Origin of the sequence: Micromonospora sp. NPDC005215, from assembly GCF_040607915.1 — a bacterium.
GTDB lineage: Bacteria > Actinomycetota > Actinomycetes > Mycobacteriales > Micromonosporaceae > Micromonospora.
In genome coordinates this window covers 1-95375 of sequence record NZ_JBEXHQ010000029.1, presented here as the reverse complement: position 1 = coordinate 95375, position 95375 = coordinate 1, and the positions used below count along the sequence as shown (strand labels likewise).

The following is a 95375-nucleotide window of genomic DNA, read 5'->3' as shown; positions in this document are numbered from 1 at the left end:
AGTGCAGCCACAGGCCGCTGGCCCGACGAACAGTGCAGCCACAGGCCGCTGGCCCGACGAACAGTGCAGCCACAGGCCGCTGGCCCGACGAACAGTGCAGCCACAGGCCGCTGGCCCGACGAACAGTCCGGCCGCGACGGCTGGCCCGGCGAACAGTGCAGCCACAGGCGGCTGGCCCGACGAACGGTCCGGCCGCGCCGGCTGGCCCGAGCGATCGGGCCAGCCGGACCACGGTCGGTGTCAGCCGGTCGTGCAGACGGTGCCGTTGAGGGTGAACGCGGTGGGCAGTACGTTCGGGCCGCTGTACGCCCCGACGAAGCCGGCGCTCACGCTGCCGCCGGCGGCGATCTGCCGGTTGTCGTCGGTGGGCGTGACCCGGACGGCGGTGCCGGTCTGCTCCCAGGTGGCGCTCCACCCGCTGCTCACCTGCTGCCAGCCGGTGGGCCAGGTCCAGGTGAGTGTCCAGCCGTTGATCGGGCTGGTCCCGTTGTTGATGATCTCGACACCGCCGATGTAGCCGTTGCCCCAGTCGTTGGCGGTGGTGAAGCGGACGGTGCACGCGCCCTCGGCGGGGCTGCCGGTGGCGAAGGTGAGCGGCGGTGAGGCCCAGGACACCCGGCCGGCGGTGTCGCGGGCCAGCACGTTGACTGTGTATCTGCTGCCCGGCACCAGGTTGGCGACACTGAACGAGGTGGTCGTGGACTCGCCGAGTTGCTCGCTGACCGCGCCGTGCTGCCGGTACACCTCGTACTTGGCGATCGGGCTGCGCCCCGGCGTCGCCGCCGGCCAGGAGATCGTCGCGGCGCGGTCGGTGACGTCACTGGCGGTCGGCTGGCCCGGCGCCGAGGGGCGGCCGGCGGTCGCGCCGGCCGGGCGCAGCACGAGCGTCGTCAACGAGTACGCCGGCAGCGTCCGACTGGTCGCGGAGCCGGACTGGCTGGTGGCGATGCCGGTGGCGCCGTTGGTGAGGGTGGAGACGGTCGGCGCGGCGGCGGACGGGGTGAACCCGGCGTAGTCGATGGCGACCTGATGCGCCGCGTCCGGGTCCTTGTTCACAAGCAGCACCGCGAGATCGCCGTTGCTCCGGCGCACGGCATGCGCGGTGACAAGCGGTTCGTCGGTGCCGGCGCGAATGAACTGGTCGCCGGCCTTGGCGAACAGTTTCATCATGGTCAGGCCGTGGTACGGCGCGAACGGTGTGTTCAGTGGCGGCTCGCAGACCGAGCCGTCCGCGGTGCAGGTGCCGCTGGAGAGCATCCCGAAGTCGTTGTAGTCGGTCTGGCCGGCCACCTCCGACACGGTGCCGATGCCGTTGTGCACGTTCCACCAGTGGACGGTGAAGATGCCGTTCTCCAGCAGCTCGCTGTAGGCGTCGGCCAGGAACAGCGCGGCCGGTTGGGTGGTCCGGCCGGCGTCGACGTTCACCTCGGTGAGACTGATGCCGATGCGGTCGGCGTTCGGGCCGGCGTACCGGCTGATCTGCTGCCGGAGCAGGTACGTCGCGTCGGGGATGTGGCTGGTGCGGGCCAGGGACTCGGCGGCGGTGCCGCCCGGGTACCAGTGCACGTCCACGAAGTCGATCTTCGGGCCGGCGAGGGAGAGCACTGTCTGGTTCCACGGGCCGGGATCGCTGCCGGCGGTGATCCCGTCCGGCCAGTTGCCCGGCATCGTCAGCACCGCGCCGACCTTGATGCTCGGGTCGACCGCCTTCATCGCGTCGGCGTACTCGACGACCAGCCGCGCGTACTGTGTAGCGCTCTTGTCCGGGTGGTCGTCGGCCTCCCAGGCCGACCCGTAGTGGCCGTTGCCGTAGTTCTCGTTGCCGACCGTCCAGTACCGCGCGCCGTAGCCCTTTGTCACGTTGGCGTACCGCACCCAGTCGGCCGCCTCGGCGGGAGTTCCGGTGCCGTAGTTCGCGATGATCATTGGTTGCGCGCCGACCCGCTGGACAGCTGCCATGAAGGTGTCGAAGTCGGTCCCCGGCGCGACGTAGCCGCCGGGCGCGGTGTGGTCCTTCCAGTGGTAGATGTCGGCGTACGACCCGCCGGGGTAACGCATCATCTGCACACCGGCGTCGCGCAGCAGGTCAGACGTGCCGGTGGCGCCGAGGTTCTGGTCCCAGATGGCGTGGTTGACGCCCAGCGCGGTGTCGGGCACGGTCGCCAGCCCCGCGCGGGCGTTGACGGTCACGGTGATCGGGTCGGGAGCCGCGCTGGCCGTCGGTGGGTTGATGCCGGCGAGCGCGGTCGCGGCGAGCAGCGCGCTCGCCACCAAAGATGCGCGCCTCTTCTGGTTCTGCATGGGCTGGGGTTCCTTCGCGGGAATGAGTGCACGGATGGCTCTCGACGGTCCATCGCTCGTCGCACCGTCCCCCAGCATCCGTACCGGATCCTGGTTGCCCATTGGACGGACGTCGGCCCCGCGCGCGGCCGATCATCGACGCACAAGAATGTCACGGTCGGATCGGGAATCTCAAGACCGAGCCGGTCGACTGACGTCATACGTTACAGCTTGACGAACGGCATGTTATCGCTCACAGTCGATGTCGAGGCGAACAGCGTTCGCGGCTCGCCGGGAGAGCCCCCGCTGGTCAGCCTCGGTGTCACGACGTCCCCCGGGCATGCGGGCGTCGCATCAGGACTTGACAGCGGCTGCCGACGACGCGCGGCGGACGACGCCCGTCCGCACCCCACCAGAGCACCCAGTGCCGCCGCCGAGTCCCCGACCCAGCACAAGAGGAAGCGCCGATGAAATCAAGGATCGCACTGCTGGCCGCCGCGCTCGCGACGGCCCTGGCGACGGCGACGGCCGTGGTCACGGTCGCCACCCCAGCGTCGGCCGCGACGCTCACCCAGGTGACAAACTTCGGCACCAACCCGACGAACCTCCAGATGCACCTGTACGTGCCGGACCGGGTCGCGGCCCAGCCGGCCCTCCTCCTCGCCCTGCACTACTGCACAGGCAGTGGCCCGGCGGTGCACTCGGGTTTCGGGCTCAGCTCCCTCGCCGACCGCTACGGCTTCATCGTGATCTACCCGTCGGTGACCCGGAGCAGCAAGTGTTGGGACGTCTCCTCGCCGCAGGCGCTCCGGCGGGACGGCGGCAGCGACCCCATCGGCCTCAAGTCCATGGTCGACTACGTCCGGGGCCGCTACCCGGTCGACGCCAACCGGATCGCCGTCGGCGGGTTCTCCTCCGGCGCCATGATGACAAACGTCATGGCCGGCCTCTACCCGGACCTGTTCAATGCCGGATTCAGTTCCTCAGGGGTTCCGTTCGGCTGCTTCGCCACCACCAACGGCGCCGAGTGGAACAGCGAGTGCTCCGGCGGGCGCATCGTCCGGACCCCGCAACAGTGGGGCGATCTGGTGCGCAACGCCTACCCCGGCTACACCGGCAAACGCCCCCGGATGCAGATCTGGCACGGCACCACGGACACCACGCTGAGCTACGTCAACTTCGGCGAACAGATCAAACAGTGGACCAACGTCCAGGGCGTGTCCCAGACCCCCGCCTACACCGACTCCCCGCAGGCCAGCGCCACCCGTACCCGGTACGGCGCCACCGGCGGCACGGCCCCGGTCGAAGCCATCAGCTTCCAGGGGTACGGCCACTCGATTCCGTTCGACGCCGCGCAGGCCATCCGGTTCCTCGGGTTCGACACCACGAGTCCCACCACACCGCCGCCGAACCCGACCACCGCGCCGCCGGGCGGCACGGCGGGGCCGCTGCGCAACGTCAACGCCGGTCGATGCCTGGACGTCCCGTCGAGGTCGCAGACGAACGGCACCCGGGTGACGTTGTGGGACTGCAACGGCGGCACCAACCAGCAGTGGACGCCGACCGCCGCGAGGCAACTCCAGGTGTACGGCACGAAGTGCCTGGATGCCGAGGGCGCGGGGACCACGTCGGGCACCCGGGCGATCATCTGGGACTGCAACGGCGGCACCAACCAGCAGTGGAACCTCAACACCGACGGTACGGTCACCGGCGTGCAGTCCGGCCTGTGCCTCACGCCGAACGCCGGCGGCACCGCCAACGGCGCCCAACTGGTCCTCTCGACCTGCAACGGCACGAACAGCCAGCGGTGGACCCGAAGCTGATGCGGTGACCGACGCCGACGTACCCCGTTGGTTGCTCGTGCGGCCGGTGGCCCGGCTCGGGACGGATCCCGGGCCGGGCCTCAGCCCGGGTGGGAGTCCCGCTGCTCGGGCCCGGACTCCGAACAGCGGGACTACCAGACGCGACCCGGCCGTCGGCAACGTCCCACCCGCCCCACGCCGCGGTAGGCGTCTCCGGACCAAGAGTCAGGAGTCGACGACCGTCCGTCACGTTAGCGCTAACAGGACACGTATGTCCATAGACGATTGTCAGTGCCGAGGGGGCGTCAGTCGTGAAGGCACAGCAGGTGACGGGCCACCGTGCTCCCGCTCCCCCGTCCGCAAGGTGCCGCCGACCGGACCGGCCCACGGCTCTGCACTGTGACACCAGCCGGGGCGCCCTCGAACTCCTCGTACGCGGAAACCCGGCCTCAGGACCCGGGCTGCCCCGACGGCGCGGGCCGCCGCGGTGGTGCGGCACTGTCGCGCACGATGAGCTCGGTGGCGAGTTCGACCCGAGGGCTTTCGGTCTTCTCCCCGCCGGCGAGGCGCAGCACGGTCCGTGCGGCCAACATTCCCATCTCGGCCAGGGGCTGACGGACGGTGGTCAGCGGCGGTGAACACCACCGGACCTCCGGCAGGTCGTCGAAGCCGACCACGCTGATGTCGTCGGGCACCCGCAGCCCGCGCTTGCGGACCGCCTCGTAGACGCCGAGCGCCATCTGGTCGCTGGAGGCGAAGATGGCGGTGGGCGGGTCGGGCAGGGCCAGCAGTTGGGTACCGGCGCTGAATCCGGCCTCGTGGTAGAAGTTGCCGGGACGGATGAGGCTGTCGTCCACGGGAATGTCGGCGGCACCGAGGGCGGCACGGTAGCCGTCCATCCGCGCCCGACTGCACATCAGGTGCGGTGGCCCGGCAATGAAGCCGATACGGCGGTGGCCGAGGCTGATCAGGTACTGGGTGGCGCTCAGGCTGCCGGCCCAGTTGGTGGCGCCGATGGTGGGTGACTCCTGCGGGTCGACGCCGGCCGGGTCGATGATGACCACCGGCAGGTGAAGGCGGCGCAGCTCGGCCTGCAACGGCGGGTTCACCATCGAGGTCACGAAGATGATGCCCTCGGTGGAGCGCGTACGCATGTTGTCGAGCCACTGCTTGGCCGAGGAGATGCGCCAGTGGATGGCCGACACGACGGTGCCCACGCCGCTGGTCTGACCGACGTCCTCCACCCCACGGATGATCTCCACGGCCCACGGGCTGTCCAGGTCGTTGAAGACCAGGTCGATGAGAGCTGCGTCGGTGCGCCGGGCCGGCGACCGGCGGCGGTAGCCATGTCGGTTGAGCAGCGCCTCGACCCGTTCCCGGGTGTCCGGGGCGACGTCGGATCGTCCGTTGATGACCCGGGAGACCGTGGGCACGGAGACACCGGCCAACCGCGCGATCATCGCGATGGTGACGTTTCGGCCGTTCTCCGCACCCACGGTCGCTCCTTCGTCTGCCTCGAAGCTTCAGGTCTGCTCGCGGTGGTGCGGTGTCATCCCTTGACGCTGCCGGTGAGGCCCCCGATGAGCTGCCGTTCGGCCACGGCGTAGAAGCCCAGGGCCGGCAGCATGGACAGCACGACGTACGCGAGCACCCGCGCGGTGTCGTCGGCGTACTGGCCCTGGAACGCCTGGACCCCGACGGGGAGGGTCCACCAGCTCTGGTCGCTGAACACGACCAGCGGGAGCATGAAGTTGTTCCAGCTGGTCACGATGGCCAGCACCGACACGGTGGCGAGGGCGGGACGAGCCATCGGCAGCAGGACCCGCCAGAAGAACCCGAACGAGCCGCAACCGTCGAGGACGGCGGCCTCCTCGACCTCGGCCGGGATGGTACGGAAGAACTGGCGCAGGATGATGATGGTGATCGGCAGCCCGAAGGCGGCCTGGGGCAGGATGACGCCGAGCGGGTTGTCCAGCAGGCCCATGCCGCGCAGCAGGACGAACAGCGGCAGGATGGCCACCGCGAACGGGAACATCAGGCCGATCGCGAACAGGGTCACCAGGAACTCGCGACCCCGGAACGCGTAGCGCGCGAAGACGAACGCGGCCATCGCCGCCGCGCCGACGACGATGACGGTGCTGCTCACAGCGATGAGGAGACTGTTGCCGAGCTGCCGCCAGAACACGCCGTTGCCGAGGATTTCGAGGTAGTTCGGCACCCAGGGGTCGGGCCAGCCCAGCGGGTTGGTGGACAGTTGGCCGTTGTCCTTGAAGCCGCCGAGCACACCGAACCACACCGGCACGACGATGAGCGCGCCGACGGCGATGCAGACGAGGTGCAGCGCGACGCTGCGGGTCCGCTGGGCGCGACTCGCCGTGGCGGTCATCGCTGGCCTCCCTGGTTGGTGATCGCGCCCGCGGTGTCACGACGCAGCACGATGCGTTGGTAGAACAGGGCGAAGACGAGGCTCAGCAGGAACATGATGATGCTGATGGCGCTCGCGTAGCCGACCTCGAAGCGGCGGAAGCCGAACTGGTACATCGTGACGGCCATCGTCTCCGAGGAGTGGATCGGACCGCCGCCGGTGAGCACCCAGACCATGTCGAACAGTTGGATGGTGCCGATGACGGACAGGAACACGCTGATCCGGATCGTCGGGCCGAGCAGGGGCAGGGTGACGTGTCGGAACGCCTGCCAGGCGGAGGCACCGTCGGTGACCGCAGCCTCGGACAGCTCCTTGGGAATGCCCTGCCGGGCGGCCAGGAAGAGCATCATGTAGAGGCCGAAGTACTTCCAGGACACCACCAGGAAGACGGCGAACAGCACGGTGTCCGGGTCGGCGAAGACCGCGCCCGCGTCGGCGCCCAGCCACCGGGAGACCCCCTCGCCCAGCCCTCGGTTCGGTGAGAACACCAGGGTGAACAGGACGGCGGTGGTGACCTCGGAGAGCACGTACGGGGCGAAGAAGATCAGCCGGTAGAGGGCCCGGCCACGAAGCGGCTGGTTGAGGAGCATGGCCAGGGCCAGCGCGGCCGGCAGCTGCACGACCAGGGACAGCACCACCAGCACGAGGCCGCGCCGCAGGTCGCCGCGGAAGGTCGGGTCGGCGAAGGCGCGGGTGTAGTTGTCCAGCCCGATGAAGTTCTCCGGCAGCCCGAAGCCGTTCCACTTGTAGAGGCTGGCGTAGCCGGCCACCACGATGGGGGCGAGGACGAGTAGCACGAACAGCGCCAGGGCAGGCGCCAGGAACACGGCGAGGACGCCACCTCGGCCGGGCCGGGGCTGGCGGCCGCGCTGGCGCGCGGTGCCCGGCCCCGGTGCCGGCGGGTCGGTCGCCGTGTCGCCGCGCCTCGAGTCCGACACGGTCGATGGCCTGGTCATGCCTGCTCCACTCGGGTTCTACGGCCGGCTACGGATGGGTGGCGGGTCACGGTCAGACGGTCTTCGCCACCTGCGTGATGTCCTTGAGGATCGCCGCCGGCGACTTCTTGCCGGCGATGATCTCGGCGACGCTGTCGTTGATCTGCTGCCCGAGTGCGGGCGCGTACGCCTGGTCGAGGTAGAGCTGGAAGCCGGTGTTCTTGGCCAGGGTCTCCGCGACGACCTTGCCGTTGGCGTCGCTGATCGCCGAGGTGGCCTCCTTCACCGTGGGCAGCACCGCGCCGGTCTGCGCGGACCGCTTCTGGTTGTCGACGCTGAGCAGGAACTTCAGGAAGTCGATGGTGGCGGCCGGCGCGTCCTTGCCGACGGCGAAGCCGTTGCCACCGCCGAAGACCTCGGTCGCGGAGCCCTTGCCGCCGTCCACGGAGGGGAACGGGAAGAAGCCGAGTTTGTCGCCGAGGCCCTTCTTGCTGGTGGAGCTGGACGCCTGCACCGCCGGCGCCCACTGCCCCATCAGTTCCATGCCGGCATTGCCGTTGCCCATGGTGGCGGCCTGACCGTCGGGTGAGCCGAATTCCGCGCCGAGGAAGCCCTTCTGGAACGGCTGCAGGTCGACGAGTTCCTTGAGCCGCTCACCCGCGGCGACGAGGTCGGGGGTGTCGAAGTTCTTGCTGTCGACGGCCTTCTGCAGCGCGTCGACACCGCCGATGCGCATCGCGAGGTAGGACCAGTAGAAGTGGGCCGGCCACTTGTCCTTGCCGGCCAGCGCGACCGGAGTGATGCCGGCAGCCTTGAGCTTGCGGACCGCGTCGAGCACGCCGGTCCAGGTGGTGGGGGTCTCGGTGATGCCGGCGCGGGTGAAGAGCTCCTTGTTGTACCAGAACCCGACCATGCCGATGTCGAACGGAATGCCGTAGATCTTGCCGTCGATCGTGTACGGCTGCATGGCGGCGGGCAGGATGCCGGCGACCAGGTCCTTCACGTCGTCGGTGAGGTCCTTGACCAGGCCCGCGTCCACCTGCTGCTTGAGCACGCCACCGCCCCAGGACTGGAAGAGGTCCGGCGGGTCACCAGCCTGCGTGGCGGTGGTGAGCTTGGCCTTGAACGCCTCGTTCTCCAGGGGCTGGATGTCGATTGTGACGTTCGAGTGTGCGGTCTTGTACTCGTTGGCCACCGCCGCCCAGACCGGAAGCATCGGTTCGGTGTTCTGGATGTGCCACCAGTTGATGGTCTGCGGCGCGTTGGGGTCGCTGGACTTCTCGTCGCCGCCGCAGGCGCTCAGCAGGTACGCGCCGGCACCGGCACCGGCGAGGCCGAGCAGCGTTCGGCGGGAAACGGGCGTAGTCATGATCCATCCCTTCGGGGACTCACGGGGGTGCTCGGACACCGGCCGAGCCGGCGGGTGGGACTTATGGATCTCCGAAACTTTCATTGCTTCGCCGGTAATACCGGTCGATGGCCGGCACGCTACGAGCTGTGGCCGCAACGGTCAAGACCTCTGTCCTATTGCGAAAAGACCGGCTAGCGTAGGCAGGACTTCCAGTGTTCCGGGACCACAATTTTCCGGAAGTTCCAGACAGTCGTCCAGAGGAGCCCTCGTGTCGACCGACATCGCTAACGTGGCGACCGCTGCCCGGTCGATCCGCAACCCTGTCCTCGCCGGGTTCCACCCGGACCCGTCGATCCTGCGCGTCGACGATGACTACTACCTGGCCACCTCGACCTTCGAGTGGTACCCGGGTGTGCGTGTGCACCATTCGCGTGATCTCGTGAACTGGCGCACGCTGGGCGGGATCATCACCGACCGCCGCCTGCTCGACCTGCGCGGCTGCGGTGACTCCAACGGGGTGTGGGCGCCCGACCTGACGTACCACGACGGTCAGTTCCACCTCGTCTACAGCGACGTGGCCAGCTTCGCCAGCGGCTACTGGGACCCACAGAACTTCCTGGTCACCGCCGACGACATCGCCGGCCCCTGGTCGGATCCGGTGAAACTGCACGGGCGCGGCTTCGACGCCGCCCTGTTCCACGACGACGACGGCACCAGCTGGCTGCTGAGCATGAGCGCGGACTGGCGACCCGGCCGGGACCGCTTCGGCGGCATCGAGATCCAGCAGTACGACAGGGCCGCGCGCCGGCTGGTCGGCAGCCCCCGCATCCTGTTCACCGGCAGCCCGGTCGGGGTCACCGAGGGCCCGCACCTGTACCGCCACGACGGCTGGTACTGGCTGATCACCGCCGAGGGCGGCACCAGCTGGGAGCACCAGGTCACAGTGGCACGGTCCCGGGAGCTGTTCGGGCCGTACGAGGTGGACCCGGACGGCCCGCTGCTCAGCTCGGTGGGTCGGCCCGACCTGCGGTTGCAGAAGGCCGGTCACGGCAGTCTGGTGCACACCCAGGGCGGCGAGTGGTATCTGGCCCACCTGGTGGGTCGCCCCTACTCACCGCTGGGCAGTTGCGTGCTGGGCCGGGAGACCGCGATCCAGCGGGTCGAGTGGCCGGCGGATGGTTGGCCCCGGATCCCCGGCGGGGTGCCCGCGGACGAGGTCGTCGCGCCGGACCTGCCCGCGCACCCGTGGCCGGCGGAGCCCGACACCGACCACTTCGACGCCCCCGAGCTGGGTCTGTGCTGGTCGACGCTGCGCCGACCGGCCACTGACGACTGGATCGACCTGCGGTCTCGTCCGTCGCACCTGCGCGTGCACGGCGGGCAGTCACCGGTCGGCCGGCAGGCCCCCAGCCTGGTGGCGCGACGCGTGGAGGCGACGCACTGCTCCCTGGAGACAGTTGTGGAGTTCGACCCGGTCGACCACCGTCAGCTCGCCGGGATCACCGCCTACTACAACACCCTCAACTGGCACCACCTCTACCTGACCCGCGCCGACGACGGGCGGACGGTGCTGGAGCTGCTCAGCTCAGACAACGGGCGACGCACCCCGTACCCCGAGCTGACCGTCGACGCCAGCGGGGTCACCCGGGTCGGTCTGCGGGCGGTGTTCGACGGGCCGGTGGTGCGCTTCGACTGCGACCTCGGCGCCGGTTGGCAGCGGCTCCCTGTCGACCTGGACGCGACAATCCTGTCCGACGAGCACGCCGCGTTGATCATCGACGGCGAGCCGGCCGCGTGGGGCTTCACCGGAGCGTTCGTCGGCCTGTGGGTGCAGGATCTCGGCGGCGACGGCGTGTACGCCGACTTCGACCTGGCCACCTATCGCGAGCAGTGAGTACGCGGACGGCACCCGGTGGGTGCCGTCCGCGTTCCCGTCGCCCTAACTGACCTGGGCGGTGACGGCGCGAGCTGTACGGCGGCGGTGGACTGCCATGGAGCGCCCCTTGCGTGTCGGTGCCGTCCCGGGTCGTCTCGCCGGGAACGCGGCACTGCTCACGCCATCTAACTGGGACAACGCCCGCCGACAACGAGATGAACATGCGTCGTCACGGCCTGCGGTCGTCGATTGACGGCGCACCGACGTACTGATATCTGTTAATACAGTTTCCTAATGCTCGCGGTGCCCGCCGGGGCCGATCGCCGCGCCGGGCCACCGACCGGCCGGCGGCATGCCGCCCCTTCCCCGAGGAACACCATGCTGCGCAAGAGAACAGCCGCCTACGTCGTGGGCACCCTGCTGATCGGCGTCGCGGCGGTCGGCTACGGCCTGCCGTCGGCAAGCGCCGCGACCGCCGGCCCGATCACCGGCCTCGGCGGCAAGTGCATCGACATCGCCGGGGCCAATCCGGCAAACGGCACACCGGTCCAGCTCTACGACTGCAACGGCAGCGCGGCCCAGACGTGGACGGTCGGTAACACCGACGCCTCGATCCGGGCGCTCGGCAAGTGCCTGGACGTCACCGCCGCGTCGACCGCCAACGGCGCCAAGATCCAGCTGTACGACTGCAACAACACCGGCGCGCAGAAGTGGACGGCCAGCAACGGCGCCCTGGTCAACACCGCCTCGGGCAGGTGCCTCGACGTGACCGACCGCAGCACCGCGAACGGCGCCCGGTTGCAGATCTGGACCTGCGGGGGCACCACCAACCAGCGGTGGACGCTGCCCGGCGGCGGCACGCCCACCCCCACGCCGACCGCTACCGTGCCGGCCGGCACCAACCTCGACGACCCGGCGAAGAAGGACGTCGCCATGCAGCTCGTCTCGGCCGCGGAGAACTCCTCGCTCGACTGGCGTGCGCAGTTCTCCTACATCGAGGACATCGGCGACGGTCGCGGCTACACCGCCGGCATCATCGGCTTCTGCTCCGGCACCGGTGACATGCTCGAACTGGTGGAGGCGTACACGCGCACCAAGCCGGGCAACGTGCTGGCCGGGTACCTGCCGGCGCTGCGCGCCGTCAACGGCACCCCCTCGCACTCGGGTCTCGACCCCAACTTCCCCCGCGACTGGCGGGCCGCGGCCAACGACTCTGTGTTCCGCGCCGCGCAGGAGGCCGAGCGGGACCGGGTCTACTTCAACCCGTCGGTACGCGACGGCAAGACCGACCAGGTCCGGGCACTCGGTCAGTTCGCCTACTACGACGCGGCGGTGATGCACGGGTACGAGGGGATGCGTCAGATCCGCAGCCGCGCCCTCGCTCGGGCGAAGCCCCCGGCGCAGGGCGGCGACGAGCGGACCTGGCTCAACGCGTTCCTCGACGAGCGGGTCATCGAGATGAAGAAGGAGGAGGCCCACTCGGACACGTCCCGCGTCGACACGGCCCAGCGGGTGTTCCTCAACAACGGCAACGTCAACCTGAACACGCCACTGGCGTTCGCCGTCTACGGCCAACAGTTCCGCATCGGCTAGTTCCCTCCGGTACGCGGAGCCGCTCAGGGCGCCGCCTCGCGGCGCCCTGAGTCGTCCCCGGGCGCGACCTTGCCTTGACGCTGACGACAAGGTTTAGCCTGGTCGCGACGGGCAGGTCGAGGAGGTCTGATGCTGATCGGTGAGCTGGCGGAACGGGCCGGCACGAGCACCCGGACGCTGCGCTACTACGAGGCCCACGGGTTGGTACGCCCGCGGCGCTCGGCCAACGGCTACCGCGTCTACGACGAGGCGGAGCTGCGGGTCGTCCGGGAGATCCGGGCGCTGCTCGACGTCGGCTTCGGCCTCGACGACGTCCGTCCGTTCGTGGCCTGCCTGCGGGCGGGCAACGCGTCCGGTGACGTCTGCCCCGATTCCGTGCTGGTGCTGCGACGCAAGCTCGCCGAGGTCGACGACTACCTCGATCGGCTCACAGCGGTCCGTCAGCAGTTGCGCACCCAGCTCACCCACGCCATCGCACACCGGGAGGAAACATGCCTCAGGAGACGACCGTCGGCTCCCTGATCACCGTCACGGACACCACGTTCGCCGAGCTGGTGCTGGCCAGCGACCGGCCCGTCGTTGTCGACTTCTGGGCCCAGTGGTGCCCGCCCTGCAAGATGATCGAGAAGAGCCTCGTCGAGCTGGCGCAGGAGTTCGGCGACCGGATGGTCATCGCCAAGCTCAACTCCGATGACAACCCGCAGGCCACGCGGCGTTACGGAGTCATGTCCCTGCCGACGCTGCTGGTGTTCCGTCGGGGCGAGGTCGTCGGTTCGATCGTCGGGTCCAGGCCGAAACTGCACCTGCGGCAGAGCCTGACCATGCACGCCGGGCTGTGACCGACAACCCGGCTCACCACTGGCACACTTGCCGACATGGTCGACTGGTACACCCGAGTCGAGGCGGGTAGTGGCGTCATCCGGATCTCGGAACCGCACGTCAACGAGCTCTTGTCGGCGAACTTCTGGTGGTTGCGCGGCAACGATCGCGACCTGGTGATCGACGCCGGGCTCGGGGTCGTCGCCCTCCGGGAGGCGATTCCGGCCATGTTCGACCGCGATCCGATGGTCCTGCTCACCCACGCGCACCTGGATCATGTCGGTGGGGCAGCCGAGTTCGCGGACCGGGCCGCGCACCCCGCCGAGGCGGAACTCCTGACGGCGGGGGTGCCGGCCAGCCTGTACGGCGCGGAACTCTACGACAAGCTCGGGATCGACGCAGCGGGAGAACCTGTCCCGGAGCTGATGATCGACGTCCTGCCCGATCCCGGCTACGACCCGGCCAGCTACCGCATCGCACCCCTGGCCCTGCACCGCATGCTCGACGACGGCGACCGCGTCGACCTGGGCGGGCGAACACTGACAGTGCTGCACCTTCCCGGCCACACACCGGGCAGCATCGCCCTGCTGGAGGAGCGCACCGGAACCTTGTACTCCGGCGACATCATCTACGAGGGCACCCTGATCGACGACCTGCCGAACTCCGACGTGGCTGCCTACCGGCGCAGCATGGAGTTTCTCGCCGACCTCGACGTGTCCGTCGTCCATCCCGGACACGGAGGCAGCTTCGACCGGACACGCCTGCGTCAGTTGGCCGGGACCTACCTGCGCGCACACGCCTAGACGAGTAAGTCCGCACTCGGGACGGGGCTGCGGACGCAACGAAGGGCGCTCGCCATCCGCTGTGGCTGCCCGCCATCTCGATGTGCTGTTGAGCGGTATACCTCAGAGGTATGAATATGACTCAGAGGTATACCGCTCACTACCGCATCCGCCCCCCACGGAGGTGACCGACGGTAACCGCCGGCGGCCGCCGCCGGCCAGAGCCGGGCCAGGGCTAGAGCGCTGGCCGTGACCCGCCGGGGCATCGCCCTACGGGTGCCGTTCGCACCCGAACGTCGATGACGACAGCACGCCGCCGACCGGAACGGGCCACCGCTCAGCTCTCGACCCAGCCGTGTGATCGGGCGTGCTCGACAAGCGACTGCCGGATCGTGGAGACCTGGGCCGCGGTCAGCGTCGGCACCCGCTCGATCAGCAACTCCGTCACCTCGTAGCTGAACTCGCGCGGCGACAGGACGTCGCACATGCCGTCATCCTCACCGGTCTGCCCGGTACGCGTCGGCGCGACGTCCGGCGCCCGTTCCGGCCGGGAGACCGCGACCGGTTCGATGATCCGCAGGGAGGCCACCTTCAGCCCACGGTCACCGGCCTCCACCTGGTACTCGACACGCATGCCGGGATGCACGAGGTGCCGTTGCTCGCCGAAGTCGTTCGCGTGGACGAAGATGTCCTCGCCGCCCTTCGACGGCGCGATGAAGCCGTAACCACGCGCCTCGTCGAACCGGATGACCTTACCCGCCGCCCACACAGCCACCACCCACTCCACCACTCAACCAGGATCTCGAACAGTGTCCGCACACCGCTCGCCAACGGTACCGGAACACTCGCGGTGACCTGGCCCCCACCGATTACCGTTTCGTGCCATTCCGCGCCGTGGGCGCGGCTGGCATCCTGTTCGTACCATCGCCTCACAGGTGTGGGAGGTCGTCGTGTCGATCGAGGATCGAGCAAAGAAGCCGAAGCTACCGCCGCGCTGGTTCATTCGGACGGCCTGGTCCGTGCACCGGGGCCTCTACCGGGTCTTCCGCGGCCGAGTCGGGCTCTGGCGGCCCCGCCCGGACCGGTGGGGCACCCTGCGGCTGACCACCACCGGTCGCCGTACCGGACAGCAACGCGGCGTGATCGTCGCGTACCTGGAGGATGGGCCGAATCTGTTCACGTTGGCGATGAACGGTTGGGGCGAGGGCGAACCCGCCTGGTGGCTCAACCTGCGGACACAGCCGGAGGCGACCGTCGACCTGGTGGACGGTCAGCGGTTGGTCCGTGGGCGCGCCGCGACCGGGGAGGAGCGGGCACGCCTCTGGGCCCGCTGGCGCGACATCGACACGAACCTGGACGCCTTTGCCGCGCTGCGCTCGTCCGAAACCGCAGTGGTGGTGCTCGAACCCCGCTCCGGCGTCGAGGGCGTTTCCGGCTAGCTGGCCACCGCGCGGCGCCCGCTCCCCCACCACGACAACACGGCGACGCCCCGACCCGGATGGTGGATCCGGTCGGGGCGCCGCTGGCTGGTGTCAGTCGTCGTCGTCGGAGCTGTCGTCATCGTCGTCGGACTGGTCGTCCGCATCGTCGTCCTGGTCGTCGCCGTTCTTGTCGTCGCCGTCGACCGGCTCCTGCTCGGCCTTGACCACCGAGCCGTTGTCCCGGTCGACGTCCACCTCGTGCTCGGTGTCGCCAGCGACGATCTCGACGCTCCACACCGGCCGACCGTTCTCCTGCTCGGCCTCGACCTCGACGATCTGGCCGCCACCGGCCTTGGCGAGCGCGATCTCACCGGCGCGTTTCTCGTCGACCGCGCTGCCCACCGGCGCGCTGCCGGTGGCCGGCGTGCCGCTCGACGGCGTACCCGACGGGGTGCCGGCCGACGGCGTCCCGCTGGCTCCCGGCGCGGCGGTGGTCGCGCCGGCCTCCGGCGCGTCCGTGGCCGTCGGGGCGATGGTCGCCGCGGCGAGTGCCGTGCCGCCCGTCCGCGTGTCGTTCGCGGCATCGACGCCCAGCGCGACCCCGGCCACCGCCAGCACCGCCGACCCGCCGACCGTCGCCAGAAGCAGATTGGTGCGCTTCATCGTGGTGTCCACCTTTCCTCGGTTGTCGACTCCGAGGATCGGTCGGATCGCGATAGCAGCGCGCTGTGCGAACGCTAAGACCGGGTTAAGCCGGGGCGTGGGCCGGAACTGGTCAGAGCGCCATCCGCATGAAGACGTCGGCGCGGGCGTACGGAGGCAGTGGGATCTGTTCCGGACTGACGTGCTGGAAACCGGCAGTCTCGTAGAGGTGCACCGCGTTCGCAAGCTTGGTGTTGCTGCCCAGGAACAGGGTGGTCGCGCCGAGCTGGCGGGCACGCCCGATCGCCGCCTCGATGAGCTGACGACCGAGGCCCTTGCCGCGCCCCGCCGGGGTCACCGCCATCTTCGACAGTTCGAAGACGTCGTCCGAGTTGCGGACCAGGGCGACACAGCCGACGATCTCCCCGCCGTCGCGGACGATCAGCACGTCGCCGCCCCGGTCGACGATGGCGGCGAACGGGTCGTCGAGCGTCCTGCGGTCCGACTCCTCGATGGTGAAGAAGTGGGAGATCCATTCTTCGTTCAGCGTGCGGAAGGCCTCGGCCTCCGCAGCGGTCGTCATGGACGTGACGGTCAGCGTGCTCGGCTTCATTGTTCGATTCTCCGGCCGCCGCTGTTCGAACGTCCAACTTCACAACCAGCCGTACCGGCACGGCTAGCCGCGCCGGTTGAGTTCCGCTTCGAGTCGCTGGACGAGCGTCTTGCGGTCCTTGCCGGCATGCTCGTTGCGTAACGCGGTCCTGAGCTGCCGCTTGTCGAGGCCACGGACCAGCTTGGCGGCCTCGGCGACGGACATCTCCGACATCCGGCCGGCCGTGGTGGCGTCTCGACGTGCCCGTTTCGCCGGCCCGGTGTTGGCAACGTACTGCTTGCCGGATCGGGAGGCTGCCCGCTTCTTGGTGTCGGTCGCGCGCTTCTGGCTCTCCGACATCTCGTCCCAGGCCTTCTTGGGCAGGTAACGGCTCGTCGTGTCGCCCTGGCGGGCGCGGGTGTCGCCCTCCTTGGTCTGCCACTTCTCGTTGCCCCAGCGCTGGAGCGACTTCTGCCGCTCGTCCTTTTCGCCAAGGAATCCCCCGCCGCGCTTCTTGTACTCCTGAGTGACCAACTGCGACTTGCGCGCCGACCACTGCCCCGGCCTACCGCCCTTGTCGGAAGCCTTGACTTCTTCCTTGATCTGCTCTCTGAGCTCGGGTTTCGTATACCGCGCCATAGCTGGCAGCTACCCGCCACCGCAGCGCCTATGCCTCCCGCTGGGAGCTTGGTGGACCGAGCCGCAGCAGCACCTGCGCCCCGCCCGTCGAGCCGGCCCGCAATTCCAGGCGACCGCCGCCAGCCTGCGCGGCGCGGCGGGCGATGTCCAGGCCGAGGCCGGTCGACCCGGCCGCGCTGGCGCCCCGCCGGACCGCGCCCGGCGGCAGGCCCGGCCCCTCGTCGGCGACGGTGAGGACCACCTGCCCGGCGTCCCGCGCGAGCCGGACGGCGAACGGCGTTCCGTCGGGGGTGTGCGCGAAGACGTTTCCGAGCAGGGCGTCCACTGCCGCCGCCAGGTCGTCGGCGGGCACACCTACCGGCAGCGGGCCGGCAACCAGGTCGAGAGTGACGGCCCGGCCGGTGTCCTCGGCCAGTACCGACCAGAACGCGACCCGGTCGGCGACGATCGCCGCCGCGTCCGAGGCGGCCGGCTGCGCCGACGGCGAGTGCCGCCACCGGGCCTGCCGGATCAGCCCGGTGACCGCGCGTTCGAGACCGTCCGCCGCGGCGGTGATCCGGGCGGAGTCGTCGCGGTCCCGCAACGACTCCGCCTCCAGCCGCAACGCCGTCAACGGGGTACGCAACTGGTGCGACAGGTCGGCGACCTGTTCGCGTTCCTGCACCAGGAGCACCTGGATCCGGGTGGCGAGATGGTTGAGCGCACCGGCCACCTCGCGCAGCTCGGCGGGGCCGGCCGGGGTGACCCGCGCGTCCAGCTCGGCGTTCGCCAACCGGTGCGACACGGCAGAGAGGTCGCTGATCGGCCGGACCAGGGTACGGGCCAGCCGGTCGGCGACCAACAGACCGATAAGCACCAGCAGCACACCGAGCAGCGCCAGCACCAACCACGCCCGGCTGACCCCGGCGGTCAGCTCGTGCCGTGGCACCACGATCCGGATCACCCCGGTGCCGTCCGCCCGCCCCTGCACGGCGATGACCACCTCCCGGCCGGCCGCCGACTCCCCGGTGAGGCTCTGCCCGCGCGCGGCCAGGGCCACCGCCGGCGTACGGGGGGTCTGCGCGCCCAGCACCGAACCGTCCGGCAGGAAGACGCTCACCGGTCGCCCGGACTCCGCGGCAAGTTGCTCGACGGTGAGCCGGATCGTCGCCGCGTCGGCGGTGCCGACCACCGGCACCAGACTCTGCGCGTCGGCGGTGGCCGCGACGGTGGCCCGGTCCTCCGCGACGGTGCGCACCAGCAGTGCCAGCGGCACCAGGAACGCGATGAGGGTGAGCACGCTGACCGATGCGACAAGCAGCGCGAGCCGGGCCCTCACGGCTGCGCCGCCGGCGCCTCCAGACGCACCCCGACCCCGCGCACGGTGTGCAGGTAGCGCGGCTGCTGGGCATTCTCCCCCAGCTTGCGGCGCAGCCAGGACAGGTGCACGTCGACGGTCTTGTCGGCGCCGCCGTACGGGATCTGCCAGACCTCGGTGAGCAGTTCCCGTTTGGTCACCACCTGGCCGGGGCGGCCGGCCAGGTGGTGCAGCAGGTCGAACTCGCGCGGCGTCAGCTCCACCATGGTCCCGTCCAGGGTGACCTGACGGGAGCGGGGGTCGACGCGCAGGCCGCCCACGACGAGCGACGGGTCCTGCCCGTCCGCGCCGGCGGGGCCCCGCCGCAGCACCGCCCGGACGCGGGCGTCGAGCTGTGCGGCGGTGAACGGCTTGACCACGTAGTCGTCGGCGCCCGCGTCGAGCACCCGGACGATCTCGGCCTCGTCGTCGCGGGCGGTGGCCACGATGACCGGCACGGAGCTGACCGCGCGCAGCATCCGCAGCAGCTCGCGGCCGTCCAGGTCGGGCAGGCCCAGGTCGAGCACGACGAGATCGGGCCGGTCCTCCAGGGCGTCACGGAGGCCGGCCATCGCGGTCGAGGCGGCGGCCACCGCGTGCCCGCGTTCCCGCAACGCCCGGATCAGCGGCGTACGGATCGTCAGGTCGTCCTCGATGAGCAGCAGGCGGGCCACAGCTGGCAGGTTAACCGCTGCCGCTGGCGGCGAGGCGCACGTTAACCATGCCTTAGCGTCCGGATGTGCCAACGACAAGGGCGGATCGGGCATAGTCAGCGCATGGGCCGTCGTTCGATTCTCGTCGCCGCCGGGTGGGTGGCCACGGTCGCCGTGGCCACCCTGATCGGGTTGGGCGCGATCCAGCTGGTCGGGGAGAGCATCACCGGCACCCCGGGCGGGGTGCGCAGCGCGGCGGAGATCGAACGGGCGCTCGCCTCGCCGGAGCCGGTGCCCACCGGCACCACGGGCGTCGGCTCGGCCGCTCCGGGCCCGACGGGCACCGCACCGAGCGCCAGCCCCGGGGTCCGTCGAGGGTTCGCCACCGACGGCGGCACGGCAGTGGCCGAGTGCGGTGCCGGCGGTGTACGCCTCGTTTCCTGGGCGCCCGCCCAGGGCTACCGGGTCCGCGACGTGGACCGGGGCCCGGACGACGACGTCGAGGTCACGTTCCAGGGGTCGACCCGCGAGTACGAGTTGAAGGTGCGCTGCATCGGCTCGGAGCCGGTGGCCGTCGCCGACGACTGACGTCACCACCGGCCCGAGCGTCGCGCCTACAGATCCACCGGCTGCTCGCGGTCCGCGTCGCGGCCGAGGGCGACCATGCGCAGCGTCTCCTCGCGGCGATGGACGAGCAGTGCTCCGGCCAGGAAGGTCACCGGTGGGACGAGCACCAGCATCGCCCACTGCGCCGGCACCAGCGGGATGACGTGCCCCATGTTCATGGTCGAGGTGGACCATCCGGCGAGCGTGCTGTCGATCACCAGGGCGAGGGTCGCCACCGGCGAGAGCATGACGACGATCCGCCGGCGTACCCCCGGGGTGAGCCGGGCCACCGCGACCAGCATGGCCAGTGCGGCCACCGCCAGGCCGGCGACGAAGAGCCACAGGACCAGCTCACTGCTCGCCTCGAGGCCGTAGAAGACCCGGAAGGACGCCTCGTCGACGAAGTCGAACGTGGGACTGGTGACCCGGTTGACCACCAGCAGCGCGACCATCGCGAGCGGCGCGAGCAGCAGCACGACCAGCCGGCGTACGCCCAACAGCGCGACCACCCGACGGCGCGGCGCCGGCACTGTGAGCGCGCCGGCCGCTACCACGGCGAGGAGGAACTGGGGCAGGGTGTCCACCACGTGCGTCGGGTTGGCGCTGGCCTCGGGTGCGACGAACGCGCCCCAACCGAGCACCCCGGCCCAGGCCAGGCCCGCGGCCAGCCAACGCCACCCGAGCAGCACCGCCGCGCAGACGCCGGCCCAACCGGCGACGCGCAGCCAGTCGACGAGGTCCGGGCGGCTCGGCTCGTACCCGGGCGGTAGACCCGGGGCGTGGATGAGCTGGTCGAGCGTTGCTTTCCCGGCCAGGGCGAGCAGCACGAGGCCGACCAGCAGGCCCGTCACCGCCGCCGCGTCCGCCCAGGTCGACGTGGTGAACCCCCGTGCGCCCACCCGCAGCCGAGCCCGCAGGCCGGCGCCGACCAGGTTCCGCACGTCGGCGGCGGCCGGTTGCCGCTGCCCCGGCCGCGCCTCGGCGAGGAGCACTGCCACCATCTCGTCCTCGTACACCCGGCGGTGCTCCCACGGATACACCGCCAGCAGCCGCCGGTAGCGGCGTTCCAGATCGTCGCCGCTCACGCCGCACCCCCGTCGGCCAGGAGACCGCCGCGACGCAGCCGCGTGCGCGCGGCCTCCGCGTTGTGTCGCAGGCGGGACGCCTCTTCGGCGAGCCGTCGCGCGCCCAGGGCGGTGAGCCGGTAGTAGCGACGCAGTCGCGACTGCACTACCTCTTCCCGCTCGACCTCGATGAGGCCGTCGGCGCGGAGCCGGTCGAGGACCGCGTAGAGGGTGCCGGCGCGCAGGCGCACCCGTCCGTCGGAGATGCGCAGCACGTCCTCGATGACCGCGTATCCGTGTTGGGGCGTCTCGGCGAGCGCGGTGAGGACCAGGAACGTTGGTTCCCGAAGGGGGCCGTCGGTCATGCGGAGGAGTATATGCCGATGAACGGTATATGCAATGCGGTTGTGCCGGTGGTGTCCACACCTGACGATGGTTAAGCTCCCTGCCGTGATCCGCACCCTCCTTGTCGCTGCTCTGCTGTTGGCTGGCTGCTCTTCCGCCGAGGCGCCCTCCCCCACGCCCAGCTCCACCACGCCCTCGGACAAGTCGGCCGCCAACGCGTGCACCCGCGTGGTCCTCGACATCGAGTCGGACGCTCCGCCCTTCGGGGACGCGGGCACCGCCGTGCGCGCCATCGATTCGACCGATCCCGGTGTCCGGGAGGCCGGTCAACGGCTGGGGTCGGCCGCCAAGGAGGTCGCCGAACTCTGGGTGCTGGACGACCCCACCGTCGACAAGGGACCCGCCACCCAGCGCGTGACGACCGCGCGGCAAGGTCTGCGCACGGCGTGCACCGCCCTGTTCGGGGACTACCCGTGGCCGTTCACCCGGACGCCCGCACCGACCCCCAGCAGGTGAGTGACGGACGTGGCCGACACGGGGTGCCCGTGCCGGCCACGTCAGCGGTGGTGGTTCAGCTGGTGTACGCCTCCACCTCCCAGAGCGAATGGCCGTATCCGGTGGCACGGGCGGTGCCGTAGATCCGCAGGTAACGGCCGTTGGCGCCAAGCCCGGTGTGCTCGTCCACGCCGCCGTCGGCCCCGGTCACCGTCTTGGCGGTGGTCCAGGTGGTGCCGTCGTTCGAGGTCTGGATCTGGTACGCGCTGCTGTACGCCGCCTCCCAGCTCAGCTTGACCCGGCCGATCGCGGTGGGGCTGCCGAGGTCGACCCGGATCCACTGCGGATCGGAGAAGGTGCTCGACCAGCGGGTGGTGAGGCTGCCGTCGACCGCCTGGGCGCCCGACACGTCGGCGCCCTCGTTGCTGGACGTCGACGTGGGTTTGTTCAGCAGCAGGTTGCCGCCGGTCGAGCCGCCGGTGGTGCCGTACACCTCGAACTCGAACAGCGAGTAACCCCAGGCGGTGCCCCGGGTGGTGCCGAGCAGCCGGATGTACCGGCCGGAGCCGGTGAGCCCGGTCAGGTCGTCCACGCCGCCGTCGCCGCCGGTCACCGTGCGGATCGTGGTGAAGGTGACCCCGTCCGGCGAGGTCTGGATCTGGTACCCGCTGCCGTACGCCGCCTCCCAGGTCAGCTTGACCCGGTTGATGGCGTACGAGGCGCCCAGGTCCACATCGACCCACTGCGGATCGCTGAACGCGCTGCTCCACCGGGTGCCGGCCACGCCGTCGAACGCGTTGGCCGCGACATACCCACCTTCGAAACTGGAGGCACGGGCAGGCTTGCCCCGTGCCAGATTCCCGGTGGGCGGGTCCGGGTCGGGGCCGGGTCCACCGGGGCTGGTGGAGAGGGTGAACTCGTCGATGTCGAACCACGGGCCGGTGCCCTTGAAGACCAGGAACAGGGTCCGGGTGCCGGTCGGGGCGGTGACCCCGCCGGTGACAGTGGCGAAGTTGGCGTACCCGCCGGTGGGTGTCACGGTGGCCGAGCCGACCAGCGGCCCGGTGGGCGAGTCGACCCGCAGCTCCAGCGTGCCGCCCCCGCCGGCCGGAGCACCGACCCGGGCGCTGAACGACTGGACGCCGGCCAGGTTGTACGGGCGGAACGAGATCCAGTCGTTGTTGTCGATGTAGCCGACCGCCGCGCCGCCGTGCCCGGCCGCCCCGGCGACGACCTGGACGCCGGACGAGTCACCGAAGTGCTCCGCCTGACGGATCCGGGGTTGCAGCACCGCCTGGGTGTGCGTGGTCAACGCCGGTTGGCCGCCCCCGCCCAGGTCGGTGTACTCGGCGTCGATGATGCCGAAGATGTTCGCCGCCGTGTCGTGCTCACCGTCGGCGGTGGTCTGGATGACCCCGGTGCAGCCCTGCGCGCTGCCGAGCTGGTGGCCGTGCGAGTCGTGGCCGAGGACGTAGTTCACCTTCACCCGGGCGCAGTTGATCGCACCGTCCTGGGCGTCGGTGACCGTGACGCTGAACGGCACCGCGTCCCCGAAGGCGAACGTCTGCCCGTTCAACGGGGTGTTCACGGTGACCACCGGTGCGCTGTTGCCGACCGTGACGACCACGCTCGCGGTGGCCGTCTTGCCGGTGGTGTCCCGCACCGTCAGTGTGGGGCTGCGGGTCCCGTTGGTGGTGTAGGTGAAGCTCGGGTTCGCCGCTGTCGAGTCGGTGGTGCCGTTGTTGTCGAAGTCCCAGGCGTAGGTGAACGGGTCACCGTCCGGATCGAGGGTGCCGGCCGAGGAGAAGGCCACTGTCAGCGGCGCGGTGCCGCTGGTCGGGGTGGCGGACACCTTCGCGACGGGGGCTCGGCCCTCACGGGCGTACTCGATGCGGTAGAGCGCCGAGTTGGCGTCGCCGTTGAACCAGCCGGTGCCGTAGTCGAGCACGTAGAGCGCTCCGTCCGGCCCGAACTCCATGTCCATGACCTGCGTGCCCGTCCACGGGAACGGGTTGATCTTCAGCGGTTGACCGGCCGGGTCGAGCTTGATGTTCTTGATCCAGCGACGACCGAACTCACCGGCGAAGTAGGTCCCGTCGTAGTACTCCGGGAACGCCACCGGCGAGGTGTTGTTCGGGTCGTACCGGTAGACCGGGCCGCCCATCGGCGACAGGCCGCCACCGGTGAACTCCGGCGGCGAGCCGGAGCCGCCGTACGGCAGCCACGCCGGGATGGCCGGCGGCAGTTGGGTGATGCCTGTGTTGTTTGGCGAGTTGTTCACCGGCCCGCCCGCGCAGTCGAACTTCGGCCCCGACGGACCGGACGGGAAGGTGTAGTCGTTGTAGGCGTCGTTGCGGGCGGTGCAGTACGGCCAGCCGTAGAAGCCGGGCCGGTCGATGCGGGCGAACTCGACGTTGCCCGCCGGTCCCCGGTTCGGGTCGGCGGTGCCCGCGTCGGGGCCGTAGTCGCCAAGGTAGACGACGCCGGTGGCCTTGTCCACGCTCATCCGGAACGGGTTGCGGAAGCCCATCGCGTAGACCTCCGGGCGGGTCCGCGCGGTGCCCGGGGCGAACATGTTGCCGGCCGGGATGGTGTAGCCGCCGGCCGCGCTCGGCTTGATCCTTAGCACCTTGCCGCGCAGGTCGTTGCTGTTCGCCGAGGTGCGCTGGGCGTCGGAGGCCGGGTTGCGCCCGGCCCGCTCGTCGATCGGGGTGAACCCTGCCGAGTCGAACGGGTTGGTGTCGTCACCGGTGGACAGGTAGAGGTTGCCGGCCGCGTCGAAGTCCATGTCGCCGCCGACGTGGCAGCACATGCCCCGACTGGTCGGCACGTTCAGGATCAGCGTCTCGCTGGCCAGGTTGATGGTGTTGTCCGCGTTCACTGTGAACCGGGCCAGCCGGTTGACGCCGTCCCAGACGGCGAAGTCGGCCGGGGTGCCGGTGGCCGGGGCGCCGCCACCGGGAGTGTTCAGTGGTGGGGCGTAGTACGCGTACACCCAGCGGTTGGTGGCGAAGTTCGGGTCGGCCTTGATGCCCTGTAGGCCCTCCTCGTCGCCGGTGTAGACCGGCAGGGTGGCGGCGACCTTGGTGTTGCCGGCGGCGTCGGTGTGCCGGATCACGCCGTTGCGGGAGGTGTGCAGCACGCCCCGGTCCGGCAGGACGGTGAGGCTCATCGGCTCGCCGGTCTCGGCCGCGCCCTTGGCCAGCTCCACCTGTTGGAAGCTGCTGGTGACGGTGGGGCCGCAGTCCGCCTCGGCCGCGCCGGCGGCGGTCCGGATCCCGCCGAGCAGGTGCTGGCGGAAGTTCGCCTCGGTGTACGACGCGTCGGTGTGGCCCAGGCCCGTGTACCAGGCGCGACCGCCGGAGTAGTTCTGGCACCAGGAGATCGGGTGGTCGGCCCCCATGCTGCCGCCGGTGTAGGTGCTCTCGTCCAGGGTGGCCAGCACGTGCGCGTTGCCCCGGGGGTTGGTGCGGTAGTTGTACAGCTCGTCGAACCGGCTCCACCGCTGTGGCAGCGTCGCGGTGGACGGGTGCACCTGGTCGGCGACCTTGACGGTGGCGGTCTGCTCGGCCGGGTGCGAGGCGAAGTACGCCCCGACCAGCCCGCCGTACCAGGGCCAGTCGTACTCGGTGTCGGAGGCGGCGTGCACACCCACGTACCCGCCACCGCCGGTGATGTAGCGCTCGAACGCGGCCTGCTGGGCGGCGTTGAGCACGTCGCCGGTGGTGGACAGCCAGATCACCGCGGCGAACCGGTCCAGGTTGGCGTCGGTGAACTGGGCGGCGTCCTCGGTGGCTTCGACTGTGAAACCGTTTGCGGCGCCGAGTTGCTGGATGGCGGTGATGCCCGGGGTGATGGATCCGTGCCGGAATCCGGCGGTCTTGCTGAAGACCAGCACGGTGAACGGTGCGGCGCTGGCCGTGGGTGGCGCGGCGACGATGCCGCCCGCCACGAGGATCGCGCTCAGCGCGACGCCGAGCCACGATCTCAGGGATCTGCGCACGGTTGTCCTTTCGTGGTGCGAGGACGGCGTGCGCCGATCACGCCTGGCGGTGGAACGAGGTATGTGAATGCATCGTTGCGTTTGGATCACCGGCGCGTCAAGCCTCTTCCACCATCCGTGAGAGCGTTATCTCCGCAGCTCAGGGGCGACTGTGCCAGGCAAGATCGAATAACGGTTTTCGGGCTGCGAGAGCGACGAGTCAGCCGGCTTGACAGGACGCCGTCAGCTCAGCGACCGCCCGCCACCAGCTCGGCGATCATCCCCTCGCAGCTACGGACGACGACCTGGGCGCCGCGCCGCTGCGCCAGCGGAAGCAGGGAGTCCTCCGCCCGGTCCCGCCACCGCCACTGCGCGTCGGTGGCCACCTCCCAGAGCCGCTGCACTGTCGCCTCGTGCTCGACACCCAGTCGGGCCGCGAGGCCCACCCCGTTGCCCCCGACGAGCCGCTGCGCCTCGGCGGCCAACTCCGCGTCGAAGCCGAGCCGGGCGTTCCGCAGCGCGACAAGCAGGCGTAGCTCGCGGAACTCGTGCGCACCGGCGAGGATCCGCTCGACCGCGCCGGCCAGCTCCGCGGAACCCGGGGTGGGCTCGGACCGCAGCAGCGTCTCGACCGCGGCCAGCGCGGACCGGGCCTTGAGGGCGTCGCCGCGGTCGATGAAACAGCGCGTCACCGACTCACGCAGCTCGGTGAGACCGCTGCGCCGAATGAGTTCCGCCGAGAGTTTCACCCGGCTGTCGAAACCACTGCGCACCAGTGTGGTCGCCAACCGGACGCCGAAGAGCCCGAACCGATCCAGCAACGCGGCACGCACCTCGGTCTCCAGCCGTACCGGCAGCTCGCCGTGGAGGAAACGGTCGGCGGAGATGAGGTGGGCGTCCAGCTCGGCCCGGGACACCCGGGCGATGGTGGCGAGCGCGGCGAAGTCCGATTCGCCGAGCATCCGGCCCGCCAGGCCGAGCAGCCCACTGCACGCCACCACGTTCACGCTGAGCGCGCTCACCCGTGGGTCGCGGTAGTGCCGACGAGCGAGCTGCCGGGCGGTGAGCAGGCCGTCGATCCGGCCCCCGCCGATCTCGTCCGCCCGGGACAACACCATGATCACATTGACCGGGGCGGCCTGCCCGACCACGCTGTCCCGGCCGGACTCCAGCACCCGCAGATCACTGTCGCGAGCGTCGCGGGTCAGATACAACACCGCGTCCGCGTCCCGTAACACCCGCTCCAACACCGGCGACCGTCCCTGCTCGACGCTGCCGGTGACCGCCGGGGTGTCGATCAGCGTGACCTGTCGCAGGGCCCGCGTCGGCCACCGCACCACGATGTCGCGCACGTCCCCCGTCCCCCAGCCGAGATCCACCCGCAGGCCGGTCGCCGACTTGACCACCGTCAACTCCTGCGGAGGCTGACCGGCCGAATAGGCGGTCGCGCGCGGCTCGGCGCCGTCCTCGTACCAGGTGAACGCCCCGTCCGCCCGCTCGACCGGCGCGACCTCCTCGCCCATCAGGGCGTTGAGCACCGTCGACTTGCCGGATCGCCAGGGCCCGGCAACCGCGATCCGCAGCGGTTGCTCCAAGCGGGCGACCTGGTGGCGCAGCTGCCCGACGACCCGCGGGTGGTCCTGGTAGAGGTCGATGGCTCGGTGCAACAACCCCCAGGCCGCCTCGTCCAGCCGCAGGCCGACGGTCATCCCTGCGGCTCCAACCGCAGCGGGGCGGAACGGGTGCCGGTCAACTGCTGAGCCTGCTCGTAGAGCGCGGCCAACCGGGTCATCTTCAGCCGGATCTCGCGCTGCCGCTGATCGCGCAGCGAAGCATCAGTGTCGGCCTCCTGCTTGGCGCTGCGAAACGATTGGACGATGGCCTCCTGAAGCTCCTCGGTCAGCCCCGTGTAGTGGTCCCGCAGCATCCGCTGCACCTGGCGGGCGGTGTCCCGGCAGTCGCGGATCATCCGGACGAAGAAGTCGTCGACATGTCGCTGGATGGCCGTCTTGGCGGTCGCCTGACGGCGACGGAGCAACTGCTTGCTCTCGTCGCGGATGCTCTTGCCGCCGAACAGCGCCCCGATGCCGACCGAGACCGGGTTGATCATCGGCATGCCGGCCAGGGTGGTCGCCAGACCAAACATCAGCATGCCGCCGTACGAGCCCTTCATACCGGTGAACAGCTTCTGGCCCGTGGTGAACCGGTCGATCGTCGGCATCTGCAACTCGGGCAGCCGCTGCCCGATGTCCTCCGGCATGGTCATCGACCAGGGCGGCAGCACGTCGTAGCCGTACCGGTTGAAGTTGGCGGCCACCCGGCGGGCAATCCAGTCGCAGCGCTGGATCAGCCACTCGTGGTTCGCCTCCGCCGCCTCCACCATGCTCCGCTCCAGCCAGTCCTGGAAGGTGTCCCAGGCGACCAACGGATCGGCAGTGTCGAACGCCTCGTCGACCGTACGCAGGATCTCCCGGGTCCGGTCGCGCAGGTCGTACTCGATGTCGGACAGCAGATCGGCGATCTCGTCGCTGAGGGTGTTCTGCCACCGGGTGGAGCACCGGCGCAGCTCGTCCACCTCACGCTGCGCCGCGTGCAGCCGGGAGATCGGCCCGGACTGCTCCTCGGCCTCCTGGGTCGCCAACTCGGCGCGCAACGGGGCGGCCAACTGCTCCACCACCGTCCGGGCCACCGTCTGCACCGAAGCCCGGGCCAGTTGGTCGGCCTTGCCGGCCAGGTCCCGTTGCAGTCGGGCGATCAGCACGGGAAAGCCGGACTCGGCGTTGAGAGCCCGGTCGTCGGCCCCGGCGGCGCGCAGTCGCAGCGTCGCCGAGACCGGGATCAGGATCGCCGGGATGCCCGCCTCGGCCAGGTGCTGCCTGTTGCGTTCGGCCACCGCGCGCCAGTCCGCCACCAGATCGGTCTTGCTCTGCACCACGACCACGTTGGGGTGTGACCGCATGACGTGCAGCAGCATGTTCAGCTCGGCGACCGACAGGTCCCGGGTGGAGTCGGAGACCAGCAGCACGGTGTCCGCACGGGCGGGCGCGGCGACCGAGGCGGCGCCACCGATACCGGAAACATCGTCGGTGCCGGGAGTGTCCACAAGCACCAACCCGGCGCCGAGCAGGGCGCGGGGCACCCCGATCTCGACGTACGCGGGGCCGCCACCCGGCCGGCGTCCGACCAGGCCGGCCACGCTCTCCGCGACCTGGTTCAGTGCCACCGGGGTCCGCTCGACGGCCACCGCGACGGCCGCCCCGCTCCGGGCTGGTGGCGCAGCCTGGGCGACAGCGACGGTCGGGGCCTCGGCGTGCTGCACCACTGTCGGTAGGACCGTCGTGCGGCCGTCGCCGACCGGGCAGGCCGGCGCGTTGATGATCGCGTTGATCAGCTGACTCTTGCCCTGGTTCGGCTCACCGATGACCAGGACGCGCAGCGCCGGATCCAGCAGTTGGGCACGCTTCTGCCGGACCGTCTGGAGCAGGTCACCACGACCGTGTGCACTGCACGTGCGGGCGATGTCATCCAGCACGTCCAACCAGATCCCGGCCATCACCGCACCAAGTGTGCTGATTTCGGCTCAATTATCAAGAGGTAGCGGACGTGGAACCGCAGAGGGCCGGATCGCCCGAGACGATCCGGCCCTTCGCTCCGACCGGAAATCCGGGTCAGAGCAGGCCGCCGGTGAGACCCAGCAGCCCGTGATCGGACGAGGCGTGCGAGTCGCCGAGCACACCGTCGGTGGCCCCGCCGGTCACGTCACCGACCGTGCCGGTGACACCGGGGAGGAGGCTGTCCACCTGGTGCGTCACGCCGCCCACCGCCGACGGCACGTCGAGCGGCGGGACCACGCCGCCGACGACACCGTCGCCGTGCCCGAGGCCCAGCCCGCCGAGGGTGTCGTCGACACCGAGGGAGCCGACGAGCCCGCCGATCTGACCGTGGGCGCCGGAGAGGGCACCACCGGTCAGGTCGCCGCCGATCAGATTCAGGTCGCTGCCGCCGAGCAGGCCGTTCGGGTCGCCGACGGTGCCGGTGACGTCGCCGAGCACCGGGTCCGCGATCGCGTCCACCGGCTGCACCACGTCCGCGTCGAGGGTGTGCGCCACGTCGGAGACGCCGGCAAAGTCGGTGTCGAGGCCGGACGGACCGATGCCCAGGCCGATCCCCGGCAACACGGTCACCCCGGCGGCTGCCGCCGACGGGTCGACCGCGATGGCGCCGAGCACGCCGGCCTTGACGTCCACGCCGGTGGGCGAACTCGTGATGCTGATCTGCTGCGCCACGCTCTGCAACTGACCCACCACATCGGTGCTGTCGGTGAGCAGCGGGTCCAGCCCGAGCTGCCCGACCGGCGAGGCCAACGGCGCGAGACCCGCGCCCGGCGCGTAGTCGACGACAAGCGGCACGACGTCCTGCACATCCGCAGCGGTGATGTCGGTGAGCCCCGCGCCCCGCAGCGCGCCCTCGGGATCGAGGTCGAACGCCGACCGCGCGTCGGGGTTCGTCAGCAGGTCGAGCACGAAGTCGTGGAGGGTCTGTTGCGAATCCATGTGCCGGTTCTCCTCGGAAGTGGCGGCGGGGGGTGTCGTACGTCGACAGTGACGCTATTGCCGGGGCCCGCCCCCGGGCATCGGGGTTCAGCCCGCATCCGGCCCGGTTGAACTAGGGGCTCCGCCACCTCGTACGTTAGGGGGAGAGGGGGAAACCGTCCCGGCGAGATTAGGGTCCCGACCAGGGGCTGATCTCTGGTACGAACGTAGGAGCCCGCGGGGTTCGCCGGGGGTGGGTCGTCGGCAGCACCGACACCATCGCCACCGGCCGGCCACCTCACGGGGGGAGAAGAAGAGACGATGCCGTACGTCCTGGGGATAGACATCGGGAGCACCAACACCGCTGCCGCGGTCGCCCGGCGCACCGGCGCGACCTGGACGCGTCCCGAGCCCGTTCCGCTGCACGTCGGCTCCCCTGTCGTACCGTCGGTGCTGTGCCTGGCGGAGGACGGCTCACTGCACGTCGGCGAGCCCGCGACCGACGACGGCAGCCGCACCACCCGGGACTTCGTCCACCGGATCGGTGATGACGTGCCCCTGCTGCTGGGCGGCGAAGCATGCACACCGCAGACGCTGACCGCGGAACTCGCGGCGTGGGTGGTGGAGCGGGTGCACGCCCTGGAGGGCGGCCCGGCCGAGGCGGTCGTGCTCAGCCACCCGGCGGGGTGGCGCCCGTACCGGCGGGAGGTGCTGCACCGCGCCCTGTCGGACTTCGGCCTGCGGCACGTGACGTTGCTGCCGCGCACGGTCACGGTGGCCGAGAGCCACGCGGCCCGCGGGTTCGCGGGCACCACGGCCGCCGTCTACGCCCTGGGGGGCAACAGCTTCGAGGCCGCGCTGGTGCGTCGCACCCCACGCGGCACCTACGAGACGTTCGGCACACCCCAGGGTCTCGACTCGGTTGGCGGCGCCGACTTCGACGAGGCGCTGGCCGGGCATACCCGTACGATGCTGGCCCGGGAGCTGGCCAGCACCGCACGCCGCGGCACCCAGGCCGCGCTGCGCGGACTGCGGGCGGAGTGTGACCGGGCCAAGCGGGCGCTGACCGTCGACCTGACGGCCGACGTGGTGTTGGCCCTGCCGAACGGCCCAGCACGGATACCGGTGACCCGGGCGCAGTTCGAGCACATGATCCGCCCGATGGTGCAGACCACCGTCGACCTGCTGCTCCGGGCCGTGCAGAGCGCCAACCTGACGTCGGCGCAGCTCGACGGCGTCCTGCTGGCGGGCGGCTCGACCCGCGTTCCGCTCGTCATCGAGCTGATCAGCGCGGCCCTCCCGGTGCCCGTCGAGGTCGAACCGGACTCGCAACTGACCGCCGCCGCCGGCGCGGCGCTGGCCGCCGGCCAGGTGGTGTCGCCGCGCCCTCGCCAGTCGGCGGCGGTCCGCGACCCGGAGCGCAGCGCCGGGCGGGCCACCATCCCGGCACCGCGCCGCCCCCATCACGACACCGTTCCGGGCGATCCGCCACCGCGGCCCCCGGTCCGGGTCCTCCCACTGGACCTGCCGAAGCCGTCCCGCCTGGCACTGGCCCGCAGCCGGGGACGCGAAGGATGACCCCAATGATCATGAATGACATCGCCGCACCAGGGCTGACGCTGGACAAGGGGCCACGGGCCCTGCTGGACACTGTCGCCCAGGACCCGAGCGGCCCACTGGCCGTCGGCATCGCCGGCCCCGGTGGCCACGGCAAGACAGCGCTGCTCGCCGAGCTGGCGCGGGTCCACCAGCGGGCCGGGATCACCGTACGCACTGCCGCCCCGGAGCCCGGCGAGCCGGTCGACAGCGACACGCTCGTGCTTGTCGACGACGCGCACCTGCTCGACGACGCACGGATCGAGGTGCTCCTGCGCCTGGTCGGCACCCGCCGGCACCGCCTGGTGGTCGCCCACCGCCCGTGGCCCCGGTCGGCGGCGCTCAGCGAGCTGGTCGACTCCCTACGGCGGGACGGGCAGGCCGTGCTCCTCACACCGTTCACCCGGGAGCAGACCGCCAGCTACCTCACCGCCACCGCGGAGCTGGGCCACCCGGACGACCTTGTCGACTTCGTACACACGCAGACCTCCGGCGTACCCCGGGATGTCGAACGGCTGGCCCGCGGCCTGGCCGGCGCGGAGACCCGGACCGGCGCGGTGGTCACCCCACCCCGGTCCGTCGTCGCCGAGTTCGGCCCGGACCTGGACGTGCAGCCCGCCGCCGTACGACGGCTGCTACTCGCCGTCGCGGCCGGCGGGTCGCTGCCGGCGAACATGCTCGCCACGCTCCTCGGCGTGGACCCGTCGGCGGTGGACGAACTGATCGCCACGACGCGAGCGGCCGGGCTGCTCGGCGCCGACGGCCGGCTCGCGCCGATCGTCCGGCGGGCGGTCACGACGCTCAGCCCCACCACCGACCGGACCGCGGTCTGGCGGCGGCTCACCGAGGTGCAGCTCGCTCGGGGCGGCGCGGTGCTGCCGCTGGTCCGTTCCCTGCTCGCGGTCGGCGCGCTCGGCGACTGCCCGGCCCCGACTCTGGCCGCCGCGGCGGGTGAGGCCCTGGCCGACGAGCCGGCGTTCGCCGCCGAACTGTTCGCCGCCGCCACCGCGGCCGGACAGCCGGCCAGCGCGCAGCAGGCGCTCGCCGCCGCGCTCGCCGGCAACCTCGACGACGCCCTGCGGTTGGCGGACCGACTGCTGGCCACCGCCGCCCCGCCCGACCGCTCCGAGGCGGCAGTGGTGGCGGCGACCGCCCTGGCGCACCGGGGCCACGTCGGCCGCAGCGTGGAGCTGTACCGGTGGTCGGGCACCGCCTCGGCGATGGCCTTCGCCGTCGTCGGCGGGCTCGCCAGCGGAGACCTGGACGCCACCGCCGAGTCACCGGCGGGCGACCCGCTGGGCGAACCACCGACCCTGCACGCCAGCGCCGCCCGACTGATGGCCAACGGGGTACGCGAGAGCGTGAGCGGCCCGCCGACCGCCGCGCTCTCCGCGCTCGTGCAGGCCGCCGCGCTGCTGGAACCGGACGGACGGGCGGCTCTCCTCCCGGACAGCCCGGCGGCGCTCGCCGCGCTGACGGCGGTGCACTGCGGTGAGCTGGAGATCGCCGAGCAGGTGCTGCACCGGGCCCTGGGGGCCGGTGTCGGTGGTCCGCTGATGGCTCGCCGCCACCGCCTGTTGCAGGCCTGGATCCTGATGGTCCGGGGCGAGACGCGCGCCGCGACCGAGCACCTCGCCGCGGTGACGCTCGACGGGCGGCAGTTGGAGTCACGCGACCTGCTCTTCGCCGCCGCGATCCGGATGGGCGTCGGCCGCCGCACCAGCGACATCGGGGCGCTCAAGGGTGGCTGGGGGCACGCGCTGGAGGCGGTGGTCCGGCACCCCGTCGACCTGTTCACGCTCCTGCCGCTGGGTGAGCTGGCCATCGCGGGCGCGCGCCTCGGCGACCTGGCCCGGCTCGATCCGTACCTGCGGGAGGCGCGCGCGTTGCTCGGCCGGCTCGGCGACCCACCATTGTGGAGTGTGCCGCTGCACTGGAGTGGCCTGCACGCGGCGATCCTCACCGGCGCGCCGTCCGTTGCCGACGAACACGTCGCGGCCCTGCTGGCCGCATCCGACCACAGCCGGTACGCCGCAGTGGTCGCCGCCGCCGCGGAGTGCTGGGTGGAGGTGCTCCGGGGTGTCGTCGACCCGTCCCGCGTGGAGGCCGCCGCCCGAGCGCTGCACGACACCGGACTGCGCTGGGACGGTGCTCGCCTCGCCGGCCAGGCCGCCATCCGCACCGCGGACCGGCGGGCGATGACCAGCCTGCTGGAGTGTGCGCGGGCACTACAGGGGCGACCACCAGGCGGCCACGGCGAGCAGGCACCGACGACCACCACCGAGAGCACCGCGCGGGTCGCCGGCCCCACCCAGCAGGGGCTCAGCGACCGTGAGTACGAGGTTGCCGAGCTGGTGCTTGCCGGGTTGACCTATCGCGAGATCGGCGACCGGCTCTTCATCTCGGCCAAGACCGTGGAACACCACGTGGCGCGGATGCGCAACCGACTGAACTGCGCCAACCGCACCGAACTGCTGGCTCTGCTGCGCACCGTCGTCGCCGACCGGGCCAGCGACACGGCCGGGCAGCCGTGGCCGCAACGGGCGACCCGATGAGGGGCCCACGCCGGGGACGCCGCCGCACCGAGCGGAGCGCGACGTGACGCCCAACGAGGTCCGGCTGATCCGGACCAGGCTCGTCGTGCTGGCCGCCGTCCTGGTCACGCTCTGGTCGTACACGGCCTACCTGACCAGCCAGGACGCCATCGACCTGCTGCGCGTGCGGGCCCTGGCGGACACCCTGGGCCAGCCCATCGACCGGCTGATCCTGAGCCTGCAGGCCGAACGCCGGGCCAGCGCCGAGACGATCGCCGGAGCGACAGCGACCCCGCTGGGCGGGGCGCGCGAGGTCACCGACCGGGCCGCCGCCGAGCTCCGCAGGTTCACCGCGGGCCGCGACGTTCGGTTGCTCAGCGCCGGCGAGGTGCGCGACCGGGCCGACGAGCTGGTCCGCCGGCTCGACGGACTGAGCACGATCCGGTCCCAGCTGGACGCCGGAAAACTCGACCAGACCGAGGCGGTCGACGGCTACGACCAGATCGTCGACGTCGCCTTCCGGGTGTACGGCCCGGAGTGGGGCGTGTACGAGAGCACGTTGGCCGCCGACAGCCGTGCGGTGATCGCGCTGGCCCGCGCCCGGGAGTTGCTCGCGCGGGAGGACACCCTGGTCAGCGCGGCCCTGACCGCCCAACGGCTCGGGGTGGACGACCGACGCCGGCTGACCGAACTCGTCGACAACCAGCGTTTCGCGCGGACCGAGGCGGCGGCCGGGCTGCCCGCCGACGGCCCGGTCGCGCACCAGCGGATCGCGAACGGCCCCGAGTTCGCCGAACTGATCGCCCTGGAGGACAGGCTGGTGCGGGCGGATGCCGCCAACGCCCTGGCCGGGACCACCACGGCGAGCTGGCGGGCCGCCGCGGACGCCGCGCTCAACGCGCTACAGACACTGGTGACGAGCACCGCCCGCAGTAGCGTCGAGCGGGCCACGCCGGGTGCCGCCGTGATCGTCGCCCGGACCGGCGCCGTGGTGGGGCTGGGCCTCATCGTCGTGCTCGTGCTCCTGCTGAGCTGGGCGAGCACCGTCCGACGGCTGACCGACGAGTTGACGCGGCCGGTCGTCGACGCCCCGGTCCCGCCCCCGGTTCCGCCCCCGCTCCCGCCCCCGGATGTCGTGGCAACGCCCGACGGCCCCGACCGGGAGCTGTTCCTGCGGATCACCCGCCGCAACCAGGTCCTGCTGCGCGACCAGCTCAACCTGCTGGACGGGATGCAGCGCCGGGAGCGCTCCGCCGAGGAGAGCGGCGAGCTGTTCCAGCTCGACCACCTGACCACCCGGGTCCGGCGCAACGTGGAGAAGCTGATCGTCCTCGCCGGCGCGCGGCCCGCCCGCCGCTGGCGGCGCGCGGTGCCGCTGCTCGACGTCGCACGCGGTGCCGTCGCCGAGGTGCCGGACTACCACCGGGTCCTGATCGCGCCGCACTGGCCGTGGTCGCTCGCGGGCCCGGCCGTCACCGACGTCGTCCACCTGCTGGCGGAGCTGGTCGAGAACGCCCTCGCCTTCGCGCCGGCGGACACCACCGTCCGGGTCAGCGGCGAGCACCGACCACAGGGGTGCGCCGTCCTGGTCGTCGACGACGGGCCCGGCCTGACCGACGCCGCGCTGGCCGACGCGAACCACCTGCTCGGCAGCCCGCCGGCCGATCCACCCACGGGTCCCACCGGTCTGTACACCGTCGCCGTGCTGGCCGACCGTTGTGGCGCCCACGTCTCGCTGCGTCCCAGCCGGCGCGGTGGGACGGCGGCGGTCGTTCTCCTGCCGGCCCACCTGGTCTCGGTGACCGACACCGGCCGGGGACCATCCACCGCGCCCCCCACCACCCCGTACCCGCCGGCGCACCACGGCACCGGCCGGCCCGATCCGAGCGGCGACGGCGCGCTGCCGACCCGGGTCCGTCAGGCCGGGCCAACCGGCCCCGAACACGGCAGGGCCGGCCTCGACACCGTCGAGATGCCGGCCGCCAGAGCAGCGAGGAGACACCCATGACCTCCGCAGTGGTCACCGACGACGGCCTGACCGGTGCCCTGGACCGCCTGGTCGACCGAGTGCACGGCGCGGAGTTCGCCGTCGTGCTCTCCCCGGACGGGTTGCCCCTCGGCGGCTCCCGGCAGGTGGAGGCGGAGCTGGCCGAGCAGATCTCCAGCGTCGTCGCCGGCCTGATCGCGTTGGGGCTGGCCGCCACCCGCACCTGCGACGCGGGCGGTCTGCGTCAGGTCGTGGTGCAGATGGCGCGAGCCTTCCTGTTCGTCGCCACCATCCCGAACGGGACCATCCTCACCGTGCGGATCGCCGGTGACGACGTCAAGGTCGGCGACATGGCGTACGAGGTGGCGCTCTTCGTGGGACAGGCCGAGCGGCACCTGCCGATCACACTGGGACCGGCCTCCTCCGCGACGATCGGGGACACTGGTGCACACCAGCGGCGCCCCTGACGAGGCGTGGTACGACGACGACGCGGGTCCGGTCGCCCGGCCTTACACGATGACCGGCGGGCGTACCTCTCCCGCCCGTGGCCAATTCGACCTGATCTCACTGGTCGTCGCCCGGCGGGCGGCCACGCCTCCCACACCGCTCTTCCCTGAACAGGCGCGGATCGTCGAGCTGTGCCACGATCCAGTGTCGGTCGCCGAGGTCGGCGCCGAACTGGACCTCCCGCTGGGGACGGTCCGGGTGCTGCTCGGCGACCTGCTCGCGGCCGGGCTGATCGAAACGCACGACCCGCCGATGCTGTCGGAACTGCCGACCGAGAATCTGCTTGAGGCGATACTCGTCGGGCTCCGCGCCCTGTGACAGCAGGTGCCATCCGCGACCGGGACGGATCGCGGGCGGCATCCGGCGACGAACTGAAGGGGAGACAGGCAGTGCCGGCAATACCACCCCAGCCACGCCGTACCGTGGCGATCATCCTGCTGGACCGGATCGTGGCCCTCGCCACGGCTGCCCGGCGGGTGCTCACCGGTCGGGACGACACCTCGCGGGTCACCTGGGTGGCCGTCATCGCGGTGCTCGGGGTGCTGGTCGCGACAGCCGTCCTCGTCGCCGGGGTGCTGCGTACGCCGGAGAAGCTGGCACCGGTGACTCTCGACCCGCCGCTGTCGGTCGATCAGGTGGGCACACCGCCGGCCGGCACCCCCCGGGCGCAGGCGCGACCGGCGGCCACCAGCCCGGCGGTGGCCGCTCCCCCGCCAGCCGCCTCGGCCACCGCGGTCCCACCGACGGTCGGGGCCACGACCAGGCCCGCGCCGACGGGTTCGACAGTCACACCCACGCCGGCCGCCCTGATCGCCGACTTCGCCATCGAGGACAACGCCCTGCTCAGTTATGGCGCGGCCGTGACGATCACCAACCCCGGGCCGGTGTCGACACCACAGTGGACGTTGGTGCTCACGTTTCCCCGGGAGTCACTGCGGGTCAGCGCGGTCGAGGGCGCACGGGTCACCCACGACGGCGCGGTGTGGACGTTCGCGCCGGACGACAGCGCGGGCCAGCTGCCCGGCAGCGCGTCGGTCCGGGTGACGTTCCGGGTCAACGGCGCGCCCGCCGGCGCCGCCCCCGAGGCGTGCACCATCGACGGAGCCGGCTGCACCGGGCTGTCGGACTGATGGAGTCCTCAGTGGACGGCGATGGGCAGCTCGGGTCGCTCTCGCCGCCGCCGCCGCAGGGCCGGCAGCGCCGGCGCGAGCGCCAGCAGCATGGCCAGGCCGGCGACGGGTAGCAGGTCGAGGGTGACAACCGGCAGGACGATGCCGACGACCAGGAGCGGCGCGCTCCACCACGGCAGCCGCCGTTTCGCGGCGAGCATGCCCGCGAGGACGACCAGGCCGAGGAAGAAGAACTGGGGTACGACGTCGTAGAAGGCCACCTCGACGCCGGGGATGTCCTTGAAGTCCGCGCCGAGCGCCGACATCTCGGCCCGGTCCGCGGCCAGGAGACCCTCCACGATGTCGGCGCCGAACTGCACCATCGTCGCGGCGAGCCCGACCATCGTGAGGGTCACCACCCCGGTGCGCCAGGGGCTGCGCGGCAGGAGGCGGGACAGCGCGAGCACACCCGGGACGAAACACACCATGCCGGCGAGCGCGACCAGGTGCGCGGCCTGCCAGTCGATCCCTGGCCCGTACACACCGTCGGATCTCGCCCACAGGCGGACCAGGCCGTAGGCGGTGATACCGACCGGTCCGGCGATCACGTAGAGCGCAGCGCGTTTCATGCTGGTCATCATCTGCTCGTCGGCGCCCCGCCGGCCTCCGGGAAGATCCCTCGCCCGGCCCTGGGTTCCGCCTCAGGTTTTCCACCGAGCAGACCCTCGGCACCGGGACGGTGGTCGGTCGGGGCTGCGCCCTCAGGCGCGCCAGATCGGTCGAGCGGCGGCCAGCGCGGCCTCCTGGTACGGCGTCCGCGGCGAGTCCGCGGCAATGACCTCCACCGGCCACTTCTGCCGCAGCGCGACCCAGAGGTTCGACATCACGCCCGAGTACGTCGAAAGCTCATCAGTGCCCTCGGCCACCTGCAGCACGTACGTCCACGCCGCCGCGTCCGGTGCGCCGTCCAGTGGCGTCCGCCAGGCGCGGTGCAGGCTGCGGCCGTGGCGGCGTGGGGCGTCGACGGACAGGAGGTTGTCGGCCGGAGCCGGGTCGGGCGCGTCCGTGGGGCCGTCGACGCTGAACCGGTACGACAGCGGCGGCACCTGCGCGATGGCCGGCACGTCGGCCAGGTCGGGGCCGTCGGGTTCACCGATGAAGGTGCGCAGCAGGGCCCGTTCCTCGCTGGTGATCCCGACGCCGTAGAACGCCAGACTCAGCAGGAGGGTGGCGTCGGCCAGGTCGAACTCACCCGCGGCGTAGTTCTCCCGGACGGTGCCGAGGACATCGCCGGGGAGCCGGCCCACGAGCCGCCGGCACACGTCGGCGACCGTCGCGTACGTCTTCGCATCCATCGTGTTCATTTCTTCTTGTAGTCGCCGAGCTCGGTCCGCGTGACATTGCCCTGGTCGTCCTGGACCACCCTAATGATCTTGTTGCCCTTCGGGCCCTCCCAGGTCCAACTGCCGTCGCCACCGACGTCGGGATTACTGTAACGGGGAGGGTTGCCCATCGGGATTCCCTGCGGAGCGGGGTTTGGCGCCGGCGGGTTGCTGATGACGCCCGGGTTGGTCCGGTCCGGCGGGAAGGCGGTGCGGATCTCGCCGTCGGCGAGCACCGTCGTCTTGACCTGCACACCATCGACGACGCCGACGTAGTCGTAGGCCCACGCCGGGTTGCCGTCCGCGTCCTTTGTCGGGTACGGCCCCTTGTTCGGCGGCCCCTGCTGCGTCACCTGGTGCGCGGCGTCGAGGATCTTCGCCTCGTCCCAGTTCTTCGGGAACTCCGTCTTGTTGGAGAAGCCGGTGCCCGCGAGGTGGCCGCCCTGTCGACCACCGTCGCCCTCGATGATGTGCTTCCTCGACGCGTCGCTGTGCTGGATGCCGTCGGCCGTCGGCGGCTTGGTCGGCGCGGGAGGTGGGGTCGGCTTCGCCGGCTTGGTGTTGCCTGGTCCCTGGCCGACCCCCGGTGGATGGCCCTGCTGCGCTGCCTGGCCGGTGGCCTGCTGAGCACTGGAGATGCCCTTGCCGGCGTTGATACCGCCGTAGCTCTTCGGGGGCTTGCCGGCGCCGCCACCGCCACCCGTGCCGCCGCTGCCGCCGGGTTTTCCGGGCTTCGCCATGGACGCCTTATCCGTTCAGGATGCGGGTGAGGTTGGTCAGGCTGGTGATCAACGCGCCGACGTACATGAGGATGCGCCCGGCCCACTTGACGACGGCGGCGATGATCTGCGCGGCGATGATCGGGATCGTGACGACGAAGATGGCCTCGACCGCCCAGACGATCACGCGGGCCACGAGGTCGGCGATGAGGTCGCGCACGATGTCGCGGGTGAAGGCCACCAGGTTGCCGGCGCCCTCGGTGGCCGCCGCCATCGCGGCGGAGACCGCGCCGAGCCCGCCGAGCGCCTCGACGTTGTGGTCCATCAGGCCGTGGTAGGCCAGCGCGGCCTGGCCATACCACTCGGGCAGGTCGCCGTCGAGGTGCGCCCGCAGGTCGTTGGCCATGCTGTGCAGCTCGGCGGCCATGTTGTTCCAGGTGGCGGCGTGTGCGGCAACCACGTCGGGCATACCGGTGAGGTTGTCGAGCATCTCCCGCAGCGGCTCGAAGTATTCCATCGCCCAGCCCAGACCGTTGGCGAGCAGCGCGCTGAACGGATCCAGCACCGTCACCGCCGCGTCGAGCCCGAACGCGGCGCCCGCGAGCAGATCGTCGACCCAGCCCTCGCTCCTGATGGCGTCGACCAGACCCTCGACGCTGTCGGCCAGGGAGGCGCCCGTCCAGGCCTCCCGGGTGGAGGTGACGTCGGCGACCAGTGACATGTCGGTCATCGCGTCGCCCTCACCGGGTCAACTGGCTTTCCACGCCGCTCATCAGCGTGGCGTTGTCGCCGTCGACCGCGTCATAGCCGTCGGCGGTCTGGCGCAGCCCCGAGGCGGCCAGCGTCAGATTCTCCTCGACCTCCGCGAACAACTCGTCCTGCCGAGCGTGCTTGCCCGCCAGGACTCCGGAGATCCAGCCGCAGAGCAACCCGTACGCCGAGTCGTCCTGGGTAATGTGCGCGCTTGCCGCCTTCACCGCCGCGAAGCGCCCCGCCAGCGCCTCGATGTTGCGCGCGTGGGCGCGGATCTCGTCCGCGTCGACAGCGAACCCGTCGTTCACCAGAATCACCGCCAGCCTCGGTGGCCGTCAGCTCGCCGCGCCACATCGTTCATGATCATCAATGGCGGAGTCTAACAAGCGCTCACCTTCGAGGTGACCCCACGTCAGGTCCGTCCAGCCGGCGTCGCAAGGGCGCGGTCCACGCCCGCGCGGTCGGGTGGCGAGCATCGCTCATGCTGAAGTGGTGATTCGTTTCGTACTGAATGTGCTGTGGCTCATCTTCGGCGGTGGCATCGTGCTGGCAGTCGGGTACGGCGTCGCCGCGCTCGTCTGCTTCCTGCTTGTCGTCACGATCCCGTTCGGTGTGGCGTCGCTCCGCCTCGCCGTCTACTCGCTGTGGCCCTTCGGCCGCACCCTGGTGCCGAAGCCCGGCGCGGGCGTCGCGTCCGGGTTGGCGAACATCCTCTGGCTGGTGCTGGCGGGCTGGTGGCTCGCGCTGTCCCACATCGTCGCGGGCATCGCCCTCTGCGTGACGATCATCGGGATTCCGTTCGGCATCGCCAACTTCAAGCTCGTGCCAGCGGCGTTCTGGCCCCTCGGCCGCGAGGTCGTGGACCTGCCCTGAGCTTGGAAAATGAGGACTCCCGGTCCCCCGCCACTTCTAACATATAGCGCACTGGGGGGCTTGCGGCAAGACCCGGGTCGTGCCGCAAAATCGTCGGCCGAGGCCAGAATCTGCCGAAATGGAAGTCATCATTTGAATTCCTTGCCCACCTCCGTGTTCGATCTCCCCGCGCACCTCTCGCCCAAGGCCGCCCCGACGCTGATCGCCCGGGACGAGCAGCATTTCGCGACGATGGCGGACAGCCTCGATCGGCTGAACGCCGAGCTGTCCGAGCGCCTCGCCGCCGAGCGCAGGGCGCCCGGCGGCAAGGGCCGGCAGGCAATGGACCGGGACGAGGAGATCCGCCGGCTGACCGGCCGCCTGCGCACGCTCAGTCGCTTCGGCCTGGACCTGTGTCTCGGCCACGTGGTCGGCGCGGACGACCCCGAGCCCGTGTACGTCGGGCGGCGCGGACTCACCGACAGCACGGGTCGGCGGCTGCTGCTCGACTGGCGCTCTCCCGCCGCCGAGCCGTTCTTCGGCGCCACCCACGCCAACCCGATGGGGCTGGCCAGCCGTCGCCGGTACCGGTGGACACGCGGCCGGATCAGCGACTACTGGGACGAGGTGTTCACAGCGGACGGGTTCGTGGGGCACGCCGTCGCGCTCGACGACCAGTCCGCGTTCATCGCCAGCCTGGGCAGCGCCCGATCCGCCCAGATGCGGGACGTGCTCAGCACCATCCAGGCCGACCAGGACGCCATCATCCGGGCGGGATCGGCCGGCGCGCTCGTCGTGGACGGCGGTCCGGGCACCGGGAAGACCGTCGTCGCGCTGCACCGCACCGCCTACCTGCTCTACTCGGACCCTCGCCTGGGCCAACGCCGAGGCGGCGTGCTCTTCGTCGGGCCACACCAGCCCTACCTGGCCTACGTCGCCGACGTCCTACCCAGCCTCGGCGAGGAGGACGTGCAGACCTGCACCCTGCGGAACCTCGTCGAGGAGGGCGGCACGGCGGTCGTCGAACCCGACCCGGACGTGGCCCGGCTGAAGTCCTCGGCGGACCTGGTCGGGGCGATCGACGCCGCGGTCCGGTTCTACGAGGATCCGCCGGTCAAACCGATGACGGTCACGACCGACGAGGCCGACATCTGGCTGAGCGCCGACGACTGGGCCGACGCGTTCCAGGCGCCGGGGCCGGGCACCCCGCACAACGAGGCGCGCGACGAGATCTGGGCGGAGTTGCTCACGATCCTCGTCGACAGGTACGACGGCGACGAGCCGGACGACGTGCTGCGCAGGTCGCTGTCGCGGAACCGGGAGCTGCGCACCACCTTCAACCGCGCCTGGCCGTTGCTCGACGCGGCCGACCTGGTGGGAGACCTGTGGTCGGTGCCCGCGTACCTGCGCACCTGCGCGCCCTGGCTCAGCCCGGAGGAGGTTCGGACGCTGCGGCGCGACGAACCCCGGGCCTGGACCGTGTCCGACCTGCCGCTCCTGGACGCGGCCCGGCGGCGCCTCGGCGACGCGTCGGGGCGGCACCGCCGGCACGACCCCGCCGCCGCCATGGAACGCGAGCACCGGGCCCGGGTCGTCGAGGAGCTGCTCGCGGCCGACACCTACGACGACGGCGAGGGCCTGCTGACGATGCTGCGCCAGCCCGACCTGCGCGACGCCCTGCTCGACGAGTCCGCGCTGCCCGCCGCCGAGCCGGACCTGCTGGCCGGCCCGTTCGCGCACATCGTCGTGGACGAGGCCCAGGAGCTGACCGACGCCGAGTGGCAGATGTTGCTGGCCCGGTGCCCGTCGCGCAGCTTCACCATCGTCGGTGACCGCGCCCAGGCCCGACACGGGTTCACCGAGTCGTGGCGGGAACGCCTTGAGCGGATCGGGCTCGACCGGATCAGCCTGGCCTCGCTGAGCATCAACTACCGCACCCCGCAGGAGGTCATGGCGGAGGCCGAGCCGGTCATCCGGGCCGTGCTCCCGGACGCCAACGTGCCGACCTCCATCCGCGGCAACGGGCTCCCCGTCGTGCACGACTCGGTCGCCGAGCTGGGCACGATCCTCGACGCCTGGCTCACCGAGCACACCGACGGGACCGCCTGCGTGATCGGCGATCCGGCGTTCCCGCCGACGTCGCGCGTCCGATCGTTGAGCCCGGAGCAGGCCAAGGGTCTCGAATTCGACCTGGTCGTCCTGATCGACCCGGACGCGTTCGGCACGGGCGTCGAGGGCGCGGTGGACCGCTACGTCGCGATGACCCGGGCGACCCAGCGACTCGTCATCCTGACGGGTTCCTGAGGGTGCTCGGCGATCGGGCCGCCGGCTTCGGCGTCGCCGGGGACGGCGGTCGGCAACCAGTACGCTGCGCCCTGTGGAGTTCCAGTTGCTCGGGGACGTCGCGGCCAGCCACCGGGGCAGCCCGGTTGAGCTGGGTCGACGACAGGAGCGCTGTCTGCTGGGGCTGTTGCTGCTGGAGCCCGGCCGGGTGGTGCTGACCGAGCGTCTGATCGAACTGCTGTGGAGTGACGTCGACCCGGCGGATCGTCGCCCCACCCTGCACACCTACGTGGCCCGGCTGCGCCGACGGCTCGCCCCGTACGGGGTTCGCATCGTCACGCGCGGCGCGGGTTACCTGATCGACGTGGACCTCACGACGATCGACCTGCACCGGTTCACGGCAGAGGTGGACCGGACGCGCGCGATCGCCGAGCCCGCGGCCCGTGCGCAGGCCCTGGCGGCGGCCCTCGAGCTGTGGCGTGGACCGCTGCTGGCCGGCGTCGCGGACGAGAAGCTGCGCCAGCGCCTCGGGCACGGTCTTGAGGAGCGGCGGCTCGCCGCCTTCGAGCGGCGGGTGGAGGCCGAGCTGGCCGCGGGTGAGCACGTCCGGGTGGTGGGTCTGCTGGCCGATCTGGTGCGGGAGTTCCCGAGCAGGGAGCACGGGATCGAGCTGTTCATGGTGGCGTTGAGCCGGGCGGGCCGGCGTACCGAAGCGCTGGAGGTCTACCGCGACGCGCGACGCGCGCTGGTCGAGGAGTTCGGTGTCGAGCCCGGCCAGGATCTCCAGCGCCTGCACCAACGGATTCTCGCCGACGATCCGGATCTCGGGTTGCCGACGCCGATCGGCCCGGAGAGCGCCTCGGCCGCGCCGAGACACCTTCCGCGCGACGTCCCGGGCTTCGTCGGCCGCGATGGGGACCTGGTGACACTCGACAACGTCATCAGTGGCGCCGGCGGGTCCTCCGGCGTCACAGCGGTCTGCACGATCGGCGGGATCGGCGGGCTGGGCAAGACGGCGTTGGCCGTGCACTGGGCGCACCGGGTGGCCTCGCACTATCCCGACGGCCAGGTGTTCGTCAACCTCCGTGGCCACGGACCGGACACTCCTACCCGTCCGATCGACGCGTTGGGCCAGCTGTTGCGGGCGCTGAGCGTGCCACCGGAGCGGATCCCCCTCGACGTCGACGAGGCGTCGGCGCTCTATCGGTCGACGCTCGCGAACCGGAAGGTGTTGGTCCTGCTCGACAACGCCGTCTCCTCCGAGCAGGTGCGGCCACTACTTCCGGCGTCGGCGCACTGCCTGACGGTCGTCACCAGCCGCAACCGCCTCGACGGCCTGGTGGCCCAGGACGGGGCGCAGAGCCTCCGGTTGGGCCTGCTGTCCGACGACGAGGCGTACCAACTGGTCGCCACGATGATCGGCGCGGACCGCGCGGCGGGGGGCCAGGACCAGATCCTCCGGCTGGCGGCACTCTGCGGAAACCTGCCACTGGCGCTGCGTGTCGCCGCCGCGCGGATCGTCGTGGACGACCGGCTGACCGTCCAGGATCTGCTGCTGGAACTCGCGAACGCCAGGGAGCGGCTGTCCGGGCTCGCCGTCGAGGGCGACACGGCAGTACGAGGTGCCTTCGCGGTTTCCTACCGGGCGCTACCGGCCACCTCGGCGCGCGTGTTCCGGCTGTTGGGGCTCGTGCCGAACACGGCGCTGTCGGCCGCGGAGGTGGCGGTGCTCGCGGGCCGGCCGGAGAGTCAGCTCCAGGAATGCCTCGCCGACCTGGTGCACCGGCACCTCCTCGACGACGACGGCACCGGCCGCTACCAGATGCACGACCTGCTCCGGCTGTACGGCAGGGAGCGGGCCGAGCTGGAAGACTCCGAACAGGATCGCCAGGTGGCGGTGACCCGCCTCGCCGACGCGTACGTCCAGCACGGGGTGGCCGCCCAGGCCGTCCTGCACCGTCTGCGCGCATCGGTGCCCATGCGCATCCTGCATCCCCTCGCGGAGGCACCCAGCTTCGACTCGCTGGACGCCGCCACCGCGTGGTTCCAGGTGGAGGCCGGCAACCTGCTGGCGCTTGTCAGAATCTGCGACGGCCTCGGGCTGGCGCGGGAGACCTGGCAGCTCGCCGACTGCCAGTACAGCTTCCTCGTCCGGACCCACGCGCTGACCACGCTGCGCGAGACCCACGAGCTGGGAATGGTCGCGGCTCGTCTCGACAACCGGCCGGACGGTGAACGGCTCATGGCGAACGGGCTCGGTGTCGCCTACGCGTTGGGACGGGATTACGACCAGGCGATTCGATGGATGAAGGTTGCCGCGCAGCTCAACCGGGAGCAGCTTTCTCCCCGCGACGAGATCGTCAGCCGGATGAGCATCGGCAACGCGTATGGACAGAAGGGCGACTGGAACGAGTCGGAGAAGCACCTGCGCGCGGCCATGGCTGGTGCCCGGCAGTTGGACGACGTGTTCATCCTGTGCGTCTGCCTGAGCAATCTCGGGTGGCTCTACACCGAGCAGGGCAGGGCGCAGGAGTCGCTGGCCCTGCTCGAAGAGGCGCTGGGCATCGCGGTCGACAACGACATTCGGCAGCAGATTCCACCGCTGGAGGTGCACCTCGCGCACCAGAACGCGAACCTCGCGCGGTACGAGGCCACGGTTCGGCACGCCAGGGCAGCGGTGGCGCTGCGCCAACTCGGGGATCGTCTCAGCACCGCGCGGGGGCTCTACTGGCTCGGCGTGGGTCTCGACGGTCTCGGCGCCACCGAGGAAGCGGTCGACTGCTGGCAGGAGTCGTTCGAGCTGATGACCGAGATCGGCAGCGCCGACGTCGAGTACCCCGCCGCCGCCCTCACGCGCACCGCTCACCACGCGCAGACCGACCCGGCCTGAGCCCTCGCGAGGTCATCTCGGCCTGGTAAGGGTTTGGTCAGACCTCCGCGTCAATCTCTCGGGTGGGGCCGGTGTGCGGTGACCGGCCGTACGGACCCGAGGGCGTGCCGGGTGACACTCGCCCTCGGGTGGGGTAGGCACGAGCCTTCTCCGCAGGGCCAGCACGGGGGTGGCCCTGCGGAAACGCCGTTCACCGAGCCGCACCCCCTGCTCCTGCGGCGTCAGCTCAGGGCCGGAGGCGGGCCAGCAGGTCAGTCCCCTGTCGGAACGCCACGCAGTCGACCAGACCGTGGGAGTGACACGCCCGCAGGATGCGCTGGATCAGGCCGAGGTCGTGGGCGTACAGGGCGCGGCGCAACGCGATGACGGCCAGCAGATCAGCCACACCGTCGCGAGCCCACACCGGCATCCGGTCCAGTGTGGTCTGCCAGTGCGGGGTGGGCGTGCGCTCGGGCAGCAACCCGAGGAGTTCGGTGCCGATACCGCCGCGCCACCGCGCCTGCCCGGCCGGCCACGACCCGGGCGGGCCGTCCGCGCCCGGCAGCATGGTCGCCGCCATGAGCAGGCCCTGCACGTACGTGGTGTGGTAGGCCGCGCCGACGACGCGGCGGGTTCGATCGTCCGACGCCAAGCCGGCGAACCGGCCGCTCACCAGCCCCAGACCGGGCAGGTATCCGACCTGGTCCTCCACCTCGGTCAGCACTCGGAACCCGAAGGCGCCAGCGGCCGACCACGGGGATCTCAGGTATGGCCAGGTCAGCAGCGCCTCGGCGGCGACGTCGAAGTCATCGTCGTCGAGGCTGCGGGCCAGGGCCGCTGTCGCGTCGGCGAGGATCGCCGATCGCGGTCGCGGCAGCTCCGGGTGGAGCACGCCGAAGCCGGTCAGGTAGATCAGCGCGTGGGTGAAGCCATACACCTCCATCCTGGTGGCCAGCATGGCGTCCAGCCCGGTTCCCACCCGGGTCCGTCGGGCGGCGCCCACCGTCGGCGGTCGAGGTGGGCCACCGATGGTGCCGAGCCACGCGAGCTCGAGTTCCTTCCACGGCAGCCGCTCCGACATCTGCGCCACAGTGCTGTCCATCGCCGTGGTGAAGACCGCGTCGAAGCTCGGGTCGGAGATGCCGAGGCGAGTGAGGCACACATGGGCGACCCCGAGTTCACCCGCGTGCGTCGGCCAGAGGCGGATCCGCGTACGCAGCGCCTCGCTGCGCGCGTGCGGCACCAACTCGGCCGCGATCTCGTCGATCAGTTGGGTGGCGGTCGGCCGGCTACAGCGCTGCGCGGCATCGGCGGCGGCGACCAGCAGCAGGGCCGTCTCGCTGATCACCTTCTCCGGCAGCAGGGCCGTGTCCCCGGTGTCGGGCAGCAGGGTGCGCACTGTTCGGCGGGCTACTCGCAGCGTCCTGAGCAGCCGTTCCTCGATGTCGGCCCGCTCCCACCGCGGCGCGGTGGGAGCGGCAGCCGGCAGACTGTCAACCGTCAAGTTCGCCGCCCAGGGAACGCAGCCCCGTCACGTCGTCCAGGGCGGTCAGCTCGTTGCCCATCACCCAGACCGAGACAACGCTCGTGTAGCCCTGTGCGATGTAGTCGGAGGCGACCAGGTCGGTGCCGTCGAGCACCTGCGGCAGCACTTCGCCAACCGCCTTGCCGAGTTGCTCGAAGTTGAAGCCGCCGTTCGTCGCCAGGTTCCGGATGATCCCCAGCTCCTTCTCGGAGGGGGTTGCCCTGCGGGATCGCGCCATGTCCAGCCCTTCGTGCCCGACCCGGCCCCATAACCGGGTGTCTGCACAACAAGGGCCGCACGGCAGCCGCTGGATACATCGGCGGGCACAAAATATCGAATCAGTGCCCGGCTCCGCTGTCGTACCGGTCGGTCAACCGGTGCCGAAGCAGATGAAGGCCGCCGCCGAGCCGGGTGGCACCGCGCCGGCAAGCGCCGCGGCCGGTGCCCGGCCTGCGGCGACCGCCTCGTGGAAGCCGACCATCACCGTCATCGCCACCTCGTCACTGACCCGGCCGACGCTGGCGACCACTGTGGCGGTCCCGGCGGCGAGCAGCGCGGTGGACATCCCGAAGGTCTCGTCGCCGGGTCGGACGTCGGCGAGCCCCAGGTCGCAGGAGGACAGCACCACCATCGATGGTGCGACACGGAGCCGCAGCACGTCGTACCCCAGCAGCGGACCGCCGGACAGCTCAAGAGTCGAGAAGAGCGCGTTCTCGGCCTGATGGCTGCCGTGCGCGGCGAGATGGGCCAGGTCGCTCCCATCGAGAGCACCGAGGGTGGCTGCCGGCGTGGCGTCGGCCCCGGTGAGGATGGTGGCGGTCGGATAGACCCGGCCGATTGCCTGGACCTCGGCAGCGCCACGATTGGTGCCCGGTCCCGCGGCCAGGACGATCGACCGCGCCGCGACGCCGACGTCGGCCTTCGTTGACGACCGCAGCCGCTGGCGGGCGGCCAGCCACGCCGTCGCCGACGGGGCGACCGTCACGGGCCGACCCCCGCAACCGGGCAGAACCGCCCAGGGTGTGGTCATCAGCGGGCCGGTCGGCACCACCACCAGATCGCGGTCGCCGATCCGGGGCAGGAGTGGGGTCAGCAGGATGTCCGCGAGCCGTTCGGCGTCCCGACGGGTCGCGGCCCGCACGGCGCGAGCCAGCTGGCCGGGCAGCACTGTGGTGACCTGCGCGTCCAGGTCGGCGCGCAGCCGCAGGACAGCCTCGGCCGCCTCCTCGTACCCGGCCAGCGGGACGAGCTGGGCGGATCGACCGGTCAGCACCAGGGCCCGCAGGACGCCCTCGGTCACCAGGTAGACCACCAGCGCCGCACCGCCCAGTTCCGCCGCGACACGGCCCAGTGGTGCGACGTACGGCGTCGGGGTCGCGGTGCGCCCGGGAGTCGACCAGGACCTCTCGCGGATGGCCCGTTGCAGCTCGTCGATCCGGCGGCGGAGGTCGTCGGCCGGCCGCCCGGCAAGCTCGGCGTCGCGGAAGGCGTGCCGGATCTGACGTAGCTCATCCAGGAGTGCCGCCGCGGGTGCGTCGGTCGGCGGCCGTACCGGCGCGAGCAGCAGTGCCTGGGCGCGAGCGCGCTCGCACCACCGGTAGACGGCGGCGGCGGGGCCCCTGGCGACGGCGGCCGCCAGGCCGGCTCTGGCCAGTTCCTGGCCCCGCGCGGCGGCACCGGTCTGCAGGTCGAGGCTGCCGAACTGGGTCCGGTGCCGGTGCAGGGCCGCCATCCCGGCGAGCAGGGCGCTGCGCGTCTGGGCAGGCTTTCCGCTCGCGGAGGCCAACTCGGCGCGGGCCAACCACCAGAGCAGGCGGGTGTCGAGCCGGTCGATGGGTCGGGGCCGACCGATCTCCCGCAGCGTTCGCGTGGCGCGGGCGGTCGCGCCGGATGCGATCATGCTCCGGACCGCGACGATGGCAGCGATCCGCGCATCCTCGGACAGCCCGAGGCGGGTGAGACGGGCGGCCAGCGCGAGCGCCCGACCGGTCGTCGTGGGCCTTCCCTCGGACCGGGGATCCGTCGGATCCAGACCAGCGCGCAGCACGATGAGCTCGGCGAGCGCCGCCCGGCGGGCGTTGCGCCGCAGCAGGAACGCGGCACGCGCCTGCCGAGCCCACCGGATGGACAGCTGCGGATCCCCGGCCAGCAGCGCCACCTCCGCGCGGACCTGGAGGGCGTCGGCATACGTGTGATCCAGCTGTTGCCCATGGGCCTGGCTGATGGCCTCAGCAAGCTCACGGTCGGCCTGGCTGAACAGGCCGGCGGCGAGGAGCGCGCGGGCTCGCTCCACCGCGAGGTTCGCCAGCCGTCCGGGGGCGAGCGTCTGGTAGGTCGCCCGTGCGGTGGCGAACGCGTGCAGCGCGGCGGGCAGGTCTCCGGCGGTGACGTCCAGACAGCCGAGGTTGGTGCCGATGACGGCCGCCTGCAGCTCGAGCCCCTGCCGGTCGGCGATGTGCAGTGCCCGCGTCAGGTCGGCCCGCGCGAGCCGCAGCCTGCCCGCCTCCTGGTGCACGAGGCTGCGATTGTTCAGCGCCCGGACCAGGTCCTGCGGATAGGTCCCCTCGGTCATCAGCGCGATTGCCGAGTCATAGTGTTCAAGCGCCACCGTGTTGTGCCCGGCCCTCTTGAGCAGGAGGGCGCGCTGCGCGAGAAGGATCGGCCGGATCTCCTGCGGGGCGTCGGTCTCGGCCTCGTCGAGGAGCTGGAATCCCCGATCCACCCGACCTCGCTCGGACTCCGCCCAGGCAAGGCTCAACAGGATGCGGGACCTCAGCTCGGTGAGCGCCGGTTGACCGGTGACCAGCCGCAGTCCGGCGCGCAACTCGCGTACCGCTCGGGCGGGTCGACCGCCGTCGCTGGAGGCCAGGGCTGCCGCGTGCAGGCGGGTCGCGACATCGGCGTCGCCGGGGGCGAGCCGCTGACGGGTCACAGGGCGAAGGACGGGGTGACAAGCAACGGTCCGTCGACGCCCTCCTCCGGATGACACAGCAATTGGACGAGGCCGTGCGGCACCGGGTCGAAGACGAACCGACCGGTCTCGTCAGCGGTCACCAGCTGTGACGGCGCGGGCTCGGGGAAGCGCAGCTCGACGCGGAGGGCGGCTGCGGGGGCCAGCCAGCCGTCGATCCGGACCGATCCGTCCGGGCGGTCCACCATGCTGATCATGATGGTCCGGCTCGGTGTGGCGAAGGTGGTGGTGCGGGTGCGTTCGCCGGAGCGGGCCGCCCCGACAGGTTGCTGCTGGGTGGCCAACCCGGCCACCTCGATTGCCAGGTGGCGGAGGCCGATCGCGAAGCGCACCCGGTCGTCGAGGTCCGTCGGGGGTGGGTCGAGGTGCCCGTAGAGCACTGCGAGTTGGTCGAGCATCGCATGATCATCGTCATCCAGCGGCTGGCCGGCCAGGTCGGGGTTCACCGTGCGCTCCAGACCGGGTCGGTCGTCAACAGCTCGCGCAACTTGGCCAGGCACCGGCCCCGGGTGGGGCCGACGCTGCCCCGCGGCATGCCCATCGCGTCCGCGACGACCGCGTAGTCCGGGCGGTCCACCTGGGCCAGGACACGCAGCAGCCGCTGGCACCGGTCCGGAAGACGCCGAACCTGGCGCCAGAGTGCCTTGTCGCGTTCGTCGGTGAGCAGACGATCGTCGAGTTCGCTGGCCGGTGGGAGCGCGGCGTCGGCCTCGGGTGGTGGCCGGCGGGAAAGCTCCCGAACCCGCCACGCCTCCCGGCGGGTGGTGGTGACCAGCCACGCGGTCAACGCCTGCGGAGAACGAATCTCCTGTAGCCGCCGGAGCAGTTCCAGCCAGGTGGTCTGCACCACGTCGGCGGCCTCCTCGGCGGTCAGGCCCTGACCGCGGGCGACATGCCACAGCAGCGGGTTCACCTCACGCACCACGGTGTCGAGGGCGTCGGTCTCACCACCCTGCGCGCGGTGCAGGCACTCGGCCAGCAGCGCTCCCCGGTTCGCCGGTGTGCTCATGTCGCGGCCCGCGCGGACCGGTCGGCCACCGCCTGCGCGAGGACGCCGGCATGGCTGGCCGCGGGGAACGAGGTGCCGCTCCAGTACGCGAACCCTCCGCCGTCGGCGACCGTCGTACGCAGCGGCATGATGCTGACGACGTTGGTCCCCGCACCCCACCCCCGCACCCAGACGCCGTGATTGCTGAACCTTGCCCGCTCGGTCGGCGAGACGCGTGCACCGACACTGATGACGCTCAACTCGGCGTCGGCGGCGAAGGCCGCCGGATACACGGGCTGCTCACTGCCGCTGTTGCCGGCGGACGCCACCACCGTGACGCCCAGTCGGGCCAGCCGTGCCAGTGCCGCGCGTACGGGTGCCAGGTCCTCGTCGCTCGTCTCGGCGGTGCGACCGAAGGCAGCCAGCACCACGTCCAATCTCATGCCGCCGTCGCTCTGGTCCGCCAACCACGTCAGCGCGGCCGCGACGTTGGTGTCGCTGGCTCTTCCCGAGTCGTCCATCACCCGCAACGACAGGAGGCGGGCGTCGGGCGCGGCCAACCGGATCAGGCCGGCGAGGAAGGTGGCGTGGCCCCAGTGGCTGCCGTACACGCCGGGCTCCGCGCTGGGGATGGGCAGCGGGGGCACCCAGCCCGGGGCCTCGGTCCAGTACGGTTCGCCGCTGTCGAGCAGCAACACGTCGTGGTCCTGCACGCCGGTGTCGAGCAACGCCACGACCGGCCGAGGGCTGGTGAAGGCGCTGTCCGGCCGCCGCGGGCCGGGCACCGGCATCTCCTCGGGCGGCGCGGGGAGCCAGGCGGCCGTGCCGTGCCCCAGCTTCCGGCCGCTGGCCAGATAGGGCGGATAGAGGTCGCGCTCACGCGCGCCGTCTTCGATCGTAGCGGCCCGGAAGCCGGTGTCGGGGGCGCTGGAGCCGGACGACGGACCGCGACCGTTGCCGTACGGATGCGACACGTCTACCTCCACGATCCGGCAGGGGTCGGTGCGGCCGGTGCTCGACAGACAGGGAGTCGGGCAAGCGGCACAGATACCGCCGTCCAGTCGACCACGTCCGGCCGACGCCGCCCACCGTTCTGTCGGGGCAACGACCGACGACCTGGCGCCTCCGGACGGACCGGAGGCGCCAGCGACCGCCGTCGAGCTAGACGAGTACGTCCTAACTGTGCTGCCCAGGAATACCTGGGCCTGGCTCAGGCTGTGGACGCAGCCGGCGGCGGGCGGTGACTGTCGGTCACCTCCACGGGGACGGATGCGGTAGTCAGCGATATACCTCTGAGTCATATTCATACCTCTGAGGTATACCGCTCAGCAGCACATCACTTGGTGGGCCAGCCACAGCGAATGACGAGCGCCTTCGCTGCGCCGCAGCCCCGTCCTGATCTGGTCATGGTGGCCGGTGGTCCGGTTGTGCCAGATCGCGGCGGTCATCGCGAGGGAGTCGCTGGGCGACCCGGGCGGCTACCCCTTCGATAGTTCGTCCGCCGTCTAACTCAAGGTCGAGTTGGGTCGGTGACGAGGTCCGGGTCATGTTCGAGGACAGCGGTCAGAACCGGCCGCAATTCCACAGGTGTCGAGTCGACAACCCTTCACGTAAAGTGCGGCCAGAAGGACACCCTTCGTCTATGCCCCCAGCCTCGGGGCCGTTAGGACTTACTCGTCTAGTTGCCGAGGGTGACGTGCAGGATCTTCTCGTTGCTGTTGTTCGGGGTGCTGTCCTTGTCGCCGACGGTGGTGGTGGTCAACCACAGCCCACCGTCGGGAGCCGGCTCCACCGTCCGCAAGCGACCGTACGTGCCACTGAAGTACGTCTGCACGTTCGTCAGGCTGCTGCCGCTGATCACCGCGCGGTACATCCGAGCACCCCGCGTACAGGCCACGTAGAGCGCGTCCCGCACGATCGTGATCCCGGAGCAGGACCCCTCCGCGGTCGGGTAGGTGCGCGCGGGCGCGATGAACCCGGCGGTGCCGCAGGTGCCGCTGGTGCCCTCGCACGCCGGCCAGCCGTAGTTGCCGCCCTTCGTGATCAGATTGGTCTCATCCATGATCGAGTTACCGAATTCCTGCTCCCACAGGCGGCCCTGGGAGTCGAACGCCAACCCCTGCGGGTTGCGGTGGCCGTAGCTCCACACGTAGTTGCCGAACGGGTTGTCCGAGGGGACAGTGCCGTCCGGGTTGAGACGCAGGATCTTGCCTTCGAGGCTCGACCGGTCCTGTGCGTAGTTGCCGTTCTGGGCGTCGCCCGTGCTGGCGTACAGCTTGCCGTCCGGGCCGAACCGCAGGCGGCCACCGTCGTGGTACTTGTTCCGCCGGATGCCGCTGACAAGCACCTGCTCGCTGGCGGTGTTGAGTCGGCCGTTCTCGAACCTGATCCGGACGATCCGGTTGTCGCTGGGTGAGGTGTGCATGATGTACAGCCACCTGTCGCTTGTGAAGCTGGCCGAGACGGCGAGCCCGAGCAGGCCGCCCTCCCCCTCGGTGCTCTGCACGTTCGGCACCGTGCCCAGATTGGTCTTGGCCCCGGTGGTGGGGTTGAGCTGGATGATGTCGTGCGCGTCGCGGCGGTTGTAGAGGACGGTGCCGTCCGGCAACGTCGCCAGCCCCCACGGGATGTCGGTGTCGGTGGCCACCTGGCGCACCCCGCACACCGGGTTGCCGCAGCCCGCGCCGGTGGTCACCGTCGTGGTGGCGCTGCGCGACGAGACGTTGCCCTGGGCGTCCCGGGCCACCGCGTAGTACTGGTACGCGGTGTTCGCCGCCAGCCCGCTGTCGGTGAAGGTGGTCACCGGCGGCGCGCCGGTGACCGTGCCGACCTGCACGCCACCCCGGAAGATGTCGTACGCCCGGACGCCGACGTTGTCGGTGGACGCGGTCCAGCGCAGGGTCACAGTGGTGCCCGACGCGGTGCCGGTGAGCTGTTGCGGCGCGGTCGGTGCCTGGGTGTCGGACTGACACGGCGGGGGCGTGATCGACACGGTGGTGCTCGCCTGGGACACGTTGCCGGCGGAGTCGCGGGCGTTGACGTACAGGCCCCAGGTCGCTCCGGCGACCACCGTGAGGCTGGTGGACAGCGTCGAGCCGCTCACCGACGTCATCAACTGCCCGTCGTGGTAGATGTCGTAGAAGGCCACCGCGACGTTGTCCGTCGAGGCGTTCCACGCGAAGGTCACGGAGTTGCACGTCAGGCCGCTGACCCGCGGGCTGCCCGGAGCCGTGGGCGGCTGGGTGTCGGTGCTGCCCAGAGCCGTCGTCCACCGCTGGTTGCCCTGCCCGTTGCAGGTCCAGAGACCAACCGGGGTGCTGTTGGCGGTGCCGGCGCCGTTGACGTCCAGGCACAGGCCGGACTGGACGCCGACGATGGTCCCGTTGGTGTTGATCCGCCAGCGCTGGTTGGCGCCACCGGTGCAGGAGTTGATCTGCAACGTGGCCGGCGCTGTGGTGTCCTGGCCGACCACGTCCAGGCACATCGTCTCGTCGTAGACCCGCAGCTCACCGGCAGAGGTGAAGGTCCAGGCCTGGTTGGCCTGACCGTTGCAGTCGTAGATGTCGATGCCAGCGCCGGCCGTGCGGACGTTGCCGACGACGTCCAGGCAGCGGCCCGACGCCGCGCCGACCACCGTCGAGGCCGCCGCGGCCGATGCCGGCACGCCGACCGCGACGCTCAGCAGCGTCACCGCTGCCATCGCCGCCGGCAGCAGCCGTCGTCGCCGTGCGTGACGTGGGTTGGGCCGCGCGAAGGCTGACATCGGTCCTCCAGGATCGGGGCGTCGACCGGACCGATCCGGCGCCGGACGACCCGACGCCCGACCAAGTCGAACTATGAACATCGATAATCAAAGATGGGTTGCCGGTGCATGTCAAACGATGTCACTCGATCGGCGACAAAACCCCAGATCGATGCGATGTCCGGCCGAGCCGGGTCAGCGCGGGCGAGTCAGTTGCCCCGCAACGACTCTCGGACGTGCCGGCGGGCGTGGTGGATCCGGGACTTCAGCGTGCCGACCGCAATGCCCAGTTGCTCGGCGATCTCCTGGTAGTCCAACTGGCACAGGTCCCGCAGTACGAGTGCCGATCGGCGCCCTGACCCAGCACATGATGACCGGACTGCCGCCGGGGCAGACGACGGAGGCGACGGGCGTGCCCGCCGCTGTCGAACGCGTCGTCCGGCGGGCCCTGCACCGTGATCCGGGCCGCCGCTGGCCAACCGCGGCCGCGTACGCCGCCGCGCTGGAGGGTCTGCTGGCCGCACCAACGGGTCCGGTCCGGCCGCCGCTGCGACGCACCCGCCGGGCCCTCACCACCGTTGGCGCGGTGGCCGCGACGCTGGTCATGGCCGGTTCGTCCGCCGCCTCCGCCACACCGCCGGGCTGGACCCGGGTGCGCGACGGGACGGGCACCGTCTCGGTCGCCGTACCCGACGACTGGGCCAGGCAGCTGCGCGACGGCGGCTGGAAACCCGCACTGGTCGGATTGCCCGGCGGCCACAATCCCGGCCTGCTCGTCGGGCCCGACCTCGCCGTCTGGGCCGACGTGGACAGTCCGACGCCCGGGGTGTTCGTCGGGGTGAGCCCGTCGCTCACCGGCACGTCGGTCCCGCCGACACTGCCCGACCACCCCGGTTGCACCCGGGCTGCCGACCGCACGATCACGGTCGGCAGCCTCCGCGGGAGCGCCCGACACTGGGCGCGGTGTGCCGACACCGCGGCGTCCTTCAGCGAGGTCACGCTGATCGCGGCCGAGGCCACCTTCGGCGGCTGCTCGCGCCTAGCATCTCCTACTGATCCGCCTGACCCGGGACGATCCGGAGCAAGGATGCGCACCGCATGAGGGACCACACCGGCACCGAACCCGGCTCGACCATCCGGGGCGTCGCACCGTTCGTCGTGGCGTACACCATCGGGTCGTTGCTGTCGTTGCACGTCGGGCGGGCCATGGCCAAGCTCGGCGCACGGGACCGGTTGCAGACCGTCGTGTGGGCGTACCAGAACGGGGTGGCCCGTCCCTGACGGGCCCTACGGTCGCGGCGCCATTCCGGCGCCACCCGCGATGGCACGCAGTTCGACCAGTAGGGCGAGGACCTGGGCCTGCACAGAAACGTCCGCAGTGGACACCTACGGAGTACGATCCCGCTCGCAGCACAGCTGTGATCTCCCGCCGACCCCTCGATAGGAGCCTGGCATGGCCGGCACCGACGCCGAACTCGCCGCGAAGCTTCAGCCCGACGTGCCGCACGCCGCCCGAATCTGGAACTACTGGATGGGCGGCAAGGACAACTTCCCGTCCGACCGGGCGGCCGGCGACGCCGTCGCCGAGGTCTACCCGGAGATCGTCCTCATGGCACAACAGTCGCGCCTGTTCCTGACGCGGGCCGTGCGTCACCTCACCGCCGAGGCGGGCATCCGGCAGTTCCTGGACATCGGCACCGGCCTGCCCACCATGCAGAACACCCATGCGGTCGCCCAGGGCATCGCGCCCGACTCGCGAATCGTCTACGTGGACAACGACCCGATGGTGCTGACGCACGCGCGGGCTCTGCTGGCCAGCACGACGTCCGAGGGTGTCACCACGTACGTCCCCGCCGACTATCACGAGCCGGAGAAGATCCTGGCCGAGGCGACGAAGACGCTCGACTTCGACCAGCCGATCGCCGTGATGTTCATGGGCGTCATGGGCTACGAGCCCGACCTCGACGTGGTGCGTTCCATCGTCGAGCGGACGATGGACGCGGTGCCGTCCGGCAGTTACCTCGTGCTCTGGGACGGCACCGACACCAGCCCGGCCGTGGTGTCCGGTGCTGAGCGGCTGGCACAGAGCGGCGGCGTTCCGTACATCCTGCGCAGCCCGGAGGACCTCGACACCTGCTTCTCCGGGCTGACGAGGGTGGAGCCTGGCCTCGTGCCGATCCCCCTGTGGCGACCGGTCGATGCCGACGCCGTCGGCATCGACGCCTACGGCGCGGTGGCCCGTAAACCCTGATCCGCGGGACGCCGCCCCGCTTTCGCCGTGACGGCGGAAGCGGGGCGGACGTCGCTCACGGAGCGCACGCCATCGTCAACCCGTCGGGCACCGCGCTGCTCGTCACGAGCAGACCGAACGTCGTCACACCGTCCAGCGCCAGCTTTCCGTTGTACGGGGCGTTGCGGACCGCGACGTCGACGCCGACGGTCTCGGCCACCCCACCCCAGACCGACTGGATGCGCTCGTCTCCGAACCACCGCCACGAGACGCGCCACCGGTCCAGCGGCTCGGTCCCGGTGTTGCGGACCGTGACCGTGGCGACGAAACCGTTACCCCAGTGGGCGTCGATCGTGGCCGTGGCGCGGCACGCGGCCAGCGGGGCGGTCCGAGCCGACCCGATGGCGTACGGATCCCGCTTGCCGTCGGGGTCACTGAACCGGTACCAGTATTCCGTGTTGGGCGTCAGCCGGTCGATGGTCACAGTGCCGGTGCGCTCCGGCCCGGAGACGGCCGACGCCACCGGCGCCCGCCACTGCTGGGCGTCCTCGCGGCTGGCGAAGAGGCTGATGGTCATCGGCGGGTCGTAGCCGCAGGGCGGCCGGAAGAAGATCGAGTACGAGATGGTCACGCTCGTGGTGGTGACCCCGGCCACGGTGGCGGTGATCGGCAACGCGGGCGGGCAGGCGAACGTCGGCGAGGGTGTTGGCGTGGCCGAGGGCGTGGCCGCTGTGGCGCCGTTCGCCCCGCCCCAGACGGCGAGCGCCACGGTCGTTGCGGCGATCAACATGCGAAGCATCGGTACCTCCGGTGGTTACCGGGCACCGCTGACCGAGGGGGTAGCCGGTGCCGCGCTCGGGTTTCCGGTCACCGACGAGGACTGCCCGGCACGGGTGAGCTGACCACCTCGTGCGCCCCGTGGACCGGAGAAGGTGTGGTGCGCGCTGGCTCCCGAGCACGACCGAACCACAGCATGGCAGTCGACAAACATCGATGCAAGGTGGTCGGGCGGGGCGAATCCGGACGAGTAGGACCGGTCAGGGGCGACCCACGAAGATGCCGATCCCGTTGGCGACCAAACGCTCAGCGCCGTCGGACGGGCTGTTGCGGGCGGTGGCCACGGCCTGACCCGGCTCCCGGACGGCGACCGTGCTCGAACCGCCGCCGTCCAGGTTCACCGCGTCGTGCGCGCCCAGCGAGCGCATCAGGTCGGCGAGTTCGGCGATCGTGGAGCCGGCGCTGGCCGGGGCACGCCCGGCGAGGACGACGAGGTAGACGGTCCGGCCGTCCGGGCTGACACCGGCCGAGCTGCGTACCGCGGCGGTCTTGGTGTCCAGGCCGGCCAGCGGCGCGCCGTCGCGCAGGATCGGCGCGCCACCGACCGCGAACGTCAGCTTCGGCTTGCCGGCGGAGTCGAGCTTCTCGCGCACCTGCACCCGGTCACCGACGGCGAGGTCGTCGAGCTCGTCCGCGCCGCCCTCCCGGCCGACAAGCACCTGCGTGTCGGCGGCGATCGCGCCAGCGCCAGGCGTCCGACTCACCGCGGTCACCACGCCATCGCGGACGGTCACCTCGTAGGTGCGGGTGCTGCACGGGTCGCTGCGGCTGGTGTCGGTGCCACAGGTCGACCGGACCCGGGAGGCGGCACCCCACTCGGAGGTGAACAGGCCGACGCCGTCGACTGGGAGCGCGTACTGGTTGAGGCCGCTGAGGGCGATCGTGTTCTTGCCGCTGCGCACCTCGCCGTCCAGGCTCAGGGTGTCGACGCGCGCCTTGCCGTTGACGCCCACGCCGAACACGTCCCGGGTCGAGGTGCCGGGGGCGAGGCCGGGGCCGAAGCGCTGCGCGGTCGGCACCGCGAACTTCAACTCCTCGCCGTCGGCGATCTCGGGACCGGACGACGAGTAGGTGGGCGTGACGCCGGCGTGGGTCTCACTGTTGTTGAAGAAGTCCCCGTTCACGCCGGCGATGGCACCCTGGTCGTTGGCCATCGAGGAGATGACCTTGCGCTGCGCGACCGCGTCGGGGTGCAGCAGGTCCAGGGAGACCTTGTTCTTCTTCAGGTCGGCAGTGAGCAGGTAGCCGACGGTGACGCCCCGGGGCGTGGTCACCTGGAACGAGCCGTACGTGACGCCCGGGGCGAGTTGCTCGGTCGAGGTGACAGTGATCGGCGTGCCCGCCTCGGCTACCGTGGCGGTCGCGGCGTGGGCTGCGCCGACCGGCGCCCCGAGCGTGCTCAGCCCCGCGGCGAGCAGCAGCGCCAGACTCGGGCGTACGAGGTTGGATGACCTCATTGCCGCTCCTTTCGTGATGCGATTGCTGGCCTGCGCCGGGAGGGTCGAATCGGCTGGTGGCCCAGCCCGGCGATGATCGTTCGACAAGCCGATCAGGCGGGGGTGAACAGGAGAGGCGGGCGACGTGAACCATCCGCACCTTCTTGATCAACTGCGGGAGCGGGCCCGGGCCGCCAAAAACTTTTGTGCACTTCCTACAACTGAGGGACTGTGGCTTCGGTGGTAGCGCCATAGCGCTGGCCGCCGCCACCCGGAAGGGTGATCACTGCTGGGAGCCGTCGTCTCCGGCACGCAGTTCGAGGTCTAGCTAAGGGGTCAGTCGGGTGTTCAACCGTGTCGCCATCGTCAACCGAGGTGAAGCCGCCATGCGGCTCATCCACGCGGTCCGCGAGCTGGCTGCGGAAACCGGCAGACCGCTCGAAACAGTCGCTCTTTACACCGACGTCGACCGCACCGCCACCTTCGTCCGCGAAGCGGACATCGCCTACGATCTCGGTCCGGCATCCGCCCGCCCGTACCTCAACCTGGCAGTGCTGGAGCGCGCCTTGATCGAGACCGGGGCCGACGCCGCGTGGGTCGGCTGGGGTTTCGTCGCCGAGGATCCGGCGTTCGCCGAGCTGTGCGAGAAGATCGGCGTCACCTTCGTCGGACCGAGCGCGGACGCCATGCGCCAACTCGGCGACAAGATCGGCTCGAAGCTGATCGCGGAGAAGGTCGGCGTGCCGGTCGCGCCGTGGAGCCGTGGCGCCGTCGAGACCCTGGACGCCGCACGTGCCTCGGCGGCCGAGGTCGGCTACCCGCTGATGCTGAAGGCGACAGCGGGCGGCGGCGGGCGCGGCATCCGCGTCATCCGGAACGAGGCCGAGCTCGACGACGCGTACGAGCGCACCAGTCAGGAAGCGGCGCGCGCGTTCGGCAGCGGCATCGTGTTCCTGGAACGCCTGGTCACCGGCGCTCGGCACGTCGAGGTCCAGGTGATCGCCGACGGGCAGGGCACGGCGTGGGCGCTCGGCGTCCGGGACTGCTCGGTGCAGCGACGCAACCAGAAGGTCATCGAGGAGTCGGCGTCGCCGGTGCTCGACCCGGCGCAGGCCGCCGAGCTGAAGACGTCGGCCGAGCGGCTGGCCAACGCTGTCGGTTACCGGGGCGCGGCGACCGTCGAGTTCCTGTACCACCCCGGCGACCGGCTGTTCGCGTTCCTGGAGGTCAACACCCGCCTCCAGGTCGAGCACCCGATCACCGAGTTGACCACCGGGTTCGACCTGGTCAAGGCACAGCTGCACGTCGCCTCCGGCGGGCGACTCGACGGTGCCCCGCCAGCCGAGCGCGGGCACGCCATCGAGGCTCGGCTGAACGCCGAGGACCCCGACCGCGACTTCGCGCCGTCGCCGGGCCGGATCGCGCGGCTGGACCTGCCCAGCGGCCCCGGCATCCGGGTGGACACCGGCGTCAGCGAGGGCGACACCATCCCGGCCGACTTCGACTCGATGATCGCGAAGATCATCGCGTACGGCCGCGATCGCGACGAGGCGCTCGGCAAGCTGCGTCGGGCGATGGCGAACACCACCGTGATCATCGAGGGCGGCGCGACGAACAAGAGCTTCGTGCTCGACCTGCTCGACCAGCCCGAGGTGATCGACGCCAGCGCGGACACCGGCTGGATCGACCGCGTCCGCGGTGAGGGCCGGCTCGTCACGCACCGCCACTCCGCGGTCGCGCTGGCCGCCGCCGCCATCGAGGCGTACGAGGAGGACGAGCGCGTCGAGCGGCAGCGGTTGTTGTCGACGTCCTCCGGCGGGCGCCCGCAGGTGCAGCACGCCAGCGGCCGACCGTTGGACCTCAAGCTGCGCGGCGCCGACTACCGCACCCGCGTGGCGCGAGTCGGCGCGCACCGGTTCCGCGTCGGCATCGAGGCCGGCGCCGCCGTGCGCACCGCCGACGTCGAGCTGGACCGCTTCGACCGGCACACCGGTCAGATCGTGGTCAACGGCATCCGGTACCGCCTGCTCACCGGCACCCACGGACCGACCCACCTGGTCGAGGTGGACGGCGTGACCCACCGGGTCAGCCGCGACGAGGGCGGCGTCCTGCGCTCCCCGATGCCGGCGCTGGTCGTCGCCACGCCGCTGGAGATCGGCGCCGAGGTCGAGGCGGGCGCACCGGTGCTGGTGCTCGAAGCGATGAAGATGGAGACGGTGCTGCGGGCGCCGTTCAAGGCGCGGCTGAAGGAGTGCGCCGTCTCGGTGGGCAGCCAGGTGGAGGCGGGTGCGCCGCTGCTGCGCCTGGAGCCACTCGCGGACGAGGCCGAGACCACTGCCGACCCGACCAGCGAGGCCGTCGAACTGGACCTGCCCACCGCCGCCGCCGAGATTCCGGCGTCCGAGCGCAGCAGGCGCGGCCAGGAGGACCTGCGCGGCCTGCTGCTCGGCTTCGACGTCGACCCGCACGACGACCGCCGGGTGCTCGACGGCTACCTCACGGCTCGCCGGGCCGCCACCGAGGCCGGCCCGCGGCCACTGGCCGCGGAGCTCGATCTCATCGAGGTGTTCGCCGACCTCGCCGAGTTGAGCCGCAACCGGCCGACGGGCGAGGACGGCGGCGCCGCGCACGTGCACAGCGCCCGGGAGTACTTCCACACCTACCTGCAGAGCCTCGACGTCGAGCGGGCCGGGCTGCCGGACGCCTTCCAGACCAAGCTCGCCAAGGCGCTCGGCCACTACGGTGTCACCGACCTGGAGCGCTCCCCCGCCCTCGAAGCCGCCGTCTTCCGGATCTTCCTCGCCCAGCAACGGGCGTCCGCCGACGCCACTGTCGTCGCGACGCTGCTGCGCGCCTGGCTGCGGGAAACCCCGCCGGACGAGGCGCTTCGCGAGCCCGCCGGCCTCGCGCTGGAACGGCTGATCGCCGCCACGCAGGTCCGCTTCCCCGCGATCGCCGACCTCGCCCGCGGCGTGGTGTTCGCCTGGTTCGCCCAGCCGCTGCTGCGCCGCAACCGCGCCCGCGTCTACGCCGGGGTCCGTGGGCACCTGCGGCACCTGGACGCCCACCCGGACGCGGCGGACCGCGCCGAGCGCATTGCCGAGATGGTACGCAGCACCGAACCACTGGTCCGGCTGCTCGGTCAGCGGCTCGTCCGCGACCACCTCGACAACGCGGTAATGCTGGAGGTGCTGACCCGGCGGTACTACGGCAACCGGGCGCTCACCAGCGTGCGTACCCAGGAGGTCGCGGGCTGCACGTTCGTGGTGGCCGAGCGCGCCGATTCGAGCGTGGTCTCCGCCGCGGTGAGCTTCGAGGCGCTGGGCGGCGCGCTACGCGGCCTGGCCGAGCTGGCCGCCGACGAGGACTCCGTCGACGCCGACATCTACCTCGGGTGGGAGAACCAGCCGGAGGACTTCGACTCGATGGCGGCGGCGCTGGCCGAGGTCGTCGCCGCGCACCCGCTGCCGCCGCAGGTCCGCCGGGTCACCACCACCGTCGCGGGTCGCGGTGGGGCGGTCATGCACCACCACTTCACCTTCCGCCCGGCGAGCGACGCGATGACCGAGGACCGGCTGATCCGGGGCCTGCACCCCTACATCGCGCAGCGGATGCAGCTGGAGCGGCTGCACAAGTTCGACCTGACCCGCCTGCCGTCGTCCGACGAGGAGGTCTACCTCTTCCAGTGCGTGGCCCGGGACAACCGGGCGGACGAACGCCTCGTCGCGTTCGCGCAGGTGCGTGACCTCACCGAGCTTCGTGAGCAGGACGGCCGCCTGGTGGCGCTGCCGACGACCGAGGACGCCATCGCCGCCTGCCTCGACTCGATCCGCCGTGCCCAGTCGCGGCGACCGTCGAAGACCCGCTTCAACACCAACCGGATCGTGGTCTACGTCTGGCCGCCGAGTGAGCTGACCCGCGAGGAGATGGAAATGATCGCCGGGCGGGTCCGCCCGACGACAGCGGGCGCCGGCCTGGAGGAGATCCTGTTCATCGCGCGCCAGCGCGACCGCCGGACCGGCGAGCTGACCAAGATCGCCGTACGGATCTCGTTCGACGCCGCGGGCGGCGCGGAGCTGGCCGTCGGTGAGCCGCCGGTCGAGCCGATCGAGCCGCTCGACGAGTACCGGCTGAAGGTGCTGCGGGCGAGCAGCCGCAACACCGTGTACCCGTACGAGCTGACCGGCCGGCTCGGTGACTTCGTCGAGCACGACCTCGACGACGACCACGTGTTGGTGCCGGTGCGGCGGCCGAAGGGGCGCAACAGCGCCGCCATCGTGGCCGGGGTGGTCACCGCGCCGACCGAGCGGCACCCGCAGGGCGTCACCCGGGTGGTGCTGCTCGGCGACCCGACAAAGGCGTTGGGCGCCCTGTCGGAGCCGGAGTGCCGGCGCGTGATCGCCGCACTGGACCTCGCGGAACGGATGAACGTGCCCCTGGAGTGGTGGGCGCTGTCCGCCGGGGCGCGCATCTCGATGACCACCGGTACGGAGAACATGGACTGGGTGGCCGCGGCGCTGAAGCGGATCGTCGAGTTCACCCAGGCCGGCGGTGAGATCAACATCGTGGTCGCGGGCATCAACGTCGGCGCGCAGCCGTACTGGAACGCCGAGGCGACGATGCTCATGCACACCAAGGGCATCCTGGTGATGACGCCCGACTCGGCGATGGTGCTCACCGGCAAGCAGTCGCTCGACTTCTCCGGTGGTGTGTCCGCCGAGGACAACTTCGGCATCGGCGGCTACGACCGGGTGATGGGGCCGAACGGGCAGGCACAGTACTGGGCGCCGAACCTGACGGCCGCTCGGGACGTGGTGATGTCGCACTACGACCACACGTACGTCGCGCCCGGTGAGAACAGGCCCCGGCGGGCGGTCACCACCGACCCCACCGACCGCGACATCTCCGACTTCCCGCACGACGTGGCGGGCAGTGCCTTCCGCACCGTCGGGGAGATCTTCTCCGTCGAGCACAACCCGGACCGCAAGAAGCCGTTCGACATCCGTACGGTGATGCGGGCCCTCTCCGACCAGGACCACCCGGTGCTGGAGCGTTGGGCGGGCATGGCGGACGCGGACACCGCGGTCGTCCAGGACATCCACCTCGGCGGCATGCCGGTGTGCCTGCTCGGCATCGAGTCCCGGTCGGTGCCGCGGCACGGCTTCCCGCCCACCGACGGCCCGGACACCTACACGGCGGGCACGCTGTTCCCCCGTTCGTCGAAGAAGGCGGCGCGGGCGATCAACGCGGCCAGCGGCAACCGGCCCCTCGTGGTGCTGGCGAACCTGTCCGGCTTCGACGGCTCACCGGAGTCGATGCGCAAGCTGCAACTGGAGTACGGCGCCGAGATCGGCCGGGCGATCGTCAACTTCCGGGGACCGATCGTCTTCTGTGTGATCTCGCGCTACCACGGCGGCGCGTTCGTGGTGTTCTCGAAGGCGCTGAACCCGAACATGACAGTGCTCGCCCTGGAGGGCTCGTTCGCCTCGGTGCTCGGTGGCGCCCCCGCCGCCGCTGTGGTGTTCTCCGCCGACGTCAACGCCCGCACGGCTGCCGACCCCCGGGTGCGGGACCTGGAGGCGCGTGCCGCCGCCGTGGCCGGCACCGAACGCGCCGCGCTGACCGCGGAACTCGACGAGGTGCGCTCGTCGGTGCGCGCCGAGAAGCTCGGCGAGGTGGCCACGGAGTTCGACCGGGTGCACAACATCCAACGCGCCGTCGAGGTCGGCTCGGTCGACGCCGTCGTCCGCGCCGCCGAACTGCGTCCGCGCATCATCGAGGCCATCGGGGCACCCCTGGGGTAGGGGCACCGGAACAGAAGCGGGGCGGCGGTCCGGGGTCGCAACGGCACGCTGGCCGCCGGAGGCACCGGGCGCCGACCCCTCGTCGGTCTACCTTCAGCCGGTTCGCCGGCTACGGGTCGGGCCTCCTTCGGCCTGCCAGGCCGAGACGAGGTCCTCGCGGGCCCGGGCGACGCGGGAGCGGATCGTGCCGACGGGGCACTGGCAGACCTCCGCGGCCTCGGCATAGGACAGGCCGAGCACGTGCGTGGCGACGAACGCCTCGCGACGTTCCCGACTCAGACCGGCGATCACCTGCTGGAGGGTGACACCCTCGTCGGCGCCGGCCGTGATCGCACCGGCGGCCTCGGCCGCCGCCTGCCAGTCCGGCACCGAGGCCAACCGTGGCCGGGCGACCGCCGTCCGGACGTGATCCACGGCAACGCGCCGCGCGATCGTAAACACCCACGTACGCGCCGACGAGCGGCCGGCGAAGCCGGGCAGGTTGCGAAATGCCCGCAGGAACGTCTCCTGGGTCAGGTCATCGGCCTCACCCGGCCCGGCCAGGTGCGACAGGAACCGCCAGACCTGGTCCTGCAGGGCCCGGACGAACGCCGTGGCGGCCTGCCGGTCGCCCCGGCCCGCCTCCTGCGCCCACCGGGTCACCTGATCGTCGTCAGCGCCGCCGTTGCGCACAGACCACCGTCCTGGGTGCCACTGGCGCTCCTCCATGCCGAGATGCCGTCATCGGATCGCGCCGCTCAGCCGCGCACTCTGGTGGTCGGTGGCCGGTCCGGGAAAGTTCCCGGGACTCCCCGTTCGGCTGACACCGCCGCCCCACCCTTACGCGCGCACTCCCGGCGACCGCTCAGCCGCGGATCGGCTGGTCCTGGATCTGCTCGGTGCTCTCCCGCCCCCGCGGCACGAGGTCGGGCATGCTCCAGGAACGCCACAACCGGCTGTACCCGCCCCCGGCCTTGAGCAACTCGGCGTGCGTGCCGTGTTCGGCGATGCGGCCGTGGTCCAGGACGACGATGCGGTCCGCGGTGGCCGCCTGGCTGAGGCGGTGGGCGACGACAAGCGTGGTCCGGCCCTCGGTGGCCGCGACGGCGGCGCGGTCGAGGTCGCGTGCGCCCGCGCTGCCCGCCTCCGCGGTGGCCTCGTCCAGGACCGCGACGGCGGGGTCGGCGAGGACGAGGCGGGCCAACGCGAGCTGCTGGGCCTGGGCCGAGGTGAGGCGCCGTCCGCCCTCCCCCACCGAGGTGGCAAGGCCCTCCGGCAGGGTACGCAGCCAGTCGGTGACACCGACCCGGTCGAGCGCGGCGGTCAGCTCGGCGTCGGTGGCGTCCGGAGCGGCCAGGCGCAGGTCGTCGGCGAGCGGCCCGGCGAAGACGTGCACCTCCTGGCTGATCAGGGCGATCTCCCGGCGGAGGCGGTGCTCGCCGAGGTCCGCCAGCGGCACGCCGCGCAGGCGCACCGAACCGTGGGTCGGCGCGATGATGCCGGCGATGATGCCGGCGAGCGTGCTCTTGCCCGCTCCGCTCGCGCCGACGAGGGCGACGCGCTCACCGGGTGCCAGCCGCAGGGTGATGTCACGCAGTACGACGGGTCCGTCGTCGTAGCGGTGCTGTCCGACTGTCACCTCCAGCGCGGCCGGCTCGGGTCCGGCGCGCTCGGGACGCTCCGGAGACGCGGTGGCCGGCAGGGTGGTGACCCCGACGAGGCGGGCGAGGCTCGCCCCGGCCTGTAGGACGGAGTCCGACTCGAACAGCAGCAGCCCGATGGGGTTGAAGAGGCGGTGGAAGTAGAGCGCGGCGGTGGTGGCGGCGCCCACTGTGGCGAGGTCGTCGCGAACCAGGAGGAACCCGGCGAGCAGCACGGCGGCGAGCCCCACGAACTCCGACCGGTTGATGCGCAGCCCGAACCGCGTGAACAGTCCGAAGATCTCCAGCGACAGGTCACGGGCCACCGCGGAGCGGCCCGCGATCCGTGCGACGTGGGCGTCCTCCATCCGGTAGGCGCGCACCGTCGCCGAACCGCGCAACGCCTCGACTGTCGCCTGTGCGCGCTCGCCCGTCGCCACCCGCTCCCGGGCGTAGTACGGGATCGACCTTTTCAGGTACCAGCGCAGCGCCACCGCGTACGCCGGGGTGGCGGCCAGCCCGGCGATGCCGAGTCGCCAGTCGAGGGCGAAGAGCCCCAACGCGGTCAACACGATGGACAGCAGCGCGCCGAGGAAGGCGGGACCGCTGGTGGCGATCACATTCGTCACGACGGCCACGTCGTCACCGGCGCGTGCCACCAGGTCCCCGGTCCCGGCCCGCTCCAGGGTGGCCGACGGCAGGTGCAGGGCGCGGTCGAGGACCCGTTCCCGGAGCCGGGCCAGGACGGTTTCGCCGAGTCGGGCGGCGACCGCCGCTCCGAGCGCGGTGAGGAGTCCCGCGAGCACCGCGGCACCCGCGATCACACCCGCCCAGGCGACGATCCGCTGCGTGTCGGTCTCGGCGATGACGTCGTCGACGAGGCGACCGAGCACCCAGGGGGCGACGAGCCCCGTCGTGGCCGCGGCGACAAGCAACGTGCCGGCGGTGACGCTGAGCCCCGGCAGGCGGGCCAACTCGCCACGGAGGGCGACCCAGGTCTGCCGGGCGGTGGCCGTCGGCAGCAGGTGCCGGGGTTCGACGCCGGTGTCGATCGACGCGTCGGTCACCGCAGGACCTCCTCGCGGTAACGGCTGTCGCTGGCGAGCAACCGCTCGTGGGGCCCTTCGGCGACGACCCGCCCCCGGTCGAGCACGGCGACCCGGTGCGTGGCCCGCAGCAGCGCCGGACTGGTGGTGATCAGCACGGTGCCGCGGTCCGCCGCACCGCGAGCGGCGGCCAGACCTTCGGCGAGCAGCCCCTCGGTCACCGCGTCGACGGCCGTTGTGGGGTTGTGCAGCACCAGCACCGGCGGGTCGGCGACGAGTGCCCGGGCCAGCCCGATTCGTTGCCGCTGCCCGCCGGACAGGTTCGCGCCCCGTTCGGTGAGCAGGCGGTCGAGCCCGTGGGGGTGCGCGGCGAGCACGTCCTCGGCGGCGGCAGCGCGCACAGCGGACCGCAGGAGCGTGTCGTCGACGTGAGCCCCGGCGCTGAGGTTGGCGCGCAGGGTCCCTTCGAACAGCGCCACGTCGTGCTCTTCGACAAGGACGGCGGCGCGTACGGCATCGATGTGCAGCTCGTCGGCGGGCACGCCGTCGACGTACAGCGAGCCTCGGTAGTCCGGGCGGGGCACCCGGCCGGACAGCAGCGTGACAAGCGCATCGGCGTCGCTCGGATCGTAGGCGAGCACGCCGAGCAGCTCACCGGCGCGGACGTGCAGGCTGACGTCGTGGAGGCTGGCGTAGCGGACCGCGTCGAGGGTCAGCCGCGTCGGGCTCGGGGCGGGCGGCCCGCCGCTACCCGCCCGGGTGGCCGGCGCGGCACCGAGGACCCGGGCGACCCGGCCGGCGGAGGCCCGGGCCGTGGCGAACAACTGCACGCAGTACCCGAGCGTCTGCACCGGCTCCGCGATGAACTGGGCCAGCCCGACGACGGCGACGAGTTCACCGATGGTGAGCCGGCCCTGGAGCGCGAGCCAGCCCGCGACGCCTGCCACCGCGGCGAGGAAGAGACCGTTGACCATGGTGGTGAGCCCGAGGTGCAGTCCCTTGGTGGTCGCGGCACGCAGGGTGACGTCGAGCGCGTGGCGGCTGGCGCCCGCGTACCGGCGTGCGGCATGGTCCTGGGCGCCGATGCCACGCAGCACGCGCAGGCCGGTGACGAGGTCGACGGCGAGCGCGGTGGTGGCCGCGAGGGCTTCCTGCTGCGCCGCGCCGCGCCGGGTGAGCAGCGGGGCCATCCGTTGCAGGGCGACCACCAGCAGGGGTACGCCGATGAGCACACCGAGTCCGAGAGGGATGTCGACGACGAGCAACGCGACAGCCGCGACCACGACGGCGGTGAGCGCCGCGGCGGTGAGCCCGGCTACCCGCACGACCAGCGCGCTCAGCTCGGCGTCGGAGGCCGTGACGGAGAGCAGCTCTCCGTCTCGCAGGCCCGAACGGTGTCCGTGCGGGTCGAGGGCGCTGCGGACGATGTCGACCCGCGTGGCGTGCGCCTCGTGCTCCACGGCGGCGTACGCCAGCCGAGCGCCGGCGCGGTAGGCGAAGGCGAGGACGGTGAACAGGGCGGCCAGGCCGGCGAGCGAGAGCAGCAGCGCGGCGCCGTTCCCGGTGGCGACCGCACGATCGATGACGACGCCGATGGCGACCGGGACGAGTGCCTCGGCGGCCTGGTGTGTGCACAGCAGCGCGATGCCGAGAACGACCCGGCCGCGTTGTCGACGGAGCGCGCGGCGGAGCACCACACCACCGGTGATCTCGGCGGTTGTCATCGGCGACCTGCCCACTGTCGGGTCGGTACGGTCATGGGCAAGCTTCCTGACGTGTGTGTTAGGGCAGGCTAACCTAACATGCCGTCATGCGGAGCTGGAGGGGTGGGGGAACCGCCGGGCGGTATCAGCGCGTGGCGCGACCCGGTCGACCCGCGCCCGCGCCGGTGGGCCGGTGGGCGATGCGCGGAGCCCGCACCGCCGAGGAGGTGCCGGACCCCGGGCGGAAGTCCCGGGCCGCGCTCGCCACCATCTCGTCGGGATCGCTGGCGAGGGCCTGCCGGATGTGCGCCGGAACGATCTCGGACGTCGCCATCGCCAGGCGGACCTGCACCGAGCGGTCGTCGAGCAGGCGCGTCAGGTCCGCCTCGTCCAACTCGACAGTACGCACCAGCGCGGCACGGACGTCGACCACCGGGTCCGCGGCGAGCGCGCTGCGCTGCGCGGCGGTGGTCCGCGGGTTGCGGGCCACCCCCTTGCGGACGCGTGCGGTGCGATCGGCCAGCAGGGCGGTGATCACGTCCGGGTCGTGGGTGTGCGTGCCGAGTCGTTCCCGTACCTCGGGTGAGACGTCGTCGACAAGCTTGGCGGCCAGCTCCGGCTCCAGGTCCCGGCGCTCCGCGAGGAGACCGCGAAGCTCCTTGTCCGATGCCTCGGACATGACCCGGCGGACCGACTCGTCACAGGCCGGGTTGCCGGCGACCGCCCAGCGGATCCACCGGTCGGCGTCCTTGACGAGACGCATGAGGTTGGCGATCGAGGCCGAGGGGTTCCTCGCCACGGCCTCCCGCACCTGACGATCATGGTCCCGGGTCAGCGGTCGCAGTGCCTGCGCGGGCGCGTCGGCCCGAGCGGCGACCGCCTTACGGACCACGGCCGACGGATCGGACGCCAGGTCGATGAGGGTCATCTGTGGCGTGGTGGGGTCCTGGGCGAGGGCGAGCCGCTCGTCAGCGCTGCCACCGATCGGACGGTGGTCGGCGACGTCGGACCCGCTGTGACGGTCGGGCTCGCCGACGTCCTGCTGTTTCCCCATGGCGCAATCATGTCACGCGCCGCCGGCCCCCTCAGGAGACGACCGCTCCTGGTTCCACCGGGGCGGGTGCGGAGGTGACCCGGGCGGGTAGTCGCAGGCCGGACATGCCGCCGTCCACCGGGAGGGACGACCCGGTCACCGACCTGCTCGTCGGCGACGCGAGATAGACGACGGCGGCGGCCACCTCGTCGGCGGTCACCAGCCGCCCCGTCGGCTGGCGGGACGCGAGTTGCCGTTTCTCCGCCGTCGGGTCGGCCGCGCCGGCGAGCAGGCGGGCCACCCAGGGCGTGTCCACGGTGCCGGGGGCGACACAGTTGACCCGGACGTCCTCGGTCACCAGGTCGGCGGCCATGGCGAGGGTGAGGGCGTGCACGGCGCCCTTCGACGCCGAGTACAGGGCGCGCCGGGGCAGGCCGACGGTCGCCGCGATCGAGGAGACGTTGACGATCGCCGCGGACGACGACCGGCGCAGGTACGGCAGCGCGACGGCGCTCATCCGGGCCACACCGGTGACGTTGACGTCGAGCACCCTGCTCCACAGCTCGTCGTCGTTGTCCTCCACAGTGCCCACGGCGGAGATGCCGGCGTTGTTGACCAGGATGTCGATGCCACCGAACGCGTCGGCGACCGAGGCGACGGCCGCGGCGAGGGAGGACCGGTCGGCCACGTCCGCCCGGACGCCGTGGACGCGAGGGTCCTCGGGGAGGTCCGACAGGTCCAGGTCCAGGACGCCCACCCGGGCGCCGGCGGCCAGGAACGCCCGCACGCAGGCGTGCCCGATCCCCGAGCCACCTCCGGTCACCACTGCCACCAGGCCGTCACACCGCATGCTTCTCTCCCCTCCCGAACCAGTCCTGCGAGTCGACCCGCACCGCCGTCAGGCGGCTCTCAGCGTGGTGCGCTGCCGGCCGAGGCTCTCGATCTCGACCTCCATCACGTCATCGACGGCCAGGTACGGGAACCGGCCGGAGAGCGCCACCCCCTGCGGGGTGCCGGTGTTGATGACGTCGCCCGGGTCCAGGACGGTGTACTGGGACAGGTGCCAGACCAGGTACGCCACGTCGAAGATCATGTCCTTCGTGCTGGAGTCCTGGCGGGGCTCGCCGTTGACCCAGGAGCGCAGCCGCAGCGCCTGCGGGTCGTCGATCTCGTCGGCGGTGACCAGCCACGGGCCGAGCGGTTGGAACGTCTCGCAGGACTTGCCCTTCGACCACTGGCCACCGGAGACGGCGAGCTGGAAGTCGCGCTCGGAGACGTCGTTGGACAGCGCGTACCCGGCGATGTGCCCGAGAGCGTCGGCCGGCGAGGCGAGGTAACGGGCCTGACGGCCGATCACCACCGCCAGCTCCACCTCCCAGTCGGTCTTCGTCGAGCCGCGCGGGATCAGGACGTCGTCGTACGGGCCGACGACGGTGTTGGGCGCCTTGTAGAAGACGATCGGGGCGGTGGGTGGCTCGGCGCCCGACTCGGCGGCGTGCGCGGCGTAGTTCTGCCCGACGCAGAGGACCACACCGGGACGGGCGATCGGCGCGCCGACCCGCTGGCCGGTGACGTCGATCTCGGGCAGGTCGGTGGCCTCGCGGACACGCCGGACGCCGTCTCCGCCGAGGAACTCCGCGTCGATGTCGGCGGTCAGCGACGAGAGGTCGAAGTGCCGCCCGTCGACGTGCAGGACGGGGCGTTCCCGCCCGACGGGCCCGACGCGCATGAATCTCACGAACCATCCCTCCGGTGCCTGGTGGCGGCAGAGTCATTTCCGATAGGATCTTGCTTCGCCAGTGTGTACTCGCTCACACCAACACAGTCAAGGCGGGTCGACACCGCCATGCGGATAGCCCTCTTCATCACCTGCGTCAACGACATCGCATATCCGGCCACCGGCATCGCGGTCACCCGCATCCTGCGCCGGCTCGGCCACACCGTCGACTTCCCGACGGGCCAGACCTGTTGCGGGCAGATGCACGCCAACACGGGCTACCGGGCCGAGGCGATGCCGATGGTGCGCAACTACGTCGACGTCTTCGACGAGTACGACGCCGTCGTCGTGCCGTCCGGGTCGTGCACCGCGATGATCCGCGACCAGTACCCGCGGCTGCACCCTTCGGCCACGTCGGTGGCCGCCCGCACCTACGAGCTGTCCGAGCTGCTCATCGACGTCCTCGGCGTCACCGACGTCGGTGCCGAGTTTCCGGAGACGGTGACCTACCACCCCACCTGCCACGGCCTGCGGCTGCTGCGGCTGGGTGACCGGCCCCTGCGACTGCTGCGCCAGGTGCGCGGGATCGACCTCGTGGAGCTGGGCGACGCCGAGGAGTGCTGCGGCTTCGGCGGCACGTTCGCCCTCAAGAATCCGGACGTCTCCACAGCGATGCTCACCGACAAGTGCGCCCGGATCGGTGAGACCGGAGCACTGGTGCTCGCCGCCGCCGACAACTCCTGCCTGGCGCACATCGGTGGCGGCCTCGACCGCCACCGGTCGGGCGTACGGGCCCTGCACTACGCCGAGATCCTCGCCGCCACGGGGGCCACCTCGTGAACAGCCCGGCCACCGGGGGCGGACGCATCCGCACGCCGCTGCCCTTCCCCACCATGGCGAAGCCGGCCGTCGCCGACGCGCAACTGCGGGCGAACCTGCACCGGGCCACCCGCACCATCCGCGGCAAGCGCGCCCGGGTCGTCGACGAGGTGCCCGACTGGGAGGCTCTGCGGGACGCCGGTTCCGCGATCAAGACGGACGTCCAACAGCGGTTACCGGAGCTGCTGGAGCAGTTCGAGGCGTCCGCCACCGCTGCCGGCGCCACAGTGCACTGGGCCCGGGACGCGGCCGAGGCCTGCCGGATCGTTGTCGCGTTGACCCGGGCCACCGGGGCCGACGAGGTCGTGAAGGTCAAGTCGATGGCCACCCAGGAGATCGAGCTCAACGAGGCCCTGGAGGCGGCCGGGATCGCCGCGTACGAGACGGATCTGGCGGAGCTGATCGTGCAGCTCGGCGAGGACACCCCCTCGCACATCCTGGTGCCGGCGATCCACTACAACCGGACCCAGATCCGGGAGATCTTCCAGCGTCGCATGCCCGACGCGCCGGCCGACCTCAGCGACGAGCCGGCCGCCCTGGCCGAGGCGGCCCGCGCGCACCTGCGACGGCGTTTCCTCTCGGCCCGGGTCGCCGTGTCCGGTGCCAACTTCGCCATCGCCGACACCGGCACGCTGGTGGTCGTGGAGTCCGAGGGCAACGGGCGGATGTGCCTCACGCTCCCCGAGACGCTGATCAGCGTGGTGGGCGTCGAGAAGCTGCTGCCGACCTTCACCGACCTGGAGGTCTTCCTGCAACTGCTGCCGCGATCCTCGACCGGCGAGCGGATGAACCCGTACACCTCGATGTGGACGGGCGTCACCCCCGGGGACGGCCCGCAGGACGTGCACGTCGTCCTTGTCGACAATGGCCGGTCCGCGGTGCTTGCCGACCCGGTCGGGCGGCCGGCGCTGTCCTGCATCCGCTGCTCCGCGTGCCTCAACGTCTGCCCGGTGTACGAGCGGGCCGGCGGGCACGCGTACGGCTCGGTGTATCCGGGGCCGATCGGGGCGATCCTGTCGCCCCAGCTGACCGGTGTGGCCGACAACGCCTCCCTGCCGTACGCGTCGACGCTCTGCGGCGCCTGCTACGACGTCTGCCCGGTGAAGATCAACATTCCGGAGATCCTGGTCCACCTCCGCCAGCAGGCGCCGCATCCACTGGCGGAACGAGCCACCATGCGCGTCCTGTCGTGGGTGATGCGCAGCCCCCGGCGCTGGGCCGCGGCCCTGCGGCTGGCCCGCGCGGGCGCGGGTCCGCTCGGCGCGTACCGCGAAAGGCGCACCGGCGCTCGGACGCTGCGCTGGCTGCCCTGGCCCGCGTCGGCGTGGACCCGGTCGCGGGACCTGCCGCTGCCCGCGCCGCAGACCTTCCGGGAGTGGTGGGAGCAGCAGTGAGCGCGCGTGACGAGATCCTGGCGCGGCTCCGGACGGCCCTGGCCGACAGCCCGCCGCCGGTGCAGGTGCCCCGCCGATACCGCCGGGTCGACGACCGCCCCGACCTGGTCGAGGTCTTCGTCGACCGGCTGGTGGACTACCGGGCGACCGTCCACCGTGGCTTCGACGCCCTGGCCGGTCTGCTGGCCGAGGTCGACCGGCTCGCCGTCCCCGCCGATGTCCCCGCCGACTGGTTGGCCGGCCACGCCGGGCAGGTGCGCCGCGACGCTCCCCCGCTGGCACCGGCCGAGCTTGACGCAGTGGACGCGGTCCTCACCGGCTGCGCCGTGGCGGTCGCCGACACGGGCACCATCATCCTCGACGCCGGCCCGGCGCAGGGACGGCGAGCGCTCACCCTGGTGCCCGACCGGCACATCTGCGTCGTCCGCGCCGACCAGGTCGTCGGCCTGCTGCCGGAGGCGCTGACCCGGCTCGACCCACGCGCGCCCCAGACCTGGATCTCGGGTCCGTCCGCGACCAGCGACATCGAGCTCAACCGGGTCGAGGGAGTGCACGGCCCGCGCCGACTGGAGGTCGTGCTGGTCGGTGTCGATGACGATTCCCGGGGGCACTGACCGGCCTTCTGGCCCGCCCGGTCGACCCACCCTTGGTGGCGGTAGGCACGGTCAGGCCACGGCCCGCCGTCGCCGCCGCGACAGCAGCAGCGCCCCGGCAGCGATCACCAGCGCACCGCCCACGATGGCGACGATCCGCACGGTGGCGCTGCGACCGCGGCCGGCGCTGCCCGCCGCCGGAGCGCCGGACAGCGCCCAGTCGTGGGAATCCTCACCCGAGCCATACATCGCGCGTTGTCCGTCGGGGCCGGTAGCCACCGCACGGTACGCCGGGTTGAGGTCGGTGAGCATCCGCACCGCGACGGTTGCCGTGTCGACCGGCCCCGGGCAGGTGTAGTCGACGATCGCTCCGGCCCTCGCCAGGGCCTTCGACTCGGCGACCGTTCCGTGGCAGGCACGCTTGCCGTCGGCCACCGTGATCTGCTTGAGCAGGTACGCGGAGAACAGCTCGGACGACGCGATCACCGCCGGATCCGTCGCGCGGTAGTCGACGGCACCGTCGAGGAAAACGCGCTCGGGCGGCAGCAGGCCCAGCGAGACCCCGAGCAGCGTGAGGTCGTCGGGACCGCCGACACGCCACCGCACCCGTACGACCTCTGGCCGCTTGTCGTCGCGCGCGACGGACACGGTCTGCGGATCACCGGACGGGTGGGCCGCCGCAGCGACCGGCAGGGCAAGGACGGACGCGGTAGCGACGAACGCCGCCAGCGGGAGAACAGTCACCGCACTTCGTGGACGACGTCGGTGCAGGGACAAGAAGCGCTCCGGGATCACGGCGACAGGAATCGCGCCCACGGTGCCCAACGCGCGGAAACGTCCAGGTCTGGGCGGGTGTTCGGGACCAGACCCCGACGTGAACAGTTCGTTGATCACCTCGCCTACCCTGCGGTCACCCGTCAGCCCCGGGTGGTACATCGTGCTGCTCATCCTGGTCAGCGCGCCGCCACGGCATCAGACGAGGCGTTGGATGCGGACCTTCGGGTGCACGTTTCTCAGGTGTCCGTGCTTGTGTTGGCGGATCTGCTCGTCCCAGACCTCCTGGTCGTAGTCCGGATCCGGTGGAATCCACTTGTGCGAGCCGTCGCTGTAGTGGAACTTCTCGTCGCCGGGCCGCAGGATGCTCATCGGGTCCAGCCGAGGAAGCGGTAGTGCAGGTGGCCGGCGGGAACGTGGGCCAGATCCTGGGAGGCGTCGACGAGCTGGGCGGCCAGGTAGAGGGCCAGTGACACCGGGGCGCGATCGTATTCGGCTCGCAGCTCTCGGCGCCGGGTCTGGCATGGCCACTCCCCCGCACAACCGCCGCACGTCCAGGCCGGCTTGATCAGGTGGTGAGTGGTCACTGCGGGCCGTCCTGGCTGGGCCAGTGGCCGCGGTTGATCGGGATGCGATGGCGGCTTCGGCAGGGCAGCTCGCCTCCGCAGCGGCAGATAGGCCGCCAGTGTCGCCAGGACCAGACGGGCCGGTGACGGCGAGCGAGAGTCAGCGCTACCGCCAAGACGTACTCGTCAAACGAGACTCGCTTCACCAGCTCGCTACTCCCACTCGCGCCGTGCTCTGCCGTGCTGGCCAAGTCGAAGGACGCACTGCCGCCTCCTCGTGCCACAGCAACCTGGAGGCGTGGATGCCCGAACGCGGGGGACGCGCCGAACATCCACGCCGGCGAGGACGGCCCACAGCGCCAACCGAGGGAATCGGCCTCCCCGGCAACCTCCAACAGGCACCGTTGGGTAGTCAAGGGCTGACGTAGGTGGTCTACTCGTGTTGCCAACCGAGGAGAACCACGTGCCGCCGCGTTACCGCTACGAGCAGATTGCCGACGACCTCGCCGAACGCATCAAGTCAGGCGAGCTCCAGCCCGGCTCCAAGCTGCCCAGCCGGCGAGAGCTGATCGAGCACTACGGGGTCACCGAGCCGGTGATCGATCGTGCCATGCAGGTATTACGGATCAAAGGGATGACCGAGACCCTGCCCGGCGTGGGAGTCTTCGTCGCCGAGTAGCCGGGGCGCGGTCGTGGCTGTCTGCGGCGCAGATCGTCAGGACTGCGAGAGCGGCCAGCCTTGGCGCTGCTTACCTGGAGGCCACTCACGGGCGGCTTGCCCACCAAGGACGTCAATCGATGGCCGCGAACCGGTCGAGGGCGCGAAGAACGTGCTCGCGGGTCTCGGCGGTGCCAAGATGCCCCGCATCTTCGACAACGATCAGCTCCGCGTCCGGCCAGGCGCGGTGCAGTTCCCACGCCGTTTGCAGCGGCCCACCCAGGTCGAGTCGACCGTGGATGAGGACACCGGGGATGCCGGACAGCCGGCCAGCGTCGCGCAGCAGCGCACCTTCCTCCAGCCACGCACCGCGCGAGAAGTAGTGCGCACAGATTCGCACGAAGGCCAGCCGCGCCGCAGGAGGGCGGTCGCCGTACGGGTTGGATCCGCCGCCGGTCTCTCCAGACAGCACCGCGTCCTCCCAGGCGCACCAGTCGGCCGTGGCCTTCTCTCGCACGGCGGCGTCGGGGTGCTCCATCAGGCTGGCATAGGCAGCCAGGAGGTCGCCGTTTCGTGGCGTGCCAGGGACACCGTCCAGGAAGCGTTCCCACTGCTCAGGAAAGAACCGGCCGACGCCCCGATAGAGCCAGTCGATCTCCGATCGTCTGGTCATGGTCAGCGCGGCGATGACGATCTCGGACACCCGCCGCGGGTGCTGTTGCGCGTAGGCCAGGGTGAGCGTCGAGCCCCAGGAACCGCCGTATAGCAGCCACTGGTCGATGCCCAGGTGCCTACGCAGCCGTTCCATGTCGGCGATCAGGTGCCAAATGGTGTTGTGCCGCATGTCGGTCGCCGGGTCGCTCGCGTGCGGTGTGCTGCGGCCACAGCCACGCTGGTCGAACAGGACGATCCGGTACCGCTTCGGATCGAAGTACCGGCGCCAGCCGGGCCCAGCCCCCGACCCGGGCCCGCCGTGGACGACCAGCGCCGGCTTACCTTCCGGGTTGCCGCACACCTCCCAGTACACGCGGTTGCCGTTGCCGACGTCGAGCATGCCCGTCGTGTACGGCTCGATCGGTGGGTACAAATCGGTCAAGCTCCAGACCTCCAAGAAAGTGGGGGAAGCGAGGTCACAGTGGCACATCCCTGTTCCCCTCAGCGACGAGGTTCTCGTACGGCATGAGCGACCTCATCAGTCGGAAGGCCCGCGGACTCTTCCGCGACCTCATGACCGGCAGCACCGTCGGCGAGACCGGGGCAGGCTTCCAGGACGAGCCGTTCGCTCCCATCCCCGACAGCACCTATCAAGGCAGCAGCGTCCGGCGTACCACCACGCAGAAGTACCTCGAAGCCATCGACTGGAGCGACGTCAACCAGGTCAATTGGGTACTACGAGTCTTCGAACGCCTTATGCAAGGGTTCAACCCCGCTCCTCGACCGCAGTGTCACGCTCCTGGACAGTGACCGGATCTCCGCGCAGTCGCGGCAGGAACTAACCTCTATCGTCTACAGCCTGCGGGCGGACGGACTCACCGGCACAGGGACGGGCAGATGACCGACGATCACGACGCCGCCGGAGCGATGAACTTCATCTTCGAAGCCGGCGTCCTCAAACGCGCCGCCCGGACCGGCTGGTGGTTCGCCGGCGTCAAGCAACCCGAGTCCATCGCCGAGCACTCCTTCCGAACGGCGCTCATCGGAATGATGCTCGCCGCCATGGAGGGCGCCGACCCAGCCCGAGTGTCGATGCTCTGCGTTCTGCACGACACCCAGGAAACCCGAATCACCGACATCCCACACATCGCCAAGCGCTATCTCACCGCCGTACCCAACACCGCCGTCACCGCCGACCAGGTCGCCGCCTGTCCCCCAGCCGTCACCGAAGCCATCACCGCCGCCGTCGCCGAATACGAAGCGGGCGAGACGTTGGAAGCTGTCGTCGCTCGTGACGCTGACAAGCTGGAATGCCTCGTCCAAGCCGTCGAGTACCGCCACCAAGGCGTCGACAACGTGCAGCGCTGGATCGACAGCTCACGAGCCGCCCTGAAAACCACCAGCGCCCACCGCCTTGCCGACGCCGCCCTCAGCGGACAACCCCTGGCCTGGCTCACTCCCCCGCCGCAGGAGTAAGCGTTCAACACTTGGCGTCGTATTAACCAACGCTGGCGGCGTAAGCGACCAAAGCGGACGACTTGGCTTCTGAGCTGCTGTTACGCCCGGCATTGATAGTCAGCAGTGGGCACCTTGGATCGCCCACGCTTGCCGCGCGTCCCCGAAGCTGCGATCCGTCGTCGACGACTTGGCCGGCGCTTCGCGCGGCGCCTAGCCTCTCCGGCATGGAGCAACTGCGCGCCCTTGGCATCCGGCTGGCGATGGACGAGCCGGTCGGCGACGACCTGCCAATGGCGGCTGCTCATGCTCTGACCCGAGGCGTCGACTCTCCGAGCTTGCGTGAGCTCGCCGGCCTTTCGAAGGGCCAGTCGCGGGACGCCGTCGACCTGTTCCGGCAAGCGATGGATGAGCTGGGCTGTCCCGTCCCGGGCAAGAGCGGCGCCCGGCTATACCTCATGCACCAAGCGGCCGCGAACATCCTTGCCGGGAAGGGTGACCCTGAGGATCTGGCGCACGAGATCTACTGGCACGCCTGCTACGCCGGACGGCCGGAGCTGCGATCGGTCGGCGATCACTTCCTAAAGTTGTACGCCGGATGGGGCGCAACGTACAAGGAGGCGGAAGAAGCGGTGGCGGCCATGAAGGCAGCAGCGCGTTCGTTCCTCCGCCATTACCCCGCCTGAGCGACCATCCACTACGGCGGGGCGACCTGGAACGGCTTGACTCCTTGACCCCCGATCGAGCGCACCGGTGCTGCTGCGTATGTCGTCACCCTCGGTACCCGCCAACCCGTGCCGCGTCCAGGCAAGGGCATCCGGTTCTGCCGATGACGGCGCACGGTAATTTATCGAGCCGTCGCCTTCCGGAGTTCGCTCAACCACTCGATGCCGAGCCGGTGGCCGTCGGGCAATTGGTCGTCTCGATCCCAGCGCCACGTGATGATCATCGCCAGCATGAGAGTCCGGCAATCTCGGAGCAGGTGGTGATCGACGCCTGGGTAGTGGTCTCCGACCTCGTCGGGTGCGGTAGCCCGACATACATGCCTAGACGCTGATCCAAATGCCACAAGAACTCTTCCCAGGCCACTGTGGGATTGTCCCCGACGCTCGACCGGTTCGGTGTGAACCCTCGGCGAGCCGGCCGCATCGGGCTCTTTGCGAGTTCAGGCGTCCTGCCGACGCGTGCATCGGCTCGGTTCGGCTGACCCGGTTGCTGTACTCCGCTGCTGTACTGCTGGCATCAGACGAGGCGCTGGATCCGCACCTTCGGGAACGACGGCCCCCGCTCTGACCAGCCTCATTGGATCTGGCCCTCCTATCACCGAGTCACTTGACCCCAGGCAACAATCAAGGCGTCTCTACCTGGGACGATCTCCGCCATACGCTGGCGCTCGTGTCCGTCGTCGTCCACCGACGTCCGGTTCAGTACACCCCGATCGTCACCCAGCCGGTCACTCAGCCGCCGGCTTCGACCTCGGCTGGCCGTAGTCTCACCTGCCAATTGTGAGCGGTATGGTCGGCCACGACCGCGTCGAAGTAGCCGCCAACGGTTGGAAGCTCACCGCCGCGCGCGATCGCGGTTATCTCCAGCAGGCCGAGCGCATCCGGCTGGCCGTCGATCTCAACAAAGACGCCGAACGGCATCGCCGCGAGCACTCGCACGCGGACTTGTTCACCCACGGGCAGTGCCGCCTTGATCGCTGGCCACGAGCGCCTTGCTCGCTCGGCTCTGCCGCCGAGCAAGCTCCAGGCGTCGGGGTTCATGGCCGTTCATCTTCGCACGGTCAGCTTGGGGATCGGGTTGATTGAGTGCCTGTGGCTTGGTGCCTGCTGGCACTGGAGTGGCAGACTGACGAGCCAGGCGGCGGGAAAGTCCTCTACACGCCGATGTTGACCGTTGCGTCGGGCACGGATCGGGCAGGCGATCGTGAGGCTGAGGCTTGAACCCCTAACCCGCACGTCGGCAGCAGGTCCGCCGAAAGCGGGACCATCACCGTCGGCACCCTCACCTACGCCGGCTCCGGATGGCTCACCCACGGCGACGCACTAACGGCGAGCCGGTCGAATCGGGCTTGATGCGAGGTCAGGTGTTCTGCCGACGCGTGTATCGGCTCGGTCCGTCTGACCCGGTTGCTGTACTTGGCTGCTGTACTGCCGGCTTCGACAGCTCGGCCTCCCTGGTCCATCCGAGGAACCGGCTGTGCAGCACGGCGGCCGGCGTCCAGGGCATGTCCTCGGTCGCCTGGACGAGGTAGGACCCGAGGTAGAAAGCCAGCGACACTGGAGCATCCGCATACTCCGCCCGCAATTCCCGTTTTCGGGACCGGCAAGGCCACGGCAGGCCGCAGCCACCGCAGCTCCAGATAGGTATGACCGGGCCGTGGACGGTCACCACACACCCCCCTAGAGGCCAGCGGTGATCGCCGGTGCCTGCCGGCTGGTCGCCCATTCAGCCTGCCAGCACGGGTACGGCGTGAGCCGCGCCCACCACGTCCGGCAGCCGCTGCCAATGTCGTCCAGCCCTCTAACGTGCACCACAATGATCGCCTTCTGCCGCGTGCTACTCACTGCTCACCGTCCTGTGGCCAGTGGCCACGATTGATCGGAATGCGGTGCCGGGAACGGCATGGCAGGTCGGCTCCGCAGCGGCAGATATGCCGCCAGAGCCGCCACGACCACACCGGCCGATGCCTGCGGGCGAGAGTCAGCGCTGTAGCCGAAAGGTATTCGTCATACGAGACGCGCCGCACGGACCCCTCCCTCGTTCGAGCACGAGGACGGCTTCCTGCCCTCAGAGCTGAGGGGGACGCGGCGACCTGGCGATACCGCACCGCCCACCGCATCCCGTGAGCAAGAAGCTACGGTGGGTCGCGGAGCGGAATGGGTAAGGTTCCTACCCCTGGATCACGAGAGCAGCCCGACTTTGATCGCAAGGTCACGGGCGTCGTCACGAGTGGAACGCGGGCCGCCGAGCAGGTCCACTGTGATCTGACGGGCGTACCCGTTGAAGCGGATCGTCTCCGGGGCCGACTCGTACGCCTGCCGGAGGGTCATCACGGCCGCTTCCTTGTCGTCCTTGCCGTAATGCGCCCGCGCGACCTCGATGAGATGACGTGCCCGGCGAGGCCTCGACGGAATGGCTGCGGAATCGTGGCGGCGTGCCTGTCGCACCGCCTCACCGGACTTCTGCAACTCCACCGCCACGGTCACCGCATGAGCGCCCATGATGACCTGCGAGAACGACGTCTGCGGCTGATAGAAGCCCGGCGGCAGGCGCTGCGCCACCCGATCCGCGCGGTCCCAGTACCGCCAGGCCCGGCCTTCCTCACCAGCACGGGCGGCAGTGTAGGCAGCCTCGAAGTTCAGCGCACCCCAGAGTGCCAACAGGTTCGTGTTCCCGTCGGCCGCGCGCAGCTCCAGCGCCGACAGGAGGTCCAGGGTCACCGCCATCGCGGTGTCCCAGTCACCGGCATCCCGATGCACCTGGCACAGGAACCATCCCGCGCACGCCACCGCCTCCGGATCGCCGGACTCCTGCGCCGCCACCATCGCTCGGTCCGCGACCCGCCACAACAACTCCGCAGCGGGCTGATAGGCAAGGAACATCTGCGTCAACCCGAACGTCTCCGACAACAGGGCCTGTGCCCGCCGACGTTCATTGCCCTCGTACGCCAACGCGGCGCGCTGCACGTCGCGCAGCAGCCCCGGCAACAACCCACCCAGCACCGTGCGGTGATCCGACGCCTGATGGCGTGCCCGCCATGCCACCGCAAGCCGCTCCCCCAGGCTCGTCAACGACTCCGGCGAAACCTCGTCGGAAATCGCGAGGCGGTTCACCGCATCCCGGACGGAGGCCAGCGCCGGATGCTCCGGCCCGTTGACCACAGCAGACCGGGCGCTCAACTCCCCCGCCAAGGCAGACACCTCGACCTTGAGAGCACGCGCGATGCGATCCAGCATGTGAATCCGCGGCGGCAGGATGCGATCGGTCTCCACTGCCTTGACCCACTCGGCGCTACGCCCCACCAACCCCCCGAGCACCGCACGGGTCTTACCCGACCGCTCCCGGTAGACCTTCAACCGCTGCCCGAAAGTCAACTCCGGCAAGGATTCCATCCCGGACCTCCTCATAGCGCGGGATGCACCGTCGACGCCCAAGCCGCCGCGCCACCCAACGCTACCGGCCTGTCTGCCGCCTCATAAGCCCTCACACGCCGTACGTCTCCACGCCGACGACCCGAGCGAGACGCCGTTGGACGACCCCAACGCTGCAGGCGGTGATGAACCTCCTCATCCCGCGCGCACCGCTCGCGGCGTGCCAGTGCGTTCACCCGAGGGTGGGCCGGCCCTCGGCGATCTGTTCTTCTACCGGCCGACCGGACCAGGCCAGCCATGGGTTGCGCCGGACTTGGGCACGACCACGGGTCCGTTGCCCACCAACGCATCGGAGATGCGGCCTGACTCGATGAAGGCGCGGGACTGGTAGCCCACGGACCATGCGGTCTCATGCTCCCGCGCTCCGGTGATCACCCATTCGCCGGCGCGGATCTCGTCCATGCGGTCGGCGAGGAAGGCCAGTGCGATCTCGCCAGCCTCTTCATCAGTCATGCTCGGGACCCTAGCGCTGGAACGATGAGGCAGGACCGAGCCGCCGCGCTGTCATCGGCACAATTGAACTCCAAGCGACCGACTGCACCTCGTCACGGGCGTGGCACCCGCACCGCAGCAGACCAACGCACCTGACCTCTGTCAGGTGCACGCTCAGACGTACCCTATTTGTCACCTCAGCGGCCTTCCAGCGCGTCGGCCCGGCTGCGCAACTCTGCCGCAAGGTCGTCCCAATCAGGACCGTACGAGTAGAGGTTGTAGGCAGCCTCACGCATGAGCGTCGGCTCATTCGGCCGTTGCAGGAGCACGAGCCGGTAAGCGAGATTGCGGACCCAGACCGGAAGTAGTCCGTCGACCAGGTTCGGGCAGAGTTCCCGCAGCATCGCGAGGATGGCTTCCGCGTCCGCGAAGGTCAACTTTTCGACGAAGTAGTGCTCATCGTGGTCCGGGCCACACTGCGACGCCGGCCGGTACTCGTCGCCGTAGAGGCACCGAGCGTGCTCGGTCAGGGTGCTGTGCATGGCCCCAGAGCCTACGGCTCCTTGACTCACCCTCCGGGCACCGGCGCTTCCGGAGACGTCTCGGCGCATTCATGGTTCCCGACTCAGGAACACACAGGGCGAAGGGGATCCAGTCCCGACGGCGACATGATGTTCGACTACACCCGGCCGGAGATCCGAAGACTGCTCACCGCAGTCGTAGTCCGATAGTCTCACCCACCCGAGCGCGTCTAGGCCTGGTCCCACTGGTGCAGAAGACGCCAACACCAAGCCCCAACCTGCCACTACCGACGACACGGCTACCTCGTTAGGGGCGCATGTGAGGATGCCTAGATGGAACAGGCACTGAGTCGGCGGGCGGCCTCGGAGGCGATCAGCGACCAGGGATGGCGGTATTTGCTAGGCGCGTTGCGCACGTCGGTCCCCGTCGGCTCATTGGTCCAGGCAACCGAGGTGGCGGCGCGCGTGGTGGCGGCGTGCGGTAGCGACGCCGATGGTCACCTGTGCGCTGATATCCGGCCAGACCGGGTCGTCTTGACCCTGCAGTCGTTGGATCAGGCGGCGCTTACCGCTTGCGATATCGACCTTGCGCATCGGCTTTCCGCCGCCATGCGGAGCGTCGGGCTACGGACGGAGCCTGAGATTGGTACGGGAGCGCCACGATCGGTCCAGCTCCTGGAGATCGCTATCGACGCGCTCGACATCGCAGCGGTCCGGCCGTTCTGGAAGGCCGTGCTGGGCTACACGGACGAGGCGGGAGCCGACGGTCCCAAGGATCCGATCGTCGACCCGGTCGGGCAGGGTCCGGCGATTTGGTTTCAGCAAATGGATCAGCCACGCCCGGACCGGAATCGCATCCACTTCGACATCTGTGTCCCGCACGACGAGTCACCACGGCGGATTGAAGCCGCGCTGACGGCCGGTGGCCGACTTGTATCCGCGTCCCATGCCCCAGCCTTCTGGGTTCTCGCCGATATCGAGGGTAACGAGGCTTGTGTGACGACCTGGCAGGGCCGAGACGATCCGTAGACCGGGCTGACGGCCAGTCGAAGAATACGGCCGTTGGTGTGTCGTTGATTGGTAGACAACGAGGTCTCCGGTAGATGGCCATCGGACCCGGGTGGGCATGACGCACACCCTGGTGCCGCACCCACCCGTTCGGCCGATCCGGCCGGCCAGGGGCACCGGTGAAGGCGTGAGCTGAAGGCATCCCCGGGTCCGATCGATGACTACTTGATTACTCGCGGCGATGAATATGCCTAACGTCACGGGATGCAGCCGAACCATCTACCCACCGAGCAGATTCCTCGGCCCCCACTGGTGCCCGTCCAATCCGGTGCCCCCACGGTGCCCGTCCATCCCGACGAGCCGACCCGCCCGCCCGGGGACGCCACCGCTGACCCTGCACTGGCGCACCTATCAGCCCCGCTCCCGGATCAGACACTGTCCGCGCGTCTGGCGCACTGGATCGCGGCCGCGCAGGTGGTCGCCGACGTGGTGAAAGCTCTCGACACCAGATACGGCATGTCACTGACGGTGGGCCTGCTTCACACGCCCGTCGGCAGCGACCACCTGCCGGACATCAACACCATCGTCCTGTCCCCGAAGTACGCGACGCCGGAGCTCGTCGCCGTCGCGGACAAGCTGATCCTGTACCGGTTGGCCACGGCATTCGAGCACCTCGGCGTGAACACACTCAACGGGCAGGAGCTTCGGGGGTACAACCACGTGCAACAACAGCTGTGGCGGTTGGCCAACCCGCCTCAGGATCCGCCGCCGGCGAACGTCTACCGGTTCTACCACGGCACCAACCGGTGCAACTACTACGGTGACGGCATCCAGGTCACGGGCCTCATACCGGGCAAAGCCGGCAGCGACATCGGTTGCAAGCGCTGGGAGAAACACGACGTCATCAGCGAGAGCAAGGACAAGGGCTGGAACACCGTCACCCTCGACTTCGATCTGGCACTGTCCTACGCCCGGCAGCACACCGAATGGGCCATGGGGAAGAAACGCAACGAGCCGACCCTGCGCGACGTCGCCGGCGAGGGCGGGCTCGTCCTCGCCTTCGACGTGCCGAAGAACGACATCGACGGCAACGAAGCGTGGCGCCACGACCACAGCGGCGACGCGAACAACTTCCAGACCAAGGAAGAGATACCGGCGCAGAGAATACGGGTGGTGGAGGAGTTGGGCATCCCGGGGCCGTTGGAGGCCGTCGCGCCACCGCCGAAATCCGACCAGGCCCCGAAGGCCGTCGCGCCACCGCCGACGTCCAACCCGGCCCCGAAGGCCACGAGCAACTCGGCGCCGGGCGCGAGGCGACGCCTCGTCCCGGGATCGTAAGTCGAGAAGTGACCTCGTTCTCCAGGCGACGCGAGTCGAGACGCTCAGGGCCTGGGCACCACCCGGAGGACCGTCGTCCGCTGACCCTCGCGGCACCATCGACCATGGAGGCGGCCAGGTTGTGGTAACCCGACGGCGCACCGGCACCGATCGCGGTGGTGCCGACGGGTTGCTCACCAGACGTGCCAGATGGTCGAAACCCTGCGACCGTGAAGGTGGCAGACCGGGAACGGGCGGGGCGTGTCCGACGTCGCCAACGGCCGTGCCGAGCTGGTGGTGGTGCCGTCCGCCGCGGCGTTGGGGAACGGCCGGCAGGCGTTCGAGCGGATCGGGGCGGTACGCCGGGCCCGCGGCGACACCCCGGGCCCGGCCTGGGCGTCGACGCGGACGGCGCGGTCGTCGCGGGCATGACGGGGGCTAGTCTCCGCGCCGGGCATGGCCAGTTCCACGGCGTGCTCCGCGTCCGCGCTGGCTCCACGACATCGATCGGCACCTACCATGGAGACCGTGAACAAGCGACGGCGGAAGAAGCTCGCCAAGCGCCTGATGGAGGCGGTGCTCCGCGAAGACGCAACGATCGCCAGTGCCCTCCTGCGTCTCGGCGCGAACCCCAACGCGGTCGACCGCGAGGGCACGACCCCGCTCTACCAGGCATCCGTGCATGGCGCGGTCAATCTCGTGCGGCTCCTTCTTGCCGCCGGCGCTGCACCGGACACCGAAAGCGGACGCGGCCGGGAGGGAACGCCCCTATGCGCTGCGGCGGCCTGGGGACATTCCGACGTCGTGCAAGAACTTCTCGCCCACGGTGCGGACCCGAACCTTCGCGAAGACCGAGGAACCGGTTACTCGCCACTGGACTGGGCGCTACGAGGCGACCACTCACAGACAGCCGATCTGCTAATGACCGCCGGCGCCTGCTCCGCCGGCGCTGGCATCGGAACGCGCCTCAGCCATACTTGATCGTCGTCGGGCCGGAGACCGGCCGTACCTCAAGATCACGGTTTGTCGCGGTGGCGGCGGGCTTCGATGTCGCGCAGCACGTCGGGGTCCCATTGGCCGGCGTTCCAGTCTTCGGTGGTCGGAGTGGGCGACAGCGGCCACGCCGGGGCTTGCCCGGCGGCCGGCGAGTAGTGTCCGGCGACGACTCGGTTGACGTCGGCGATCAGCCGCAGGAGCCGTGCCCGGCTGTGCAGCATGCCCCCGATCAGCGCGGCGGCTCCGAGGGTGCGCAGGGCCGCCTGGCCAAACAGGACGGCCGGGGCGGTTCGGTCGGTGGCCAGCCAGGCCATGGCAGCGCTGAGAACGATGCAGGGGGAGAAGACGCGCGTGCCCCAGTGGCGGGTGTAGGAGCGGCCGGAGGAGCCGTGCGCCTCGGCGAGCTGACGGGTGCCGCGTCCCCAGATCAGCCCGCTGACAACCAGGCCGATGAAGGCGACGAGCAGGATCACGTTGGCCAGGGCGAAACCGATCCCTGGGCCGGTGCCGGACGGCAGCGGCCGGGCCCGGTCGCTCGGGATGCTGCCGAGGACGGCCGCGGCGATCGCGGCGAGGGCAAGAAGGATGGCGAACCCGACTACGCACCAGGTCGCGACGTCCCAACCTGCTGTCCTGGGCGCGGGCGGAGGTGTCGAGGACCGACATGTATGGCCTTGGCCGGGCTTCTCGAGTTCGGTCCCGCATTTCGTGCAGTGCAAAGTGTTCTCCTGAGCGGCGCGGCCGAGACTTCGCTAGGCCAGTTGAGCTGGGTATCGCATATTCCGCACGGGGTGAAGGACCCGCGGGGTTCGGTGCGTAAAGGATCATGCCCGGTCGGTGCCGGTCCGGCGACCCCGAATCCCGCGAAACGAGGCCGGGTGGGATCCGCTGTTCGTGCAGCAGCAGGTTGGGCACGAACAAGACCTCTACCACCTCGATCTACACCTGCGTGTCCTCGGACTTCCGCACCCGCACCCCATGGCGAGCCCTCGACGCGACGATGACGGCCGCGACCCTGCCGGATAGGACGAAGCAATGACGATCAACTCGAGCAGTGCGTCGCGCAGTTGGGCGGCTCCCTGGCTGAGCAAAGGATCGGCACCGTGGCCGGGAAGCCCTGCAACAAGGGGTGGTTAACCTGATTCAGCCCTGAGGAGCAGGGCGCAAGGGCTCACCATTGAGCTCGGTTATTCCACCTGGGCGCGCCGTCCGCCGGGTCCCGCTGTTGGCGGGACCCAGCGGACGGTCAGGCCGGAGGTGACTGGGCCGTTTCGGCCAGAAGCAGGGACAGTTCCCGGACCAGATCGTCCATCGACTGGCCGCTCTGCGCCTTGACCAGGCCCAGCGCGAGGTCCGCGAGCAGATAGAAGCCGAGGGTACGGGCCTGCTCGGAGCCGAACGCCGACATCAGCGCCTCGGCGCCGGCGAGGTCACCACGGTGTTTGGCCGCGATGACCCCGGCGGCGCGTTGAACGATCTCCGCGGCCTCGGGGGTGTACCCGGACACGCCGGATCAGATCTTCGGGGTGGCCGCGCGGGCGGCGTCGAAGCGGGAGTTCACGTCGGTCCAGTTGACCAGGTCCCACAGCCGGTTCACGTAGTCCGGACGGACGTTGCGGTACTGCAGGTAGTAGGCGTGCTCCCAGGCGTCGAACACCAGGATCGGGGTGGAGCCCTGCCCCACGTTGCCGTGGTGGTCGTAGACCTGCTCCACGATCAGCCGCTGGCTGAGCGGCTCCCAGGCGAGGACACCCCAACCCGAGCCCTGCACACCCTTGGTCGCCGCCGACAACTGGCCGGCGAAGCCGTCGAAGGAGCCGAAGTGCTCGTCGATCGCCGCCGCCAGCTCACCGTCGGGACGGTCGCCGCCGTCCGGGGACAGGTTGTTCCAAAAGATCGAGTGCAGCACATGCCCGGACAGGTTGAACGCGAACGTCTTCTCCAGCCCCACCAGGGTCGAGTAGTCGCCCTTGTCGCGGGCCTCCGCGAGCCGGTCGAGCCCGTCGTTGGCGCCCTTGACGTACGCGGCGTGGTGCTTGTCGTGGTGCAGCTCCAGGATCTCGCCGGACATGGCGGGTTCGAGTGCGCCGTAGTCGTAGGGCAGGTCGGACCGGGTGGCAGGCTGCCCCCCGGGGACGCGACACGGCGACTACGGCCGCCTAATAGCCTCCGCCACCACGAACGGATCGCCAGCCGCGGCCCGGGCGCGACCAATGCGACCGCGCAGATCCAGTTGATCCGCCGCGACCAGCGGCCATCGGCCAACCAGTCCTCCCTCGCGGGCGGGTAGCGGGTAGCGCTGCCAGGACGTACCTCATGTCCGCACCCGGCGTGACCACGAGGACGGCGAGCACGGCAAGGGGACCGGTGATCTTCACCGAGTCACGTGACTTCGCTCGGCTGCCGGTGGTACAGGAGCAGAACGAGACAGGCGCAAACCCTTACGACGTAGGGCTATTCGGCTTCGACGCCGGCAGCCCGCAAGATTTGCCGAACCCGCTCGCGGGAGTAGCCCGTCCGCCTGACCAGATCCACCTGCCGCGCGCCGGCTCGATACTCCCCCACCATGGCGCGGTGCAGTTCGGTGCGGGCCTGTTCGACGCGGGCGCGGGCGTCGGCCTTGATCTGCCGAGCGGCCAGCACGGCCTGTTCTTCCGCCCGGGGTAGCGCATCCTCGGCGGCCTTCAGTCTGCGCATAGCCCCATCGAGATCCACTTGGCCATCTTGGCTGGCGATGGCTTAGGCCAAGCGAATCGGGGCTTGCGATTGGCCAACCAGAGGGGTTCACAGAGTTGGCTCATGCAGCTACCGTGCGGGGGTGGTGCCGATGAACGCGCCCCCCGGCTCGCGCTGCGAACGCCAACCGGGGGACTTGATCGCCCCCGGGAGGCGACCCATGATCAATCTACCCTTTGCTATCCACAACTGCGGAAAGCCGGCGACCTTCCGAATCGAGGTCTACAGCCACGTCGTGGCGGAGTCGTTGGACGGTGTGGTCTACGTCTGCCCCGCCCACCCGAACACGGCGGGCGACGCCATTACGGCGGCCGGATTCACCACCGCCACGGCCCCGGTGACGCGGGACGTGGAGCGGCGGTGCGGGTTCGTGCACGTCTTCGCCACCGGGGCGTTGGCGACAGACGACCGGCACCCCCGGTGGTGTGGCCGGGACGGGTGCGACCGGCGCGGGGAACACCGGTCGCGGGTCTCGGACGTGGACACCAACCGGCCCGAGGCATCGATCATCACCGTGGCGTTGGTGCAGACGACCCATCCGGCGGCCGGACCCATGGTGGTGTTGAGCGCGACCGGCGGCATGGCGTATGACCGGGTGGTGATGTCCATCGGCCAGGCCCGCGTCCTGCGCTACCGTCTCGGCGGCCTCATCGACGCGGCAGGACACGACCGCGCGTGAGCCCTACCTGTCGCCCAGGACTGTTCGTCACCTGTCCTTCAGGACCGCAGCCACGGACAGTCCGAGCACGCCTCAGCCCTCGTTGGCGCCGTCGAGTAGCGCGCGCGCCGCAGCGCCAGCCGGTGCTCCCGGCGGATCTCCGCCTCCCGGTACCGACGCCGGTCACGACGGGGCGAACCAGCGCCGCCCGGGAGCATAGCTGAGCAGGGGCGGCGCGGCGTGCTGTGGGCACGCCGTGGAAGCGCTGCCGGCTTTTGCCATCTGAGGAAAAAGATCGTCACCTCTTGTAAAAAGTCTCACTACGGTGAGGATATCCAGATGCGTCGTCTCCCCCAGACTTGCGGTCGGGTGGTCTCCGGCCTCCTCGCGTTCCTTCTCGCCTCGGCGGTCGCCCTCCTCGTGTCCGCCCAACCCGCCGCAGCTCACGGGACTCTCGCCATGTCCACGCCGGCGGGTGGCGCCACGGTGCGCGAGCCGTTGACGTCGGTGCAGCTGTTCTTCACCGAGAAGGCCGCGGCCAACGCGTTCTTCACTGTCACCGCGCCGGGTGGCATCCGGGTCGACAACGGCTGGTCGTACGGGGAGCCGAAGCCTCTCGATAAGCCGGTACGGGAGTACTTCCTGGTCAACGGGCAGTTCGAGCCACGGGAGTACACGACGGGGTTCCCTGCGGCGGTGACCGTCACCCACCTGCCGGCCAAGGGCCAGTACTCGGTGAGCTACCTGTCGGTCGCCTCGGACGGCGACACCGTGCGGGGCACCCTGACCTTCCGCTACGAGGGGCGGGTGACGGCGGCGCCCAAGGGGTGGAGCCCACCGACGACCCAACCGGACCCGGCCCTGGTGGCCGCCACCGAGCAGCACGGATCATCCGGGCAGGCGTCGGCGGTGCCGACCACCTCGGCCGAGCCGTTGACCCCGCCGTCCGGGGCTGCGGCGGCCCCGCCGGCCGAGTCGACCGACGGGAGCGGCTCCGGAGCACTGACCTGGGCGGGCTGGGCGGCGGTGCTCGCGGCGGCCGTGGCCGCGGCCGGGTTCGTCGTCTGGCGTCGCCGGACGGCCTCCACCGGCAAACCCACCGGCCGCAGTCGTACCTCGCCGGCCACCTCCGGTCGACGCGGCGGCGGTGCCCGTCCCACGAACAAGACCGCCGCAGGCAAGGCCGGCGGGGGCAAGACGGGCGCTGGCGCAACGGGCGCTGGCGCAACGGGCGCTGGCGGGGCCGGCACTCGCAGGACGACCGCTGGCAAGGCCGGCGCGGTGAGCGCCGTCGGTACACAGCCCACGGGCGACAAGCGGCGACCCACCACCGTGCCGGCGGCGCGCAGGGGCGACGCGGTCGTCACGGCCCGCACTGGCGTCGCTGTCGATCCGACGCCTACCGAGCAGGCGGCGGCCCTCATCACCACTGACGACGAGTCGACTGTCGATGCCGGACCTCGGCCCGACACGGACCTCGCCGCCGTGACACCCGGGTCCCGGCTGAGCAACACCCACCTGGCGTTGCTCGTCGGTGGGCTGGTGATCGCCCTGCTGGCCGGGTTCGGACTGGCGCGCATCGGCACCGGCGGCCAGAGCCCGGCGGGCAACGCCCGACAGCCAGCGGCCGGTGCGCCCGCCTCGGGACAGGCGATGTCCGCGACCGACGGGCACCAACACCCGGCGGGCACCGGGCCGCACACGCATCGGGGCGACGCCGCAACGGGCGAGACGCTGGCGACCGGGACCACGGTCAGCGCCGGCGGGTACACCCTGCAACCGCTGGAGCGGTCCCAACCGCCTGGGGTACGCGCGGACTACCGGTTCCGCATCGTCGGGACCGACCGGCAGCCGGCGACCCGCTTCGCGGTCGTCCACGACAAGCCGTTGCACCTGATCGTGGTCGGCCGTGACCTGTCCGGCTACCAGCACCTGCACCCGACGATGGCGCCCGACGGCACCTGGAGAGTTCCCCTGACGCTGGCCCGGCCCGGCGGCTACCGCGTCTACGCCGACTTCTCCGTCACCGCGACAAACGGCACGCCGCTGCCTCTCGTGCTGGGCGTCGACCACACAGTGCCCGGCGCGCACACCCCGACGGCGCTGCCGCCGGTGCAGGCCCAGGCGACGGCCGGGCCGTACGCGGTGTCGATGAACGGAACAGCGACGGTGGGGGTGACAGCGCCCATGCATTTCCAGGTCAGCGCCGGCCCGACCACACCCGTGCAGTTGGAGCCGTACCTGGGCGCGTTCGGGCACCTGGTCGTCGTCCGCGAGGGCGACCTCGGGTACGTGCACGTCCACCCCGAGCCGGAGCTGGTCGACGGGTCGGTCAAGTTCTGGCTGACCGCCCCCAGCTCGGGCCGGTACCGGGCGTTCTTCGACTTCCAGATCGCCGGCAAGGTGCACACCGCAGAGTTCACGATCAACGTGCCCTGAGACCGGAACTTTCTCCCTGCTGCGGCCGACCATCCAGCCAGCAGCGATCATCGGAGGAAGAACACATGCTCAGCACCAGTCCGCTCGGTCCGCGCCGCCGCTCGGCCGCTGTTCTCGCCGCCGCCATCCTGGCGGTTGGCGCCGCCGGATGTGGATCGTCCGACGCTCCGTCGGCAGCGCAGCCGAGCCCTTCCGTGTCGGCCTCGGCCAACCCGGACGCCGGGGTGCTCGGCATTCGTGACCCGTGGGTGAAGGCCGCCGACAGGGGGATGACGGCGGCCTTCGGCACCCTGGTCAACGACGGCGACAGTGATGTCACGGTGACCGGCGCCGCGACCTCGCTGTCGCCGATGGAGCTGCACGAGATGACCATGAAGGACGGCAAGATGGTCATGCAGGCCAAGCAGGGCGGCGTCGTGATCAAGGCTAGGAGCACGCACGCGCTGGAGCCCGGTGGCGATCACCTGATGCTGATGAACCTCACCAAGCCCGTCCAGGCCGGCGACGAGTTGACCTTCACCCTGACCTTCGCCGACGGCCGGACCCAGCAGTTCCGCGCGGTGGCCAAGCCGTTCACCGGCGCGCAGGAGAGCTACGCCCCCGGGCACGGCGAGCCCATGCCCGGCATGAGCGCGACGCCGGGGATGAGCATGAGCCCGGCGTCGTGACCGAGACGTCACAGGTCCGGCCGGTGAGCAGGCGTGGCCTGCTGACCAGCGGGGGGCA

The 95375-nt window shown here is 70.9% G+C and carries 88 protein-coding genes and 1 pseudogene; 38 read left to right on the top strand and 51 right to left on the bottom strand.

Features of this window, described 5'->3' with window-relative positions:
- Positions 1-240 precede the first annotated feature (240 nt).
- Positions 241-2301 carry a cellulose binding domain-containing protein gene (locus tag ABZU25_RS21850; protein ID WP_355031197.1) on the bottom strand — a complete coding sequence of 687 codons (2061 nt, stop codon included), beginning with the start codon at positions 2299-2301 and terminating at the stop codon, positions 241-243.
- 446 nt (positions 2302-2747) lie between these two features.
- Between ABZU25_RS21850 and ABZU25_RS21845 the strand changes: the two genes are divergently transcribed.
- On the top strand, positions 2748-4103 hold the full coding sequence (locus ABZU25_RS21845) for a PHB depolymerase family esterase (protein WP_355031196.1): 1356 nt from the start codon (positions 2748-2750) through the stop codon (positions 4101-4103).
- 428 nt (positions 4104-4531) lie between these two features.
- Here the strand turns inward: ABZU25_RS21845 and ABZU25_RS21840 are convergent, their stop codons facing one another.
- From ABZU25_RS21840 to ABZU25_RS21825, 4 genes are read right to left on the bottom strand one after another with little or no spacing between them, the layout of a single operon-like run.
- The gene (locus ABZU25_RS21840; RefSeq protein ID WP_355031195.1) at positions 4532-5578 is read right to left on the bottom strand and encodes a LacI family DNA-binding transcriptional regulator; all 1047 of its coding nucleotides are present in this window, start codon (positions 5576-5578) and stop codon (positions 4532-4534) included.
- A gap of 53 nt (positions 5579-5631) precedes the next feature.
- Positions 5632-6468 (bottom strand): carbohydrate ABC transporter permease, encoded by an 837-nt coding sequence (locus tag ABZU25_RS21835; RefSeq protein ID WP_355031194.1) that lies wholly within the window; start codon positions 6466-6468, stop codon positions 5632-5634.
- A complete protein-coding gene (locus ABZU25_RS21830) occupies positions 6465-7463 on the bottom strand; it encodes a sugar ABC transporter permease (RefSeq protein WP_355031193.1) in 999 nt (332 codons plus the stop codon). The genes ABZU25_RS21835 and ABZU25_RS21830 overlap by 4 nt, the downstream gene beginning before the upstream one ends.
- A 52-nt stretch (positions 7464-7515) precedes the next feature.
- Positions 7516-8811, bottom strand: coding sequence for an extracellular solute-binding protein (locus ABZU25_RS21825; protein ID WP_355031192.1), 1296 nt, complete (start codon positions 8809-8811; stop codon positions 7516-7518).
- Between the two features lie 250 nt (positions 8812-9061).
- Here ABZU25_RS21825 and ABZU25_RS21820 point away from each other — a divergent pair, with 250 nt between their 5' ends.
- From ABZU25_RS21820 to ABZU25_RS21800, 5 genes are all read left to right on the top strand, one after another.
- Positions 9062-10687 (top strand): glycoside hydrolase family 43 protein, encoded by a 1626-nt coding sequence (locus tag ABZU25_RS21820; RefSeq protein WP_355031191.1) that lies wholly within the window; start codon positions 9062-9064, stop codon positions 10685-10687.
- A 360-nt stretch (positions 10688-11047) separates the two neighbouring features.
- Positions 11048-12262, top strand: coding sequence for a chitosanase (locus ABZU25_RS21815; protein ID WP_355031190.1), 1215 nt, complete (start codon positions 11048-11050; stop codon positions 12260-12262).
- A 129-nt stretch (positions 12263-12391) separates the two neighbouring features.
- Complete coding sequence (locus tag ABZU25_RS21810) at positions 12392-12784, top strand: MerR family transcriptional regulator (protein WP_355031189.1); 393 nt, start codon at positions 12392-12394, stop codon at positions 12782-12784.
- Complete coding sequence (trxA, locus tag ABZU25_RS21805) at positions 12754-13101, top strand: thioredoxin (protein ID WP_355031188.1); 348 nt, start codon at positions 12754-12756, stop codon at positions 13099-13101. Before ABZU25_RS21810 ends, trxA begins: the two co-directional genes overlap by 31 nt.
- Before the next feature lie 36 nt (positions 13102-13137).
- Positions 13138-13884, top strand: coding sequence for an MBL fold metallo-hydrolase (locus ABZU25_RS21800; RefSeq protein WP_355031187.1), 747 nt, complete (start codon positions 13138-13140; stop codon positions 13882-13884).
- A 316-nt stretch (positions 13885-14200) separates the two neighbouring features.
- Here ABZU25_RS21800 and ABZU25_RS21795 read toward each other — a convergent pair whose 3' ends face one another.
- Entirely contained in the window at positions 14201-14632 is a 432-nt protein-coding gene (locus tag ABZU25_RS21795; RefSeq protein WP_355031203.1) for a cold shock domain-containing protein, read from the bottom strand.
- A gap of 166 nt (positions 14633-14798) precedes the next feature.
- On the opposite strand from ABZU25_RS21795, the gene ABZU25_RS21790 reads away from it, so the two are divergent.
- The gene (locus tag ABZU25_RS21790; protein ID WP_355031186.1) at positions 14799-15302 is read left to right on the top strand and encodes a nitroreductase/quinone reductase family protein; all 504 of its coding nucleotides are present in this window, start codon (positions 14799-14801) and stop codon (positions 15300-15302) included.
- Positions 15303-15395: 93 nt separating this feature from the next.
- Here the strand turns inward: ABZU25_RS21790 and ABZU25_RS21785 are convergent, their stop codons facing one another.
- From ABZU25_RS21785 to ABZU25_RS21765, 5 genes are all read right to left on the bottom strand, one after another.
- Complete coding sequence (locus tag ABZU25_RS21785) at positions 15396-15947, bottom strand: PepSY domain-containing protein (protein ID WP_355031185.1); 552 nt, start codon at positions 15945-15947, stop codon at positions 15396-15398.
- Positions 15948-16059: 112 nt separating this feature from the next.
- On the bottom strand, positions 16060-16539 hold the full coding sequence (locus tag ABZU25_RS21780; RefSeq protein ID WP_355031184.1) for a GNAT family N-acetyltransferase: 480 nt from the start codon (positions 16537-16539) through the stop codon (positions 16060-16062).
- 63 nt (positions 16540-16602) lie between these two features.
- Positions 16603-17157: a DUF5872 domain-containing protein gene (locus tag ABZU25_RS21775; RefSeq protein WP_355031183.1), complete on the bottom strand. Its 555-nt coding sequence runs from the start codon at positions 17155-17157 to the stop codon at positions 16603-16605.
- Between the two features lie 28 nt (positions 17158-17185).
- Positions 17186-18475: a HAMP domain-containing sensor histidine kinase gene (locus ABZU25_RS21770; RefSeq protein WP_355031182.1), complete on the bottom strand. Its 1290-nt coding sequence runs from the start codon at positions 18473-18475 to the stop codon at positions 17186-17188.
- On the bottom strand, positions 18472-19167 hold the full coding sequence (locus ABZU25_RS21765; RefSeq protein WP_355031181.1) for a response regulator transcription factor: 696 nt from the start codon (positions 19165-19167) through the stop codon (positions 18472-18474). Before ABZU25_RS21765 ends, ABZU25_RS21770 begins: the two co-directional genes overlap by 4 nt.
- 102 nt (positions 19168-19269) lie before the next feature.
- Here ABZU25_RS21765 and ABZU25_RS21760 point away from each other — a divergent pair, with 102 nt between their 5' ends.
- Positions 19270-19734: a septum formation initiator gene (locus ABZU25_RS21760; RefSeq protein ID WP_355031180.1), complete on the top strand. Its 465-nt coding sequence runs from the start codon at positions 19270-19272 to the stop codon at positions 19732-19734.
- A gap of 26 nt (positions 19735-19760) precedes the next feature.
- Here the strand turns inward: ABZU25_RS21760 and ABZU25_RS21755 are convergent, their stop codons facing one another.
- Together ABZU25_RS21755 and ABZU25_RS21750 are read right to left on the bottom strand one after the other, a co-directional pair.
- Positions 19761-20837 (bottom strand): hypothetical protein, encoded by a 1077-nt coding sequence (locus ABZU25_RS21755; RefSeq protein WP_355031179.1) that lies wholly within the window; start codon positions 20835-20837, stop codon positions 19761-19763.
- The gene (locus ABZU25_RS21750) at positions 20834-21181 is read right to left on the bottom strand and encodes a PadR family transcriptional regulator (protein ID WP_355031178.1); all 348 of its coding nucleotides are present in this window, start codon (positions 21179-21181) and stop codon (positions 20834-20836) included. The genes ABZU25_RS21755 and ABZU25_RS21750 overlap by 4 nt, the downstream gene beginning before the upstream one ends.
- Positions 21182-21266: 85 nt before the next feature.
- Here ABZU25_RS21750 and ABZU25_RS21745 point away from each other — a divergent pair, with 85 nt between their 5' ends.
- The gene (locus ABZU25_RS21745; protein WP_355031177.1) at positions 21267-21677 is read left to right on the top strand and encodes a hypothetical protein; all 411 of its coding nucleotides are present in this window, start codon (positions 21267-21269) and stop codon (positions 21675-21677) included.
- 55 nt (positions 21678-21732) lie between these two features.
- Here the strand turns inward: ABZU25_RS21745 and ABZU25_RS21740 are convergent, their stop codons facing one another.
- The 4 genes from ABZU25_RS21740 to ABZU25_RS21725 all read right to left on the bottom strand — a co-directional run bounded on the left by ABZU25_RS21740 (position 21733) and on the right by ABZU25_RS21725 (position 30191).
- On the bottom strand, positions 21733-25659 hold the full coding sequence (locus ABZU25_RS21740) for a ThuA domain-containing protein (RefSeq protein ID WP_355031176.1): 3927 nt from the start codon (positions 25657-25659) through the stop codon (positions 21733-21735).
- 227 nt (positions 25660-25886) lie between these two features.
- Positions 25887-27347 carry a GTP-binding protein gene (locus ABZU25_RS21735; RefSeq protein ID WP_355031175.1) on the bottom strand — a complete coding sequence of 487 codons (1461 nt, stop codon included), beginning with the start codon at positions 27345-27347 and terminating at the stop codon, positions 25887-25889.
- The gene (locus tag ABZU25_RS21730; protein ID WP_355031202.1) at positions 27344-29191 is read right to left on the bottom strand and encodes a dynamin family protein; all 1848 of its coding nucleotides are present in this window, start codon (positions 29189-29191) and stop codon (positions 27344-27346) included. The genes ABZU25_RS21735 and ABZU25_RS21730 overlap by 4 nt, the downstream gene beginning before the upstream one ends.
- Before the next feature lie 115 nt (positions 29192-29306).
- On the bottom strand, positions 29307-30191 hold the full coding sequence (locus tag ABZU25_RS21725) for an IniB N-terminal domain-containing protein (RefSeq protein ID WP_355031174.1): 885 nt from the start codon (positions 30189-30191) through the stop codon (positions 29307-29309).
- A gap of 300 nt (positions 30192-30491) precedes the next feature.
- On the opposite strand from ABZU25_RS21725, the gene ABZU25_RS21720 reads away from it, so the two are divergent.
- The 6 genes from ABZU25_RS21720 (at position 30492) to ABZU25_RS21695 (ending at position 37924) form a co-directional block, all read left to right on the top strand.
- The gene (locus ABZU25_RS21720; protein WP_355031173.1) at positions 30492-31748 is read left to right on the top strand and encodes an Hsp70 family protein; all 1257 of its coding nucleotides are present in this window, start codon (positions 30492-30494) and stop codon (positions 31746-31748) included.
- A 5-nt stretch (positions 31749-31753) separates the two neighbouring features.
- Positions 31754-34321 carry a LuxR C-terminal-related transcriptional regulator gene (locus ABZU25_RS21715; protein ID WP_355031172.1) on the top strand — a complete coding sequence of 856 codons (2568 nt, stop codon included), beginning with the start codon at positions 31754-31756 and terminating at the stop codon, positions 34319-34321.
- Positions 34322-34364: 43 nt separating this feature from the next.
- A complete protein-coding gene (locus ABZU25_RS21710) occupies positions 34365-36308 on the top strand; it encodes a nitrate- and nitrite sensing domain-containing protein (RefSeq protein ID WP_355031171.1) in 1944 nt (647 codons plus the stop codon).
- The gene (locus tag ABZU25_RS21705; protein ID WP_355031170.1) at positions 36305-36754 is read left to right on the top strand and encodes a roadblock/LC7 domain-containing protein; all 450 of its coding nucleotides are present in this window, start codon (positions 36305-36307) and stop codon (positions 36752-36754) included. Before ABZU25_RS21710 ends, ABZU25_RS21705 begins: the two co-directional genes overlap by 4 nt.
- Positions 36729-37112, top strand: coding sequence for a DUF742 domain-containing protein (locus ABZU25_RS21700; RefSeq protein ID WP_355031201.1), 384 nt, complete (start codon positions 36729-36731; stop codon positions 37110-37112). Before ABZU25_RS21705 ends, ABZU25_RS21700 begins: the two co-directional genes overlap by 26 nt.
- A 71-nt stretch (positions 37113-37183) precedes the next feature.
- Positions 37184-37924, top strand: coding sequence for a cellulose binding domain-containing protein (locus ABZU25_RS21695; protein ID WP_355031169.1), 741 nt, complete (start codon positions 37184-37186; stop codon positions 37922-37924).
- Between the two features lie 8 nt (positions 37925-37932).
- On the opposite strand, the gene ABZU25_RS21690 is transcribed toward ABZU25_RS21695, so the two are convergent.
- From ABZU25_RS21690 to ABZU25_RS21670, 5 genes are all read right to left on the bottom strand, one after another.
- On the bottom strand, positions 37933-38532 hold the full coding sequence (locus tag ABZU25_RS21690) for a hypothetical protein (protein ID WP_355031168.1): 600 nt from the start codon (positions 38530-38532) through the stop codon (positions 37933-37935).
- 132 nt (positions 38533-38664) lie between these two features.
- The gene (locus tag ABZU25_RS21685) at positions 38665-39267 is read right to left on the bottom strand and encodes a hypothetical protein (protein WP_355031167.1); all 603 of its coding nucleotides are present in this window, start codon (positions 39265-39267) and stop codon (positions 38665-38667) included.
- On the bottom strand, positions 39264-40025 hold the full coding sequence (locus ABZU25_RS21680; protein WP_355031166.1) for an EndoU domain-containing protein: 762 nt from the start codon (positions 40023-40025) through the stop codon (positions 39264-39266). Before ABZU25_RS21680 ends, ABZU25_RS21685 begins: the two co-directional genes overlap by 4 nt.
- A 7-nt stretch (positions 40026-40032) precedes the next feature.
- Entirely contained in the window at positions 40033-40734 is a 702-nt protein-coding gene (locus ABZU25_RS21675; RefSeq protein ID WP_355031165.1) for a hypothetical protein, read from the bottom strand.
- Positions 40735-40744: 10 nt separating this feature from the next.
- Positions 40745-41065, bottom strand: a complete 321-nt coding sequence (locus ABZU25_RS21670) for a type VII secretion target (protein WP_355031164.1) — start codon at positions 41063-41065, stop codon at positions 40745-40747.
- A 184-nt stretch (positions 41066-41249) separates the two neighbouring features.
- Between ABZU25_RS21670 and ABZU25_RS21665 the strand changes: the two genes are divergently transcribed.
- The 3 genes from ABZU25_RS21665 to ABZU25_RS21655 all read left to right on the top strand — a co-directional run bounded on the left by ABZU25_RS21665 (position 41250) and on the right by ABZU25_RS21655 (position 46782).
- Positions 41250-41630, top strand: coding sequence for a YccF domain-containing protein (locus tag ABZU25_RS21665; RefSeq protein ID WP_355031163.1), 381 nt, complete (start codon positions 41250-41252; stop codon positions 41628-41630).
- A gap of 141 nt (positions 41631-41771) precedes the next feature.
- Complete coding sequence (gene helR / locus ABZU25_RS21660; RefSeq protein ID WP_355031162.1) at positions 41772-43913, top strand: RNA polymerase recycling motor ATPase HelR; 2142 nt, start codon at positions 41772-41774, stop codon at positions 43911-43913.
- A gap of 73 nt (positions 43914-43986) precedes the next feature.
- Complete coding sequence (locus tag ABZU25_RS21655; protein ID WP_355031161.1) at positions 43987-46782, top strand: BTAD domain-containing putative transcriptional regulator; 2796 nt, start codon at positions 43987-43989, stop codon at positions 46780-46782.
- 226 nt (positions 46783-47008) lie between these two features.
- Here ABZU25_RS21655 and ABZU25_RS21650 read toward each other — a convergent pair whose 3' ends face one another.
- The 8 genes from ABZU25_RS21650 to ABZU25_RS21615 all read right to left on the bottom strand — a co-directional run bounded on the left by ABZU25_RS21650 (position 47009) and on the right by ABZU25_RS21615 (position 56304).
- Positions 47009-48265, bottom strand: coding sequence for a hypothetical protein (locus ABZU25_RS21650; protein WP_355031160.1), 1257 nt, complete (start codon positions 48263-48265; stop codon positions 47009-47011).
- A complete protein-coding gene (locus tag ABZU25_RS21645; protein WP_355031159.1) occupies positions 48255-48524 on the bottom strand; it encodes a hypothetical protein in 270 nt (89 codons plus the stop codon). The genes ABZU25_RS21650 and ABZU25_RS21645 overlap by 11 nt, the downstream gene beginning before the upstream one ends.
- Positions 48525-48656: 132 nt before the next feature.
- Complete coding sequence (locus ABZU25_RS21640) at positions 48657-51218, bottom strand: CHAT domain-containing tetratricopeptide repeat protein (RefSeq protein WP_355031158.1); 2562 nt, start codon at positions 51216-51218, stop codon at positions 48657-48659.
- The gene (locus ABZU25_RS21635) at positions 51215-51703 is read right to left on the bottom strand and encodes a hypothetical protein (protein WP_355031157.1); all 489 of its coding nucleotides are present in this window, start codon (positions 51701-51703) and stop codon (positions 51215-51217) included. The genes ABZU25_RS21640 and ABZU25_RS21635 overlap by 4 nt, the downstream gene beginning before the upstream one ends.
- On the bottom strand, positions 51700-52266 hold the full coding sequence (locus ABZU25_RS21630) for a sigma-70 family RNA polymerase sigma factor (RefSeq protein WP_355031156.1): 567 nt from the start codon (positions 52264-52266) through the stop codon (positions 51700-51702). Before ABZU25_RS21630 ends, ABZU25_RS21635 begins: the two co-directional genes overlap by 4 nt.
- The gene (locus ABZU25_RS21625) at positions 52263-53219 is read right to left on the bottom strand and encodes a S8/S53 family peptidase (protein WP_355031155.1); all 957 of its coding nucleotides are present in this window, start codon (positions 53217-53219) and stop codon (positions 52263-52265) included. The genes ABZU25_RS21630 and ABZU25_RS21625 overlap by 4 nt, the downstream gene beginning before the upstream one ends.
- 704 nt (positions 53220-53923) lie before the next feature.
- A complete protein-coding gene (locus ABZU25_RS21620; RefSeq protein WP_355031154.1) occupies positions 53924-56008 on the bottom strand; it encodes a PQQ-dependent sugar dehydrogenase in 2085 nt (694 codons plus the stop codon).
- Positions 56009-56196: 188 nt separating this feature from the next.
- Complete coding sequence (locus tag ABZU25_RS21615) at positions 56197-56304, bottom strand: sigma factor-like helix-turn-helix DNA-binding protein (RefSeq protein WP_355031153.1); 108 nt, start codon at positions 56302-56304, stop codon at positions 56197-56199.
- 23 nt (positions 56305-56327) lie between these two features.
- On the opposite strand from ABZU25_RS21615, the gene ABZU25_RS21610 reads away from it, so the two are divergent.
- From ABZU25_RS21610 to ABZU25_RS21600, 3 genes are all read left to right on the top strand, one after another.
- Positions 56328-57089 carry a hypothetical protein gene (locus tag ABZU25_RS21610; protein ID WP_355031152.1) on the top strand — a complete coding sequence of 254 codons (762 nt, stop codon included), beginning with the start codon at positions 56328-56330 and terminating at the stop codon, positions 57087-57089.
- Positions 57086-57268, top strand: a complete 183-nt coding sequence (locus tag ABZU25_RS21605) for a hypothetical protein (protein ID WP_355031151.1) — start codon at positions 57086-57088, stop codon at positions 57266-57268. The genes ABZU25_RS21610 and ABZU25_RS21605 overlap by 4 nt, the downstream gene beginning before the upstream one ends.
- A gap of 172 nt (positions 57269-57440) precedes the next feature.
- Positions 57441-58238, top strand: coding sequence for an SAM-dependent methyltransferase (locus tag ABZU25_RS21600; protein WP_355031150.1), 798 nt, complete (start codon positions 57441-57443; stop codon positions 58236-58238).
- Positions 58239-58293: 55 nt separating this feature from the next.
- On the opposite strand, the gene ABZU25_RS21595 is transcribed toward ABZU25_RS21600, so the two are convergent.
- Entirely contained in the window at positions 58294-58848 is a 555-nt protein-coding gene (locus tag ABZU25_RS21595; RefSeq protein ID WP_355031149.1) for a cellulose binding domain-containing protein, read from the bottom strand.
- Between ABZU25_RS21595 and ABZU25_RS21590 the strand changes: the two genes are divergently transcribed.
- Positions 58841-59119, top strand: coding sequence for a hypothetical protein (locus ABZU25_RS21590; protein WP_355031148.1), 279 nt, complete (start codon positions 58841-58843; stop codon positions 59117-59119). The two genes, ABZU25_RS21595 and ABZU25_RS21590, sit on opposite strands and share 8 nt — an antisense overlap.
- Before the next feature lie 135 nt (positions 59120-59254).
- On the opposite strand, the gene ABZU25_RS21585 is transcribed toward ABZU25_RS21590, so the two are convergent.
- Positions 59255-60511, bottom strand: coding sequence for a phosphodiester glycosidase family protein (locus ABZU25_RS21585; RefSeq protein ID WP_355031147.1), 1257 nt, complete (start codon positions 60509-60511; stop codon positions 59255-59257).
- A 323-nt stretch (positions 60512-60834) separates the two neighbouring features.
- On the opposite strand from ABZU25_RS21585, the gene ABZU25_RS21580 reads away from it, so the two are divergent.
- Positions 60835-66294, top strand: coding sequence for a carboxyl transferase domain-containing protein (locus tag ABZU25_RS21580; RefSeq protein WP_355031146.1), 5460 nt, complete (start codon positions 60835-60837; stop codon positions 66292-66294).
- 93 nt (positions 66295-66387) lie between these two features.
- On the opposite strand, the gene ABZU25_RS21575 is transcribed toward ABZU25_RS21580, so the two are convergent.
- The 6 genes from ABZU25_RS21575 to ABZU25_RS21550 form a co-directional block, all read right to left on the bottom strand.
- Positions 66388-66966 (bottom strand): sigma-70 family RNA polymerase sigma factor, encoded by a 579-nt coding sequence (locus ABZU25_RS21575; RefSeq protein WP_355031145.1) that lies wholly within the window; start codon positions 66964-66966, stop codon positions 66388-66390.
- 172 nt (positions 66967-67138) lie between these two features.
- Complete coding sequence (locus ABZU25_RS21570; protein WP_355031144.1) at positions 67139-68980, bottom strand: ABC transporter ATP-binding protein; 1842 nt, start codon at positions 68978-68980, stop codon at positions 67139-67141.
- Complete coding sequence (locus ABZU25_RS21565; protein ID WP_355031143.1) at positions 68977-70683, bottom strand: ABC transporter ATP-binding protein; 1707 nt, start codon at positions 70681-70683, stop codon at positions 68977-68979. Before ABZU25_RS21565 ends, ABZU25_RS21570 begins: the two co-directional genes overlap by 4 nt.
- A 124-nt stretch (positions 70684-70807) precedes the next feature.
- On the bottom strand, positions 70808-71716 hold the full coding sequence (locus ABZU25_RS21560; RefSeq protein WP_355031142.1) for a hypothetical protein: 909 nt from the start codon (positions 71714-71716) through the stop codon (positions 70808-70810).
- Between the two features lie 31 nt (positions 71717-71747).
- Complete coding sequence (locus ABZU25_RS21555) at positions 71748-72545, bottom strand: SDR family oxidoreductase (RefSeq protein WP_355031141.1); 798 nt, start codon at positions 72543-72545, stop codon at positions 71748-71750.
- A 48-nt stretch (positions 72546-72593) separates the two neighbouring features.
- The gene (locus ABZU25_RS21550; RefSeq protein WP_355031140.1) at positions 72594-73433 is read right to left on the bottom strand and encodes a fumarylacetoacetate hydrolase family protein; all 840 of its coding nucleotides are present in this window, start codon (positions 73431-73433) and stop codon (positions 72594-72596) included.
- A 108-nt stretch (positions 73434-73541) separates the two neighbouring features.
- Between ABZU25_RS21550 and ABZU25_RS21545 the strand changes: the two genes are divergently transcribed.
- Genes ABZU25_RS21545 through ABZU25_RS21535 form a run of 3 tightly spaced genes read left to right on the top strand, consistent with a single transcriptional unit; the run spans position 73542 to position 76299 of the window.
- Positions 73542-74252, top strand: coding sequence for a (Fe-S)-binding protein (locus ABZU25_RS21545; RefSeq protein WP_355031139.1), 711 nt, complete (start codon positions 73542-73544; stop codon positions 74250-74252).
- 53 nt (positions 74253-74305) lie between these two features.
- Positions 74306-75685, top strand: coding sequence for a LutB/LldF family L-lactate oxidation iron-sulfur protein (locus ABZU25_RS21540; protein WP_355031200.1), 1380 nt, complete (start codon positions 74306-74308; stop codon positions 75683-75685).
- Positions 75682-76299, top strand: a complete 618-nt coding sequence (locus tag ABZU25_RS21535) for an LUD domain-containing protein (RefSeq protein ID WP_355031138.1) — start codon at positions 75682-75684, stop codon at positions 76297-76299. Before ABZU25_RS21540 ends, ABZU25_RS21535 begins: the two co-directional genes overlap by 4 nt.
- Before the next feature lie 51 nt (positions 76300-76350).
- On the opposite strand, the gene ABZU25_RS21530 is transcribed toward ABZU25_RS21535, so the two are convergent.
- The 3 genes from ABZU25_RS21530 to ABZU25_RS21520 all read right to left on the bottom strand — a co-directional run bounded on the left by ABZU25_RS21530 (position 76351) and on the right by ABZU25_RS21520 (position 77639).
- The gene (locus ABZU25_RS21530) at positions 76351-77022 is read right to left on the bottom strand and encodes a hypothetical protein (protein ID WP_355031137.1); all 672 of its coding nucleotides are present in this window, start codon (positions 77020-77022) and stop codon (positions 76351-76353) included.
- Positions 77023-77250: 228 nt separating this feature from the next.
- The gene (locus ABZU25_RS21525) at positions 77251-77424 is read right to left on the bottom strand and encodes a hypothetical protein (protein WP_355031136.1); all 174 of its coding nucleotides are present in this window, start codon (positions 77422-77424) and stop codon (positions 77251-77253) included.
- Positions 77421-77639, bottom strand: coding sequence for a flavin reductase (locus tag ABZU25_RS21520; RefSeq protein WP_355031135.1), 219 nt, complete (start codon positions 77637-77639; stop codon positions 77421-77423). The genes ABZU25_RS21525 and ABZU25_RS21520 overlap by 4 nt, the downstream gene beginning before the upstream one ends.
- A 418-nt stretch (positions 77640-78057) precedes the next feature.
- Here ABZU25_RS21520 and ABZU25_RS21515 point away from each other — a divergent pair, with 418 nt between their 5' ends.
- Entirely contained in the window at positions 78058-78297 is a 240-nt protein-coding gene (locus ABZU25_RS21515) for a GntR family transcriptional regulator (RefSeq protein ID WP_355031134.1), read from the top strand.
- A 112-nt stretch (positions 78298-78409) separates the two neighbouring features.
- Here ABZU25_RS21515 and pip read toward each other — a convergent pair whose 3' ends face one another.
- Positions 78410-79372: a prolyl aminopeptidase gene (pip, locus tag ABZU25_RS21510; RefSeq protein WP_355031133.1), complete on the bottom strand. Its 963-nt coding sequence runs from the start codon at positions 79370-79372 to the stop codon at positions 78410-78412.
- A gap of 83 nt (positions 79373-79455) precedes the next feature.
- Here pip and ABZU25_RS21505 point away from each other — a divergent pair, with 83 nt between their 5' ends.
- The 4 genes and pseudogenes from ABZU25_RS21505 to ABZU25_RS21490 all read left to right on the top strand — a co-directional run bounded on the left by ABZU25_RS21505 (position 79456) and on the right by ABZU25_RS21490 (position 81071).
- A complete protein-coding gene (locus tag ABZU25_RS21505; RefSeq protein ID WP_355031132.1) occupies positions 79456-79740 on the top strand; it encodes a hypothetical protein in 285 nt (94 codons plus the stop codon).
- A pseudogene (locus ABZU25_RS21500) lies at positions 79706-79831 on the top strand (transcriptional regulator); the annotation flags it as partial. The gene ABZU25_RS21505 and the pseudogene ABZU25_RS21500, both read left to right, overlap by 35 nt.
- Positions 79828-80406 (top strand): HD domain-containing protein, encoded by a 579-nt coding sequence (locus tag ABZU25_RS21495; RefSeq protein ID WP_355031131.1) that lies wholly within the window; start codon positions 79828-79830, stop codon positions 80404-80406. The pseudogene ABZU25_RS21500 and the gene ABZU25_RS21495, both read left to right, overlap by 4 nt.
- 206 nt (positions 80407-80612) lie before the next feature.
- Positions 80613-81071, top strand: a complete 459-nt coding sequence (locus ABZU25_RS21490; RefSeq protein WP_355031130.1) for a hypothetical protein — start codon at positions 80613-80615, stop codon at positions 81069-81071.
- 771 nt (positions 81072-81842) lie between these two features.
- Here ABZU25_RS21490 and ABZU25_RS21485 read toward each other — a convergent pair.
- The 5 genes from ABZU25_RS21485 to ABZU25_RS21465 all read right to left on the bottom strand — a co-directional run bounded on the left by ABZU25_RS21485 (position 81843) and on the right by ABZU25_RS21465 (position 85516).
- On the bottom strand, positions 81843-82151 hold the full coding sequence (locus tag ABZU25_RS21485) for a hypothetical protein (protein ID WP_355031129.1): 309 nt from the start codon (positions 82149-82151) through the stop codon (positions 81843-81845).
- Positions 82152-82470: 319 nt separating this feature from the next.
- On the bottom strand, positions 82471-82779 hold the full coding sequence (locus ABZU25_RS21480; RefSeq protein WP_355031128.1) for a hypothetical protein: 309 nt from the start codon (positions 82777-82779) through the stop codon (positions 82471-82473).
- A 512-nt stretch (positions 82780-83291) separates the two neighbouring features.
- Positions 83292-84503 (bottom strand): helix-turn-helix transcriptional regulator, encoded by a 1212-nt coding sequence (locus ABZU25_RS21475; RefSeq protein ID WP_355031199.1) that lies wholly within the window; start codon positions 84501-84503, stop codon positions 83292-83294.
- 249 nt (positions 84504-84752) lie between these two features.
- On the bottom strand, positions 84753-84995 hold the full coding sequence (locus tag ABZU25_RS21470; protein ID WP_355031127.1) for a YrhB domain-containing protein: 243 nt from the start codon (positions 84993-84995) through the stop codon (positions 84753-84755).
- Positions 84996-85171: 176 nt separating this feature from the next.
- Positions 85172-85516 (bottom strand): hypothetical protein, encoded by a 345-nt coding sequence (locus ABZU25_RS21465; protein ID WP_355031126.1) that lies wholly within the window; start codon positions 85514-85516, stop codon positions 85172-85174.
- A gap of 312 nt (positions 85517-85828) precedes the next feature.
- Between ABZU25_RS21465 and ABZU25_RS21460 the strand changes: the two genes are divergently transcribed.
- From ABZU25_RS21460 to ABZU25_RS21445, 4 genes are all read left to right on the top strand, one after another.
- Positions 85829-86524: a VOC family protein gene (locus ABZU25_RS21460; protein WP_355031125.1), complete on the top strand. Its 696-nt coding sequence runs from the start codon at positions 85829-85831 to the stop codon at positions 86522-86524.
- Positions 86525-86767: 243 nt separating this feature from the next.
- The gene (locus ABZU25_RS21455) at positions 86768-87841 is read left to right on the top strand and encodes a hypothetical protein (RefSeq protein ID WP_355031124.1); all 1074 of its coding nucleotides are present in this window, start codon (positions 86768-86770) and stop codon (positions 87839-87841) included.
- Positions 87842-88081: 240 nt separating this feature from the next.
- Positions 88082-88252, top strand: coding sequence for a hypothetical protein (locus ABZU25_RS21450; RefSeq protein ID WP_355031123.1), 171 nt, complete (start codon positions 88082-88084; stop codon positions 88250-88252).
- Between the two features lie 96 nt (positions 88253-88348).
- Entirely contained in the window at positions 88349-88801 is a 453-nt protein-coding gene (locus ABZU25_RS21445) for an ankyrin repeat domain-containing protein (RefSeq protein WP_355031122.1), read from the top strand.
- 35 nt (positions 88802-88836) lie between these two features.
- On the opposite strand, the gene ABZU25_RS21440 is transcribed toward ABZU25_RS21445, so the two are convergent.
- The 4 genes from ABZU25_RS21440 to ABZU25_RS21425 form a co-directional block, all read right to left on the bottom strand.
- Positions 88837-89535, bottom strand: coding sequence for a hypothetical protein (locus ABZU25_RS21440; protein ID WP_355031121.1), 699 nt, complete (start codon positions 89533-89535; stop codon positions 88837-88839).
- A 527-nt stretch (positions 89536-90062) separates the two neighbouring features.
- Entirely contained in the window at positions 90063-90323 is a 261-nt protein-coding gene (locus ABZU25_RS21435; RefSeq protein ID WP_355031120.1) for a superoxide dismutase, read from the bottom strand.
- Between the two features lie 6 nt (positions 90324-90329).
- Positions 90330-90920, bottom strand: coding sequence for a superoxide dismutase (locus ABZU25_RS21430; RefSeq protein ID WP_355031198.1), 591 nt, complete (start codon positions 90918-90920; stop codon positions 90330-90332).
- Positions 90921-91270: 350 nt separating this feature from the next.
- Complete coding sequence (locus tag ABZU25_RS21425) at positions 91271-91531, bottom strand: hypothetical protein (protein WP_355031119.1); 261 nt, start codon at positions 91529-91531, stop codon at positions 91271-91273.
- A gap of 181 nt (positions 91532-91712) precedes the next feature.
- Between ABZU25_RS21425 and ABZU25_RS21420 the strand changes: the two genes are divergently transcribed.
- From ABZU25_RS21420 to ABZU25_RS21410, 3 genes are all read left to right on the top strand, one after another.
- Positions 91713-92231, top strand: a complete 519-nt coding sequence (locus ABZU25_RS21420; RefSeq protein WP_355031118.1) for a hypothetical protein — start codon at positions 91713-91715, stop codon at positions 92229-92231.
- Positions 92232-92549: 318 nt separating this feature from the next.
- On the top strand, positions 92550-94649 hold the full coding sequence (locus ABZU25_RS21415) for a copper resistance protein CopC (RefSeq protein WP_355031117.1): 2100 nt from the start codon (positions 92550-92552) through the stop codon (positions 94647-94649).
- 65 nt (positions 94650-94714) lie between these two features.
- Positions 94715-95317, top strand: a complete 603-nt coding sequence (locus tag ABZU25_RS21410; RefSeq protein ID WP_355031116.1) for a copper chaperone PCu(A)C — start codon at positions 94715-94717, stop codon at positions 95315-95317.
- The last annotated feature ends 58 nt before the right edge of the window (positions 95318-95375 follow it).

Excerpts from the sequence above, each read along its gene's own strand:
- ABZU25_RS21850 (WP_355031197.1), bottom strand. The coding sequence starts at position 2,301 with ATGCAGAACCAGAAGAGGCGCGCATCTTTGGTGGCGAGCGCGCTGCTC.
- ABZU25_RS21845 (WP_355031196.1), top strand. The coding sequence starts at position 2,748 with ATGAAATCAAGGATCGCACTGCTGGCCGCCGCGCTCGCGACGGCCCTG.
- ABZU25_RS21835 (WP_355031194.1), bottom strand. The coding sequence starts at position 6,468 with ATGACCGCCACGGCGAGTCGCGCCCAGCGGACCCGCAGCGTCGCGCTG.
- ABZU25_RS21830 (WP_355031193.1), bottom strand. The coding sequence starts at position 7,463 with ATGACCAGGCCATCGACCGTGTCGGACTCGAGGCGCGGCGACACGGCG.
- ABZU25_RS21825 (WP_355031192.1), bottom strand. The coding sequence starts at position 8,811 with ATGACTACGCCCGTTTCCCGCCGAACGCTGCTCGGCCTCGCCGGTGCC.
- ABZU25_RS21815 (WP_355031190.1), top strand. The coding sequence starts at position 11,048 with ATGCTGCGCAAGAGAACAGCCGCCTACGTCGTGGGCACCCTGCTGATC.
- ABZU25_RS21810 (WP_355031189.1), top strand. The coding sequence starts at position 12,392 with ATGCTGATCGGTGAGCTGGCGGAACGGGCCGGCACGAGCACCCGGACG.
- trxA (WP_355031188.1), top strand. The coding sequence starts at position 12,754 with ATGCCTCAGGAGACGACCGTCGGCTCCCTGATCACCGTCACGGACACC.
- ABZU25_RS21800 (WP_355031187.1), top strand. The coding sequence starts at position 13,138 with ATGGTCGACTGGTACACCCGAGTCGAGGCGGGTAGTGGCGTCATCCGG.
- ABZU25_RS21785 (WP_355031185.1), bottom strand. The coding sequence starts at position 15,947 with ATGAAGCGCACCAATCTGCTTCTGGCGACGGTCGGCGGGTCGGCGGTG.
- ABZU25_RS21780 (WP_355031184.1), bottom strand. The coding sequence starts at position 16,539 with ATGAAGCCGAGCACGCTGACCGTCACGTCCATGACGACCGCTGCGGAG.
- ABZU25_RS21775 (WP_355031183.1), bottom strand. The coding sequence starts at position 17,157 with ATGGCGCGGTATACGAAACCCGAGCTCAGAGAGCAGATCAAGGAAGAA.
- ABZU25_RS21760 (WP_355031180.1), top strand. The coding sequence starts at position 19,270 with ATGGGCCGTCGTTCGATTCTCGTCGCCGCCGGGTGGGTGGCCACGGTC.
- ABZU25_RS21750 (WP_355031178.1), bottom strand. The coding sequence starts at position 21,181 with ATGACCGACGGCCCCCTTCGGGAACCAACGTTCCTGGTCCTCACCGCG.
- ABZU25_RS21735 (WP_355031175.1), bottom strand. The coding sequence starts at position 27,347 with ATGACCGTCGGCCTGCGGCTGGACGAGGCGGCCTGGGGGTTGTTGCAC.
- ABZU25_RS21730 (WP_355031202.1), bottom strand. The coding sequence starts at position 29,191 with ATGGCCGGGATCTGGTTGGACGTGCTGGATGACATCGCCCGCACGTGC.
- ABZU25_RS21725 (WP_355031174.1), bottom strand. The coding sequence starts at position 30,191 with ATGGATTCGCAACAGACCCTCCACGACTTCGTGCTCGACCTGCTGACG.
- ABZU25_RS21720 (WP_355031173.1), top strand. The coding sequence starts at position 30,492 with ATGCCGTACGTCCTGGGGATAGACATCGGGAGCACCAACACCGCTGCC.
- ABZU25_RS21715 (WP_355031172.1), top strand. The coding sequence starts at position 31,754 with ATGATCATGAATGACATCGCCGCACCAGGGCTGACGCTGGACAAGGGG.
- ABZU25_RS21705 (WP_355031170.1), top strand. The coding sequence starts at position 36,305 with ATGACCTCCGCAGTGGTCACCGACGACGGCCTGACCGGTGCCCTGGAC.
- ABZU25_RS21690 (WP_355031168.1), bottom strand. The coding sequence starts at position 38,532 with ATGAAACGCGCTGCGCTCTACGTGATCGCCGGACCGGTCGGTATCACC.
- ABZU25_RS21685 (WP_355031167.1), bottom strand. The coding sequence starts at position 39,267 with ATGAACACGATGGATGCGAAGACGTACGCGACGGTCGCCGACGTGTGC.
- ABZU25_RS21680 (WP_355031166.1), bottom strand. The coding sequence starts at position 40,025 with ATGGCGAAGCCCGGAAAACCCGGCGGCAGCGGCGGCACGGGTGGCGGT.
- ABZU25_RS21675 (WP_355031165.1), bottom strand. The coding sequence starts at position 40,734 with ATGACCGACATGTCACTGGTCGCCGACGTCACCTCCACCCGGGAGGCC.
- ABZU25_RS21645 (WP_355031159.1), bottom strand. The coding sequence starts at position 48,524 with ATGGCGCGATCCCGCAGGGCAACCCCCTCCGAGAAGGAGCTGGGGATC.
- ABZU25_RS21630 (WP_355031156.1), bottom strand. The coding sequence starts at position 52,266 with ATGAGCACACCGGCGAACCGGGGAGCGCTGCTGGCCGAGTGCCTGCAC.
- ABZU25_RS21620 (WP_355031154.1), bottom strand. The coding sequence starts at position 56,008 with ATGTCAGCCTTCGCGCGGCCCAACCCACGTCACGCACGGCGACGACGG.
- ABZU25_RS21605 (WP_355031151.1), top strand. The coding sequence starts at position 57,086 with ATGAGGGACCACACCGGCACCGAACCCGGCTCGACCATCCGGGGCGTC.
- ABZU25_RS21600 (WP_355031150.1), top strand. The coding sequence starts at position 57,441 with ATGGCCGGCACCGACGCCGAACTCGCCGCGAAGCTTCAGCCCGACGTG.
- ABZU25_RS21590 (WP_355031148.1), top strand. The coding sequence starts at position 58,841 with ATGGTCACGCTCGTGGTGGTGACCCCGGCCACGGTGGCGGTGATCGGC.
- ABZU25_RS21585 (WP_355031147.1), bottom strand. The coding sequence starts at position 60,511 with ATGAGGTCATCCAACCTCGTACGCCCGAGTCTGGCGCTGCTGCTCGCC.
- ABZU25_RS21565 (WP_355031143.1), bottom strand. The coding sequence starts at position 70,683 with ATGACAACCGCCGAGATCACCGGTGGTGTGGTGCTCCGCCGCGCGCTC.
- ABZU25_RS21560 (WP_355031142.1), bottom strand. The coding sequence starts at position 71,716 with ATGGGGAAACAGCAGGACGTCGGCGAGCCCGACCGTCACAGCGGGTCC.
- ABZU25_RS21555 (WP_355031141.1), bottom strand. The coding sequence starts at position 72,545 with ATGCGGTGTGACGGCCTGGTGGCAGTGGTGACCGGAGGTGGCTCGGGG.
- ABZU25_RS21545 (WP_355031139.1), top strand. The coding sequence starts at position 73,542 with ATGCGGATAGCCCTCTTCATCACCTGCGTCAACGACATCGCATATCCG.
- ABZU25_RS21540 (WP_355031200.1), top strand. The coding sequence starts at position 74,306 with ATGGCGAAGCCGGCCGTCGCCGACGCGCAACTGCGGGCGAACCTGCAC.
- ABZU25_RS21525 (WP_355031136.1), bottom strand. The coding sequence starts at position 77,424 with ATGAGCATCCTGCGGCCCGGCGACGAGAAGTTCCACTACAGCGACGGC.
- ABZU25_RS21505 (WP_355031132.1), top strand. The coding sequence starts at position 79,456 with ATGAGCGACCTCATCAGTCGGAAGGCCCGCGGACTCTTCCGCGACCTC.
- ABZU25_RS21495 (WP_355031131.1), top strand. The coding sequence starts at position 79,828 with ATGACCGACGATCACGACGCCGCCGGAGCGATGAACTTCATCTTCGAA.
- ABZU25_RS21490 (WP_355031130.1), top strand. The coding sequence starts at position 80,613 with ATGGAGCAACTGCGCGCCCTTGGCATCCGGCTGGCGATGGACGAGCCG.
- ABZU25_RS21485 (WP_355031129.1), bottom strand. The coding sequence starts at position 82,151 with ATGAACCCCGACGCCTGGAGCTTGCTCGGCGGCAGAGCCGAGCGAGCA.
- ABZU25_RS21475 (WP_355031199.1), bottom strand. The coding sequence starts at position 84,503 with ATGGAATCCTTGCCGGAGTTGACTTTCGGGCAGCGGTTGAAGGTCTAC.
- ABZU25_RS21470 (WP_355031127.1), bottom strand. The coding sequence starts at position 84,995 with ATGACTGATGAAGAGGCTGGCGAGATCGCACTGGCCTTCCTCGCCGAC.
- ABZU25_RS21465 (WP_355031126.1), bottom strand. The coding sequence starts at position 85,516 with ATGCACAGCACCCTGACCGAGCACGCTCGGTGCCTCTACGGCGACGAG.
- ABZU25_RS21460 (WP_355031125.1), top strand. The coding sequence starts at position 85,829 with ATGGAACAGGCACTGAGTCGGCGGGCGGCCTCGGAGGCGATCAGCGAC.
- ABZU25_RS21455 (WP_355031124.1), top strand. The coding sequence starts at position 86,768 with ATGCAGCCGAACCATCTACCCACCGAGCAGATTCCTCGGCCCCCACTG.
- ABZU25_RS21420 (WP_355031118.1), top strand. The coding sequence starts at position 91,713 with ATGATCAATCTACCCTTTGCTATCCACAACTGCGGAAAGCCGGCGACC.
- ABZU25_RS21415 (WP_355031117.1), top strand. The coding sequence starts at position 92,550 with ATGCGTCGTCTCCCCCAGACTTGCGGTCGGGTGGTCTCCGGCCTCCTC.
- ABZU25_RS21410 (WP_355031116.1), top strand. The coding sequence starts at position 94,715 with ATGCTCAGCACCAGTCCGCTCGGTCCGCGCCGCCGCTCGGCCGCTGTT.